Annotated in this window: 76 protein-coding genes and 6 pseudogenes (1 of these 82 only partly in view); 55 read left to right on the forward strand and 27 right to left on the reverse strand. The window is 60.9% G+C overall.

Annotated features, from left to right (window positions below; all coding sequences use genetic code 11):
* Positions 1–138, forward strand: the 3' portion of a protein-coding gene (locus FJ941_RS19435; protein ID WP_140508064.1) for a conjugal transfer protein TraG. 1,848 nt of this gene lie to the left of the window's left edge; only the last 138 of its 1,986 coding nucleotides appear in the window; the start codon falls outside the window, past its left edge; the stop codon is at positions 136–138.
* A gap of 5 nt (positions 139–143) precedes the next feature.
* Positions 144–584 (forward strand): CopG family transcriptional regulator, encoded by a 441-nt coding sequence (locus FJ941_RS19440; RefSeq protein ID WP_140508066.1) that lies wholly within the window; start codon positions 144–146, stop codon positions 582–584.
* A gap of 103 nt (positions 585–687) precedes the next feature.
* Here the strand turns inward: FJ941_RS19440 and FJ941_RS19445 are convergent, their stop codons facing one another.
* Positions 688–1,998, reverse strand: a complete 1,311-nt coding sequence (locus FJ941_RS19445) for a type II toxin-antitoxin system HipA family toxin (RefSeq protein ID WP_140508068.1) — start codon at positions 1,996–1,998, stop codon at positions 688–690.
* On the reverse strand, positions 1,998–2,252 hold the full coding sequence (locus FJ941_RS19450) for a helix-turn-helix domain-containing protein (RefSeq protein ID WP_140508070.1): 255 nt from the start codon (positions 2,250–2,252) through the stop codon (positions 1,998–2,000). The genes FJ941_RS19445 and FJ941_RS19450 overlap by 1 nt, the downstream gene beginning before the upstream one ends.
* 366 nt (positions 2,253–2,618) lie before the next feature.
* Between FJ941_RS19450 and trbB the strand changes: the two genes are divergently transcribed.
* The 11 genes from trbB to FJ941_RS19505 are packed head-to-tail and all read left to right on the forward strand — an operon-like array spanning position 2,619 to position 12,263.
* On the forward strand, positions 2,619–3,602 hold the full coding sequence (trbB, locus tag FJ941_RS19455) for a P-type conjugative transfer ATPase TrbB (protein WP_140508072.1): 984 nt from the start codon (positions 2,619–2,621) through the stop codon (positions 3,600–3,602).
* Positions 3,599–3,931 (forward strand): TrbC/VirB2 family protein, encoded by a 333-nt coding sequence (locus tag FJ941_RS19460; protein WP_140508073.1) that lies wholly within the window; start codon positions 3,599–3,601, stop codon positions 3,929–3,931. The genes trbB and FJ941_RS19460 overlap by 4 nt, the downstream gene beginning before the upstream one ends.
* Positions 3,931–4,209 carry a VirB3 family type IV secretion system protein gene (locus FJ941_RS19465; protein WP_140508075.1) on the forward strand — a complete coding sequence of 93 codons (279 nt, stop codon included), beginning with the start codon at positions 3,931–3,933 and terminating at the stop codon, positions 4,207–4,209. Before FJ941_RS19460 ends, FJ941_RS19465 begins: the two co-directional genes overlap by 1 nt.
* A 9-nt stretch (positions 4,210–4,218) precedes the next feature.
* A complete protein-coding gene (gene trbE, locus FJ941_RS19470; protein ID WP_140508077.1) occupies positions 4,219–6,675 on the forward strand; it encodes a conjugal transfer protein TrbE in 2,457 nt (818 codons plus the stop codon).
* Positions 6,672–7,430 carry a P-type conjugative transfer protein TrbJ gene (gene trbJ, locus FJ941_RS19475; RefSeq protein ID WP_140508079.1) on the forward strand — a complete coding sequence of 253 codons (759 nt, stop codon included), beginning with the start codon at positions 6,672–6,674 and terminating at the stop codon, positions 7,428–7,430. Before trbE ends, trbJ begins: the two co-directional genes overlap by 4 nt.
* Positions 7,431–7,441: 11 nt before the next feature.
* On the forward strand, positions 7,442–7,768 hold the full coding sequence (trbK-alt, locus tag FJ941_RS19480) for a putative entry exclusion protein TrbK-alt (protein WP_140508080.1): 327 nt from the start codon (positions 7,442–7,444) through the stop codon (positions 7,766–7,768).
* A gap of 2 nt (positions 7,769–7,770) precedes the next feature.
* Entirely contained in the window at positions 7,771–9,147 is a 1,377-nt protein-coding gene (trbL, locus tag FJ941_RS19485; RefSeq protein WP_140508082.1) for a P-type conjugative transfer protein TrbL, read from the forward strand.
* Between the two features lie 3 nt (positions 9,148–9,150).
* Complete coding sequence (gene trbF / locus FJ941_RS19490; RefSeq protein WP_140508084.1) at positions 9,151–9,840, forward strand: conjugal transfer protein TrbF; 690 nt, start codon at positions 9,151–9,153, stop codon at positions 9,838–9,840.
* Positions 9,837–10,898: a P-type conjugative transfer protein TrbG gene (gene trbG / locus FJ941_RS19495; RefSeq protein ID WP_140508085.1), complete on the forward strand. Its 1,062-nt coding sequence runs from the start codon at positions 9,837–9,839 to the stop codon at positions 10,896–10,898. The genes trbF and trbG overlap by 4 nt, the downstream gene beginning before the upstream one ends.
* Positions 10,895–12,037, forward strand: a complete 1,143-nt coding sequence (locus FJ941_RS19500) for a TrbI/VirB10 family protein (RefSeq protein WP_140508087.1) — start codon at positions 10,895–10,897, stop codon at positions 12,035–12,037. The genes trbG and FJ941_RS19500 overlap by 4 nt, the downstream gene beginning before the upstream one ends.
* A 1-nt stretch (position 12,038) precedes the next feature.
* Positions 12,039–12,263: a DUF2274 domain-containing protein gene (locus FJ941_RS19505; protein ID WP_140508089.1), complete on the forward strand. Its 225-nt coding sequence runs from the start codon at positions 12,039–12,041 to the stop codon at positions 12,261–12,263.
* A 10-nt stretch (positions 12,264–12,273) separates the two neighbouring features.
* Here FJ941_RS19505 and FJ941_RS19510 read toward each other — a convergent pair whose 3' ends face one another.
* Entirely contained in the window at positions 12,274–13,239 is a 966-nt protein-coding gene (locus FJ941_RS19510) for a LysR family transcriptional regulator (RefSeq protein WP_140508091.1), read from the reverse strand.
* 203 nt (positions 13,240–13,442) lie between these two features.
* On the opposite strand from FJ941_RS19510, the gene FJ941_RS19515 reads away from it, so the two are divergent.
* From FJ941_RS19515 to FJ941_RS19555, 9 genes and pseudogenes are all read left to right on the forward strand, one after another.
* Entirely contained in the window at positions 13,443–13,679 is a 237-nt protein-coding gene (locus FJ941_RS19515) for a helix-turn-helix domain-containing protein (protein WP_140508092.1), read from the forward strand.
* A gap of 309 nt (positions 13,680–13,988) precedes the next feature.
* On the forward strand, positions 13,989–14,648 hold the full coding sequence (locus tag FJ941_RS19520; protein ID WP_140508094.1) for an ABC transporter permease subunit: 660 nt from the start codon (positions 13,989–13,991) through the stop codon (positions 14,646–14,648).
* 12 nt (positions 14,649–14,660) lie between these two features.
* Complete coding sequence (locus tag FJ941_RS19525) at positions 14,661–15,410, forward strand: ABC transporter permease subunit (protein WP_140508096.1); 750 nt, start codon at positions 14,661–14,663, stop codon at positions 15,408–15,410.
* Between the two features lie 59 nt (positions 15,411–15,469).
* On the forward strand, positions 15,470–16,312 hold the full coding sequence (locus tag FJ941_RS19530; RefSeq protein ID WP_140508194.1) for a transporter substrate-binding domain-containing protein: 843 nt from the start codon (positions 15,470–15,472) through the stop codon (positions 16,310–16,312).
* A gap of 78 nt (positions 16,313–16,390) precedes the next feature.
* Positions 16,391–17,644: a CapA family protein gene (locus FJ941_RS19535; RefSeq protein WP_140508098.1), complete on the forward strand. Its 1,254-nt coding sequence runs from the start codon at positions 16,391–16,393 to the stop codon at positions 17,642–17,644.
* 74 nt (positions 17,645–17,718) lie between these two features.
* Positions 17,719–18,192, forward strand: coding sequence for a helix-turn-helix transcriptional regulator (locus FJ941_RS29490; RefSeq protein ID WP_348640751.1), 474 nt, complete (start codon positions 17,719–17,721; stop codon positions 18,190–18,192).
* 374 nt (positions 18,193–18,566) lie between these two features.
* Positions 18,567–19,302 (forward strand): annotated as a pseudogene (locus FJ941_RS19545) (DUF1403 family protein).
* A 100-nt stretch (positions 19,303–19,402) separates the two neighbouring features.
* Positions 19,403–19,975, forward strand: a complete 573-nt coding sequence (locus FJ941_RS19550) for an SMC-Scp complex subunit ScpB (protein ID WP_140508196.1) — start codon at positions 19,403–19,405, stop codon at positions 19,973–19,975.
* A 334-nt stretch (positions 19,976–20,309) separates the two neighbouring features.
* Positions 20,310–21,209, forward strand: a pseudogene (locus FJ941_RS19555) (IS256 family transposase); the annotation flags it as partial.
* A gap of 75 nt (positions 21,210–21,284) precedes the next feature.
* Here FJ941_RS19555 and FJ941_RS19560 read toward each other — a convergent pair.
* Together FJ941_RS19560 and FJ941_RS19565 are read right to left on the reverse strand one after the other, a co-directional pair.
* Positions 21,285–21,692 carry a YidB family protein gene (locus FJ941_RS19560; protein WP_140508102.1) on the reverse strand — a complete coding sequence of 136 codons (408 nt, stop codon included), beginning with the start codon at positions 21,690–21,692 and terminating at the stop codon, positions 21,285–21,287.
* Between the two features lie 259 nt (positions 21,693–21,951).
* The gene (locus FJ941_RS19565; RefSeq protein WP_140508103.1) at positions 21,952–22,842 is read right to left on the reverse strand and encodes an MBL fold metallo-hydrolase; all 891 of its coding nucleotides are present in this window, start codon (positions 22,840–22,842) and stop codon (positions 21,952–21,954) included.
* 307 nt (positions 22,843–23,149) lie between these two features.
* On the opposite strand from FJ941_RS19565, the gene FJ941_RS19570 reads away from it, so the two are divergent.
* On the forward strand, positions 23,150–24,313 hold the full coding sequence (locus tag FJ941_RS19570; RefSeq protein ID WP_140508105.1) for a beta-glucosidase: 1,164 nt from the start codon (positions 23,150–23,152) through the stop codon (positions 24,311–24,313).
* A gap of 61 nt (positions 24,314–24,374) precedes the next feature.
* Here FJ941_RS19570 and FJ941_RS19575 read toward each other — a convergent pair whose 3' ends face one another.
* From FJ941_RS19575 to FJ941_RS19585, 3 genes are read right to left on the reverse strand one after another with little or no spacing between them, the layout of a single operon-like run.
* The gene (locus FJ941_RS19575; protein ID WP_140508107.1) at positions 24,375–24,896 is read right to left on the reverse strand and encodes a ferritin-like domain-containing protein; all 522 of its coding nucleotides are present in this window, start codon (positions 24,894–24,896) and stop codon (positions 24,375–24,377) included.
* Between the two features lie 34 nt (positions 24,897–24,930).
* The gene (gene glf, locus FJ941_RS19580) at positions 24,931–26,094 is read right to left on the reverse strand and encodes a UDP-galactopyranose mutase (protein WP_140508109.1); all 1,164 of its coding nucleotides are present in this window, start codon (positions 26,092–26,094) and stop codon (positions 24,931–24,933) included.
* Between the two features lie 2 nt (positions 26,095–26,096).
* On the reverse strand, positions 26,097–27,269 hold the full coding sequence (locus FJ941_RS19585) for a glycosyltransferase family 1 protein (protein WP_140508111.1): 1,173 nt from the start codon (positions 27,267–27,269) through the stop codon (positions 26,097–26,099).
* 346 nt (positions 27,270–27,615) lie between these two features.
* Between FJ941_RS19585 and FJ941_RS19590 the strand changes: the two genes are divergently transcribed.
* Positions 27,616–28,533 (forward strand): hypothetical protein, encoded by a 918-nt coding sequence (locus tag FJ941_RS19590; protein ID WP_181169878.1) that lies wholly within the window; start codon positions 27,616–27,618, stop codon positions 28,531–28,533.
* Between the two features lie 613 nt (positions 28,534–29,146).
* Here the strand turns inward: FJ941_RS19590 and FJ941_RS19595 are convergent.
* Positions 29,147–30,009 (reverse strand): annotated as a pseudogene (locus FJ941_RS19595) (ABC transporter substrate-binding protein); the annotation flags it as partial.
* A 75-nt stretch (positions 30,010–30,084) separates the two neighbouring features.
* Between FJ941_RS19595 and FJ941_RS19600 the strand changes: the two are divergent.
* Positions 30,085–30,612: pseudogene (locus FJ941_RS19600) on the forward strand (GntR family transcriptional regulator); the annotation flags it as partial.
* 616 nt (positions 30,613–31,228) lie between these two features.
* On the opposite strand, the gene FJ941_RS19605 reads toward FJ941_RS19600, so the two are convergent.
* Positions 31,229–31,522: a DUF982 domain-containing protein gene (locus tag FJ941_RS19605; protein ID WP_140508112.1), complete on the reverse strand. Its 294-nt coding sequence runs from the start codon at positions 31,520–31,522 to the stop codon at positions 31,229–31,231.
* A gap of 860 nt (positions 31,523–32,382) precedes the next feature.
* Here FJ941_RS19605 and FJ941_RS19610 point away from each other — a divergent pair.
* The 3 genes from FJ941_RS19610 to FJ941_RS19620 all read left to right on the forward strand — a co-directional run bounded on the left by FJ941_RS19610 (position 32,383) and on the right by FJ941_RS19620 (position 36,034).
* Entirely contained in the window at positions 32,383–33,402 is a 1,020-nt protein-coding gene (locus FJ941_RS19610; RefSeq protein ID WP_140508114.1) for a sugar ABC transporter substrate-binding protein, read from the forward strand.
* 123 nt (positions 33,403–33,525) lie between these two features.
* Positions 33,526–34,995 carry a sugar ABC transporter ATP-binding protein gene (locus FJ941_RS19615; RefSeq protein ID WP_140508201.1) on the forward strand — a complete coding sequence of 490 codons (1,470 nt, stop codon included), beginning with the start codon at positions 33,526–33,528 and terminating at the stop codon, positions 34,993–34,995.
* Positions 34,996–35,008: 13 nt separating this feature from the next.
* Positions 35,009–36,034: an ABC transporter permease gene (locus tag FJ941_RS19620; RefSeq protein WP_140508115.1), complete on the forward strand. Its 1,026-nt coding sequence runs from the start codon at positions 35,009–35,011 to the stop codon at positions 36,032–36,034.
* Positions 36,035–36,536: 502 nt separating this feature from the next.
* Here FJ941_RS19620 and FJ941_RS19630 read toward each other — a convergent pair.
* From FJ941_RS19630 to FJ941_RS19640, 3 genes are all read right to left on the reverse strand, one after another.
* Positions 36,537–37,925 carry a hypothetical protein gene (locus FJ941_RS19630; RefSeq protein ID WP_140508117.1) on the reverse strand — a complete coding sequence of 463 codons (1,389 nt, stop codon included), beginning with the start codon at positions 37,923–37,925 and terminating at the stop codon, positions 36,537–36,539.
* 1 nt (position 37,926) lies between these two features.
* Entirely contained in the window at positions 37,927–39,072 is a 1,146-nt protein-coding gene (locus FJ941_RS19635) for an MFS transporter (protein ID WP_246673895.1), read from the reverse strand.
* A gap of 159 nt (positions 39,073–39,231) precedes the next feature.
* A complete protein-coding gene (locus FJ941_RS19640; protein ID WP_246673890.1) occupies positions 39,232–40,023 on the reverse strand; it encodes an AraC family transcriptional regulator in 792 nt (263 codons plus the stop codon).
* A 374-nt stretch (positions 40,024–40,397) separates the two neighbouring features.
* Between FJ941_RS19640 and FJ941_RS19645 the strand changes: the two genes are divergently transcribed.
* Both FJ941_RS19645 and FJ941_RS19650 read left to right on the forward strand, forming a co-directional pair.
* The gene (locus FJ941_RS19645; protein WP_140508123.1) at positions 40,398–41,393 is read left to right on the forward strand and encodes a class I SAM-dependent methyltransferase; all 996 of its coding nucleotides are present in this window, start codon (positions 40,398–40,400) and stop codon (positions 41,391–41,393) included.
* Between the two features lie 176 nt (positions 41,394–41,569).
* The gene (locus FJ941_RS19650; protein ID WP_181169882.1) at positions 41,570–42,496 is read left to right on the forward strand and encodes a LysR family transcriptional regulator; all 927 of its coding nucleotides are present in this window, start codon (positions 41,570–41,572) and stop codon (positions 42,494–42,496) included.
* A gap of 53 nt (positions 42,497–42,549) precedes the next feature.
* Here the strand turns inward: FJ941_RS19650 and FJ941_RS19655 are convergent, their stop codons facing one another.
* Positions 42,550–42,990 carry an Lrp/AsnC family transcriptional regulator gene (locus tag FJ941_RS19655; protein ID WP_140508126.1) on the reverse strand — a complete coding sequence of 147 codons (441 nt, stop codon included), beginning with the start codon at positions 42,988–42,990 and terminating at the stop codon, positions 42,550–42,552.
* A 134-nt stretch (positions 42,991–43,124) separates the two neighbouring features.
* On the opposite strand from FJ941_RS19655, the gene rocF reads away from it, so the two are divergent.
* Both rocF and FJ941_RS19665 read left to right on the forward strand, forming a co-directional pair.
* Positions 43,125–44,057 carry an arginase gene (rocF, locus tag FJ941_RS19660; RefSeq protein WP_140508203.1) on the forward strand — a complete coding sequence of 311 codons (933 nt, stop codon included), beginning with the start codon at positions 43,125–43,127 and terminating at the stop codon, positions 44,055–44,057.
* 2 nt (positions 44,058–44,059) lie between these two features.
* A complete protein-coding gene (locus FJ941_RS19665; RefSeq protein ID WP_140508128.1) occupies positions 44,060–45,115 on the forward strand; it encodes an ornithine cyclodeaminase in 1,056 nt (351 codons plus the stop codon).
* 148 nt (positions 45,116–45,263) lie between these two features.
* On the opposite strand, the pseudogene FJ941_RS19670 reads toward FJ941_RS19665, so the two are convergent.
* Together FJ941_RS19670 and FJ941_RS19685 are read right to left on the reverse strand one after the other, a co-directional pair.
* Positions 45,264–45,641: pseudogene (locus FJ941_RS19670) on the reverse strand (leucine zipper domain-containing protein); the annotation flags it as partial.
* Positions 45,642–46,535: 894 nt separating this feature from the next.
* A complete protein-coding gene (locus FJ941_RS19685; protein WP_140508130.1) occupies positions 46,536–46,853 on the reverse strand; it encodes a YMGG-like glycine zipper-containing protein in 318 nt (105 codons plus the stop codon).
* A gap of 237 nt (positions 46,854–47,090) precedes the next feature.
* Between FJ941_RS19685 and FJ941_RS19690 the strand changes: the two genes are divergently transcribed.
* The 6 genes from FJ941_RS19690 (at position 47,091) to FJ941_RS19730 (ending at position 54,217) form a co-directional block, all read left to right on the forward strand.
* Positions 47,091–48,656 (forward strand): recombinase family protein, encoded by a 1,566-nt coding sequence (locus tag FJ941_RS19690; protein ID WP_140508132.1) that lies wholly within the window; start codon positions 47,091–47,093, stop codon positions 48,654–48,656.
* Positions 48,653–49,516, forward strand: coding sequence for a plasmid partitioning protein RepB C-terminal domain-containing protein (locus tag FJ941_RS19695; RefSeq protein WP_140508134.1), 864 nt, complete (start codon positions 48,653–48,655; stop codon positions 49,514–49,516). Before FJ941_RS19690 ends, FJ941_RS19695 begins: the two co-directional genes overlap by 4 nt.
* Positions 49,517–50,452: 936 nt before the next feature.
* Positions 50,453–50,728 carry a hypothetical protein gene (locus FJ941_RS19710; protein WP_140508136.1) on the forward strand — a complete coding sequence of 92 codons (276 nt, stop codon included), beginning with the start codon at positions 50,453–50,455 and terminating at the stop codon, positions 50,726–50,728.
* Between the two features lie 191 nt (positions 50,729–50,919).
* Entirely contained in the window at positions 50,920–51,204 is a 285-nt protein-coding gene (locus FJ941_RS19715; RefSeq protein ID WP_140508138.1) for a hypothetical protein, read from the forward strand.
* Positions 51,205–52,734: 1,530 nt separating this feature from the next.
* Positions 52,735–53,556 (forward strand): Ku protein, encoded by an 822-nt coding sequence (locus tag FJ941_RS19725; RefSeq protein ID WP_140508204.1) that lies wholly within the window; start codon positions 52,735–52,737, stop codon positions 53,554–53,556.
* A gap of 67 nt (positions 53,557–53,623) precedes the next feature.
* The gene (locus FJ941_RS19730) at positions 53,624–54,217 is read left to right on the forward strand and encodes an SOS response-associated peptidase (RefSeq protein WP_140508139.1); all 594 of its coding nucleotides are present in this window, start codon (positions 53,624–53,626) and stop codon (positions 54,215–54,217) included.
* Positions 54,218–54,228: 11 nt separating this feature from the next.
* On the opposite strand, the gene FJ941_RS19735 is transcribed toward FJ941_RS19730, so the two are convergent.
* Positions 54,229–54,492, reverse strand: coding sequence for a hypothetical protein (locus FJ941_RS19735; protein ID WP_140508141.1), 264 nt, complete (start codon positions 54,490–54,492; stop codon positions 54,229–54,231).
* Entirely contained in the window at positions 54,492–54,791 is a 300-nt protein-coding gene (locus FJ941_RS19740) for a hypothetical protein (RefSeq protein WP_140508143.1), read from the reverse strand. The genes FJ941_RS19735 and FJ941_RS19740 overlap by 1 nt, the downstream gene beginning before the upstream one ends.
* Before the next feature lie 121 nt (positions 54,792–54,912).
* Here FJ941_RS19740 and FJ941_RS19745 point away from each other — a divergent pair, with 121 nt between their 5' ends.
* The 3 genes from FJ941_RS19745 to FJ941_RS19755 are packed head-to-tail and all read left to right on the forward strand — an operon-like array spanning position 54,913 to position 55,938.
* A complete protein-coding gene (locus tag FJ941_RS19745) occupies positions 54,913–55,122 on the forward strand; it encodes a hypothetical protein (RefSeq protein WP_140508145.1) in 210 nt (69 codons plus the stop codon).
* On the forward strand, positions 55,122–55,583 hold the full coding sequence (locus FJ941_RS19750; protein WP_140508146.1) for a hypothetical protein: 462 nt from the start codon (positions 55,122–55,124) through the stop codon (positions 55,581–55,583). Before FJ941_RS19745 ends, FJ941_RS19750 begins: the two co-directional genes overlap by 1 nt.
* Before the next feature lie 13 nt (positions 55,584–55,596).
* A complete protein-coding gene (locus FJ941_RS19755; RefSeq protein ID WP_140508148.1) occupies positions 55,597–55,938 on the forward strand; it encodes a hypothetical protein in 342 nt (113 codons plus the stop codon).
* A 409-nt stretch (positions 55,939–56,347) separates the two neighbouring features.
* Here the strand turns inward: FJ941_RS19755 and FJ941_RS29220 are convergent.
* A pseudogene (locus FJ941_RS29220) lies at positions 56,348–56,708 on the reverse strand (recombinase family protein); the annotation flags it as partial.
* Positions 56,709–57,138: 430 nt separating this feature from the next.
* Here FJ941_RS29220 and FJ941_RS19765 point away from each other — a divergent pair.
* The 3 genes from FJ941_RS19765 to FJ941_RS19775 are packed head-to-tail and all read left to right on the forward strand — an operon-like array spanning position 57,139 to position 58,987.
* Positions 57,139–57,759, forward strand: a complete 621-nt coding sequence (locus FJ941_RS19765) for a hypothetical protein (protein ID WP_140508150.1) — start codon at positions 57,139–57,141, stop codon at positions 57,757–57,759.
* Positions 57,756–58,148, forward strand: coding sequence for a phage holin family protein (locus tag FJ941_RS19770; RefSeq protein ID WP_140508152.1), 393 nt, complete (start codon positions 57,756–57,758; stop codon positions 58,146–58,148). Before FJ941_RS19765 ends, FJ941_RS19770 begins: the two co-directional genes overlap by 4 nt.
* A complete protein-coding gene (locus tag FJ941_RS19775) occupies positions 58,145–58,987 on the forward strand; it encodes a DUF3618 domain-containing protein (protein ID WP_140508154.1) in 843 nt (280 codons plus the stop codon). Before FJ941_RS19770 ends, FJ941_RS19775 begins: the two co-directional genes overlap by 4 nt.
* 402 nt (positions 58,988–59,389) lie before the next feature.
* On the opposite strand, the gene FJ941_RS19780 is transcribed toward FJ941_RS19775, so the two are convergent.
* On the reverse strand, positions 59,390–60,832 hold the full coding sequence (locus FJ941_RS19780) for a PLP-dependent aminotransferase family protein (protein ID WP_246673892.1): 1,443 nt from the start codon (positions 60,830–60,832) through the stop codon (positions 59,390–59,392).
* Between the two features lie 274 nt (positions 60,833–61,106).
* Here FJ941_RS19780 and iolE point away from each other — a divergent pair, with 274 nt between their 5' ends.
* From iolE to FJ941_RS19815, 7 genes are all read left to right on the forward strand, one after another.
* On the forward strand, positions 61,107–62,015 hold the full coding sequence (iolE, locus tag FJ941_RS19785; protein ID WP_140508158.1) for a myo-inosose-2 dehydratase: 909 nt from the start codon (positions 61,107–61,109) through the stop codon (positions 62,013–62,015).
* A 27-nt stretch (positions 62,016–62,042) separates the two neighbouring features.
* Entirely contained in the window at positions 62,043–63,134 is a 1,092-nt protein-coding gene (locus FJ941_RS19790; RefSeq protein WP_140508160.1) for an ABC transporter ATP-binding protein, read from the forward strand.
* 61 nt (positions 63,135–63,195) lie between these two features.
* Positions 63,196–64,455, forward strand: coding sequence for an extracellular solute-binding protein (locus tag FJ941_RS19795; RefSeq protein WP_181165891.1), 1,260 nt, complete (start codon positions 63,196–63,198; stop codon positions 64,453–64,455).
* A complete protein-coding gene (locus FJ941_RS19800; RefSeq protein ID WP_140508163.1) occupies positions 64,455–65,363 on the forward strand; it encodes a sugar ABC transporter permease in 909 nt (302 codons plus the stop codon). Before FJ941_RS19795 ends, FJ941_RS19800 begins: the two co-directional genes overlap by 1 nt.
* On the forward strand, positions 65,360–66,178 hold the full coding sequence (locus tag FJ941_RS19805; protein ID WP_140508165.1) for a carbohydrate ABC transporter permease: 819 nt from the start codon (positions 65,360–65,362) through the stop codon (positions 66,176–66,178). Before FJ941_RS19800 ends, FJ941_RS19805 begins: the two co-directional genes overlap by 4 nt.
* A gap of 97 nt (positions 66,179–66,275) precedes the next feature.
* A complete protein-coding gene (iolG, locus tag FJ941_RS19810) occupies positions 66,276–67,268 on the forward strand; it encodes an inositol 2-dehydrogenase (protein WP_140508167.1) in 993 nt (330 codons plus the stop codon).
* Positions 67,269–67,292: 24 nt separating this feature from the next.
* Positions 67,293–68,231: a sugar phosphate isomerase/epimerase gene (locus FJ941_RS19815; RefSeq protein WP_140508169.1), complete on the forward strand. Its 939-nt coding sequence runs from the start codon at positions 67,293–67,295 to the stop codon at positions 68,229–68,231.
* Between the two features lie 39 nt (positions 68,232–68,270).
* On the opposite strand, the gene FJ941_RS19820 is transcribed toward FJ941_RS19815, so the two are convergent.
* Positions 68,271–68,462 carry a hypothetical protein gene (locus tag FJ941_RS19820; protein WP_140508170.1) on the reverse strand — a complete coding sequence of 64 codons (192 nt, stop codon included), beginning with the start codon at positions 68,460–68,462 and terminating at the stop codon, positions 68,271–68,273.
* A gap of 594 nt (positions 68,463–69,056) precedes the next feature.
* Between FJ941_RS19820 and FJ941_RS19825 the strand changes: the two genes are divergently transcribed.
* From FJ941_RS19825 to FJ941_RS19840, 3 genes are all read left to right on the forward strand, one after another.
* Entirely contained in the window at positions 69,057–71,606 is a 2,550-nt protein-coding gene (locus tag FJ941_RS19825; RefSeq protein WP_140508172.1) for a caspase family protein, read from the forward strand.
* A 436-nt stretch (positions 71,607–72,042) separates the two neighbouring features.
* Complete coding sequence (locus FJ941_RS19835) at positions 72,043–73,140, forward strand: OmpA family protein (RefSeq protein WP_140508176.1); 1,098 nt, start codon at positions 72,043–72,045, stop codon at positions 73,138–73,140.
* Positions 73,141–73,213: 73 nt separating this feature from the next.
* The gene (locus tag FJ941_RS19840; RefSeq protein WP_246673893.1) at positions 73,214–74,386 is read left to right on the forward strand and encodes a caspase domain-containing protein; all 1,173 of its coding nucleotides are present in this window, start codon (positions 73,214–73,216) and stop codon (positions 74,384–74,386) included.
* 51 nt (positions 74,387–74,437) lie between these two features.
* On the opposite strand, the gene FJ941_RS19845 is transcribed toward FJ941_RS19840, so the two are convergent.
* Positions 74,438–74,974, reverse strand: coding sequence for a hypothetical protein (locus FJ941_RS19845; RefSeq protein WP_027143745.1), 537 nt, complete (start codon positions 74,972–74,974; stop codon positions 74,438–74,440).
* 173 nt (positions 74,975–75,147) lie between these two features.
* Between FJ941_RS19845 and FJ941_RS19850 the strand changes: the two genes are divergently transcribed.
* A complete protein-coding gene (locus FJ941_RS19850; protein WP_246672787.1) occupies positions 75,148–75,687 on the forward strand; it encodes an OmpA family protein in 540 nt (179 codons plus the stop codon).
* A 38-nt stretch (positions 75,688–75,725) separates the two neighbouring features.
* Here FJ941_RS19850 and FJ941_RS19855 read toward each other — a convergent pair whose 3' ends face one another.
* The 5 genes from FJ941_RS19855 to tssM all read right to left on the reverse strand — a co-directional run.
* Positions 75,726–78,170 (reverse strand): M23 family metallopeptidase, encoded by a 2,445-nt coding sequence (locus tag FJ941_RS19855; protein WP_140508179.1) that lies wholly within the window; start codon positions 78,168–78,170, stop codon positions 75,726–75,728.
* Positions 78,167–78,658, reverse strand: a complete 492-nt coding sequence (locus FJ941_RS19860; protein ID WP_181169884.1) for a DUF1036 domain-containing protein — start codon at positions 78,656–78,658, stop codon at positions 78,167–78,169. Before FJ941_RS19860 ends, FJ941_RS19855 begins: the two co-directional genes overlap by 4 nt.
* Positions 78,659–78,671: 13 nt before the next feature.
* On the reverse strand, positions 78,672–81,206 hold the full coding sequence (locus FJ941_RS19865) for a serine/threonine-protein kinase (RefSeq protein WP_140508181.1): 2,535 nt from the start codon (positions 81,204–81,206) through the stop codon (positions 78,672–78,674).
* A complete protein-coding gene (locus FJ941_RS19870) occupies positions 81,203–81,982 on the reverse strand; it encodes a PP2C family serine/threonine-protein phosphatase (RefSeq protein WP_140508182.1) in 780 nt (259 codons plus the stop codon). The genes FJ941_RS19865 and FJ941_RS19870 overlap by 4 nt, the downstream gene beginning before the upstream one ends.
* A 135-nt stretch (positions 81,983–82,117) precedes the next feature.
* On the reverse strand, positions 82,118–84,909 hold a 2,792-nt coding region (gene tssM, locus FJ941_RS19875), incomplete at its 5' end, for a type VI secretion system membrane subunit TssM (protein WP_140508184.1).

Here is an 84,909-nt window from a genome sequence, read left to right on the forward strand (position 1 = left end):
TCGATCGAGAACGAGTTCGAGATCGACCCGGTCGATGATGGCGACGATGATGCCGTCGGCAATCGACGCCTGGCCCGCCTCGTAGAGGGCGTGGCGCGGCAGGTTTCCCTGGACCCCGATGATGGCATGGAGTTGTAGCCCCCATGACCGGCCGCAAGAAGAAAGTGCAGATCTCCGTCTATCTCGATCCGCCCGTCATGACGATGCTTCAGGACTATGCGGCGCGACGCGATCAATCCCAGTCCATGATAGCCGAAGCCGCGATCGCCTCGTTCCTGTCGCCCGATGCCGATGAGCGTCGCGAGGCCGCGATCGCCAAGCGCCTGGATCAGGTCGATCGTCGTCTGGCCAGGCAGGAACGCGATATAGGCATCGCGGTTGAGACCTTGGCCGTGTTCGTCCGCTTTTGGTTGGCGACCACACCGGCTTTGCCCGAGCCCGCGGCACAGGCGGCGCGTGCCAAGGCGGCTGAACGCTACGAAGCCTTCGTCACCGCCCTGGGCCGGCGGCTGGCAAAGGGACCGAAACTGCGGCAGGAGATTTCGGAGGATGTCAATCCGATGGACGAGAGCGGAATACGATAAAGGCCGAAGGCGATCTTCGCCATGCTGATGGTGATGATTGGCAGCGAGACGATAGCGATGCGGGCGGATGATGATGATGCCGATGATGATCAGCAGACCATGATCAATTTGCGTCGGCGAGAAGACTTGCGCGCTTGCCTATAGCCAACATGACTGAGTCGACGACCTGCTCGGGAAAGCCAGGTTGCAATGAGGAGATCACGATATCGGCCTGCTTCTCCACGTTTGCAGCAATCTGTTCGAAAATTCCGCGTATGACAGGTGTACCCACGCCGGCAATGTCCGCGGTCTGCATGAAGTGGCGGGGCATGATCTCATGGACCGAATAATGCCGGCTCTTGCCGACTGACATCGCCAGCTTGAATTTTTTTCGAGGGATCTGTCCGGCATCAAAGCTGGGCTGTGCGGTCAGTACGTCATAGAGGGGCGTCATACGGAACCGCCCGCCAGGGCTGAGAAAGATACTGAAATTCTTGGCGTGGCCATCGGTAGCGCCAATCAGCCAGAACAAAACGCTGGCGCGCATGAATACGGTGATGTCTTCTTCGGGCGTGTCACTGCCCTTCAGAAGCCCGACAATCTCAGGGATGCCGGGGCCGCCTTCGGATTGATACTTGCGTGTGGGTGGCACCGACAGCGCCTGACAGATGTCCTCTTGCGGCAGGCGCAAAAGGCGGCCATCGCGAGCCCACAGCCGGTCGAAACGCTCGACGATCAGCGTGGGTCGTCCCCCGAAATTAGCGATCTCTGCCTGAGCGGCGGGAACGCCGAAGGCCTGGAGCAGCTTGAGGCACAGATACTCGTTCTCAACGCTATGGGAGAGGTCGATACCGTTCGGCAGCTGGCCGATCTGTGGTTTCAGAATATGGGTGGTCGCGGCCGTTCCGATCGGCTTGAACCAGCCCCCATCCTTGCGCAGCAGCGCGGTTTTTTCCTGGGCGCCCGCAATCGAGATGCGGAAATCCTCGTCCTCGCCGAGACCGAGAGGAGCAGTGGCAAGGTTTTCAATTATCCCGGTGATGTCCTCGTTGGAGACTGGCTTGCCGTCGATGCTGCCTGGAATGCCGGGATCGATGCCGTCAGGCAGGAACTGCAGCGCGCCGACGCAATCATGGCCGACGGCGGCGAGCATGCTGTAGGCGTCCGTGCCATCAGCGCCGACGCGTTCGGCAACACGCTTGCGGATGGCGTCATTGTCGGGAAGCAGGTTGTCGAAAACGTTGATCACCGGCGCGCCGATATAGCGATCCTCCCGCAAAGGAAGCGAGAGTGAGACCGGGAAGGTGCCGCGCCAGTCCAGCCATTCGCGGGCGTATTGGAAGTCTATCGCGCCCGTCGATGCTCTGCGCAAAACGCCCACCAGGCGCCCGTTCAGCAAGACATTCAGTGGCGCGTGGGCCGGTCGCCGCGCCATCAGAACAGGTCCTCGACGTCAGCGGCGCTGCCTTTGCTGCGCGTGCGAACGACGAGCTCAAGGCCGAGAGCAGAGAGTGCCGCCATCACTGTACGAAGCTGCACAGCCGGCTCTCCGGCTTCAAGGCGCGATACCGTGCCCTGGCGCAAGTGGATCTGTTCGCCAAGCGCCCCTTGCGTGAGGCCGGCCTGCTTGCGGGCGCGACGCAGGATGGCTCCGAGTTGTTTTTCGTTGCGGGCGATCTGATCGGTCATGGTACGCCTCCAGCCGTCAATATACGGGCTCGCGTATATTCGGTCAATATACGCGAGCCCGTATATTTCTAGGATATACGCGATCGCGTATTAAAAATAGATATACGCCATCGCGTATGAACGCCACGGCAACGATGTTCCCAGCCAAGCCAGGTGGCTCATTCCAATAGCCTTCCGAGTTCGCGCATCGATCGCGGAGCGTCCTCGCATCCAAGCCAGACACCAGCGGCGCCGCCGTTCTCCTGTATTTGTACGCCACACCACTACGGCTCAACATACTTGTTGAAGCGATCCAGAATCCGGCTCTTCTAATCATCCCCGACAGGGGGCGTCTGAGTTGTCCCCGCCGAAAAACCGGGGACACCGATGGGCACATCGCATCACAATACGGAAGGACGCGCGCGCACCTCGCGTATGCTGCGGACAGCGCTCGGAACCTCCATCACCCGGTTGCTGGACGATGCCGTCGTCGTCGAAGTGATGCTGAACCCGGATGGCCGCATCTGGGTGGACCGGCTCTCCGAAGGTCTTGCCGATACGGGAGAGGTGCTGTCGGCCGCCGATGGCGAGCGCATCGTCCGCCTGGTCGCCCATCATGTCGGCGCGGAGGTGCATGCGCGCTCGCCGCGCGTTTCGGCCGAGTTGCCGGATACCGGCGAACGCTTCGAAGGGCTTCTTCCGCCGGTCGTTGCCGCGCCGGCCTTCGCAATACGCAAACCCGCCGTCGCGGTCTTTACGCTCGAAGATTACGTCACTGCAGACATCATGACCGCCGAGCAGGCCGACGCGCTTCGCAGCGCCGTCAGTGCTCGCGCAAACATCCTTGTTGCCGGAGGCACATCCACCGGCAAGACGACCCTCACCAATGCCCTGCTCGCCGAGGTCGCGAAGGGAGCCGATCGTGTCGTCATCATCGAAGATACCCGCGAGTTGCAGTGCGCAGCGCAGAATCTGGTCGCCATGCGGACCAAGGACGGTGTCGCCACGCTCGCGGACCTGGTTCGCTCCTCGCTGCGTTTGCGACCGGACCGCATCCCCATCGGCGAAGTGCGCGGCGCAGAGGCCCTCGACCTCCTGAAGGCCTGGGGCACCGGACATCCCGGCGGCATTGGCACCATCCACGCCGGCTCGGGCATCGGGGCATTGCGCCGTCTCGAGCAACTCATCCAGGAAGCCGTCGTCACTGTCCCGCGCGCCCTGATCGCGGAAACCATCGACCTCATCGCCGTTCTGTCCGGGCGCGGATCCGCGCGGCGGTTGACAGAACTTATGCGCGTCGACGGGCTTGGGCCTGACGGCGACTACCGCACCTCCCAAACCAACCAGAACAGTCCAGGAGACAACTCATGATCCGCATCCTATCGCGTGGCTCCAGGCGCATGGCCGCTGGCGTCACAACCCTTGCCACCAGCCTCATGCTCGCCGGGATCGCTCATGCCGCCGGCTCGTCGATGCCGTGGGAGCAACCGCTTGAGAAGATCCTTCAGTCGATTGAGGGCCCGGTCTCCAAGATCATTGCCGTCATCATCATCATCGTAACGGGGCTGACGCTTGCCTTCGGCGATACCTCAGGTGGATTCAGGCGGCTGATCCAGATCGTCTTTGGCCTGTCGATCGCCTTTGCGGCATCCAGCTTCTTCCTGTCGTTTTTTTCGTTCGGCGGCGGGGCGCTGATCTGATGGCGGCCGCTTTCGAACAGGTCCCCGTGCCGGGGTTTACGGTCCAGGTTCACAGGGCACTGACCGAGCATATTCTGCTCGGCGGCGCACCCCGCTCCATCGCAATCCTGAACGGCACACTGGCAGGCGCGGTTGGCCTGGGCCTTCGCCTCTGGCTGGTCGGTCTCATCATCTGGGCAGTCGGACACTTCACCGCTGTATGGGCCGCAAGGCGCGATCCGCTCTTTTTCGAAGTGGGTCGAAGGCATCTGCGCCTTCCCGCTCATCTGCCGGTTTGAGGTCCTGTCATGATGAACCTTGCCGAATATCGCCGCACCGCCAACCGCCTTGCCGACTACCTGCCCTGGGCCGCGCTTGTCTCGCCCGGCGTGGTGCTCAACAAGGATGGAAGCTTTCAGCGCTCCGCAACGTTTCGCGGGCCCGATCTCGATTCCGTGGTCGCGGCCGAGTTGGTCGCGGTGGCCTCGCGCATCAACAACGCCTTTCGTCGCCTTGGCTCGGGCTGGAGCATCTTCGTCGAGGCGCAGCGGCATCAGGCGGCGACCTATCCCGAAAGCCAGTTTCCTGACCCAGCCTCAGCCCTGGTCGACGCCGAGCGCAAGGCCGAGTTCGAAGAGGAAGGCGTTCACTTCATCTCGAGCTACTTCCTCACCTTCCTCTATCTGCCGCCGGCCGAGGATGTCGCGCGCGCGGAGACCTGGCTTTACGAGGGGCGCGAACAGCGGGGCGTTGATCCCAATGAGATTCAGCGCGCCTTTGTCGACCGCACGGATCGCGTGCTTTCCCTGCTCGACGGTTTCATGCCGGAATGCCGTTGGCTCGACGATAGCGAGACGCTGACCTACCTGCATTCGGCTGTCTCGACGAAGCGCCATCGAGTGCGCGTCCCGGAGACGCCGATCTATCTCGATGCGCTCCTGGCCGACCAGCCAGTGATCGGTGGGCTGGCGCCGCGTCTTGGCGATCAGCATCTTCGCGTGCTTACCGTTGTTGGCTTTCCAACAGCAACCACGCCCGGCGTGCTCGATGAGCTCAACCGGCTCGCGTTTGGCTACCGCTGGTCGACGCGTGCGATCCTCCTCGACAAGGTCGACGCTACCAAGCTGCTGACGAAGATTCGTCGGCAATGGTTCGCCAAGCGCAAGTCGATCGCGGCCATCCTGAAGGAGGTCATGACGAACGAGGCGTCCGTGCTCGTGGACACGGACGCCGCCAACAAGGCGGCCGAGGCCGACATGGCTTTGCAGGAGCTCGGCGCGGACATGTCGGGCATGGCTTATGTCACCGCGACCATCGCGGTCTGGGATGCCGATCCGCGTCTTGCCGACGAGAAACTGCGTCTTGTCGAAAAGGTCATCCAGGGACGCGACTTCACCGCGATGGTCGAGACCGTCAATGCCGTCGATGCATGGCTCGGTTCATTGCCCGGACATGCCTACGCCAATGTCCGCCAGCCACCCATCTCGACACTCAATCTCGCCCACATGATCCCCCTCTCTGCCGTGTGGGCGGGGCCGGAACGGGACGAGCACCTCGGTAGCCCCCCCTTGCTTTACGGCAAGACCGAGGGCTCGACCCCGTTCCGGTTGTCCTTGCATGTCGGCGACGTCGGCCACACGCTTGTTATCGGGCCCACTGGCGCTGGCAAGTCCGTGCTGCTCGCGCTGATGGCCCTGCAGTTCCGCCGCTACGCGCGCAGCCAAGTCTTTGCCTTCGACTTCGGCGGCTCGATCCGCGCCGCCGCACTGGCAATGGGAGGCGACTGGCACGATCTTGGCGGAAGCCTCACCGAAGGCGCCGAGACCTCCGTCTCGCTCCAGCCACTCGCCTGCATACACGACACTTACGAGCGCGCCTGGGCCGCCGACTGGGTCGTGGCAATCCTGGCGCGCGAAGGCATCCCGATCAACCCGGATGCCAAGGAGCATATCTGGACCGCTCTGACGTCGCTCGCCTCGGCGCCGGTGGAGGAGCGCACCATCACCGGCCTGAGCGTCTTGCTGCAGGCAAACGATCTGAAGCAGGCTCTCCGGCCTTACTGCGTCGGCGGTCCGTACGGGCGGTTGCTTGATGCCGAGGCCGAGGACCTTGGCGCGGCGTCCGTGCAGGTGTTCGAAATCGAGGGTCTTGTTGGGACAGGAGCCGCACCAGCGGTTCTTTCCTATCTCTTTCATCGCATTGGTGACCGGCTCGATGGACGACCGACGCTGCTCATTATCGACGAGGGCTGGCTTGCCCTTGATGATGAAGGTTTTGCAGGACAATTGCGTGAATGGCTGAAGACGCTGCGCAAGAAAAATGCCAGCGTCGTCTTTGCCACGCAGTCGCTGTCCGACATTGACAATTCGAGCATCGCACCAGCGATCATCGAGAGCTGTCCAACCCGGCTGCTGTTGCCGAACGAACGCGCGACCGAGCCACAGATCACCGCGATCTATCGTCGCTTCGGCCTCAACGACCGCCAGATAGAGATTTTAGCGCGCGCGACACCGAAGCGCGACTACTACTGCCAGTCTCAACGCGGCAACCGCCTCTTTGAGCTCGGCCTGTCCGAGATCGCCCTGACGCTCTGCGCTACATCGTCGAAGACCGATCAGGCTCTGATCGCCAGCATCGTCGCCGAACATGGCCGCGACGGCTTCCTCCCTGCCTGGCTGCGCGCGCGAAACGCCAGTTGGGCGGCTGACCTCGTTCCCAACGTTTCGACATTCACGTCCCAACCCGAACAGGAGCATCAAACATGAATACCCATTGCTTTCGCTCGCGCGCGCTTGCCCTGGCCGCGGCCATGTTCACCGCGCCGCTCGCAGTAATGCCCGCAGCTGTGACGCCAGCATACGCGTTCATCGTGTTTGATCCGTCGAATTATGCGCAGAATGTTCTGACGGCCGCGCGATCGCTTCAGCAGGTGACCAATCAGATCACCTCACTTCAGAACGAAGCGCAGATGCTGATCAACCAGGCCCGCAATCTCGCCAGCTTGCCTTTCTCCTCGGTGCAGCAGTTGCAGCAATCTGTGCAGCGGACGCAGCAGCTGCTCGGCCAGGCGCAAAACATCGCCTTCGATGTCCAACAGGTCGACAGGATCTTCCAGCAGCAATACCGCAGCATCTCGCTATCCGCGTCCGATCAGCAACTCGTCACGGATGCGCGCTCGCGCTGGCAGAATACGGTTGGTGGCCTGCAGGACGCCATGCGCGTGCAAGCTGGCGTCGTTGGAAACATCGACACCAATCGCACGCAAATGTCGGCGCTTGTCGGCGCCAGCCAATCAGCCACCGGCGCGCTGCAGGCGACACAAGCCGGTAACCAGCTTCTCGCACTCCAGGCGCAGCAGGTCGCCGACCTCACTGCCGTTGTCGCCGCGAACGGTCGCGCCCAAGCAATGATCGAGGCCGAACGTGCCGCCGCCGCCGAACAGGGCCGCGAGCAGCGCCGCCGGTTCCTGAACCCAGGCTCCGGGTACCAGGCCGGCAATGCCACGATGTTCAACCAGTGAGGCTCACCCTCATGGATGGCAAGTCACTCGCTCGCCTCGCCGCTGTCATCTTCGTCGCGATCGCCGTCACGGCGGCCGCGGTCGAGTTGGCCAGAAAGGAGGAAAAGTCGGTTAGGGCCGCTCCCGAGGCGCCGGCCACTTTGTCGCCAAACTCGCTCCGCGAAGGTCTTCGCCGCTGCCAGATCCTCGGTGGGGCTGCTTTGCGCGACGGCGGCTGCTTGCGTTTGTGGGCGCAGCAGCGCGACCGGTTCCTCGGTCTCAAGTCACCATTTGCGCGTCCTACGCCAGAGACCGCCGCACCGCAATTGCCAGATGCGGCGTCGCAGGGGGCGCGATAAGCATGGGCGATACTGGCGTCATCGATCAATTCCTGGGCACCTTCACCCGCTACATCGACAGCGGCTTTGGCCTGCTCGGCGGCGAAGTCGCCTTCGTCGCCACCACGCTGATTGTCATTGATGTGACGCTTGCCGCTCTCTTCTGGAGCTGGGGCGCGGACGACGACATCCTAGCGCGGATGGTCAAGAAGACGCTGTTCGTTGGCGTCTTCGCCTACCTGATTTCCAATTGGAACAGCCTTGCCCGGATCGTCTTCGAAAGCTTTTCCGGGCTCGGCCTGAAGGCGAGCGGTACCGGCTTCACAGTCCAGGACCTGCTTCGCCCCGGCAAGGTGGCGCAGACCGGCCTCGATGCGGGACGACCCCTGCTTGAGGCGATCTCGGGCCTGATGGGCTATGTGTCCTTCTTCGAGAATTTCATTCAGATCGCCTGCCTGCTCTTTGCCTGGGCGCTCGTGCTCCTCGCCTTCTTCATCCTGGCGGTGCAGCTCTTCGTCACGCTCATCGAATTCAAGCTGTCGACGCTGGCTGGCTTCGTCCTCATCCCCTTCGGCCTCTTCGGCAAGACAGCCTTCATGGCCGAACGCGTGCTCGGCAACGTCATCTCATCCGGCATCAAGGTGCTTGTGCTTGCGGTGATCATCGGCATCGGCTCGACGCTCTTCAGCGAGTTTACCCAAGGCTTCGGCGGCGAGAACCCTACCATCGATCAAGCCATGGCGATCGTGCTGGCGGCCCTGTCACTGCTTGGCCTCGGCATCTTCGGTCCGGGCATTGCCAACGGTCTCGTCTCTGGCGGACCGCAGCTTGGTGCGGGCGCCGCTGTCGGCACCGGTCTCGCCGCTGGCGGCACGGCGCTCGTCGCCGGTGGCGCTACCGCCCTTGCAATGCGGGGCGGAGCGGCCGCGTTCTCCGGAGCGGCTTCCACAGCGCGAGGCGGCTCGTTCCTCGCAGGCAGTGCATCGACTGCCTATACGCTCGGCTCCGCCGGCCAGGCGGGCGCCGTGGGCGTCGCCTCAGGGCTGAGCGGCGTTGCAAGCGCTGGCGTTTCGGCCGCCGCTTCGCCGCTTAAGCGAGCGGCCGCGCGCGCCAACCAATCGATGAATTCAAGCTTCGCTTCCGGGGGCAATTCTGCCTTCGAGGCCACCGGTGGATCATCGACCCTCGGAACGGTCGGAGGCGATGCCGGGTCTGCCGGCGGTCCGTCTTCCGGCCGCGGCAGCGAAGTCGCCGCCGCGGCAAGGAACCCGCCTGACTGGGCCAAGCGCATGCAGCGATCCCAGCAACTCTCCCATGGCGTCCAGACGACTGCCCACGCCGTGCGCGCCGGCGATGCCCATGGCAGCGGAACCTCCATTTCTCTCTCGGAAGGCAAGTGACCAATGAACATCTTTCGACGGCCCGCCGTTCACTACGGCAAGACACCGCAACCGGAGACGCCCTATCGAAGGGCAGCGCAAGTCTGGGATGAACGCATCGGCTCTGCCCGCGTGCAGGCCAGGAACTGGCGCACCATGGCCTTCGGATCGCTGATCCTCTCGGCGGGCCTCGCGGGCTCCCTTGTCTGGCAGTTAGGCCGAGGCACGGTGGTGCCGTGGGTGGTCCAGGTCGATGCGCTCGGACAGGCACAGGCGGTCGCGCCCGCGAACGCCGACTACAAGCCGACCGATCCGCAAATCGCGTGGCATCTCGCCCGCTTCATCGAGCAGGTCCGCTCAATCCCGGCCGATCCGATCATCGTGCGACAAAACTGGCTACGGGCCTATGAGTGGGCAACTGACCAGGGCGCTGCGGTGCTCAACGAATATGCTCGCGGCAGTGAACCCTTCTCCAAGGTGGGCAAGCAGCAGGTCGCTGTCGAGGTCTCCTCGGTCATTCGCGCCTCACCGGATTCTTTTCGCGCCGCCTGGACCGAGCGCCGCTACGAAAACGGCAAGCTCTCCACCACCGAGCACTGGACCGCGATCCTGACGATCGTCGTCCAGCCGCAAAGCGACGCCGAACGGCTTCGGGCCAATCCACTCGGTATCTACGTCAATGCCATCAACTGGTCGCGGGAGATGAGCCAATGAGCCGCGTTGTGCCTGTCACCGCCATCCCGACTCCGCGTGGGTGCGCACTCCGCGCGGTTTTGATTTCGGGGGCCTTGCTCACGGGCTGCGCCACACCGGATAAGCCGCCGCAGATCGCCTATGACACCAACGTGCCGCCGTTGCCGTCCATTCCGGCTGTCACGATCGATCAGAGTCCGAAACCACCGCACATTCCACCAGGCTGGGCGGCTTCGCGCGGTGGCGCCGCAGCCGACACACCGGCTGCGCGTGTCGAGAACGCCAACGCTGCCGCACGCGTCCAGCCGCGGCGCGAGGGCTATTACAACGCCATACAGGTCTATCCATGGAGCGAAGGGGCGCTTTACCAGGTCTATGCGGCACCGGGGAAGATAGCGGACATCTCACTGGAGCCGGGAGAGAGCCTGACTGGCACAGGCCCAATCGCGGCGGGCGACACCGCGCGCTGGATCATCGGCGACACCGAAAGCGGGTCGGGCGTGACTCGGCGCGTCCATGTGCTGGTCAAGCCTTCGCGTCCCGACATCACCACCAATCTTGTCATCACCACCGACCGTCGCAGCTACATGATCGAACTGCGAGCGGACGAGAAGCTCTACATGCCCGCCGTGGCATGGGCATATCCGACCCAGCCCGGCAGCCGGCGACAGGCCGCTCCCGAGGCACCGATCATCCCGGACGTCGCCGCGCGCAATTACCGCTATGGTCTCGCCGGTGACACACCGCCCTGGAAGCCCGTCACGGTCTATGACGATGGCCGACGCGTCTACGTTGAGTTTCCGGGCGGTGTCGTGCAGGGCGAGATGCCGCCGATCTTCGTCATCGGCCCGGACGGCGAGGCTGAGATCACCAACGGCCGGGTCTATCAAAACATCCTGATCGTCGACCGCTTGTTCGGCGCGGCCGAATTGCGCCTTGGCAGCGGCAAACGGCAACAGACTGTCAGGATCGTCCGCATCGATGGCACGAGGACAAGCCGTCTATCGTGGATCCCGGGCTTGAGTGCCGCGCCGAAGCGCAAGATCGCACCGAGGCAAAGGGGAGGGGAGCAGTCATGAGCGAGAACGAGACCGCCACTGCGCCGATGCGGCTTCGCGCCGAGCCGCCGCGAGTGACCCGCCTGTCGCGCAAGGTGCTTGCCGGCATCGGCTTCGTCGCATCGCTTGGCATCGGCGGCGCGCTGATTTACGCGCTTCAGACTCACGATAGAGGCACGCAGCGCGAGGAGCTCTATTCGACCTCCAACCGCCAGCCGGCAGATGGCTTGGCTGGCCTGCCACGCGACTATACCGGCCCGATCCTTGGACCGCCGCTGCCCGGAGATCTCGGCCGCCCGATTCTCGAGGCCCAGAATAAGGGGCAGTCCGTTGTCACGCCGACTACCGCGACGCCCACTGTTGACGAGGCAGAACAACGCCGGCGAGCCGAAGAGGATGCAGCTCGAACATCGCAGGTCTTCTTCCAGACAGCGGCGAGAGCCGGAGCCACGGCCGAACCGCCTGGCAGTATCGCGACACCGAACCTTGCCGGTCTGGAACCTGCCGGACAGACGGCGCAGGATCGCCACCTTGCCTTCCTGAATGTGGCCGCTGACCGCCGCACCGTGGCGCCCGACCATGTCCTGCCACCGGCATCGCCCTATGTGCTTCAGGCCGGAGCGGTTATTCCGGCAGCTCTCATCACCGGGATCCGCTCCGACCTGCCCGGTCAGATTACCGCTCAGGTGACCGAGAGCATCTACGACAGTCCGACGGGAAGGGCGCTGCTTATCCCCCAAGGGACACGTGTCATCGGCGAATATGACAGCGGCGTTGGTTTCGGGCAGCGCCGTGTGCTGCTTGTCTGGAGCAGGCTGATCTTCCCCAATGGCCGTTCGATTGTTTTGGAGCGTCAGCCCGGCGCGGATGCGCAGGGCTATGCCGGTCTCGAGGATGGCGTCGACTATCACTGGGGCGAGTTGATCAAGGCTGCTGCACTCTCCACCATCCTCAGCGTGGGAGCGGAGGCTGGCTCGTCAGGCCAGGAGAGCGACATCGTGCGCGCACTGCGCAGTGGCGCTTCCGAGAGTGTCAGCCAGGTCGGCCAGCAGATCGTCCAGCGCCAGCTCCAGATAGCGCCGACACTCAACATTCGTCCGGGTTTTCCCGTGCGCGTTCTCGTCACCCGCGATCTCGTGCTCGAACCTTACGGAGGCTGAAATGACCAAGCTGAAACTCGGCCCCATTGCCGAGGATAAACCTGTCAAAGTCACAGTCGAGCTACCGGCACCGCTGCATCGCGACCTAACCAGATATGCCGAAATCCTTGGACGCGAAGCGGGGAAATCCGCCACCGATCCCCTACGCTTGATCGTGCCCATGCTTGAGCGCTTCATCGCGACGGATCGCGGTTTCGCGAAGGCCAAGCATGAGCGGAAGGATTAATCCGGAGCCGCTAAGAGGGACGATCAGCACCGCGGGCCGCGGCGTGTATCGGGAGAACGGTCGGTGCGCTTTGCGCTACCGGATGAAAGGCGGAGAGGATCGCCCCAAGAGAGACTTCCAACACGTTGGAAAAGACCCTGCCTTTCTGCCAGACCGCAACGTAGTGATAGAGCGCCGAGGGCTCCACCGGCTTTGCGTCCAGTTCGAACGCCGCATATTCGCGAGCGATGATTTCGTTGGTAATCGAAACACCGAGGCCGGCCGAGACGAAGCCGACCTCGTAACCATTGCAATCGTATTCCACCAGGATGTCCGGCTCGACCCCAGCAAAGCGCAGCGCGTTGAAGTTCATCTGATGCGACGCAAATTGAGGGTCGATGTCGACAATCTTTTCCCCCTCCAGGTCGTGCGCTTCGACACATAATTTTGTTGAGAAACGGTGCTTGGGGTGGAAGATGCACACATTGCGTGCCGAGCCGATCGGTGCCCATTCAAACAGCCGGGGATCCAACGGCAACCTCGAGATTCCAAGATCTGCCCGCCCCGACAGGATATGCTCACCTACCTGTTCGTAGTTTCCCGAAATTGACCGGACACTCGAAGCCGTCTTCGAACGGATTGTCGCAACGACCTTCGGCAATGTCACGAAACCGAAGACGGCGGGTGCGGCAATGGCGATCCGATGCTTCTCATCGTTCTTTATCGCGAAAATTGATGCTTCCAGGCGGTCCATGGAAGTTAAGGCCAATTCCACGTTGCGCAGGAGCTCCCATGCCTTCCTCGATGGAATGATGCGATTGGTTGACCTTTCAAAAAGAGCGATGCCGAGAGCGGCCTCGAGCTGCTTCACGTGCTGGCTGACCGCAGGTTGGCTTATCCCGAGCGCAGCAGCCGCCTGCCTCGTCGATCCGGTCCGCAATACCTGACGAAAGACCTGCAATTGTCGGAGCTTCAGACCGCTTTGCAGCAACTCCATTTTGCGCCCTTTATAGGTTCGCATCTAACTCGTTGGCGAGCCGACAACGCTCTATTCCACGCACTCATTCGGTCTTCGTCGGCGAAATCAACTTCGCGTACGAGTCTTTGGCTTCGAGATCGTACAAGGCAATTGATACACCTAACAAGGCATAAAATAACCCTATATGTGGCAAAGAATATCAGCCTGCCGATTGTGGACTCATGGTCAGTCCACGACAGATTCGAGCCGCGCGCGCTTTGCTTGGTTGGTCGCAGCAGGAGCTTGCAGACAAAGCAATCGTGTCGCTGAATGCGCTGACCCGGTTGGAAAATGGCAAGGTGGATTCCCGGATCAGCACTTTGCAGGCCATTGAGGCGGCTCTAACAAAAGCTGGCGTTGAATTCTTGTCCGCTGGTCAAAAGGGCGAGGGTGTGCGGCTTCTAGATCCTCAGGCCTAACCGTCCAATTAGCAGGGCCAGGATTGCCTCAGAAAAACACGACGAGGCACTTGCACAAGCTCCGTGGCGCATCCGTCGGCCGAAGTTGCTGACGTGGTAAAGGGCGCATCTATAATCCATCGTTATCGCTAAAATTCTGAAAATTATAGATTGAATGAACGGGATAGCTCGGTAATCTAGGCGAAATCCTGCAAAATTGTTGCAAGATATCCCTTAGCAGATTTCGCAATCTCTGGTCATCAACCGTAGATGTGCCGTGCGGACAGGCGCGGGACACATTGCGAAATTGCGCATTGATGGAAGAGTCTCATGAGCGGTTTTGCTGCTCAATTTGCTGCCGCCTTCATGGTTACCGTAGGCCTTGCTCTTGTTAGTGGCTTCCTCGGCACCGCGTTCGGCCTGCTGTTGGCCATCTCGAAAGGCACGCCTGCAGCCCGTTTCAGAAGTGTCGTGACGGCTTACACGACAGTGGTGCGGGGCGTTCCAGAACTCCTCATAATCTTGCTCATCTACTTCGGCGGGACCACCTTCGCAAGCAAACTCGCGGGCAGGTATGTGGAGGTGAGCGCTTTCGCGGCAGGGGTCATCGCGCTGACTGTTGTCTTCAGCGGCTATGCGACCGAAGTCTTCCGCGGTGCGATCGCGGCGGTGCCAGCGGGGCAAATCGAAGCAGCGAAGTCGCTTGGCCTGAATTCCTGGCAGCGGTGGTTGTTCATCGTTGGTCCGCAGATGTTGAGGCTGGCGCTGCCCGCCTATGGCAATCTTTGGATATCGCTTTTCAAGGATACGGCGCTGGTCTCCGTCGTGGGCCTTACCGACATCATGCGCGTTGCCTATGTCGGCGCCGGATCCTTGCGCGCGCCGTTGACCTTCTACCTTGCGGCATCCGCTTTCTATCTCTCCCTGACGACGATCACCCTGCTGTCGATCCGCTTCGCGGAGCGGCGCTATCCTGCATTCGGTCGATAGAAGGGCAACCCTATGAACTTCGGTTTGATGTTCGACGCCCTCCTGGTTCTGCCCTCAGGCATCGGTCTGACTTTGATCCTGACGGTCCTGTCACTGACGGCAGGATTTCTTCTGTCGGTGCCGCTGGCGTTCGCCCGCGCGTTTGGACGCCCGAGCCTCTCTTTCGCGGTTCTGGCCTATACCTATGTCATCCGCGGAACGCCCATGCTCGTTCAGCTCTTCTTGCTCTATTATGGTTTGAGCCAGATCGAGGCGGTCCGCGCCAGTGTCTTCTGGGTGGTTCTTAAAGACCCTCTCTGGTGTGCGCTGTTCACCTTTTCGCTGAACAGCGCGGCGCACACCACCGAAATCCTGTGCCGTGGTCTCCAATCCGTGCCGAACGGTATCATTGAGGCCGCCAGGGCGCTTGGCCTGAAACGTTTGCAGATCGCCCGTCTTGTGACCTTTCCGATCGCTTTCCGGATTTCGCTCCCGGCTTACGGAAACGAGGTCGTGGGGATGATCAAGGGCTCGTCGCTGGCAAGCACGGTAACGCTGCTCGAGATAACCGGCATGGCGCGACAGATGGTGTCAGCCACCTTCGCGCCCTACGAGATCTTCATCGTAGCGGGAGCGATCTATCTCGCGCTCACGACGCTCGCCGTGAAAGCCACCCAGTTTCTGGAACGACGGCTTTCGAACGAAGGCACTCCAAAGCAAAGACGTAAGGCGCGGCTCCGTCCGATCTCGCCTCACCACGAGATCACGACACTCGTGCCGTGACGCCGCAGCCTTAAGGCTGGCTTCCCATCCAAACCCAAACAAAGAGGTGTCCCGTGCGCATGCCCCTGGCTATTGCCATTTCTGTCGCGTCCTTGCTCGCAGCCTTCCCGACACGTGCCGAAAGCGAGCGAACGATATCTATCGCCACCGAAGGGGCGTCGCCGCCGTGGGACGGGACAGACGCGAATGGCAAGCTTTACGGCTACGACGTCGACGTCGGTCTCGAATTGTGTAATCGCATCAAAATCAAATGCAGCTTCGTGGCGCAGGATTGGGACGGGATCATTCCCGCGCTGCTGGTCGGGAAATACGACGTCATCATGTCCGGGATGGCGATTACCGAGAAGCGCAAGCGGCAGATCGCATTCTCCAGCCCGTACGCCAGCGGCTACAACCAGTTCGTTGTCCGCAAAGAGCTTGGGCTCGATGCCGGCGACACCAACGAGAAGGTCAACCTTTCCTCAGTCGGAAACAAGGAGAAGGCAACCATCGAGCGGCTCAGGTCGACCCTTAGCGGCAAAGCCATTGGTGTCCTTCGTTCATCGAACTCCGAGGCTGTTGTGAAACAACTCCTCGGTGATGTCGTGACCATTCGCAGCTATGACAGTCTCGACAATTTGAAGCTCGACCTTACCGCGGGGCGCGTCGACGGCGGCCTCGCCGACTATTTCACATGGCGCGATTTCCTGGAGGCGCCTGGAGGGTCGGTTGCGGTATTTTTCGGACCGGAGCTGAACGGTGGTCTCTGGGGTCCGGGTGTGGGCGCCGGCATGCGCAAAGAGGATACCCAATTGCTCACTAAGTTCAATGCGGCGCTCGACGCTGCCACCAAGGATGGCACCATCAAGGCGTTGAGCCTGAAGTGGTTCAAGACGGACATTTCTCCGGACTTGCCAAAATAGCCCGGCGATCTGCGGCGACTTCGATGTGTGCTGGCCGAGTGCCGGCGCCCGACCCTTCACGACCACAAGGCGAGTTCCATGAAAGACCCATTTTGCGCGGTCGTAACCGGCCAATCATTGATCACGCATGACATCCGTCATGTTCAAGACGAACGGTTCGCGGCGGTTGGACGCTTCTTGCAGCAGGGTGACGTCGTCTTCACCAATTTCGAGTCGACGATCCTCGGCAAACATGGTGGTTGGCCGACCAAGGGCAGGTATTTCGGCTATTCTAGGGCTGAGGTGCTGGATGCATTGCAGGATATCGGTTTCAACGCGCTTGCCTTGGCGAACAACCACGCGTTCGATCTCGGTGCTGGCGGCGTTCTCTCTACGCTAGAGGAAGTGCAAGCGCGTGGCTTCCTGCATGCGGGCATCGGGGTCGATGCGACCGACGCCCGCAAACCGGGCCGCCGCCAGCTAGGTAAACGCGACGTCGCCCTTCTTGCGATCGATGCCGGTCCCGGTCCGTCCAGTATGTATGCCGAGAACCACACGGCCTTTCGTCCGGCTCGCCCTGGCGTCAACCGGCTCAAGACCGTTCGGAAAATCGGGGTGCCTGACGGGCATTTCAGGCGATTGGCACGGCTTGGGGGTCATTTGCAAAGCTCTCCCTTCGAACTGACCAATTATGCGCAGCCGGAGGATCCGCCGGAGGTGGCGAGCGACAGGGAGCTCAATTTCTACGGCACCGTATTTACCCAAGCTGCCAACTTCGGCCGCATAGTCGAAGTCGATCAGGCAAGCGCGAGCATCCATTTGTCCGCCATCCGTCAGGCGGCAGCACAAGGCGATTTCGTCATCGCCTACCTGCACCATCATCATTGGGAACCGGGTTGGCAGGATGTACCGCACTGGGTGCAGGCCTTTGCTCGCACATGCATTGACGCCGGTGCAAACCTTTTTGTTAGTCACGGCGCCCCCGTCTTGCAGGCGGTCGAGATCTACAATGGCTCGCCAGTCTTCTACGGTCTCGGAAATTTCCTCTTTCATGTCCATCCGGACGAGGGCGAGTGGGATCCTCCGGAAGTCTGGCAGAGCATTGTCGCTGCTTGCCGCTATGAGGCGAATGGAGACCTTGAAGGCATCGACCTTCTGCCCGTCCTGATCGGCGAGATAAATGAGCGCACAGGATCCGAAACGGGCAAATTGGTTCCCGTCGCCGCCGCCGGACACGTGGCGCGAGATATTCTCGAGGGGTTCGCAAGCCGTTCGCGTGCCTTCGGTACCGGGATCGAAATATCCGAATTCTCAGGCAGGATAGCAGTGCCGCCTGCACGAAAATTCGGCTGACATCGACACAAAGACCCAGAACCGACCGCGAAGGATTTTCTACCCAATGACCTGTTGGAGCATCGACGGAGTTGTTGAAGCCGAAACGCACTAGCCCGTCCCGGGCGGCGCCAAAGCCAAAGATCGGGCGTGACCCTCACCCCGCTGATCTTCACGTCGGTAGACAGATCGCGACGGTTCGCGTGCTGTCGGACGTAACGCAGGCTCAGCTTGCCCGATCGATAGGCGTCAGCATCCAACAGCTCCAAAAATACGAGAACGCTAGGAACCGGGTGAGCGCGTCCATGATCTACGAGATTGGCAAGTCGCTGGGCGTCCCCGCTAGTCGTTTTTTCGAAGGCCTCCCGGACCATGGTGAGAGCGGCCTTGAGGCTTCACGTCTACGAACCGATGAGCGCATTGGTTTCATTGCCAGCGCAGAAGGTCGACGCCTGATCGAGCGTCTTGTTCGACTTCCTCCGCGGGTGCGTACCCGCGTGTCCGCTCTTGTCGCCGCAATCGGGGAAGAATGGACCGTCCCCCAATACGATGAAGAGCAGGCAGACTGACAGCGAACTGGTGCCGGCCAAACGCAAAATGGTTTGACCGCCGGTTGGGGTACAGTTCGCCTACGCCGATCGTGCGCTTTGCACCTCCATTCAGCCAAATAGTCCCTTCGGAGGCCCCATAAAACAGACACTTCGTCTGTTAGCGCCAATATAGAACTCTCACTGATACAAGTGCTAGCGTGACTAAATGTCTGATAAGGTAGCATTATCATTCGTTTTGGTTGCGCGACAGGCTGTGCGTTTTCCGGCGAAAATCATCGCCAAAAGCGCACGGGCGATTTACCCTCCAAACACATGATTCGCCTCGACCCCGCGACCGCCAGCCTCGCTGCGCCGCCCTTCCTTCCGGCCTGGGCGCTCGCGCCGCTGCCAGCGTGCCGCTCGCCGGCCGCGCCGAAGATGAAGCCGGCCTGCGCGACGCCTGGCAGCTTTGCCCGGTCGGCGCCGATCCAGGTCCCGCCGGCGCCATTTTTGGCGCCTGGCGCCAGATGGGCTGAAGCCGGCGGTCAGCGCCGATCGGCTGGCAAAAGTGGCCGAGATGCTCGGGCTCGCCTGGGATGATAAGGCTCTCGCCGATCTCAGGATGAAGATCGAGGAAGTCGCGGGGTCGCAGCGGCCGGCGCCATTTGCCGCCGCGGCGATTGCCGCTTACGTCGCCATGCGCCCCGATGCCGAGCTGTTCGCCTGGTGGCTGGCCGACCTGGTGCTGGCGCAAAGCCTGCGCTGGCCGCGGCCGTTGCCGCTGCTGATGGCGCAGGCTTTTGGCCCGGCCTTTCGCACCAGCCCGGTGGCAAGCGCATCCGACCCGGGCAACAGGGTTTTGAGCGGGCGGTTTGCCTGGCGCTGGTTCAAGCGACGGCGGAGGCTTGCCGGCTGGCCAGCGAGCTGTCGCGTCGAGCCGAAAAACTCCTCGCCATTTCGCCGAAACTGCGCGCCAAGGGCGCCGGCGACGTGGTTTTCTTGCTCCTGAATGAGGATGCCGTCGCCGGATCGCTGGTGACAAAGAACCTGTCGCGCTTCGCGGCGCGGCGGCTGTTCGAGCGGCTGCAACACCTCGACGCCGTGCGCGAGCTGTCGGGGCGGTCATCGTTCCGGCTATTTGGGCTTTAGCGATGAGCCAATCGTCCGCCCGCCGCAAGCAAACGATCAGCCCGCGTTGCTGGACACGGAGCTCGAGCACCTGCCGCCGGAACTGCGCTGGCGCGAGTGGATGGGCCGCGTCGAAGCAGTGATCTTTTCCGCCAGCGAACCGGTGACACGTAGTGTCCTCGCACGGGTGGTGGGAAAGAACTGCAATATCGAGCTGATCATCGACGACATCCGTGTTGAGCTCGCCGGTCGCCCCTACGAGCTGGTGTCGGTCGCCGGCGGCTGGCAGCATCGGACCAAAAAGGTCTTTGGGAATGTCATCCGCAGTGCATTTGGCTCGGCTGGGCAGGAGGCGAAGGAATTATCGCAGGCGGAGGCTCTCGTGCTGATGTGCATTGCCTATTTCCAGCCGATCACGCGTGGCGAGCTGTCTTCCTTCTTCGGCAAGGAGGTGTCACGCGATCTGATCGGCGTGCTGCGCGCGCAGGACCTGATCGCCTCGGGGCCGCGCAGCCCGCAGCCGGGAGCGCCCTACACCTACGTGACGACCGAGAACTTTCTGTCGCAGTTCGGGCTCGACACGCTGCGCCAGCTGCCGGATTTCGAGGCGCTTGAGGACGCCGGGCTGCTGTCGAAGGAAAAGCTGCTGGCTGGCGACATCATGCGTGAGTTTTCCGATCGGGATGAGGGATAGGTTGGGGAGGACCATGAGGACTTCTGTTGTGTGCCTGGTCTCGGGAGCTATTGCAGTGTGCTTTCGAGCGGGCCAATCCTATACGGCTTGAGTGAGATTTGCAGGTTTCCGAACTCGCTCTGGACGGACCTACAACGCTTTGACCGGTAGTGTGCTGAGAGTTCTGCAAATTCGCTGAGAGAGGGCGGTCATGGCAGGCTGGTGATGTTCAACGTCACCTGATTCCCGCGAAGGAACGCCACCTGGCCAGATTGAGAGTAAGACCGCCAGCGGTGCCGTCAAAGACATTCTGCTTTCGAACCCTGAGGGTCTGCACGAAGTGATCCGTGCGGTGATGCAGGAGGTGCTCGAGGCGGAGATGGAGGAGGCGCTGGGTGCTTCGAAGGGCGAGCGCACACCGGAGCGTCTCGGCTATCGCTCGGGTTATTACGGCCGCACCCTTGTGACGCGTGTCGGCAAGCTTGAACTGCGGGTTCCGCAAGACCGAGCTGGCCGCTTCTCCACTGAGCTGTTCGAGCGCCACCAGCGTTCCGAGCGGGGCGACACTGTCGGAAATGTATGTGCAGGCGTGTCGACCCGAAAGGTCAAGGCGATCACTGAAGAGCTGTGCGGTCATGCCTTCTCGGCCTCATCGATCTCGGCCATCAACAAGCGCCTGGACGAGAGCCTGAAGGCGTTTGCCGAACGCCCGCTCCAGGAGCCTTTTGCCTACCTTATTCTCGATGCCCGCTACGAGAAGGTGCGCGAAGTCGGCATCGTCATGAGACCAGGCGGTGCTGATGGCGGTTGGCATCGACTGGGACGGCCGGCGTCAGATCCTGGCTGTAGAGATGGCCAATCGCGAAAGCCGCTCGGCCTGGAGGGACGTCCTCGTCGGCTTGAAGGCGCGCGGCCTCAGGGGCGTCGAGCTGGTCGTGTCCGACGATCATGCCGGCCTGGTCGCGGCGATCGGCGAAGTCATCCCGGAAGCGGCATGGCAGCGCTGCTACGTCCACTTCCTCAGGAACGCGCTCGATCATCTGCCGCGGAAGCACGGCGACGACTGCCTGCAGGAACTGCGCTGCTCTACGACCGGCGCGATCTCGCCAAGGCCAAGGCCGATCTCGCCGCGTGGCTTGCTTGCGAAATGGTCGGGCCGCTACCCACGACCGACGACGTGGCGGAGGAAACCATCGAGAGCACGATGACCTTCTTTCGCCTGCCGCGCCAGCATCGCAAGCACCTGAAGTCCACCAAGCAAAGCAAGTTGGCAGGAAGCCGGGACCTAGGACACATTGTCGAGCAAGGTCGACTTATCCCAAGCCTTGTGTTATTCAGGCAGCCATTCACCATTCGGCGTCATTTCGTTGACTGTCTCGGGTAGGTCCCGCGTAATCCTTCTGATTAGCTCCTCGCGCGAAAGTCCCGTCTGCACCGACATGGACATCAGTGTACCTTCGTCCATCGCCGCTTCGACGAGCCTTGGCTCGATTGGTTGGTTTGGGCCGTTGCCAACCCACGAGTCGACTTTAGATCCTGCGCCCAGCTCCCTGAATCGGTCGAGGATCTGACCGAGGTCAGCCCTCGACACGGCATTGGTTATCTGAGCCAGAATTCTGCGTTGCGGATCGTTTGGGTTAAGATACCCCGCTCCCGGAATCAATTCACAGAGTTTGTCGCGACTTCGGTATGCCAAAACGCCAAGCATCGCGATCGCCAGTCTTCCCAGATTTGCCATTTGGTCTCCTCCGCGGTTTGGCATGAGCGAGTCTGGCGAATGCCGACGCGTTCGGGCTCGAATAACTGCCGGTCGGCTCGCCGGCGGAGAGGACGCGTCCTTCCGGCGCTTGGCTGCCGCCCTGCGTCGATCGAACCTCCTAACCGGCGCCTCCCGGGTTTGTTCCGCTTGTCGGAGTTTGTCGGTGAACGATGCAGGGGCGCCCGACCCGACGGGAACTCTACCGGTCGAGAGATAGAGTCGGCCCAATCTGACCTGTTCAGAACGATGGCGGATCGGTTGCCCTAGCTATCTGGGACGCTGGCTCGCGCACGAATTTCATTTTCGGCGGCACGGCCAACTGCCTGAACCGATCAGCCAGGCTGTCGAGAGCTTGACGCATGCCCACGCCCGCAGCCGCCGCCCCGTGTCCGCTGATGACCATCTGCGGCTTCAGTGCGGCCAAGCGCTTCACCGATCTCTCCGCCGCATCCCAGTCGGGCGTGAAATAGCGTGGCGGACCGTGCATCTCGAGATCCTGGACGGCGACCTCATAGACCGACTCCTGACCCGTGGTCATGAAAGCGTCCCCCACGATCAGCGAGCGGTCTTCCTCCCGCCAGAGCGAGATATGCCCCGGGGCGTGTCCTGGCGTGTGCAGCCATTGCCATCCGGGCATCCCGGGGATCGATCCGTCGGCAGGCAAGGACACCAAGCGGTCGCCAAGATCGATCGGCCCGCGTGGAAAGAGCGGCGAAAGCAATGCTATCAGTCCACCCCCCACCCAGGGGTCCGGTGGCGGATAGAACGTGGTTCCGTCCAGATAAGGGCGCTCGAGCGGGTGTGCGAAGACAGGCACGTCCCACGTATTCGCAAGGTCCAGAACCGTTCCCACATGGTCGAAATGGCCGTGAGTCAAGATGATCGCGGCCGGCCGCGTGTCAGTCCCAAAGCGCTTTTCCGCGACCGCAAGGATGCTGCTCCGGGACGTCGGCAACCCTGTGTCGATCAGCACCCATTTGCGATCTCCGCTGCCCGGTGCGCCGAAGAACACGACATTGACGATTGCCAATCGCAAATAGCCCAGATCTGGTGCGATACTCCAAGCGCCGTCGCCACGATCCTCGCGCCTGGCGCGGTCGATATCGGAAAGTCGAATTTGAACGGTCATATGATCCCGTGCCTCTGTTGTTTGCCGAGCATCCGGCCGAGCTGATCGAGGCCGGTGGTACATCCCCGAACTTGGCTCGGGCCGCCTTGTTCCTGATTTGCCTTCGGCACCCAGCTACCGGACGGTGGACCACCGGAACAAAGACACGACCAATCGGTTCGGCACTATTCGGTCATGTAAGAATGAGGGGTATGCCGAACTGAGCAGGGGGATGCTGCTTGCCCGATCGGATGCGGTTTCGCCAAGGCAGTTCTCGCTCCGAACAATCCGGCCGAGTGCGAAGCCGACTGACCAAAGGAGACTTCGAATGAACGAGGCGGCACGCACGAAGGGCCAGGAGGTGGATGCTTCGGTTTCCGGTGCTTGGCGCTTTGCCAGTTTTTTCATGGCGGGCTTTGAATGCTCCTCGCATCGGCGCAAGGACGGCGTTCGCCTCGACCTTATTCGTGCGACCTCGCACAATTTGCATGCCCTGGGCGACTACCGCGGCTGCGCCGAACTCGGCCTTCGCACCATCCGCGACGGGTTGCGCTGGCACCTGATCGAAACCGCTCCCGGAACCTATGACTGGTCAAGTTGGGCGCCTATGGTCGAGGCAGCCCAAACGGCAGGTGTCCAGGTCATCTGGGACATCTTCCACTACGGATCCCCAGACCACGTCGATCAGGGGTCGCAGCATTTCATCGATGCCTATGCCTCGTTTGCGGCCGAGGCCGTGAGGGTGCACCGCTCGATTACCGGAACATCGCCTCTGTTGTGTCCAATCAACGAGATCTCCTTCTTCGCCTGGGCTGTTGAGGTCGGCTATTTCCCGCGCGTGGGGCCGAACAAACGCGGATGGTTCAAGCGGCATCTCGTCAAGGCTGCCATCGCGGGTGTTCGTGCAATGCGGCAGGTCGACCCAGCATGCAGGTTTGTCTGGGCCGAGCCGCTCATCCATATCGCTCCCCGCGACCGGACCCGCGCCGAACGGCGCCGGGCCGAAAACGCCCGACTGGGACAGTTCGAGGCTTACGACATGTTGCTGGGCCGCGTCGAACCTGAGTTGGGCGGGAGCGAAGACGTTGTCGACGGCGTTGGCCTGAATTTCTACCCGCACAATCAATGGTACATAAATGGGCCGACCATTCCGATGGGGCACCACGAGTACCGGGCTCTGTCGGAAATGTTGATCGAGGTCGCTCATCGATACGGCAAGCCCATGTTCATCGCCGAGACCGGCTCGGAGGGATCCGGCGGGCCGGCTTGGCTCCATTATGTCTGCGACGAGGTGCGTGCGGCAATGAGCCTCGAAGCACCGATTGAGGGTATTTGCCTGTATCCGATAACCGCCTATCCCGGATGGGATAATTCCCGACATGCCGAAGTGGGGCTGTTTTCGGTCATCCAGGCGGATGGCCTGCGACGCCTCCGCCAGCCAATCGCGGATGAACTGATTCGTCAGCAAGACCTGTTCGTGCCGAACCGCTGAAAGCGTGGCCGACAAAACCATGGGCAGGGCGCCAGCACTGGACGCCCCCCGCGCCGTTGGATCAGCTTTTTGCGGTTTCCCCCTCCTCGCGCAACTTGGCATACCGCAAGGTGACGTCGCTTAGGTTTTCCTTCAGCCATTCGGCCATGGCTTCCTCTTCGCTCAGATTTTGCTTGAGGGCCATTTCAGCATCCTGAAATCCGCCAGCCTCGGCGAGCACCAGCAGCGAATTGTAGGCAGCAATCTCGTAGTTCTCGAAGGCGAAATTCGCCAGGCTGTTCTTGATGATCTCGTCGCCGGCCATCGAGTGGCCCATGGCAGCCATGCTACCGACCATCGACAGGGCTGTGTCCTTGAGAGTGGAGTGCTCTTCATCGAGTCCCTCCAGAACCGCCTCGAGCCGCGTGATTTGGCCTTCGGTCTCCCGAATGTGCCGGCGCAAGCGATCGGCCACCTCTGGATAATTCTCAATACGCTCTACCTGTGGTTTCATGATCGACAGCGCCTGGTGCTCCATGGCATGCGCGTTGCGCAAGCCAACAATGAAGATCGAACGGCTCTCCGAGTTGAAGTTTGTATCCATCGCAATTCTCCTTCTGATTTTGCCCCGCCCAAATTTAACTCCGGGGTGACGGAGTGCTTACCGCCAGGCCCGCCAACGACGTCTTTCCCGCGCTTGCCCATTCCGGGACGCTCCTTTGGATGCGGGCGAAAGTAGCCAGAGCCTGTCCGACCACCTGATCCATATTGTAGTAGCGGTATGTTGCCAGGCGGCCGACAAACCACACGTCCTGACAGGTTGCGGAGAGCGCTTCATAGCGCTTGTAGAGCGCTTCGTTTTCGGCCCGCGGCACCGGGTAGTACGGATCACCGATATCCGTGGGGTATTCGTAGGTCAGGCTGGTCCGCGAGTTCTGCTGGCCGGTGAGATGCTTGTATTCCGTGATACGAGTGTAATCCTGCGTCTGCGGATAATTGACGACCGCGACTGGCTGAAACTGCTCGCAGTCCAGCGTCACGTGCTCGAAACGCAGCGAGCGATAGGGAAGATGCCCGAGCTGCCACCCGAAATATTCATCGATTGGGCCGGTATAGATCATGCGCCTGAACGGGATCTTCTCACGGATTTCGCGGAAATCGGTCTGCAGCATGATCTTGATGTTCGGATGATCGAGCATGCGTTCGAACATGCTTGTGTATCCGCCAGCCGGCATTTTCTGGAAGCTGTCGCTGAAATAGCGGTCGTCATGGTTGGTCCTGGTCGGCACTCGTGCCGTCACCGATTTGCTCAGTTGACTGGGATCGACGCCCCATTGCTTCCTCGTATAGCCACGGAAGAATTTCTCGTAGAGTTCGCGTCCCACGGTGCTGACGACCACGTCCTCGGCCGTGCGGACGTCCTCCACAGTCTCGCGTCGGGACGCGAAGAAATCCTCCAGCTGTGCCGAGGTCAGGTCGAGCCCATAAAGGCGGTTGATCGTGTCAAGATTAATCGGGATGGGAACCAGTTTTCCGTCCACCGCCGCCAACACCCTGTGCTCGTATGACCGCCACTGGGTGAACTGCGAAAGGTAATCCACGATCGCCTGGCTGTTGGTGTGGAAGATATGCGGACCGTAGCGGTGGATGAGGATGCCGGCTTCGTTATAACAATCGTAGGCGTTGCCGCCGACATGGCCGCGGCGATCGACCAGCAGAACGCTCTCGTGACGCTGCGAGGCTATTCTTTCGGCAAGCACGCTGCCGGCAAAACCTGCCCCCACGACCAGCCAATCGAACATGGCTAAGCGCTCCTGCGAAGCGGGACGACCTTTTTACGCTGATAAACGCGCTCAATGTGAGCTGCCATGGCATTCCATGTTCGCTCCCAGGACATGTCTGCAAGGTAGGCATCGACTTGCTGCAGAAGCACCTGGCGCGGGCGCAAAAGAACGGAGCGCAGCTTGATTTCCAGGTCGTCGCCGTCGGCGATTTCCACCAGTCCGGCCGCGCCGTAGCTGCGCACCACGTCAACGATCGCCGTCGAGATCACCGGCAGGCCAGCCGCCAGGAATTCCGGCGTCTTGGTCGGGCTGATGAACCGGGTCGCTTCGTTGAGCGCGAACGGCATCCAGCCTGCATCCCAATGGCGCAGGTAGTCGGGCAGGTCGTGGTAGGCTTTCCCGCCCAACCAGTGCAGATTTTGCGCCTGCGGCAGGTCTGCGGGGTCGATCTTGACCACCGGGCCGAGCATGACGAAATGCACGTCCGGCATAGTCTCCGCCCCTTGAGCCACGAGATCGACATCCAGCCGCTCGTCGATTACGCCGAAATATCCTACCCTCGGGTGGGGAATGTCGGCCTGATCGGCTGGGTCTTTGCCCAGCTTCCTGGCCCTGTGAAAGTGGTTCACATCTATGCTGCTAGGGAAGGGATAGATCGCATGGTGTAGGTGGCGCTTGGTCTCGAACAAGCTCAGGCCGCCGGTGAAAACCAGATCGGCGCGGCGCAGAAGGGCCTTTTCCATCTGCTGCAGTTCGGGCGGCGCATTCTTGAACGCAGAGAGTTCGTCCATGCAATCATAGACGCATATGTCCGCCTCTAGGTACTCCGTAAAGCGAAGAGCCATCGGCGTGTAATACCAAGCGATCAGCCGGCTGTGCGGCATAGAAGCGATTGTCTGCTGCACAAATCTCCGCTGCACGGCATCTGCTTTCGCGGCCGACGTGCCGACCGGGAGCACTGGTGTCACAACCAGAATGTTTGGCGAGGCCTCGCTCGTCCGCATTAGCGGCTGCGGCAGTTCTTCGAAAAGGGGTTCTTCAAAGTACACCACTCTCTGCTGCATGGACGCTAGAGTGAGGACATGCTGCGGGCGTTGATGAACGAAATTCCACCTTAAATGAGAAAAGCAAACCAGAAGATTTTGCCTGCCAGCGTGTTTACTGCCGGTTACCCCGCCCAAGGCTGCTTCCATTGAGATATTCCTTTTTATAGGCTGTGGTTTATGTTTGCGACTAACATTTGTTAGTCGTGGATGAGGCGAAACTACACTTCCATTCCAGCTCCTAACTTTCGGACAGGTGACTTGTTCCAAGGTGAAACAGAGAGCCTCAGGTCCCCGCTTTGCATTGGATGCAAACCCCGGCTGCAGCTGCCCGCGGCTGGTCATCGAAAGCCTCCCGACCAGGGGTTGGTGGTGGAGAACCGCCTTTGCCGTATTTGTGTTGAACTCGCTGGCTATAAAATGCTCAGGACATCAAATTGATTCGCCTGCTTCACTGGGCGCGTCCAAGGGCAAGGGCAGATCCCCGGGGGCTGAGATGAAGATCGAGTTCGATACCAACGTGTTTCCGCTGTTTCATCCGCAAAGCGTGGATGACCTCAAGGACCCATGCCCCGTCTTCGATGGCAGGCTGTGGCATGTCTTCGGTTCAAGCGGGACGGTAACGACCGAGACGTGGAGAATCCTGCACGCGACGGCGCCCGACCTTTATGGGCCTTGGTCCGAGCACGAAGTGATCGAGCTGCCTATCAACGGGACGGGGGTCGCGGCTCCGGGCGTCATCCACGAAAGTGGCGTCTTCCACATGTTCATCCAGACCGAGTTTATGAAATCCGGTGGCCGTTGCGAGCATGCGGTTTCCAACGACGGCTTCCATTGGGTGGTTCTCAGCCCAGCCATTCTTGCCATCCCCGACACGCAGGAGGATGGCATCTACGATCCGCACCCCGCGGTCATTGCTGGCAAGCGCTATCTCGTTTATTCGGGCATGCCAAAATTCAACAGGGTGCCACAGCCCGACATCTATCTCGCACGCAGCCAGTCCGACTCGTGGTTCGGTCCATGGAAGCGGATCGGCAAGATCCTCGATCACGCTGATGTCCCTCATCACAATACGCGAGAGGATCCCGACTATGAATGGGGCATAGAGGGTGCACAACTGGTCGAGTTACCGGATGGCCGCGTGCTTTTGAACGCCACTTGCTTTCTCCCAAATGGCCTTCGTGGGAACCGTCAGCGCGTGTTTTTCGCCATCGCCGACGAAGTTGCTGGACCCTACGTGTCGATAGGCCCGGTGCTCGAACCAGGCCAGCCGGGCGAGAACGGTCATTCAACGGTGATGATCGAAGGCAGTCAGCTTTCACTGTTCTACCAGAGCCGGGTTGCCGCGACTGATCACCGGTGGCGCTACGGCTTGGCCAGATGTGACGTCGCTCTGTTTTCCAAGGTAGCATGACCCCGACCGTGCCAATTTAGCGCCAACAGTGCTCAGCCGGCCAGGGGTCTTCGCCCTGTTGCGTCCGCGAGCACGATAATGCCCGCTACCAGGACTTTCATCGAACGAGACCTGGCATGCAGATCAGGCGCAATCCAAATTGCTTGGCGGCTGAACCTGACACCCCAACATCGCCACCTATCCTACTGTACTTCGCGGTGATCAAACCTCGACATGCCAGCACCTGCACCACGTCAGTTTGAGCTGGTCGGCCGGTGCCGGACATAATTTCCAAAACCTTGTGGACGTTTCTATTGAAATCGAGATCAGCACGAACCTGGCAGAACGGGCTATTGGTTTGCTTCGGCTGGGTTTGGTGCGGAGGCCGGCGTCCGGACCGATCAATGCGGTCACGATATTCGTGGTGACCTTATCGGGGAAACGTAGTCTCGGCATAGCCGCGTGCATTGTTGCTCGAAGCCGCTTGACGAGAGGGTGGCTACCAGCATCTTCCGGAACTGTAAGGTGTCCTGCAAGCTTTCCTCATTTGTGTGGAAGCAACTGCAAACCCGCTAGCAAACCCAACAAAGTCTCCTGTGTTGAGTTCCGCCGGGATCAATTTTAATACGTGCTGGGGCTCCTTGAGGATCGCCATCAGGTCGTCGATGCTCGTCTTGTCGCCGGAAATGGTCTTATAATCCTCCAGCGCGCCTTTCGGATCCCTCTTGATGTAGGCGATCGCGTCAGCGGTCGCCTCGCGGATCGCCTTGATGGTCGTCGGGTTCGCCTCCGCAAATTCGGTCGTGGTGAAGAAGGTGCCCTGGCTCAGATCGCCGCCGATGATGTCGCGCGAACTGGTGACTTCGTGGATGCCAGGCATTTTCAATTCAAGGTACTGGTAGGGTGGCGCGGAGAATGGCTCTTGACCTCATGCTTCTGGTTGGCGAGCGCCGCCATGGCGTCGGGATGGCCGAGTTGGACCGTATTGGCATCGAAGTGGTGGATATCCTTGTCGCCGAACATCTTGGCGGCCGCCATCTGCAGCAGGATCGCCTGGGTGGACACACCCACGGTCGGAACGGCGATCTTGTCGCTCGGGCCGATGTCCTTCAGCGATTTGATGTGCGGATCGCGCGAAACGAAGATCACCGGCTGGGCCGAATTGGTGCAGATGCCTTTGACGCGGCCCTTGGTGCGGTCCCACAGAAGCAGCAGATTACCGGTGCCGGTGTTGACGATGTCGACATTGCCCGACAGCAGCGCATCGGTCTGCGTGCCGCCGCCGCTGAAGGTGCGCCAGTTGATCTTGAAGTCCTTCAGGCCATCCTCAGCGGCATGCTTTTCGATCAGCTTCTGCGTCTCCATGACGTGGCTGGCGAGGTAGAGGATGCCGGGCTGACGCGTGATGGAGATTTCGGTCTTTTCCTGGGCGTAGGCGGATGTGGCGAAGCCGAGAGCGAGGCCGAGCGCGGCGAGGCCGCTGATGATCGATCGCATGAATTCCTCCCGAAATGAGCGATTGGCGCAATTTCATTTGGCCGCGGTCCTCCGACGGCGACGGCGCATGCGATCGGCGTCAGCCAGACGCCGGTGCGTGATGCGCTGATGCGCTTGCAGGAGGAGGGCATGGTCGAGGTCTATCCGCAATATGCGACGGTGGTCGCGCGCATCGACGTGAAGCACGCTAGGCAGGCCCAATTCCTGCGGCTCTCCGTCGAACTCGAGGCGGTCCGCCGGCTGACGCTCGAAAGCCCGGCGCAAACGGCGGCCGAGCTTGATGATATCCTCTCTCGGCAGGCGATCGTTGCATCGCCCAAGACCTACGATGTGTTCGATTCGCTGGACCGTGAGTTTCATCGCAAGATCTATGAGCGCGCCGGCGTATTGGAGCTATGGGCGACCGTGCGGCGACAGAGCGTCCATCTGGACCGGCTGCGCCGGCTCAACCTGCCGATGCTGGGTAAGATGCAGACCGTTCTGGAGGATCACCGCGTCATCGTGGAGGCCATCCGCTCCGCCGACGTCGATGCCGCCGCATCCACCCTGCGGAGGCATCTGTCCGGCACGCTTTCGATCATCGACGTAATCAGGGAGCAGTTCCAGACTGTTTCCTCCAGGCATTTGATGCACCGGGGATCCTGCTCGCCATGCGACCCTGATTGCCATCACTGCCGACGAACAGGGACACACCCCATTCGTTGAACCCGGAAACCTGCCAAAGCACGTCGCGGATTTTCTGGCAAAGGCCGATCCGAAGGTAGATATGGACACCCTCCTCAACCGTTCCCTCGCCTTGGAAGGGAGGCGGCTCATGTCAGCTTGTCCAGCAGCGGTGTGCTCGTCGTAGGCGCCTTATAGGCGCTCACCAGCCTGACGACAGCGGCGTCGACCGTGACTGGGATGCCGAGGTTCACGGTCATACGATTTTCGAGGACGTGGGTAACGTTGCCGATAAAATGTGCTGTTCCTTCTGCACCTTCGTTTTTTGGTCCACAACCGAGTGAGGTTGCCTATAGCACACCCCACCCCCTTTAGCCTTTAGGGCTATGAAGAAAGAAACTCGAGGTGCGGCAGAAACAGGTGCGGCACCAATCATCGGAGGATCCGCCATGGATAGAAACACCACAGCCAAGGAGACCGTGACCCGGCGCCGGATATCATGGCGCGAACTCTATGCGCTGCGGCCCGACCTGCGGCCGGTGAATGAGTGCCATGCTCAAGCTGTCAGCCACTCATCAGCAGCACGTGCCGCCGCCACCTCGAGCGCGTCGGGCGCGAGGATGCCGCGGGCAAGCGCAAAAGCTTCGAAGGCAATGCGCGCTGTTTCGACGTCTTTGTCACCGACCAAAGCAGATTGGCAGACACAGAGCGCGGCTGTGAATGTCGGGCTGCGGCTGCCCGGCCACTCATTCAGCATTTCGTAGGCCTCCGCGACCGACACGATATCGCGCGGGAAGCCCATCCCGACAAATACTGGAACGGGCTTTGAAAAAAACAGTTCGGGTCTCATCGGTGACTCCGTTAATTTAGTGCCGAAACAACACGCAAATTGTAGAGTGGTTGCGATGAACTCGACAGTAGACCAAACGGGTGTATTGACCACTTCCCACCCGCGCCCAATGGAGGTCTCCCTGCGCCAGCAACGCCTTTTTGGAGACTGCGTCTGCCGCTTCGCGCACACTATTTAGATTGAAATGTTGAGGCCAAAAGCGCAGGAGGCGAGGCTAGGCTTTGAGCGAGTGCGGGCCATTGGATCATGGCGGCTGTCGGTCGCAGCTCATCGATTTATCGATCGACGCAGGCGCGCGCCTTCACACGCGCAGTCACGTCAGGAACGATGGCAGGTCGGGACTCAACAGGCTGGCCAAATCAGCGGCCCGGTTGCATCGGGGGGACTAGCTTCTTCGGGGAAGTGCAACCGGGCCACGCCGGTTTCCTCCCGGCAATCCAACCATGATGGCGAAGCGGGATGAATACAAGCCATCCATACAAGAGTTGCGGTGCCGACCAAGCATGCCACCATTCGGCGGCGGAGCTATCCGGAAGACTTACTTGCATACCCGTCGAGCCTGGGACCTCCTCTAGATTGTGCAGTCTCCTGACCCGGAGCACCGCCTCGCCTGAGCCCGTGTTCCAAGAAGGAGGAAGCCCGCTGCGTGTAGCGTACTGGAGCGGGTCTTTGCGTCCTCGGTCATTGCTTTGTCGATCTTAAGGAATGGTCGGTTCCTGAACGCGCCAGGGCTGTAGTGCCACTAACCCTGGATTCCGTGAGGACGCCGAACGACGTTGTCTCGGAACCTTGACCACAAGATCGGCGGGGCCATAATGGCCGTATGGCTCGCACTTCCATGAGCCATACTGGGAGGAATTATGAAAAACAAAATAGACGATGACCGACGCAATCTTCTGACCTTAGCGGCTGTTGGCGGTGCCGCTGCACTTCTGGGCGGCTTCGGGATCAGCCAGGCTCGCGCAGCCGCCACGGCCTCCGGGCGTTCCGAAAAACCGCTCAAGGCAGCGTTCTCCAACGCCGGACTTCAGGCGACATGGTGCGCCCAAGGTAAGGCAGCGGCGGAATACTGGGGCAAATTATTCAACGTCGAGGTGACTTGGTTCGACGGGGAACTCGATGCCGTAAAGCAGCGCGCGGCGATCGACAACATGGCTTCCCAGAAATGGGATTTCGTGGCGATCCAGGCCTTTGGTATCGGCACGCTGGTGCAGCCGGTGCAAAAGATGATCGACGCCGGGATCCCTGTCATCGACATGGACACCCTGATTGCGCCACTCGACAAGATCAATGTGCACAGCTTCCTCGCGCCTGATAATGAATTCATGGGATCATCGGTGACCCAGGCGCTCATCACCGCCATCGGCGGCAAGGGCAAGGTCATCACCACGCAGGGCGCGCTCGGCCACACGGGCGCCCAAGGGCGAAACCGGGGCTTCGAATCAATCGTCAAACAGCATCCCGACATCGAGGTTCTGGAAAACCAGCCGGCCGACTGGGACGTCACCAAGGTGGCGCGGCTATGGGAGACCTATCTTACGAAATATCCGCAGATTGACGCGGCCTATTTCCACAACGACGACATGGCGCTTGCAGCGTACAACGTCATGAAGGCCCATAACCGTACCAACATCAAGATCGGCGGTTGCGACGCCATGCCCCCTGCCATAGCCGCCGTTGCCGAAGGGCGCATGCACGCCACCGTGCGCAATCCGTCCTGCCGTATTCATGGCGGCGCCATTGTAGCCGGTGTCGCCGCGGTGACAGGTGGCGAGAAGTCAGGCGAAGGAATTCCGAAAAGCGTCGTAACCGACGGTCCCGTGGTTACCAAGGAGAACGCCTCCGGCATGCAATGGATGGAAGACCATTTCCTGATCTGATCTTCGTCCCAACTGGCTGGCGGTCATCCGCCAGCCATTCGCGCAGCACTGGAAAATCGCCACGCGGACAGAATGAACGCTCAAGCTGAAGCCTCCTTGCGAGCGGTCGCGCCGCGCCTTCGCATGGATGGGATATCGAAATCCTTCGGCGGCGTGGTGGCGCTGCAGGATGTGGATTTCGTGTTGCGCGCCGGCGAGATCCATGGGCTCGTTGGGGAAAACGGCGCCGGCAAATCAACCCTGATGAAGATCATCGCCGGTGTGCACGCCGAATACAACGGCCGCATGTTCATCGACGGAGAGCAGGTCCATTTCCGCTCGGCCCGTGATGCGCTTGCGGCGGGCATCGGCATGGTGCATCAGGAACTGAGCGTCGTTCCCGATCTCACAGTTGCCGAAAATGTCTTTCTTGGAAAACAGCCGACGAAGGCGGGACTGATCGATTGGTCCGGTATGATGGCCGCAGCCCGGGAACAACTCGCCAATCTTGGCATCGAGGTCGATCCCCGCGCGTCGATGGGATCATTGTCGATCGGCCTCCAGCAACTGGTCGAACTCGCCCGCGTGCTCTTCTCGGGAGCGCGGATCATCATACTAGACGAGCCTACCTCGGCGCTGTCGCCGCCAGAGGTGCATCGCCTGTTCGAGGTGCTTCGCGGTGTTCGTGCGAGCGGCCGCAGCATGATCTTCATTTCCCATTTCCTCGACGACATCCTATCAGTTTCCGATAAGGTGACCATCTTCCGCAACGGGCGCCGTGTTGTTACCGAAGCCGCGGCCTTGATCGACAAAGGCTGGGTTATCGAACGTATGATCGGCAGCGGTCACGAGGAGCTGGAGGAAAGTTATACCGGCGCGATCGCACTCAATAGCAAGTCCGCGGCGCCCGTAATCCTCTCGGCGCGAGGTCTTGCGGGGGGGCGCGCCTTCGCCGATGTGTCGCTTGACGCGCGGGCCGGCGAGATTCTCGGCATCTATGGTTTTATGGGCTGCGGTCAGGTCGAACTGGCGCGGACATTGTTCGGCAAGCTCAAGCCGAGCACCGGGACGTTGGCAATTGAGGGCGCGGCGAAACGTTTTCGCAACACGGCGCACGCTCGCCGCGCGGGAATCGCCTTCGTGCCGGAGAGCCGCCGTTCCATGCTGTTCTACCAGGAACCGGTCTATAAAAATGTCTCGATCAGCGTGCTTGGCCGCATCTCGCGCCTCTGGTTGAAGCCGGCAGCGGAGCGCGAGATCGCCAGCCGCCATGTTGAACTGCTGAATATCCGTCCGTCGAATGTAATGGCGCTGCTCGCCAGTCTTTCCGGCGGCAACCAGCAGAAGGTCGCGCTGGCGAAATGGCTGACATACATCCCTAAGGTGCTGATCTTGAGCGAGCCGACCCGAGGAATGGATGTTGGCGCCAAAGACGATGTTGTGAAGATCGTACGGGCGCTGCGCAACCAGGGCCTTGCTGTCATCGTTGTCTCGGCCGAGCCCGAAACCGTCCTGTCGCTCGCCGACCGTATCATCGTCATGAAGAAAGGCCGGATTGTGCACGAGTTCGCCGGCGAGACGATCAGCAAGGACCGGCTGCTCGACGCGGCTTGAGGGAGAACGCCAAATGACAATGCAGGTTCAGGAAACCGTAAAAGGGTCCCCGTCGCGGGCTGGCGCCTTCCTGCGTAACCGGATGCGCAACATTGCGCCTTTCGCGACGCTGATCATCCTGCTCGCGTTCTTCAGCATCGCCAGCCCATCTTTCCTCAGCGTCGACAACGGGGTCAACGTGCTGACGCAGATTTCCGTCACGGGCGTCATCGCGGTGGGGCTCACTTTTGTCATCCTCTGCGCCGAGATAGATCTTTCGGTAGCGGCTATCGCCAATGCTACCGGCATCGCCGTTGCCTATTTCACGATGCAGGAATCCTACGTCAACATTCCCAACCTCCCCCTGCCAGGCTATGCGGCGATCGGGTTGGCGCTGCTCATCTGCGCCTTCCTGGGCCTGGTCAACGCCTTCGGCACGACGCTGATTGGAATTCCCTCGTTCATCATGACACTTGCCATGATGCAGATCGGCGCTGGCATTTGCGCGCTTCTGGTGCGCGGTCAGATCGCCTATGCCGTTCCCGATCTGGTTACGATGATGGGTTCCGGCACGATAGCCGGCTTTCCGTGGATCATCATCGTGCTGGCCGTATTCCTGCTGGTCGGTCATATCGTTTTGACCTACACGCGCTTCGGCCGATACGTCTACATGGTCGGTGGCAACCGCGAAGCAGCGGAATATTCTGGTGTCAACGTCAAACTGGTCTTGGGCGCGGTGATGGTCATTTCGGCGGTCTGTTCCGGCGTCGCCGGGATGATTGGTGTGGCCCATTTCGGCAGCGCCCAGCAGAACGAGTTCGACGGCTATCTGCTTGACGCCATCGCAGCGGTGGTGGTCGGTGGCACTAGCCTCTTTGGCGGCCGTGGCGGGATCGGCAACACGATCATCGGTCTGTGCATACTGGGCGTCCTCAACAATGGCCTCGATCACGTTCAGATCGACAGTTTTTTGAAAATCCTCATCCGCGGCATCATTCTGCTCGTCGCACTGATCATCAATGTCTATGTGCAGAATCTGCGTGATCGTCAACGCATCTGATTACCGGCGGTTGCCAAGGCACCTAAATGTGCAACTTCCTCCAGACACTCGGCGGCGCGAGAGCTGCCGGGATTTGCGCCCAGGTATGGAGCTTCGGCCGGCCTGCACCTCTGCCAGACGTAGCAGGGCGATCATAGGAGCGATTTCAGTTCCGGAGCTGCGTGAGTGACTTAGTGGTGGTCAATCGAGTTCGATCCAAGCTGGCGCAGGGTCGCTTGGCTTGTCCCACCCGCGCAACTCGACGTCCACGCCGGCATTGCGGAGTTTGTCCGAAAGGGAAGGGCTCACGAGCAGATGGTCCATTCGGAGGCCGGAGCTTCGATCGTAGCCGCCCCGGTATGAGAAGTTCCGGTAGGTGCTGCTTGCGTATCGGGTAACGGCAGCTCGTGTTACCTGGATCGCCAAAAGCGGGCGGACTGTTTTCGGCCAAGAATACGCCATTCCGATTTTGCGATGGCAGGTGCTGCTCATTTTGACCTCAGCCACGGGCGGTTGCCCACTCTTAGGAAAAGACGCTTGGGGCGATCGCTCGCTCCCGCAGCTGTGAGCAAAGTTCGGTCCACGACGGATCAGAAACGAAACTGCTCAGACCTCCACAGGCATCAGCGAAAGGCATATCGCCGAAGCGGTCGATGACCTCCCTGGTTTCGCCTATGCTGCCCTTTCGGATTGACTCGAATGGATCCTCATCGCATTCAATGACGCGATGCCCCCAAGCTCCTGGCACATCATCGCTCGCGAGAGCGCGTCGAAGGTCCGCATCCATGTCTGCGGTCTCTAGAGCCCGACAAATGACGTAGCGCATCAGGGGATAGTAGACCGGCTGGTGACTGCCTCCGAGCGCGCGCACGCCGGGCAGGATCGACAGGACCAGAAACATAAGGAGCAGGTTGGGAATAAGGCTGCGGTTCGCCAGCCGCTCAATGATATCGGGAGCCGCGAAGCGAGCTACCTTCGTTCTGGTCGCCAGATTGATGAGTTCTCCACCCACCATGCGCAGCGGCAGGCGCTTTCCGTTTTCATAGTACCAAAAGAAATCGGTACCGCGCGCGAGCCAGCCACCCCAGGGGCCAGCCGCCAGCCTGTCGATCTCGTCAAGGATATTCAAAGCCAGCTTTGGGCTTTCCAGCAACCTCGTACGCAGCCAGGAGCCCTCGTCTGACAGGTGGTCCGCCACCAGGTCGGCAACATCCTCATCGTCGATTTGCAGGAAGGCAAAGCTCTCTCCGAACAGTTTTGGCCAGAGGATGCGATTGGCTGCCTTGATGGCATGCGCAGGGCGCTCGAACTGCGTCTTCGGCAGAAGACTGCGAAGCAGGGCGAGGGCATCTCCCTCGGCATTTGGCTCCGCTGGCGCCAGCTCGAACCGGTATGATCCAGGCCCGGTCAGAAGGCCGTATCCGATCATCCGGCTTCGGCTGAGACCGAACACGTTGACCGGCTTCCCGCCAAGCGTGATCCAGCCTGGCCCCTTGCGGGGCTTTTCAACGAGACTCACCGTTGAAACGGCATAGGAAACGTAGGTCGAGCAGCCATGCGCCGAGAGGCCAAGCAGGCTGAAGATGTGCGTGTAATAGGCCTCTGGCTCCATGAGGAGAAACAAATGCGGGCCGGTCTGCAACACGCGGCGTTGTTCTAGATCTTTGCATATTTGGGAGACGGCGTTGATCGGCAATCCGTTTCGCGTTCCCGCATTCCTGATCGTGTCGAGCAGCCTGGCAAACGCGCGGCTGCGAATTTCGGGTTCCGATTTCTGGGCAGGCGCTTCGAACAAGCGGGACGCATAATCGCGAAGCCGGCGGCAATGATAGGAGCGCGTCCAAGGATAGAGCGTCGCCAGAGAGTCCAGCACCGCCTGCTTGGCGCCTATGTCGGTCGTTAGCTCGTCCACCTCACGGTTCGTCCTTTCGCTGCGCGATGCCGATGCTCAATGCAGGAATGCTGATGAGGAGCACCACGCCGAATCCGACGAAGATCGTCGAAGGAAATACACTCTCGCCTATAACGCCAGCGATGCTGAATATGACCAGTCCCAGCCCGACAGCGAGACTGTGCATGACGCCCTTGGCCCTGCCCAATACATTGTCAGGCATACGCGACTGCAGTGTGACCTCGATGCTCACCCGGCCCAGATTGTAGGAAAACCCAAGCGTGGCGAAGACGATCAATGTCCAGGGCGTGCGCACAGTGATCAATGACATCAACGCGAGCGCCGTTGAGGCCAAAAGCATGAGGTGCAGTATAGGACCACTTATCGCTCGTGTCAGCCTGACGAGAACAGCCGCCCCAATAACCGAACCAGCCGACCACGCGGCCTCAAGGTAGCCGAAATCGGCGGCGGTTCCTTGCTGCTCTTCGAAGACGAAGCTTGATCCCATCACCGTGACCAGCACCGCGCCTCCATAGAGAAAGGCATAGGCGGCAAACAGACGAAGGAGATGCTTGTTGATGTTCGGTGCCAGGCCTTTGGCCCTTCTGACACCTTGCGGGAGGCGGCCTGGCCGCATCCAGGACAGTGAGCCGGCTGAAACGAGGAACAACAGGGCGAGCACTATGAACGTCAGGGCAGGGGAGCGCCCATCCAACAACGACCCGGCCAGCAACGCTGCGCCGAGGCTGCCAAACTGCATGGTAAAGAACGCGGTGGAATTCGTGGTCGCAAGTTCGTCGCCTTGCGTCATGAGCGGGATCATTGCTTGCGAGGCGGTCAGCGCGACACGATCGCAAATCGAAAAGAGCGCCGCTGACAGGCAGAGTGTGAAAAAGGCGTCCAGATACAGCAGCGTACAAGCCGTGGTGAGCAAGATGGCAAAGCGACCGAGGTCGGCCGCGATGTTCAATCGCTGTCGGTCAAACCGGTCCGCTGCCAGGCCGGCCAGAGGGCTTGCGACGAATTCGACAACACTGACGGTCGCAAGCAGTGTCGCCACGCCGGCGCCTCCGTGGCCTGCTGCGACAAGCGTCCAGGCGGATGCGATGTAGTATCCGTTTCGTCCGACTGCCGCCGATAGCGTGCTGGCCAGGAATCCAAGCCACACCCGGGGCTGGACGCTTGATCGCTGGTCAGCGTGAATTTGAAGTGCATTTGACAAGGGCTGCGCATCCAATCGGCGCTTGTCATACCCAGTGCCCAGATTGCCGCTTAACAATCACGCTTGATTTTTCAGTTCGTTGCTGAAATCAGCGGAAGTATTGAATCAAATCCTGGACCGGCGGCGGTATTCCGTCGGACTGGCTCCGAATGCCCGCTTAAAGGCGATCGTGAAATGGCTTGAGCTGCCGAACCCGCATTCCAGCGCGATCTCCGTCGCCGACAAATTGGTCGATCGCAGCATGTCGGCGGACTGGTCCAGTCGACGCCGCGCGATATACGCGTGTGGCGTCATCCCGGTAGATTGCTTGAAAGCCCTGCTGAAATGGAAACGGCTGACACCGACCTCCTTTGCCAGATCGGCGAGGGTGGGTGTCTCGTCCGACGAGGATTCGATCAGTGCGATCGCGCGTTTGAGATCGAAGGCTGACAACCCGCCTTTCGCCGGCTCGTGATAGTGGCCGTTGCGCCTGACCATCTGAACGAGCAAGTGCATCGCCTGGCTCTCGACCATCGTCACGCTGATCGGATCGGGCTGCCTGAGCTCGATGGCGATCCGCTGCAAAGCCATCTCCACCGTGCTGTCCCGAAATCCGACCGAAGCCGGCAGGTCGGCCGAGCGATGGCACACCACCCCAGCGAACGCTTCGTCGGTGAATCCTTTTTCAATTGAGACGAGCAGGTAGGCGGCCGTCGGTTCTCCCTCGTCCCACCCCGTCCAATCACTGCCGGCAGGCATATGGATTACCGAACCGGCCCGCCGTGGCGAAAACGAGATCCGACGCCCGTCGACGAAATCCTCTCCGCGGCTTGCCGCCCCTTTCAGGTTCATCAGGAATATGTGGCCCGGGAACGAAATTGCTGTTTCCTGGCGCTCCAGACCAGTTCTCCTGATCAAGTCTGCTCGTATGTTGCCCCAACTCTCATGTTGGTGTGTAAGCGTCTGGTGCTGTGAACGGCGGATCTTGTTCGGATCGAGGCAAGGGGTGTCCACGGATGGCAGCAGCCTTCATACTAAGAGTAGCCCGCCCTCCCGTGTTGTGCCTAACCAGAGGTTGCTGGACAAATCACATCTAACTCAGGATTGGTAGAAGATGTGACTTTAGTAAAAAAATGGCAATCGTAGGAAAGCCGCTCGTGTTCGGTAGGCCTAACAGTGCCCCGGCCAAGACTCAAAGCAGTTAGAAATATTAGACCACTCTTAATTGAGTGGAGTTTTATCATTGATCTCTTGGCATCTCACCAAAGCGACGGTGCGGGAGGCATAGTGCGATGCGAGGGCTCAACGATTTTCTGGCCGAGTGCGACCAAGGACCACGGATCAACCAACTAGCAGGGTTTTTTGCGGCAACCGCAGCGGGCAAAAGCGGGATGCCAGTTCGCAAGCCTCAGGCCGACCCCCGCCTTCTGCCCAGCGATGAACTCCTGCGCGATCTCGTTCGCCTGCACGCCGCCCGGCAAGGCTTTTTCGACCAGCACTATCACGGCAGCATTCCCTACAGATTGGAAGAGGAGTGCCGGATGGCCTACGCGGTGCTGAACTATGCTCGGCGCCGTGGATCCGCGCTGTCGCTGTACAGCCTTGGAACAGCCGAAGGCACGATGGCCAGAACCCTGTCAGAATTTTCGGATGGGCAGATTCTTTCGCTGTCCTGCAGCCCGAACCCCGAGAACTACAAATCCTTCATGGCGTATGGCGAACCGGCCCACGCCGAATTCTTCATCGGCCCGTTCCACTGGTTGACCAAGGATGCGCTCGGATCTGATCGGCGGCTGAAGAAATTCACGCGAGGCTTTGACGTCATCCTGGAGGACACAACCTTCCAGATGTACTCGCCCAACAGACCCAAGCAGATCGAGTTCGTGACCCAGCACCTCAAGGAGGGTGGCATCTTCGTCTTCCTCGAAAAATTCAGGGCGGCCGATGAAAGCGACTACCAGCGTCGAGAGTACCAGAAGGATTATGGCTTCAAGGCGAGGTACTTTCCCCCGGACGAAATCGCAAAAAAGAAGACGGACGTCCTCGGGACCATGTTCAACAATGAGGTGACGCTGGCAGAGATGGCGCGCTCCGTAGGTGCGCATTTCAAGTACTGCACGATGACGTGGAACAGCGGCAATTTCTGCAGCCTTGCGGCGAGCAACAGCAAGGAAAATCTCGACCTCTACGCTTCACAGATGTCAGCGCCCGCCATTCCGCATGAATATGTCTACGAGACCAGCGTATCTGACGCAGCGACGATCGCCATAACGGACAATCCGATGTGACGCAGCCATGGGGTGGCAGCGGCGCGAGGCTCCAGGCGGGCAGGCGAGACTGTTGATCCGCCTGAGTGCCGTCTGTCCGCAATATGGATCCGATCGCATGGCGGTGGGACAGGCGCCTCCTGCAGCGATGGTCACGAAGCTCGAGGGACATGACGCGGAACGGGAACGCCATTCAGTTGCTGACCTATGCTTTTGCGGCCATGGATCACGGCAGCTTGCGTCAGGCCGCAAGAGCCCTGAGAGTCCAGGAATCCTCGGTCAGCCGCAACGTCGTCAAACTCGAACAGCTTCTCGACATGCAGCTGTTCGAGCGCGATGTGCGCGGCGTTCGCTTGACGAAGACAGGCCGCGCCTGGATCGAAAACGTGCGGGCTCACTACGACGGCCTGCTCGATGCTTTCGCCGAGCGTGTGCGCGATAACAAGGATGCCAAGACACTCAGGATTGGGCTGTGCTGGGTGACAGGAGGAGAATTCCTCAAACGCCTCATCGAGCGTTTCGGCAAGCTGTACCCGGACGTAAGGCTGATCATTGAGGATGTCCCATCGGGCCAATACCTTTCTGCAATACGCCGCAGGCGCTTCGACCTTATGTTCACACATCACATTGGCACCTCCAAATTCTGCAGCAGCGAAGTGTTCTGGCAAGAGCGCCTCTTCGTGCTCCTGCCGTCCTGTCATTCTCTTGTCGAGAGGCCGGTGCTCAGATGGTCCGACCTCGCGGACATGCCTCTGCTCGTCCCGGTTGGGGTGGAAGGGCCGCCGTCGGACCTGTGCCTGCTCGAACGCATTGCGGCCGATGGCGGGCCGGCCATTCATACGTGTCGCGCGAACCAGGCGACAGTCATCTTCCAGGTGGGACTGGGGCAAGGCGTCACTTTAGCCGCAGCGAGCTATGCCAGGACAGTCGCCACCGATTCTGCCCTGTGGAAGCCGCTTCGCGGGAAAAACAGCGTCAGTTCGATCAGGGGCGTGTGGCTAGAATCGAATCCAAAGCGTGCCGTCCTCCGGTTCGTCGGGCTCGCCAAGAACATGGCGGAGGGAAGTCCAAGACGGCGACGCGCGAAGCCCGCAAGGTTTATTCCGGGGGCTACGCCCAGCTAGGGTCATGACTCATTGATCCAGAAGATGAAGACTGCAGCGAAAAGTCGACATACCTAGGTTAACCGCGCTCGGGTCGTGCGCGGTGTGGCCAGGAGAAGGCTGGTTTCGCTGCCTGTTATCCCGGCAATGAGCCGGATGCGGCGCAGCACCGCATCGAAATCAGTCAGCGAGGCGGTCCCAAGCTCGACAACCAGATCCCAGCGGCCATTGGTGGTATGGATAGTCGAAACTTCGGGGAAGCCCCCCAGCGTCCGGACCACGCGGTCGGCGGCATGCCCCTCGATCTCAATCATCATGATACCGCGAATGCGCTGGTCGACAGCGTCAGCGCGCAGCACCACCGTGTATCCGATGATGTCGCCCGACCGTTCCAGCCGCTCCATACGTGCCCTGACCGTAGCGCGCGAGACGCCGAGATCGACGGCGAGATCCGACACGCTGCGCCGAGCGTCATGCCGAAGCAAGGTAACGAGCCGTTCGTCCAGCGCATCCATCGAGTTACCATTTTGACCAATTTTGCTGCCATTACAATTAAACATTGTTCCCGAATTGCCAATTCTGCCCGTTCATATCGCCGGCTCGCCATGATCTCCTCGCGGGTTATCAGAACTTGGCCGCGGGAAAAACAATGCGTTGCAAAATCGTCGGGGCGCCGGTGCAAGACGGCGCTGGCAGAATGGGATGTGAGATGGGGCCGAGCGCGCTGAGAACCGCCGGACTTCTCGAGGTGCTGTCCAGCCTCGGCCATGCGGTGGAGGATATGGGCGCCGTCCAGGCAATCCCGGTAAGACGCGTCGTGCACGGCAACCTGGCGCTGAAGGCTCTGCCTGAAATCTCGGCGTGGACATCCGCCATTTCCCAGGCCGCCTATGCGGCGAGCGAAGATGCCATGCCGATCTTTCTCGGCGGCGATCATTCAGTCTCAGCAGGAACCGTATCGGGCGTTGCCCGCCGCGCCGCCGCGACCGGACGCCCGCTGTTCGTGCTGTGGCTGGACGCTCACCCGGACTTCCACACGCTCGACACCACCGCGAGCGGCAATCTGCATGGTGTTCCGCTCGCCTACGCCAGCGGCCAGCAGGGCTTCGCCGGTTATTTCCCGGATTTGCCGGCAGCGGTCGATCCATCGCGTATCTGCACGATGGGACTTCGAAGTGTCGATCCGGCGGAGCGCAGGGCCCTCAACGAGGCAGGCGTGATCGTGCACGACATGCGCGCCATTGATGAGCATGGCATCGCGCCGCTGCTGCGGGAGTTCCTGGCGCACGTGTCTGCGGAAGCCGGACTGCTGCATGTCAGCCTCGACGTCGACTTCCTCGATCCTTCGATCGCTCCGGCAGTCGGCACCACGGTTCCCGGAGGCGCGACGTTCCGCGAGGCGCATCTGGTAATGGAGATGCTGTCTGATAGCGGGCTCGTCTCCAGCCTGGACCTGGTCGAGCTGAATCCCTTTCTGGACGAGCGTGGCCGAACCGCGACGCTGATGGTCGACCTGACGGCCAGCCTGATGGGCCGCCGCATCATGGACCGCCCGACCCGCAGCCATTCCGGGAGCTTTTGATTATGACCACGGCAAAGCTGAACGTCGTACCCTTCGTCAGCGTCGATCGCATGATGAAGCTGGTGATCGCAATCGGCGTCGAGCGCTTCCTGACCGAGCTCGCCAGCTACATCGAGGAGGATTTCCGGCGCTGGAACCTGTTCGACAAGACGCCACGGATCGCCTCGCACAGCGATGACGGCGTTATCGAGCTGATGCCGACAAGCGACGGGCGCCTTTACGGCTTCAAATACGTCAACGGCCATCCGAAAAACATGCGCCAGGGTTTGCAGACGGTCACCGCCTTCGGCGTACTTGCCGACGTCGGGAACGGCTACCCGATGCTGCTCACCGAAATGACCATCCTGACCGCCCTTCGCACCGCCGCCACGTCTGCGGTCGCCGCCAAGTACCTGGCGCCGAGCGGAACGCGCACTATGGCCATCATCGGCAATGGCGCCCAGTCGGAATTCCAGGCGATCGCCTTCAAGACGCTGACCGGCGTCGATACGCTGAAGCTGTATGACCTGGATCGGTCCGCGTCACAAAAATGCGCGAAGAACCTGGCTGACATGGGCTTTGACATCACCATCTGTGGGACTGGACAGGAGGCGGTCGAAGGTGCGGGGATCATCACCACCGTCACCGCCGACAAGCAGTGCGCCACCATTCTCACCGACAACATGGTCGGTTCCGGCGTCCACATCAACGCCGTCGGCGGCGATTGCCCTGGCAAGACCGAACTGCACAGGGACATCCTGCTGCGCTCCGACATTTTCGTTGAGTTCCCGCCACAGACCCGCATCGAGGGCGAGATCCAGCAGCTGGATCTAAACCATCCGGTGACCGAGCTCTGGCAAGTGATTGCCGCCAAGGCGCAAGGCCGCCGAGACGCCAAGCAGATCACGCTGTTCGATTCAGTCGGCTTCGCGATCGAGGATTTTTCGGCGCTGCGCTATGTGCGCGACCAGCTGCAGGCGACCGGCCTCTATGAGGAACTCGATCTGTTGGCCGACCCCGACGAGCCGCGCGATTTGTTCGGAATGCTGCTGAGGGCGGCTCTGCAACCCGCTGCGTGAGGAATTTTGCCATTCGACGGGTCGGCGCTACCGATTGGAAGCCGACCTCAGCGGTCATTCCAAGTCAGCGGTCATTCACGACTGTCGCGGGATCTTTCATTCATATCGACTCATGACCGACTTCATGCGGCGGGGATGGCTCGCGCTAGTAGCGTAGCACCGGCTCGGCCGGCTCCAAGTCCGTCAGTCGCGAAAGTCCGCACGCGCAAGCACCCGGCTCACCGTTGCTGGCGAACGCCAACCTCATGCGCGATATCCTGAGCGGTGAGGCGCTGGCGCCGCAGCGCCACGATCCGCTCAACGATCGGCGGTTCGGTGGCGCTGGGGATTTGCTTGGGTCGCGACGAGTGGTCGGCCATGCCGGCCGGCCCTCAGCTTTATAGCGCTCGACCCAACGCGCCACGATCTTCGCCGTCACCGCATATTTCAACGCCGCTTGGGCTTGAGAAAGGCCGCCTTCTATCGCCGACAGCGCCATCTCCTCTCGACGCAGCGGCGTCAGACGGCCATTCTTATGGATGTTCATTCGGACCCTCCGGTGAATCTAGACTTGATAACTCCAGTCTTCACAGTCGGGCCGAATGGATGATCTATGGAAAGCTCACAACTAGATGACTGAGCAATTGCCTAGCGGCGCCTGCCTGTTAACCGCTGCACTACTTATCCTTCCTCTGCCTGCCACGGCCGCGCCGCTGTCAGGCGTCCCCTCTGTCATCGACGGCGACACCATCGAAATTCACGGGCAGCGAATTCGCTTGAACGGCATTGACGCGCCCGAAAGCGCGCAGCTGTGCCTTGACGCCGCCGGCAAGAAATATCGTTGCGGGCAAAGGCATCTCTCGCGCTGGCGGACTTTCTCGAGGCGCATCGCCCGACATCCTGCATCGAGGTCGACCGCGACCAGTTCAGGCGCATGGTGGCCGTCTGCACGGCAGGCGGTGTCGATATCGGCGAATGGGTGGTCAAGAGGGCTATGCGGTCGACTGGCCGAAATACGGTGCTGGCTTCTATGACAAGGCCGAGACTGACGCCAGCAAAGCCAAGTACGGCCCATGGGCAGGATCGTTCGACAGGCCTTGGAAATGGCGCAAGCAAATGACTGTCAACTAGGTCAGCCATTCGACGGAGATCGCGTCCTCCCGGCTCAAGCAGGGAGGGCGCGTTGGCGCGACTTGCGGTTGGCGGCTTCGAGGAAAACCGTGAAGCTTCGATCTGGCGGATGCTCAGCCAGTTGCGGTTGTCGTAGCGAAGCAGCCGCTTCACTACATGCCCGCCGCGATTTTTCAGGGCACCGGCAAGGCTTATCATGCTCGACCTCCTGCTGCCCGCCGCAAAACCGTCATATCCCGCAAAGCGTACAACGGAACGACGGTGTGTGTGAGCCGGCGTTAACGCGCCGGCTCACACAGTCGGAAGCTCATCAATAATTGCCGTTGTAGTAACGGTCGTCGCAAGGCGCGGTGTAGATGCGGCCGTAACGGTCCTGGTAGCGGCAGAGCTGGTCCTCCCGGCGCTGCGGGGTGGTGGCGGAACCGACGACGGCGCCAAGCAGCGCGCCGCTGGCCGCGCCGATGACTGTGCTCTTAGTATTGCCGCCGATGGCCTGGCCGACGAGAGCACCGCCGGCGCCGCCCAATAGCGCACCCGTGGTGGCGCGCTGCTGGCCTTCGGTCTGCGACTGGCAGCCCGCGAGTGCCGCGGTGACCAGCACCGCTAAAATAGCCTTTCTAACGATCATGATTGGAACTCCTATGAAGCCCCGGGAACTGACAAGCGGGGGGCGATGGCCCGAGTGCGGCTGCATTGCGGCGGAACGGCGGCGCGCCGGCTCACGAAGTGAGACAAGGTTTGCCGGTAGTTGAAAGCCATGGTTTCCAAAGCGGAAAGCTAGCCCGACGGACGATTCGATTAAACTGGACTGGAATTGCTATGCGCTGACCGCTAGGATTGACAATCGTCCCGATGGTGCAAGGCGATGGACAAGGTTGCTGCGGCCCGCGAACCTCCTAAGGAGAGGAGAAGGGTTCGCGCGGCTCAATATGTACGAATGTCCACCGAGCACCAGACTTATTCCCTTGAGAATCAGAAGGATGCAATCCGCAGTTATGCCGAGGTCATGGCGTACGATATCGTCGCCACCTATGAAGATCCCGGCCGTAGCGGGTTGCACATAGAAGGCCGGCCCGGCCTCAAGAAGCTGCTGTTCGACATTGAACACGGACTCGCCGACTACGAGACGGTCGTCGTTTACGACGTGAGCAGATGGGGCCGGTTCCAAAGCGTCGATGAAAGCGCTTCCTACGAATATCGATGTCAGATGGCGGGTGTACGGATCGAGTTTTGCGCCGAGCAATTCGCGAATGATGGCACCGTCGGATCCGATGTACTCAAGGCCATAAAGCGCAGCATGGCTGCAGAGTACAGCCGGATGTTGTCACAGAGGGTCTTTTTGGGCCAGGTGAGGATGGCCCGCATGGGCTTCCACGTAGGCGGCATGCAGGGGCTCGGACTAAGGCGTCTGATGGTTGACCAGTTCAGACAGCCCAAACTCATCCTCGCCCGCTACGAACACAAGAATTTCCAGACAGACCGGGTGATCATCGTACCGGGGCCACCGGAAGAGATAGCCACTGTTCGATTGATCTTTCGCCTGTTTGTCCGGTCACGCAAAAACGAACCTCAAATCGCAAAAGATCTGAATGACCGGGGGATCCTGAATGACTTCGGCCGGCCTTGGAAGAGCCAAGGCGTGCGCCGTGTCCTGACCAATGAGAAATATATCGGGAACAACGTTTGGAATAGACGATGCACCAAACTCAAAACCAAGGTTGTGTACAATCCCCCGGACCAATGGGTCAGAGCGGACAACGCCTTTGAACCTATCATCAGTCGCCAATTGTTCGACAAAGCACAGCAAATATTGAAATCGCTTTATCTTCACATGAGCGATGACGATATGCTGGCAGCCCTACGAAAACTCCACAAACGTCATGGGAAACTGTCTTATGACATCATTAACGCAGCGCCCGAATGCCCTTCGAGCTATCGCTATAGCGCGCATTTCGGAGGTCTGCTCGGTGCATACAAGCTGATCGGTTGCCTGCCGCCCAGAAAGTCTCATTTCATCGAAATTGACAGGCGCCTCAAGGCTATCCGCCATCGCGCAATGGAAGACCTGCTGGTCGCGATCGAACAGGTAGGCGGCCGAGCTTCCCAAGGCCCTGAAACGGAGCTCATCCGCATCAATGGCGAGTTGACCTTAGCGCTCGCGATCGCCCGGTGTCGCGTTTCGCATTCTGCCTATCCCCGCTGGTCTTCGAGGGCCGTGCGAGAGGCCAGGGCGGATATTTTCGTTTTGATCCGAATGCAGCCGGGCAATCTGATCATTCGCGATTACCTGATCGCTCCGACACACGAAATCTCTGAGTTTAAAGGAAATTTCCATGTCAACAATGGAATGAAGCTGGATGCGTTTCTTTTCCGATCCCTAGATCCGCTCGTTGCGCTGGCTGAGCGAGCATTCGTAGGGAACGCCGCATGAAGGTGCGCCGCGTAGTTTTAGGCTTGGAAGCCGCCGACCTCATTTTGCAAAATAACCGCACAAGACACGCAGCGCTTTTGGAAAAGATGCACGAGCCCAACAGATGGTTCACCGGTCCATGGCTGTGCAAAACCTATCAGGCTGAATGCCAAAGAACGCGGGACATGATCGCCGAAGCGAGTATCTCTCGGCATCTGCTGGAGACGATCACAGAGGTGTTTCGATATCCGATTAAGCAGGAATCGTTCCGTCGCCTGCTATCGGCCGAAAGCCTGGCCTCTGTGCCGAAGGCCCTAACCGAAGGGCCTACTTTGAACCTGCTCGCGGACAGTTCAGCGCCAAGGCCGCTGGTCAATGGAGTTTCTCCCGAGGCTCTCGATCTTTTGCAGGATTGGAATGTGCCTCCACAGGTCTTCGCGTCCTTGCGCAAGATGGTTCCGGAAAGGCAGCTCAAAGCGGCAAGGCTCATGATCGCCCTGAAGAGAATGGGCTTCCACTATGCGCAACTCCTCTCAACGCTCACTCCGGCGTCGCAGTTGGCGGATCCCTCCGTGCCGAGAAAGAAGTTTGTCGGGGTGACAGCCGACCAGCTGGCCGCCATGGAAGCTGAGTTTGATTTGCTGAACGAAGAATTTCTGTACTGCGCAAGCCTTCGTGGCACCTGGGCGCTGGAGTTGATGGTGACAAGGCTCTATCTCGACCGTCTGATGGAAAACGCACGGGTGGTCAGACACCTTGCGCGGGATTTCCCGGAGCAGCTCGGGAGGTTCCAATCGATACTGGACATTCCAGCAGGTGGGGAAGCTTTGACGAGCCAACCGGTAAAAACCGGGCTAAAGCGCACGCATTTCGTCTTTTGAGTTGACGCCTTCGGGCAAGATGCAGCCCGCTACTCATTGCGCCTCAGCCCTTCGGGCTTACCATAGCATGATGCGAGCATTTTGTGCACCAGGCCCCCAAAGTGTGCCACTCACGGAGGTCGCCAAGGGAAACATCCAAGCCGGCGTGAACGCTGCCATCGATGATCGTTTGCGGCGGACCTGGCCTGGTGTGATGATCTTTTCCATGACATGGCGACTGTTGTAGTGGATCAGCAGCATGCCGGGGCGGCGCCGGATGGCTGCCTGCCAAGCGGCTGGCTGACCATGGCATCCGGAGACCGACACATGGTTTCGAGATGCGTCTTCTCATCTCGGTCCCAGATTCGATTCGGAAATTGTCTTCGGTCGTGTCTGCCATTTAGGGTCGTGCCTTGTGCCAGCCGCGAGAGAAGCCGTTGGAAACTGCCGCGCGCGCCAGCGCGAGCTCGCGCTCGATTTCGGCGTTCCTGGCCAGAATGTTCAGCAGTGCGATCACGGCGTCGCCGCGGCCACAGCAACGGCAACGGCATGCTGCGCCGCCATTTCCAGTTCCGACATAGCTTCGCCGGTCGGCTCGTTTTGGCGCTTTCGCATCTATCCTCCAATCGACACGACGGTACGGCGACCCGGCCTACATGCTTGGGAGGCGTGTAGCGGTGCCGGCTGGCCACCGAGTGCCGTGAGAACGAATAAGGAACATTTTCCTTGCCCGTCAAGACGGATCGTGGAATCTATCCCGCATGAGCGACGAACCGACGAGCTTGCCGATGGCATGACGCCGGCGCCGCGAGAGCGCACCAGAGCGCTCGGCCACATCTGCGAGCAAACCCGTTGCGCGAAGCATGCCGGGCTCGGTTTTGCCCGGCCTCGTCAGGACCCACACTGATTCTCTTGAGCACAAAAGGGACGGCGAGCAGTACCTATAGGAGACATGCCATGCTTTACATGGACGAAAGCCATCAGCCTGAGTTGAACACAAACCTCGTCAGCGACCGGCCGGAAATCGAGAAGACCGTCAGGCGCGTGTGCAAGTTGCTGAACAAGCTGTCGCAGGACGGAGCGATTTATGCGCACGGCTGGGTCGGCGCCGAACTTATCAACAGCCTGGTCGGTGACGAGGAGAGGGCCATCGAGCTATCGCGGATCATCCAGCGACAGATCGAAAAAGAACTGCGATCGGTGCATAGCGCGAAGGGATCGTCGACCAACTAAATGGCGGCGGCCCGTTCGAGATCGCAATTAGTCGTGGTTATGGCTGTGGCGCAAGTCGGCGTTGCCGTGATCTTCGGAGCGCGAATGTTTTGGTCCGGATAGCTTGGCGGCTCTAAGCCGTGTCACCGGGGTGGCAAAATGCAAGTATTAGCGCTTGCTTGACGAAGCCGTTGACCGCCCAGAATCATCGTATGGCTCAGGGCATCAAGATCGGTGATGAGGTCGCCATAACCGCAACCGTCCGGCGGCGGGTAACTGAGGACCACGTGAGCGTTTCCATCCCTTCTTATGGACAGCCGCATTCGATTGTCGATCAAACAGCGAAGGTGCAGAAGGGGCAGCACATCGAGCTGATTGGCAGCGTCACCCACATCGACGAAAATCACGTGACGGTGAACCTAGGCATTCCCGTCACCCTCGATGCCGATACCGCCAGACTGGTGACGCCCTACGTGGAAGACGCCACGGATGGCTAAGGCCACATAGAAAGCCGCCATCAAGCGGGACGTCTCACCCGCCTGGAAATGGCCCGCAATAGGTCCGCTTCGTTCGTGGTCCCGGCGTCGAAAACCTGGAACACTTCCCTAGCCAGGGATTCCCGTTGTTCCCTGTCTTTTTTGGCTAGGCGGCGCTCGCTACACAGCCGGTCAAACACCCGCTGGAGCTTATCCAGATCAGCGGGCCAGTAGACACTACTGTTGCTCGACCAAGGCATTGCCGCCGACCTCGGCGCGGCTTTGAGAAGACACCATTGAGGCAGCAGGAACCCGCTCCAGAACGCTACACGGAGCGGGTTCCTATTTCTATTCCTGACCACAGGGCGGGCTCAGGCAAGCGCTGCTGCGGCCGATGGAATTGCTGAAAGGGTGTTGCCTGCCGCGTTGGGAACGCAAGTAGGTCTTCCGGATGGCACCACCGCCGAATGGAGGAACTCCTCGGCACGAACAGAGTTGCCGACGCCGGGACATGGCCGGATTGAACCGGAGCCGGTCAAAGGCAGAGGCAGGGTCTGACAAGGCCGTTGCGTCCCACGCTCGCCCTCTCACGAGAAACCCCCAGAGCGGGCTCTGTTAAGGCGACGCATGCAGCTTGCGTGACCCACAGGCATCGGCTCCCAACAGGCGGGGCGCTTTTTGGCCTTCAGGTTCGATGGGAATTCACCAGGTCTCTGCGTGGCTGAAGAGCCCGCACCGCTCCGGGCGGTGCGGGCCGACCAGAGATTGGGTCTTTGGTCAGCGACAGGCCGGTGCAACGCTGTCGCCGTTGGGTCAATTTTCAGCGACGGACAAGGTTCCGTGCTGCGAAAAAGCCGGCCACCTTTCGGCAGCGGGAGGGCTGGAGTGGTTGCGACGGGTTGACGATTGAGGCCGAAGCTACGTCCAAAACTGTCGTGTTCTGTAAAGCGGTGGTCTATGCCCATCGCATTCGCGATTTGGGTGGTACGCAATTGGTCCATTTAATGATGTGATCCCTCCTCAACGTAGGTCAGGGCCGGCCGCAATAAACCCGCCGCCCCATTCACGGCAGCGGCGGGCGTCCCTAGGGATGAACCAAGGGACTGCCCGGGGCGGGGTGACCCAGGCTCATAGTAAGATGCAATTTCGGTGCCGAGTGAACTGTGCCGCCATTAAACACTAATGACAAAGCCGGCCGCGTGGCCGACGGACTTGGAGGTGACTGCACCTGAGGAATTGACCACCGCATGCTCAACATGCCGTGCCAGACAAGGTTCCGAGCACCAAGCCGGCCGGGTCGGAACGGGCTCCGATCACTTAACCTGAATCGGTCAATGCCACGCCGGATCTCGTCGGAACCGGTGAACGCGTGATCGGCAATGCCGTGAAGGGATATCGGCAACAGAGATGGGGAGGAAGTTGACAGCATTTTCGCGGTCATGGTCGATGCTGTCGCCAACCTCGCCCGAGATGGAGGAGTCTCGTGACACTTCGGCGGAACGGGTGACGACTTCGAGTGTTCTTACTGGCGGCAACAAAAGGAGCAACGTCATGGCGGCACCCCGAGCGGTTTGGAAGGGCTTCCTGAAGGTCGGGTCGGTTTCGTGCGGCGTGAAGATTGTCGGTGCGACCAGCGAGGCCTCCAAGATCCACTTCAAGATTTTGAACCGCGAAGATGGCCTGCCTGTCAAAAGCGCGTATGTGGATGAAGAGACCGGGGATGTCGTCGAGAGCCAGGACCAGGTTAAGGGTTATGAGGTGGACAAGGACCATTTCATCAATATCGAGCCTGACGAGATCAAGAAACTCAAGCTGACATCGGCCCACACTCTCGAGGTGGATTCATTTGTCGCGATCGAAGACATCGACACCCGATATCTGGAAAAGCCCTATTACCTGATCCCGGCGGACGGTGCCTCCCTCGAAGCATTTTGCGTTCTTCGCGACGCGATGGCGAACAAGCGCGTGGCTGCGCGCTCTTGCGTGGTGCTCTACCAGCGCGGGCGCGAGGTGCTGATCCAACCTTTCCAGAAGGGGATGCTGCTGACCGAATTGCGCGCTCACAGCGAGATGACGTCGGAAAAGACCGTGTTTGAGGGCTTGAAAAGCCATAAATACGACGAAGACCTTCTTGAGATAGCCGAACTGTTGATCGACAAGAAAGTCACCAAGTTCGACCCGTCGAAATTCGAAGACACATATGAGGACGCGTTAATCGCCATGATCGACGCCAAGCGCAAAGGCAAAGCGCCGCCCAAGCCGGTGCCCGCACCAAAAGAGAATGTCGTCGATCTGGCCTCGGTCCTTCGCAAGAGCCTGGCCAAGGAAGGCATCAAGGGCGGCGCCAAAGCCAAGAGCCGAAAGTCGGCGTAGAAATGCTGGCGCTTGTCAAGCGTCCAGGTCTTCGTTCTGTTCCTGGAAGAACGCCGAAGGGGCTCCCATGTGCAATGACTACGAGCAGCACGTCCTCTGGGCCGAATATTGCCGGACGATGGCCTCGCTGACGTTGAAGATCCCGAACCATCAGACCGAACTCGATCTGCCGCAGGCAGACGACATTCGCATCAACGACCCAGCTCCAATTATGCGTGCCGGCGGCGGCGTCATAGAACTTGCATCGATGACGTTCGGGTTCCCGCCATCAGGACCGAAAGGGGGACCGGTGTTCAATTTCCGCTCGGAAGGCAGGCAATTCGCAAACAGCAACCGGTGTCTGGTCCCGGCGTCTGCATTCTTCGAATTCACTGGCATCAAGTATCCAAAGGCCAAACATCGGTTTACGCTCAACGGCGCTCCGTTTATGGCGATTGCCGGCTTATGGCGTGAGGGCACCGGCAACAAGCCGCCGACCTTCACGATGCTCACGACCGATCCCGGGGCGGACGTTGCGCCATATCACAACCGCCAGGTGGTTGTGCTCAAGCCTGAAAATTGGCGGGCTTGGCTCGATCTTACGAAGCCGGAGGCCGAACTCTTGCGGCCGCTTTCGGCCGGGGCGCTCTCGGTGGAGACTGTGCGGCCCGAAAGCGCGTGACACGGCGGCGCCTATTCCATGTCTGGCACATCGCCACTGACCAATAGCGTTGTGGGCGGACCGTAATCGCCTAGGGCAGGGTCGGCATCTCGGCTCCAGGCGATCACGCCAATATGCTTCGAGGCGAGCCCCTTGGCCATCCTGATCGCGCGCTCCTCGCTTTGCTGATCAGTCGGGCCATAGGCCGTGAACAGTTCGCCATCTTCACCGCGGTCGAAGGCCACGACAACGATGAGTTTCGGCTTTTTATGGGAAGGCAGGCCGTGGTCGGACATCAATCCACCAACTCAAGGAATTGATAGTTCTCCGGCACCGCATCACTTGGCCAGTCAGCGCAGCAGGCTATGATTGCCGCCTTATTGGCGTCCATCCAGATCGCCGCCGCTACATCCTCGTCCTTCGAGGGTGCTTCATCGTCGTCAAAGCTGGAATCGTCCCAGTTTTCGAGCGCGAACATCCCATCCGTTGCCTCTTCCGCGGATATTCCCGCTGCGGCAAGGACAGCTTTGGCCGCTTCGATGCCGCGTTGCTTCTCTTCCGGCGAAGCGCCTTTGATTTCCAGCTGAAGCCTCATAACTCGCCTCCCGCGGCCAATCTGGTCAACAGTGAACGAAATAAGAACAAAAAGTCAAGAGCGGCTTGACGAGACAGGAATAGATTCCTTATTCCTGAAAGACATATGAGCAGGAAAGGCTATGGGAAAGCGCCAGAACGCGCCGGGCGGCGAAGCTATGTCGGATTTGGAAACCGCGGTGCAGCAGGCGATCGCTGCGGCGGGCGCCGATTGCGTAGTCGCACTGCTGCACGTTCTATCCAGGAACACTGAACTCGAACGTGAGCTCGCGCTGTCGCGCGCGGCAGTTTCCAACGGCTTCTCTCGCGGCTGGCACAGGGGACGGACCTGATGGCGAATACGGCCGAGGACAATTTCCGCATCGAAGTCTGGGACAGGGAGGAAAAGACCCATCTCGAAACGATTTCAACGTCCCCGGATGCGACGGTCAGCCAAGCCGCCTGGCAGGCTGCAATTCGCCGTCGACCCGGCATGCTGCTGATCCACTACAACAGCCGGCATGTCATGGAAAAAATCTTGACCCCTGGGGAGGTGAAGATCCCGCCACAGGCAATTGTCGACGGAAGCATTCATGCCGGTCTGGACGTCTCACTCGGGGACTTACGCAAATGGCACAAGCTGCGGGCGTGGTGCAAGACTTGCTCTCATCACGCCGAGGTGAAGGCGGCCGCGCTGATCGGGCGATACGGGAAGGCCGCACTATTCAGTACCGTTGAGCCGGCGCTTCTCTGCACGAACTGCGATCGAGGTGGCCCGGTGAGATTGGAAATCCACAAACTTCCCCGGAACTGAGAGGATGTTCAAAATGCACGATCTGATCACTTTCTTCCAGACCAATGCGACTCTGGTGATCGCCAACCCTATAGCCTTTGTGACTTTCGCAGTTCTTTTTGGAGGCGGAGGGTTCATCGTTGGCCGCTACTTTTTGACAGAGCGCATTGCAAACTTGGAAAGCCGGATCGCAAGGCGTGATGACGAAATCGAAGCCCTGAAAATTGGACGTAAGCGCAAGCCTGAAGAGCCGTCACTGATCCCAATAAAAGGCACTTCGGCAATTGAGAACGATGCAACGCCGCTGTTGGGACAATGGCCGGATCGGCGCCGGCCAGGAACACTGTCTGCGCCACCACGTCAGCGACGCGGCTAACCATCTGGTTATTTAGGCTCGGTCGCCCTGAAATTCTGAAAGGGCCTGCGGGGAATTTCTGCGCGAGATATCGAACGACGCGCACATTGTTTATCAGGAAGCTTCGCGAACCTTTGCCGTTGCAGTAATCGAAGCCGACCGCAACTGACCGCCACCAGGTCCGAATGGACGACCTCCTGAAAGCTCACATCTACCGTCCAAATTGGATGGTTGGGTAAGACGAACAAAGTCTGCAGACGCTCCCTTGCTTTCCGGCCATTCGCGCAACCAGAGTACGAAGCTTCTAGCCATCGTGATTACCGGCGTGCCGCCGACAATTTTTGCTCAGCGATCAGCTTTAAAGAAGCATTGAACTTCCTCAGCCTAGGCCGTGTACCTATTAACCAAGCGTCATGTGACTGGTGACGACAAGCGCTGCGTAGAGGTGCAGCATGAACGGATCGGCATCTGCGCCAAGTTCAGCCACGATGAACGGAACACGTTGCACCCTAAGCCCAGGGATGAAGGCAACGTTGCGCGACAGTCGATCGAGCTTAGCAACAATACCGGGCATTTGGCCCGGCGCGCGAGGGCGAGGGCCGCTGCCAGTTGAGCGGGTGGTCGAGAGCATCCGAGCCTTTGCCCGTTTCGATCTCGGTAAACTCATCGACGATCGCAACGCCGTCGGCTTCCGTGCAGCGAGCCACGGCGGCACGCTGCGCCTCGATGCCAAGGCCTGACCGGCCCTGCCTATGAGTTGACAACCGATAGTACGCGACGGCGCTCGACATGGCTCAAACGTCCTCGGGTGCCCTCGACAGCATGCGAGGCCATTGCCGGTGGTGCTTTTCTGCTCGGTCGGTCGGATCGCCCACCGCTGCGCGCGGCTGGACAGTGTCTCGATAGGAGCGTGGGTCATTGCGGTCCTGGCATTCGGGTGGGCAGGTGGACGCTAACTTGGTCAAGCGATCTCTCTCAAGCGCACTTTGACGGTGGCTCAGGTGGATTGGCTCGGAAGCATTCTTTCTCACAAGGAACTTTCGGCCAACTCTCCCCGCGTTGCTCTTGGACCCAAAAAGCTCTTGGCCGACGGAACATCGCAGGTTCCATGAAGTTGGAGCAGCACGGAGGAACGTGCCATGAACAGTGTCATCTATCTTATCGGCCTCGTCGTTGTCGTGCTCGCGGTCCTCTCCTTCCTCGGTTTTCACTAGGTGACCCATGCAACGTAATGACGGCCAGGGCCGTAACCCCGCTGATTTCGACAAGGCGACAAGTGACGTTTCCGACAGACTTGCCCGGGAAAAAGAGCGCGCAAGCGAGTTGCTTCACGATGCCCGCGACGAACTGACCCGCAAGGCTGGCGACTACGCGACAGAAGCAACGCAGGTTGTTTCGGACAAGGCGCAGGAGACGCAGCGCGACATTGCATCGAGCTTGGCGGCGTTGGGCGGCGCGCTACGCGCGGCCAGCGATCACCTGGCCAACAATGATGAAAGGACTGCATCGAAATTTGCCTTGGACGCCGCCGGCGGCCTGGAGCGGCTTTCCTCCTCGTTGAAACAAAAACCGTTCGGCCAGGTGCTTGAGGATGTGCAGTCCTTCGGCCGGCAAAACCCCGGTGCCCTGCTCGCTGGCTCCGTATTGGCTGGATTGGCGCTTGGACGGTTCATCAAAGCTTCCCCACCGACGAGCCCCGAAGCCCCTCGGAGTGCCCCGCGAGAAGCCAACTCGCAGACCGTTCGAGCTGCTGATTGGTCGGCTGACAGGTCCCGAGCCTCCCGAGGCTATGGCAATGCCGATGACGCCCTGACTACGCAGGATGCGGAGCAAGACAGATGAACACTCAGGACAATCCCAGCCTCGCGACCCTAGTGACCGACTTGGCCCAGAACGTCACCACGCTGGTGCAAACCGAAGCCAGGCTTCTGCGGGCGGAGCTTTCAGAAAAGCTTACCAAAACGGGCGCTGGCGCCGCTGAGGTGCTGGGCGGAGCAATCTGCCTGCTCGCGGCTCTGATCGTACTGCTGCAAGCACTGGTCATCGCATTGACTCGGGCAGGGTTGGGCGCCGGGTGGTCCTCCCTGTTGGTCGGCGCGGTGGTAGCAATTCTTGGCGTCATCCTGCTGCGCACCGGGATGGCAAGCATGGCGCCTTCCGAACTGACTCCTGACCGGACGCAGGAACAACTCAGGCGCGACGCGAATGTGATCAAGGAACAAGTGAGATGACCGACAAATCCGCAGCCGAACTTGAACGCGAGGCGGAGGCCGCGCGCGCCAGGGTGGTGGAAACCGCCGAATCCATTCGAGGCAAGATGACACCGGGGCAATTGCTGGACGAATTCACCGGCATCTTCTCCGGGGGAGAAAGTTCGGCCATGCTCGACAACCTGAGAACACAGGTCAGGGACAATCCCTTGCCCGTGACTATGGTGGGCGCAGGTCTGGCTTGGCTGATGCTGGGCAGCGGTCCGTCGAACGGCAGGCGCGACCCCCCGGCCGCGTATGCGGCGCCTACTCCCCCCAGCGGGCGTGACGAGGCGGAGGGCGGCGGCCTGGGCAGCACGCTCTCCGAAACCGCTGAAGCGCTCTCGTCGGCCGCAAGCAGCGTTGGCGCCACAATATCAGGAGCAGCAAGCGGGGCCGCCGAAGGACTGGCGAGCAACGCTGCCAGTGCAGGATCGACGGCTGGCGGGATGGCTGCGAAAGCCAGCCGCTCGGCACAGGAGCTAGTGAATGATCAGCCCTTGGCTGTTGCGGCGGTCGGTCTCGCCATCGGCGCCGCGATAGGCGCCATGCTGCCCCATACCGCGATGGAGGATGAGCAACTGGGCGGATATCGCGAGAAGCTTCGCCAGACATCGGAGAGCATACTCGAGCAAGGCGTCGATCAGGCCAAGCAGGTTGCCGCAGACGCCTATGAGACGATCAAGCAGGAAGCTGGACGGCAGGACACACAACCAGGCACGGTGGCCGACCAGATTGGTGAAATCGTCAAGTCTGCGGCTGACACGACAGAGCAGTCCGTACGCGAAAGGGTCTCTCGTCCTCCAGAGCAAAAATCCTAGGTGTGTAGTCCCCAACTGTGATGGTGTAAAAACAGAGCTGGAGGCATCGGCGGTATTCTGGTCGGCGAACGTTAGGACAGCTTTTTCAACATTGGCCGATAGCTGCCCAACTAACCTTCGCCTGGGTCGAGCCGGTTGTACAGCCTGCTCCAAGGGAGCAGCAAATTCGGCGCATAGCGGAGCACGCTGTGCAGCGGATCGGCAACGGTGGACCGAAGCGAAGCGGCAAGTCTCAACCTCTTGTAAATCCTCGGGCCTGCCATTCAGTCCGCCCCCATTTCCGGATGTTTCACCCTTCAGAATAACCCGGACGTAGTTAGCACCGAGTAGTTGGCATACTTGACCGAAACACCGGCGGCAGTCTGGCGGCGCCAACCACCACTTCATCGCGGGCAGACGGGCTCACGGCAAGGTCCGTACGTGCTCGATGGCCTGGCGTAGACGTCGCATTCCCGCCTCGCTCTCGGCCTTGTTGCAGGCGGCATAGCCAAGCACCAGGCCATTGCCGGAGGATGACCAGTAATATTTCGACAGCGGCGATGCGTTGACACCGAGTTTGTCGGCACAATGCACGACCGCCCGATCGTCACAACGTTCGTGAAGCGAGGCAACGACCTGGATACCGGCTTCCGCCGCCGAAAGAGTGATGTGATCGGCCAGTTCGGTCTCGCACAATTCGTAGAAAAACTTGCGTCGCTCGGCGTAAATGCGGCGCATGCGCTTGAGGTGGCGGCTCATGTGACCTTCATCGATGAAATCGGCTAGCGCCGCCTGAAGCACCAGGGGTGCGAATTGCCCGGTGGTGCTCAGCGCATGCGGAATGCCCTTGCACAAGGCGGCCGGCAAGACCATGAACCCCAGCCTGAGCGCCGGAAACAGCAACTTGGCAAAGGTGCCGACATAGATGACCCGGTCAGCGTAATCCATGCTCTGTATGGCGGGGACCGGCCTTCCCTGAAATCTGTACTCGCCGTCGAAATCATCTTCGATGATCCAGGAATTGTTGCGCTCGGCGATTTCGAATAGCCGCAGCCGCTGGTCCATGCGCATCGTGATCCCCAAAGGATGCTGGCAGGCGGGCGTCACGTAGATCAGGCGCGGTGAAACCTCGGGCTGGTTCATCTGCCAGCCGTCGCGGTCAACGACAAGCGGCACAATATTGGCGCCGGCGACCGTGAAAGTCGCCTTGGCCGCGTAATAGCCCGGTTCCTCCAGCCAGACCGTGTCGCCCGGATCGAGCAGCAGGCGCGCCAGCAGATCGAACGCCGCCTGCGCTCCCGTCGTCACGACGATCTGTTCGGGAGAACACCGCACCCCCCTGGCCGAGATCAGATAGCCGGCAATCGCTTCCTTGAGCGCCGGCAGGCCGGTCACATGATAGGTACCGAACAACATGTCGGCGCCAAACGTTGCCCGGCGTGCGAGCAGCCTGCCCCAGACGCCAAACGGGAACTTTTGCGGGTCCGGCATGCCCGGATGAAAGGCAAAGCGTCCCGGCGATCCGTGATGGAAGGGTTGCTGCATCAGGCTCTCGCCGCGCCTGGAAAGCGGGCGCTGGATTGCCGTGGCCATGGGTTTGCTGCCTAGATCGGTCGAGTTCACGGGCAGGTCGATGACCACCGGGCGCGCGCCCTGCCGGCTTGCGAGATAGCCTTCCGTCGCCAACTGGTCATACGCACCGACGATAGTGTTGCGGGCGAGGCCCAGATCCTCAGCCAAAGCCCGCGTCGATGGCAATTCCGATCCCGGCGCCAGACGACGCCCACGGATCATGGCGGCAATCTGCCTATAGAGCTGGCGATGGATCGGTTCATCGATTGTCCGATCGATAATCAGCGCGTCCATCGGAAAGGCTTGGCGCCTTCGCCTTGATATCTGCATCGGAAAGGCCTCGCGGCAAGAGAGCTGATCGAGCTTAAGCGAGCGCCGCGCCAATTGAAACTGGCACCTTCACTTCCCGTCAAACTGGCTCTCGCGATGGAGACAGATCGGCGCTTAGATGAAAAGAAAGAGGAAGCGACGGGCCGGACAGACCACACGTGGAACGCCTTCACCGACCTGATTGGGTTCAGATGAGGCGCCGCCAGCAACGGCATGGCCTGTCCGATGAGGAGCGATGATGGCTGTCCGCATAGGCATAAATCCGATCACATGGAGCAACGACGACGTGCCCGAGCTGGGCGGGGATACACCACTCGAGGTCTGCCTTTCCGAAACGGCCGAAGCCGGCTATGCGGGAACGGAGCTCGGCGGCAAGTTCCCGCGTGCCAGCAAGGCGCTGGCTGCAGTTCTCGCGGCCTATGATCTTAAGCTGGTCTCCGGCTGGTACGATGGCCGGATCTGCGAAAAGGAGGTCGAAGAGGAGTTTGACGCCATCCTGCCGCATCTGACGCTGCTGCGCGACCTCGGCGCCAAGCACGTCGTCTACGCCGATACCTCGCGCGGCCGCCATGGCGCCATTCACGATCCGATCTCGCAGCGTCCCAAGCTTGCCGACGGCGAGTGGAAGTCCTACGGCAACAAGATCACGCGACTGGCCGAACGGTTCGCGGATTTCGGCATCGGCATGGCCTTTCACCACCACATGGGAACCATCATCGAGACCGATCACGAGATCGGCAGGCTGATGGCCAGTTCAGGGCAAGCCGTTGGCCTCCTCTATGACACCGGCCATTGCCTGTTTTCCGGCGGAGATCCCGAGACGTTGCTGCGGCGGCATGTCGGCCGCGTCGTCCACGTGCACTGCAAGGATGTGCGCCCGGATGTGCTGAAGCGCGCTCGCGCCCTGGATATGAGCTTCATGGGCGCGGTGATGGAAGGCATCTTCACCGTGCCGGGAGATGGGTCCATTGACTATTTGACGCTTTTGCGGCTGCTCGCCGACAATGGCTATGCCGGCTGGCTGGTGGTCGAGGCCGAACAGGATCCTGGCAAGGCTCATCCGCTTACCTATGCGACGATGGGCTATCGCAACCTGCGCGACCTGGCCCTCGAGGCCGGTTTCGAGGTCAATGAACGGGAGAACTGATACCCTTCGGGGCGCTAGGGAGCGGCAATGAGTTCTGTCCTGTACCAAGGGGTGGTCAAGAACTACGGCGCGCTGAACGTCTTGCGCTCGCTTGACCTTGCCGTCCCCGACCACATGTTCCTGGCCCTGCTCGGTCCTTCGGGTTGCGGCAAGACGACGGCGTTGCGCATCCTTGCCGGTCTCGACATGCCGACCGCCGGCAAGCTCTTCATCGGCGAGCGTGAGGTCACCCGGCTGCAGCCTCGCGACCGCGACATCGCCATGGTGTTCCAGAGCTATGCGCTCTATCCCCAGATGACGGTTGGCGAGAACATCGGCTATCCCTTGTGGATCCGCAGCATGCCGGACGGCGAGCGTCGCGCCAAGATCGACGAGGTCGCAGCGGTTCTCGAGATCGGCCACCTGCTCGATCGCCGGCCGCGCCAGATCTCGGGCGGCCAGAGGCAACGGGTGGCGCTTGCGCGTGCCATCGTCCGCGATCCGGCGGCCTTCCTCATGGACGAGCCGCTGTCGAACCTGGACGCAAGGTTGCGCCTGACCATGCGCGGCGAGATCAAGCGGCTTTGTCAGCGGCTCGGCGCAACCACCCTCTATGTCACCCACGACCAGGTCGAGGCTTTGACCATGGCGGACTTCGTCGCGGTGATGCACGCCGGTGAGCTGCAGCAGATGGCACCGCCGGGCGATATCTACGATCGCCCAGCCAACCGTTTCGTGGCCACCTTCGTCGGCAATCCGCCGATGAACATCCTTCCGGTCGCGCTTGCCGAACAAGGCATCGCGATCGGTGGAACGCTGGTTCCGATCCCCGCTGCCCGACTGGCGGCATGCCGTGTGGCGCAAGTGGTCGAGATCGGGCTGCGGCCGGAAGACATGAGCGTTTCGGCACCGGGCGCGCCCAACGCGCTGCCTGGTGAAATTTATGTTGTCGAACCTATGGGCAACGAGACGTTGGTCAATGTTCGCATCGGCGGCGGCAATGTCTCGGTCCGCGCTGGCCGCGACTTCAGGGGCGCGGTGGGCGCCAATATCGCGGTCACTTTTGATGTGTCGAACGCATGCTTCTTCAATTCGGCCGGCCTCACGGCCGTCCACAGGGTCAACAGTGATGGAGAGTGAAATGACGCAGTCCAGCAGAAGCAGACTTACTCGCCGCTCCGTACTCAAGGGAGGACTTGACTTGGCGCTTGCCAGCACCGCCCTTACCGTACTCGGCCTGCCTGTCCCGGCCAGGGCGGCCGGCAAGAAGGTGATCATCGGCGCTTTCGCCGATGGCGGCCTGACGCCGTTCAAACAGAAGATCATCCCGCTGGCCAAGGATGCCGGCTTCGACATCGAATTCCTCGAGGATGAATATGGCGTGACGCTGGAGAAGTGGTTCGCCGACGCCAAGAACAGCGCCGGCCAGTACGACCTCTATCTTCTCGACGATCCATGGGTGCCGCAGTTCGGCGCCGCCAATGTGCTCGAGGATCTTGGAGCGGCCGGCATCGACGGCGGCGACAAGGACTGGATTGGCTCGATGATCGACATGGGCTACTGGCCGCCGCAGAAGGGCGCACGCGTGAAAGGCTTCGAAACCGCCACGCCGACGCTTATCTGCGTGCCGTTCGTCGGCGATCTGCAGACCCTGACTTACCGCAACGACGTCTACACGAGCGGTGCGCCGAAAACCTGGGACGAGGTCATCGCCAAGGGCAAGGAAGGCGTGGCGGCGGGCAAGATCAAATATCCGGTCGTGTTCCGCGGCGTTTCCGGCAATCCGATCGTGACCAGCTGGTACCCGGTCTTCCTGTCATTTGGTGGCTCCTTCTTCGACGACAAGTGGAACCCGGTCTTCAACTCCGCCGAAGGCAAGGCCTCGGCAGAATTCTTCGTCGGCACCATGAAGCAAAACGCGCCGAGCGGCGTCGTCGAGTTCGACTCGGACCAGGAAGGTGCGGCGATCCTCGGCGGCGAAGCAGGCGCGATCATCCAGTATTCCGGCAATGCGCTGAAGGCCGACGATCCGACACAGACCAAGGTGGCTGGCAAGCTCGATTTCGGCGTCGTGCCGAAGCACACTGCGGCGATCGCCCAGATGGGCATCTTCATCGCCGGCATTCCGAAATCGGCGCCCAACAAGGCCAATTCGGTCGAATTCCTGAAGTGGTATGTCAGCGCCGACATCCAGGCCAAGCTGTCGGAAGCAGGTTCCATTCCGGTCAAGCGCAGCGCCTTCGGCATTGCTAAGCCCGGCAACCGGCTGATCCCGGTCGCTCTGCAGCAGCTCGACGCCGGCGCCCTGCCGAGGCCGCGCACGCCAGACTGGGCCAAGGTCGAGGAACTGCTCGGCATCGAACTCAACAAGGCGCTGCAGGCTGGCTCGGGTGGCGGGGCCGCATTGGACAATGCCGCCAAGCAGGTCAAGGACTACCTGTCTTCGGTCGGCTACTATTGATGGGAAACGGCGGGACGCAGAGCCGCAAATATCGTCTGCAGGGGGCGGGGCTCGACCTCGCCCTCCCTTATCTCATGCTGGCACCAGGCCTGCTGATCGTGCTTGGCGTGCTCGTCTATCCCTTGTGGGACGGTCTGCGCGCCAGCACCAAGGTCTATCGCTACGGCTCGGTCGTCGCCGATGTCGGCACGCATAACTACATCCAGCTGTGGAGCGACCCGCAGTTTTTGAACTCGCTCTGGGTGACGGTCGAATTCGTCGCCCTGTCGGTCACCTTCGAGGCGATCCTGGGCTTTGCCCTGGCGCTATTTTGCCTGCGGGAATTTCGCGGCATCCGCTTGCTCAGAACCATTCTGATCATCCCGATGGTGATCACGCCGGTCGTCGTCGCCATCGTCTTCCGGCTGATCTACGCCAGCGACGCCGGTATGCTGACGGCAATCTCCGAGTGGACGGGCGGCCGCCAGGTGCAGATCCTCGGCAGCCCCGTCAAGGCCTTCATCGGCCTCGTCGTTCTCGATGTCTGGGAATGGACGCCGCTGATGTTCCTGATCCTGCTGGCCGGCCTGCAGTCGCTACCGCACGAACCCTTCGAGGCCGCCCGCGTCGACGGTGCCGGCAACTGGCGGGTGTTTGCCGACCTGACCTTTCCGATGATGCGGCCCGTGCTGGCGATCGCCATCGTGCTTCGAACGATCGACGCCTTCGGCACGTTCGACCAGGTATTCGTGCTCACCCGGGGCGGACCGGGCGAGGCGACGCGGTTGGTCTCGATCTACGGCTATGACACCGCCTTCAAATTCCAGCAGACGGGCTATGCGGCGGCACTTTTCGTCACCATCGGTCTCGTCGTGCTTGCCCTGGCCTTCAGCGCCGTGCGGCTTTTGCGCAGGGTCGACGCATCATGAACAGTCGTCTGGCCCGCATCGGGGTAATGAGCGCGGTGCTGACTATCGTGCTCTTGCCCATCTACTGGCTCGTCTCGACCTCGCTGAAGTCCAATCGCGAGATCACCCAGGAAGGCACGCTCTATCCGCATGTTCCGACTCTGGACAATTACATTAGGCTGTTCACGGAGAAGCAGTTTGGCGCCTATCTGACCAACTCGCTGGTGGTGACATTCTTCTCCGTGGCGATCGCCCTGGTCGCCGGCGCCATGGGGGCCTATGCGATCGCCCGCTTTCGCCTGCCTTTCGCGATGGAGCGCAAGGTCGGATTGTTCCTGCTGACGCTGCGCATCGTGCCGCCGGTCGTCATCCTGATCCCGGTCTATCTGCTGATGCTCAAGCTCGGCCTGCTCGACAGCTGGTTGGGTTTGATCGCCACCTACACCGCCTTCAACATCACCTTCTGCGTCTGGATGATGGAGAGCTTCTTTCGCGAAATCCCCGTGGATCTCGAGGAAGCCGCCATGGTCGATGGCGATTCCCGTTTCGGTGCGTTCCGGCGCATTACCCTGCCGCTGGCAGCACCCGGCCTCGCGGCGACCGCCATCTTTGCCGTGCTTGTCACTTTCAACGAATTCCTGTTCGCGCTGGCGCTGACGGCCACGCCCCGGGCGATGACGATGCCGCGCGGCACCGCCACGCTGATCGGCCGCATCGACACCGACTGGGCCTCAATGTCGGCGGCCGGCGTCATCGGCGCGCTGCCGATCGTCTTCTTCGCGCTTCTGGTGCAGCGCCATCTGGTTCGCGGGCTGACCATGGGAGCCGTGAAATGACGACCCGGCTGGGCAGCCACTCACCTCAATCAAGTCGCCGTCCCGGCCACGTTCAAGGCCGCGCGACACCACGCGGCCTTTCAGGGAAATCAAACCCATGATCGATGTCTGTCTATTCGGAGCGGGCCTTATCGGCCAGGTGCATGCAGCCAACCTGGCGCGCCATCCTCGGGTGCGCCTGCGCTACATCGTCGATCCGAACACCGAGGCCGCTGCGAAGGTCTCTGCCCTGACAGGAGCTGAAATCGTCGACACCGAGAGCGTGATGAATGACCCATCGATTCGCATGGTGTTCATTGCTTCGGCAACGAGAACGCATGCGGACCTGGCCATGGCCGCGGCCGCCAGAGGCAAGGCGATCTTCTGTGAAAAGCCAATCGATCTTGATCTCAAGCGCACGGATCAATGTCTGGCGGCTGTCGAGAAGGCAGGTGTGCCCTTTCAGATCGGATTCAACCGTCGGTTCGACCCGAGTTTTCGGGCGCTGAAGGCCCGCCTTGCGCAAGGCGAGATCGGCGCCATTGAACAGGTCATCATCACCAGCCGGGATCCGGAACCGGAAACCGAGGAAGCGCTGGCCGGGGGAGGGGGCGTCTTCCGGGAAATGACTATCCACGACTTCGACATGGCACGAAACCTGTTGGGCGAGGAGCCGGTGGAGCTCTTCGCGACCGGGTCGTCACTTGTCGCGCCGCAATATGCCAAGCTGGGGGACTACGATACCGCGATGTTCGTGCTGCGCACGGCGTCCGGCCGGCAATGTCACATCAACAACAGCGTCAGGGCCGCCTACGGCTATGACCAGCGCATCGAGGTGCATGGCGCGGATGGGATGCTGCGGGCCGGCAACAGGGAGCCGACATCGGTCGAAATATCAGGCGCAAAGGCGATATCGCGCGACAAACCATATTACTTTTTCGTTGAGCGCTATGCCGAGTCCTATGCCGCCGAGATCGATCATTTCATTATCTGCGTCGAAACAGGGCGACGGCCCGACGTCACGGCAAGCGACGGCCGGAAAGCGATGATCCTGTGCGAGGCCGCGCTTGCCTCCGCTAGGTCGGGCAGGTTCGAGACCGTCAGGTTTTAGTGCAATCGAACGAGGAGCTTCCAGATGAAGATCGGGATGATTACGGACAGTCTCGGCGACCTCTCATTCGACGAGATGTTGCGCGCCTCGGCCGAGCTTGGACTGCAGACATTGGAGTTCGCCTGCGGCAACTGGTCGTCCGCGCCCCATATCGACCTGCAGGCCATGCTGGCGAGCGCTGCCACGCGCAAGGACTTCGTTGCCAAGGTCCAGGATCACGGGCTGACGATTGCGGCGCTCAATTGCTCGGGCAATCCACTGCACCCGGGGCCGCAGGGCAAGGTCCACCATAGCGTGACACAGGACACCATCCGGCTGGCCGGCCTGATGGAGATTGATCGTGTAGTCATGATGTCGGGCCTGCCGGGCGGGCCGGGTGACGCCAACCCGAACTGGATCATCACCGATTGGCCGCCGGAATGCCTCAAGATCCAGCGCTATCAGTGGGAAGAGCGGATAATTCCCTACTGGCGCGACCTCGTCGCGTTTTCAAACAACCTCGGCATCCACAAACTATGCCTGGAACTGCATGGCCATCAGTCCGTGTACAATGTCCAGACATTGTTCAAGCTGCGTGACGCTGTCGGAGAAACGGTCGGCGCCAACTATGACCCTAGTCATCCGCTGTGGATGGGGGCGGACCCGATTGCCGCCATCCGCACGCTCGGCTCGGCCATCTACTATGTCCACGCCAAGGATACCCGGATCGAGCCAATCACGGCGGCCATCGACGGCACGCTCGATCCGCGCCCACCAAACCTCTATGCCGAACGGGCCTGGAATTACATCACACTCGGATACGGTCACGGTGAGACCTGGTGGCGGCAGTTCTGTACCGCGCTCAAGCAGGTTGGCTACGACGATGTCTTGTCAATCGAGCACGAGGACATGATGCTGACCCCGATGGAAGGTATGCGAAAATCGGTTGCGCTCCTGCGCAATGTCGCAATCAACCTTTCATAAAGCGGGAACTTGCCTATGTTCGGGCACGGAAGCGGCCTCCTACTGACTAGTTCTCGGCGTGGCTGAAGACGACAGTACCGCTGTCCTTGCGAACTTCAACGCATATGACGCCGTCGTCAACCCTTCGGTCTGGAACATGGCGATTGCGTGATCTTTGGCCGTCTTTTCAGCGTCAAAGGTCACCTTGTCAAAAACGCCCTGCCGTCCGTACCAGATCACTGTGAACGCCATTTCCGGCTCCTCCGCTGGAATGAAGCGCCTGCCACAGAGGTCAACACGGTGTGTAGCAATGGCCTAGTCGCCGTCGCAGCTTGGAATGGACCCCAGCCAGCACCGTGTTCGGATGAACATGCGCATGACGCAGCGCGGCCGCTTCCGGGTCGTCGAAGCTGGGCCCCATCGATCCGAACGAGCATGCGCTGACCGGCCTCCAACCACGTGAAGTGATTAGTGGTGTGCCGGCGGGCGCAAGTGGCAGGGCGGGTAGATATGCAACCCGGCCCTTGTCTTCCTGAACCGACTGCCCTTGGTAGCTTTGATCGTCGCTTGCGCGATCGAACCGAGCCTGTTCGTCGCCGCCCTTTGTCGTGCTAGCCATCTGCAACCAGCCCTGCAGGGCCCCGATACCACCGCAGGCTCGGTCGCGTTCGCCCAGCTTATTGCGGTCCCCACGCCACTGGGTTATTTTAGCACTTGTGGGAACAGCATCTGCCATCGATCGCGGGTGCGACCTTGCCGTCTCGGCAGATTGTGAAGTCTTTAACAGACCAGGTGTCGCAAGCTGTGTCTTGTGCACCCCAGGTCATGAGCAGTTAAGGATGCGCCATGCTGCGATGTTTTGCGTTCATTGCGGCCCTGATGCTCGCGAGCTTCACGGCGTTCCAAGCTTGTGCCGATCGAAGGGTGGCCCTTGTCATCGGCAATTCCGAATACCGCGAAATTCCCGCCCTCAAGAATCCGGACAAGGATGCCGAGGACGTGTCGAGCACCTTTCGGCTGGCTGGATTCGACGTGTTCGTCGCCAAGGATCTCACCAAGATCGAATTCGAAAAACAGTTCCGCAACTACCTCGCGGCGGCGGACGGTGCCGATCTGGCGATCGTGTATTATTCCGGCCACGGCTTTCAGATCGGCGGTGAAAATTTCCTGATCCCCGTCGATGCATCGCTCAAGAACGCGGCCGACATTGAGGTTCAGGCCGTCAAGCTCGATGATGTGCTGCAGCAGTTGAGGACGAAATCGAAGATCCAAGTGATCATCCTCGACGCCTGCCGCAACAATCCGTTTCCGCGCAAAGACTATTGGTTGCGAGACCAGCTCATCGTCGCTGGCAACACCGGCCTTGCGCAGGTTAAAAGTTCGCTGAACACGCTTATAGCCTTCGCCACCGAGCCCGGTGCTGTCGCTTATGACGGAAGTGGCGACCTCAGTCCTTTTTCCTCCGCCTTCTCCCGCCGCGCGCTGGCGCCGAACCAGGAGATACGCTCGGTCATGGCGGCCGTCCGCCGGGATGTGGTGGAGGCTACGGCCGGAAAGCAGGTGCCTTGGGAAAACTCGTCGCTGATCGACGAGGTCGTCCTCATGCGTCGCGCCAACCGGCCTGCACTGCCGCCCGTGTTGGAAAAGGTCGTACCGTCCGGCGTCGGCCCTGTCGCGCTCGACCTGCCGGAGCCGGTCGATGTCGATGGCGGTGCGGTCACCGTCAGCATCGACAGGCAGCCGGCGCTAGGGCGTCTGATCTTGGATGGCAAGGCGGTTGCGGCGGGGGAGCCGATTGCCGGCAAGGATCTCCCTCGATTGCGAATGGACGTCCCCAAAGGTGCCGGGGCCCAGGAACAAGTCGACATGCTGGCCTATTCAACGCACGACAATTGGGGAGGTGAATCCCGGGGCATCCTGGTGTTCCGGGTCAAGAATGGTGAGGGTGCCGAGGGCAAGCAACTTATAGCCTCGCTCGAGTCCGAGCAGAAGCAGCAAGCAGTGGAACGCGGTATTCATATTGCGGGCGCCGCCGAAGCAATCGAAAACCATGAGGTCCAGATTCCGGTCGGCGTCGGCCCGGTTCCGTTGCATCTCGATTTCCCAACTACGGATCCGGCGGTCAGCCTGAAACTTGCAGACTATCCGGCAACGGGAACGCTGTCGCTGCCGGATCGGACCTTGTCACCGGATTCAAGCCTGATGGCCAATGAAGTCGACCACTTGCGCTACGAACCCCAGATCGGCGCCGTCCAGCCACTGATCGTCGGCTTCGAAATCAGGGCCGACAACACGTCGTCAAAGCCGGCGACGATGAAGCTGTCGCCAAGCGTCGACCCATGCGACAGGGAGGCCGGTGAGCCTCTTGACCTGCAGGGCGTCGTCCCCGGCCTGCTGCCGAACGAAATCAGCAACAACGCCGCGGAGGTCTGCCGGGCGGCGGTGAAAGGGTATCCGGACGTCGCCCGCTTCCACTACCAACTCGGCCGGGCACTGCTTGCCGCCGGGAAGGTCAATGAGGCCTTGAAGGCGATCCAGGAGGCTGCCGATAAGGGGCATGTGCGCGCAGTGTTCGAGCTTGGCTACCTCAACGCGACGGGAACGGGAATGCCCGTCAATCGCAAGCAGGCCAATACCTTTTATGCTGCAGCGTCCGGCAAGGGCGACCCCTATGGCATGACCTCGTGGGGTCGCGCTTTGTTCAACGGCTATGGCGTCGAGCGTGATACCGCCAAAGGGCTGGACCTGCTGCTCAAGGCGGCGGCGATGGGGCACACTTATGCCATGAACGATCTCGCTGCCATCTTCACCGAAGGCCGTAATGGCGTGCCTGCCGATGCAGCTCGCGCCGTGGCTTTCCTCAAGGCTGGCGTCGAGCGGCAGGACATGTATTCGATGAACCTGCTCGGCCGCAATTACCTCGCCGGCACGGGTGTCGAGAAGGATCCCAAGACAGCGCTCTCGCTTTTTCAGAAATCGATGGATCTTGGCCAGCCCTACGCTCCCGGCAGCCTGGCGCGTATGTACAGGGACGGTGTCGGCGTGCAGCAGGATCTTGCAGAAGCGCAAAGGTTGTTCGAGCTGGCGACGGCGCGCGGCGACCAGTCGGCTGCGTATGATCGCGCAGCTCTGGAGATGCAAAGGGGTGAACAGGCGGACCAGGCCTTGGCGGTGCGCTACCTTGCTTTCGCGGCCGCGCTCGATCTTCGCAACGAAATTCCCGATGCCAGGAATACGCTGTCGAAATTTGGCTCCAGGGTGAAGACGGCGGCCCTGAAGCAAATGCGTGGGGACCTGAAATCGAAGATTTCGGCGAACGGTTCGTTGGACGATCAACTGGTCAGGACGGCCAGGGCGGTCTGGGAGCAAGCCAACCCGCGCCGGGACGTGTTCTGATAACATGGAGCAACAGATGGGCTGGGCATTAAAACAGGTAATCGTCGCAACGGTCCTATCCCTCACGGTGGCAGGGTGCACGACCATTGCACCCCCGCTCGAACCGACGACGACAAAACATCGTACGAACTCTGTTCGCACGACGACCGCGCCAAAGGTGGTCAAGCAGAAAAATGTGACCGCCAAGAAACTGCTTACGCCGATCAAGACCGAGACCACCCCAGTCATTGCGCCCTTGGGCGGCGGTGGCGCTGGCGGTAGTGGCGGTAGTGGTGGTGGTGGCGGTGGCTGGGGGGGATAGCGCCTCTACAGCGCACGACGCGGTGCAGGGCTATCGTAGGCCACAACGCGCTGGAACTGCTCGCCAAGCAGGAACAAGTGCTCTATGGTTGCGGCGTGCCGTTAGCGGGATCGGGTTGCCTGGCGGGGGCCTTCCATGTTCGAAGTCATTGCATTCTGGCAAGCGCGAGCAAAAGCGCGGCGTGCTGGCCTGATCATCGTAGCCATATTGGAATTGCTGGTCCTTGGACCGCGGACAGCGAGTGCCGCGCCGAACTGGACGCTCGATCCCGACGCTTCGGTGCTTACCTATCAGTCGGTCAAGAAAAACACGATCGTCGAGACCAACAAGATCAGGAATATCACCGGCACGCTGAATTCCGCCGGTGATGCCAAGATCAGCTTCGATCTCAATTCCGTCGACACGGGCGTCGACCTCCGCAACGTGCGCATGCGATTCCTGTTCTTCGAAACATTCAAGTACCCGACGGCCGAACTGAGGGCAAAGGTGGACCCGGCTGCATTTGCCGACTTGCCGGCCAAACGCCGGATCAAGGCAACTTTGCCGTTCCGGCTCAGTCTACACGGAGTCGATAAGGACCTGGAGGCGAGCGTCGTCGTCACCATGATCAGTGACACCCAGGTCTCGGTTGCTTCCGAGGCTCCCGTTGCGGTGCATGTGGAGGACTTTGGCCTGCTGCCGAACGTCGACAAGCTGCAGCAGGCCGCCAATGTGACGAACATAGTGCCCACTGCCTCGGTGTCCTTCGACTTCGTCTTTGTTGCTGAGGGCAGCAAGCCGGCCGCTGGGCAGACAGTCGCGGCCAGCGGCACCGAAGTCGGTCCCGTGGCCACCGACGCCGCGAAAGCCAACTTCAGCGACGAGGAGTGCCTCAACCGGTTTGCAGTGTTATCGCGCACCGGAGCCATCTATTTCCGTCCAGCCAGCGCCAGACTCGATGCTAAGAGCCGTCCGTTGCTCGCCGAGGTTGAGGGTGTCGTCGGCAAATGCCCGACCCTGAATGTGGAAGTCGCTGGCTACACTGACGCGGATGGTTCGCCAGAGGCAAACAAAGCGCTCTCCGAACGGCGCGCCCAGGCGGTTGCCGATGCTTTGGTCGCCGATGGCGTGCAGCGCCGCCAGATCAGTGCCACCGGCTATGGCGAGGAGCGGCCGGTTGCGGCCAACGATACGCCAAAGAACAAGGCACTCAATCGGCGCATCGAATTCTCCGCCACGAAGCTCGCGAACTGAGGTCGGGGTGGGCTCCCGTCCATTCGCGTTTTGCGCTGGCTTGTTTCGCGGCGCTGGCCTTGTGGCGATTGTCTTGCTTTTGACTGTGACCGCCGCGACTGCCGAGCGCCGTGTCGCGCTGGTGCTCGGCAACTCGCAATATCAGCACGCCGCGCCGCTCGCCAATCCGGTGCGCGATGCCCAGGCCATGGCCGAGCGCCTGCAGAACCTTGGTTTCGATGTGGTCTCCGGCTTCGACCTGACCAAGCAGCAGACGCAGGCCACGGTCGCCCAGTTCGCAAAGCAGGTGCGCGGCGCCGATGTCGCGCTTTTCTTCTATGCCGGACATGGCTTGCAGGTTTCAGGCAAGAACTACCTGCTTCCGGTCGATGCCGCGCTCGAGGATGAAACGTCGCTCGACTTTGAGGCCGTGTCCGTCGATTTCATTTTGCGTCAGATGTCTCGCGAGACCAGCGTAAGGTTGGTGTTTCTGGACGCATGCCGGGACAATCCCTTGGCCGATGTGCTGGCTAAGACCGCGGGCATCAAAGGTGCAAGCAGCGGCCTTGCGGAAATCGCGATCGAAAATGGGGGCGCGGGAACGCTCGTTGCGTTCGCTGCCAGTCCCAACCAGCTCGCCTATGATGGGTCGGGCGACCACTCGCCCTTCACGACGGCATTGCTTCAGCACATTGGGGAATCCAATGTCTCCATCACCGAAGCGATGAACAGGGTGACCAGCGACGTCTTCAAGGCGACGGCCGGCAAGCAACGCCCCTGGGCCAATGTTTCCTTGACCACCGAGGTTGTCCTGCACAAGGTCGATCTCAACGCGCCGCTGATCGTCGGGCAGTCGAGCACCCCGCCGGCTGAAGCCAGCTCCGGGACGCGCAAAACCGGCGGGTCGTCGGTCCAGGATGACGATCAGCTTGCGCTCGATGTTCTCCGTGCGAAGATCCCGAAACTGGCCACCGACGGCCCCATCTTTTTCGATCGTCCCGTCAAGTTCGGGGAGCCGGCGATCGACGGCAAGAGCATCGCCCAACTGATCAAGGGCGAACCGCTGTTCAGTCCGGTGGAAGGTCTCGACAAGTCGGTCTGGGAAGGCAAGCACTGCGATAGCTGCCATGAGTGGAATGAGGCCCGGATCTGCGAGCAGGCGAAGAATTTCGCTGCCAACGACGTCTCGGTCCTGCGGCTGCAGCATCCGCTCGGTACCCGATTCAAGGTCGCGCTGGCCAGATGGGCGCAAGGCGGCTGCCAGTGATGCTGGGCTGCTGCCAGCGCCGGTGAAGGCGAGCAGGGGAGGCGAATGCCGTTAGGCCTCCATCTCCACCATCTGGATGCCCATCTCGACAAAGGCGGAAAGCAAGGTAAACCGGTCCGCCAGCGCGGCGCGGGCCAGTCCAGCGAGGATCGCGGCATTGACGGCATGGGCGGCAGGAAATCCGCTCGATTCCATTTTGAGGGTCGGGTCACGCCATACTGCTGCCAGAGCGATCCAGGCGGCCGGCGTTGCCGGCGGCAGGTCCAAGGACTTGCTCAAGACGGATTGATGGTGGGGGTTGTCGGGTTCGCCGACGCGGGCATGAACAAGCGCCAGCAAATCGAGATCCCGGTTCCCGAGGAGCTCGGCGACATTCCTCAGGCATTCATGTCCCCACCAGACGGCGGCTCGCTCGGGGAGGAGGTAGGCACAGAACGTGACTGCTTCTTCCGGGACTCGCCCGGCAAGCAGGTTACGGCAAAAATCAAGCGGCGGCTGACCGGTGGCCAGCGATTTCATGTCCCTGGCGATGGCGGGACAAGCAAGAAACAGATCCCGTGCCGTTCTGTATCCGAGTTCGTTAGCCATGGCTGCCCCCCTGAAAGCCAGCAGACAAACACTCAAGCCTGTGGCCGAGCGCCGGTCAAGCGTCAGCCTTTAACGGTGGCGGACACGAGCGAATTGCGTTTGTCCACAGACAATCGCTTCCCGATTTGATATGGTAGCCGCCAGCGAAATCCACTCGGACAGGAGTGACGGTCATGCGATTGGGCAGTTCAGCCTTGGCATTGGTGGCCATGCTTCTTACGACGCACGTATCCGCCGATCCGCTTCAGAAGTCGGAAGACATCGTGAAGTTCTTCGCCGGCCAGCCCGGCAATCTGGGTGCTTCGCGCGGCATCTGCGTCGGCACGGAGGAAGAGTGCAAGAGCAAGGCCGAGAAGACTGGCTCAACCTCCCAAAAGGCCGGCCTCGATATGATGATCAATTTCGCCCTTAATTCCGCGCAACTCGACCAGGTTGCGCGCACCGAACTCGATGAGTTCGCCAAGGCGCTGAAGGACAATCGGCTGAGCACGTTCAGCTTTGTCGTCGAAGGTCATACCGATGCGACTGGCTCGGACCGCTATAACCAGGAACTTTCGCAGCAAAGGGCGCGGTCGGTGGCGGCCTTCCTGACGGCCAACGGCGTAGAATCTGCCAGACTGGAAGCAATCGGCCTCGGCAAATCGCATCCGCGCGTCGCCGATCCTTATGATCCAGTCAACCGCCGCGTGGAGATGCGCGTCAGGACCGAGTAGGCTGTCGCCAACAGGCGATCATTTAACAGCGATATGCATTAGCCCGGCTGAAACGCCCCTTGGATCGAATTGAGCAGCGCCGTTATGGCCTGCTTGTATTTTTCGAACCCCGGTGATGTCTGTCGGATTTCGGTCGTGGTCGTCGCCGGCTGGCCCGCGTCTGTCGCCACGCGCAGCACTTTTTGACCCATCTTCCGCTCGGCCCAGTCAATAACATAGCCAGCGGTCTTGCCGATGAGGAAAGGATTGGCCTCGATCACCGCTGACCCCAGAACGGCGTTCAGTTGCGACGAGCCGGACGCAGCCAGCACCTGGTGCGCGCCTTCCATGCCAAGGAAGTGGCAGAGGTAAAGGCGCCCTGCGGTTATCTGGTGGCCGCGCGCGCGCAGATAAGCCTCGCCTTCGCGCGCGAGGTTGCGCACCATCTCACGCGACAGCGTCACGTCGTAGCGAAGCGCAAGCAGGTCAGCGGTCGAGAGCGAACGGGCAAGATCGGGGCGATAAGTGTTCATCATCCGGATCCAGGTCTTGGTGATGAACTGGCCAGCGCCGGTTGCTGATGAGTTGGGGTTCTTGGCGCGGGCGCTGCCGCCGCTTTCGACATGCACGATACGATCGGTTAGCGTCTCAACGGCGGAATCGCCGGAGCTGCCGGATCCGCCGGAGCGGGCGTCAGCGCCGGCAGCAACCGTGGTGGGCGTTCCGAGCGGATCGATTGCCTCGCCGTTTTGATAGAGTTCGAAATGCAGATGCGGTCCGGTCGAGAGCCCGGTCGTGCCAATATAGCCGATGACGTCGCCGGCCTTCACCTTGGTGCCGACGCCGCTGGCGATGGCGAACTTCTGCATGTGCGCATAGCGTGTCTCGCGTCCGTTTGCATGGGCCATCTTGACCAGATTGCCATAGCTGCCGCCATCGCCTTGGAAGCTGATCTCGCCGTCGAAGGCCGCCATGATCGGCGTGCCGATCGGAGCCGCCCAGTCGACGCCTTTGTGGATTCGAACCGTGCCTAGGATGGGATGCTTACGCGGGCCGAAGGTCGAGGTCATGACCCCGCTCACCGGCGTGACCATGCCGCTGGCGATGGACAGCGAACGGACCTGATCATCGCCCGTCACGCAGGCATACTGGCCCTCGCTTTGCTGATAGACGAAGCAGTCGAGGTTCTTGTCCCTACCGAGGACGCCGACGTAAAGCACCCGTCCGGATATCTCGCCTTGGCCGCGCGGGGTCTGGGAGTAGATCAGCACCAGGCGCTGGTCCTCGGCGGCGAAGGCGTCCAGATCCTGTCCTCGCGACAGATACATGATCGCTTCGCCGATCACGCTGGTCGGCACCTTGTTGCGTGCCGCGGTCGAATAGATTGCGTCGAGCAGGCGGTATTGCCGCTTCGGCCCGCCCTGATCCGAGCCACCGGAATAGTTGAAGAGGTCCTCGCGAACCCAGGGATCGGCGCCGGAAACAAAGGGACCCCCGGCGCTGCGCGTCAGCGTACCGACATAAACATTCCTTGCGTAGACGGAGACCTGCATCAGCGACATGGCGGTGGTCTCCCGGTTGGGCCGGAAACCGCGCAAGGCGACCACAAAGCCGGGCTCCAACCCGTCGCGGTCGAACAGCGCTTTCAGCGCCTCGCCCGCAAGCCTGGCGTCATCCGCGGAGAAATGCGCGTCGAGCGCCACGCTTTCCAGGCTGCGGTCGTTGAGGACTTTCACGAAGGTGTCCTCTGTCGCCTCGAAACGCTGATATTCGCTGATGACGGTCGCGACGGTGGTGTTGTTCTCGATCGCGGTCTTGGCGAAGGCAGGGAGCGCTGCCTCGCCCTGGTCGATGGTCTCGCCCCAGCCGGCCTCGGGGTCGTCTGCATCGGCTTTAAGCGGCGAAGCTGGGGGCACCCCGCCTTCATCCGGCGTCGCCTGCAGGTCGTTCGCCAGATCATCTTCTTGCTCATTGGGTGCCACGGCAGGTGCCGCCGAGGTCGGCTGCTGATTGTCCGGTGCTGCAGCGGAGGGGTTCGGAGGTGCCTGCCGCTGCGCCTGGAAGAAGGCAAAATCCTCCTGCGTCGAGGGGATTGTCGTCATGAACTTCTCGCTGGCGCTCAGCATCACGTCGGACAGGATTTCGATCTGCGGCGAAGCCCCGGAACTGTCGAGTTCGGCCGGGCGCGCAATAGTGTGGCCCTTCGTGGCGGTCTCGTCATCGGGTGCCAGTGTGATCCACATCGGGTCACCGGCAAGGTCGATGATCGCCGGCACATAGACCGCCGCGTCGGCGGGCACGTCTTCCATGCCTTCGACGGGATGCAGGTCCTCATTCTGCTCGCCGAACGACCACTCATCCTTGGTAAGATAGAAGCTGGTGGCGATGGTGATGACGGTGAGCGTAGCAACGCCGGCAAGGACGCGGCGCCAAAGTTTACGTCGGCGTTCGCTCTGGCGCGCCAGCTTCTTTTGTTTGAAGCTCGTGTCGATGCTGTGCGTCACGGGCTGCTTCCGGTCAGGAAATAGGTCCAGCGCACCTGCTCGAGCGTATCGACCTCGACGAATCGCGCCGCGATATGACCGCGCGGCCAGCACTCCTCGATGCCACGGATGGAGAAGCGGCGCCGATCGACGCACATTTCGGCCGATCCGTTGAGGATCGCATGGCCGAACACGTCGGTGGCGTAGAGGTAGATGTAGCGGTTGGTTAGTTCCTCGCGGATCACGTTCACGCACTGGTTGGCGCCGATGGTCCACCAGCCGTCGGTCTGGTCGGCACTGTCGACCTTCTGCCCGACTGCGAGGTTGACGACGTCGAGCGTCTGGTTGCAGACGGTGAATTCAGCACGCGCCGTGCCGGTCGAGAGGATAGTGAGCAGCACCGCACCGAACAGCGCGCAACCGGCCAGGCGGTCGGCCAGCAAGAATCGAAACCAGCTACGCTTTACGCGTGAGGGATGCTGGCAAATAGACAGCGAGCGACGGTCCATCGGCGTTTCATCTCTATCCGCCGAGCCGAAAATACTTGGCGGCGGCGGAGAATTGCGAGCCGTCGGCCTCGATCTCCTCCAGGATCTTTGGCAGAAGGTCGGAGGCCGGTGTCGGTCTCGAGAACATCGCGGCCTGGATATCGTGCGGTCCGGTGATCACCAGCATGATCTGCGGCAGGGGCTTGCCGGCCGCTTTGTCGGCGGCGCCCAGACCGATGGGGATGCTGAATGTCGCCTTGTCGGTTTGCGCCACCATGCGGTCATCGAGGTTGAAGGCAATGCCGCGGTGGTCGATCAGCATGACGTTGGAAACGAGCCCGCCATGCGTTGCCAGCGTGCCGCTGATCGGCGCGCCATCCGGCACCGATGTCCGGTCGAGAACGAGCCGCGGGCTATCCACCCGGTTGCGGTCGAGAAAGCGCAGGAGCCTGGTCACTTCACACTGGGGCTGGTCGATCAGACGGACGCTGATGTCCGGCTCGAGATGGAACCTTGCCCGAAATTCATTGAGCAACTGCTCGAAGGGCTGCACGGCCGTCGCGAAGCCTTCGATAGCTACGGCGCTGGCGTCTTCGGATGTCAGCGACGCGTAGAAACAGTCGCCGCCGCTGAAGTCGCGCACCCATGAAGCGCGTTGCGCGGTCTCGTCGCCGGTCGTCGCCGGGGGGACCGCCGGCTTGGGCACATTCATCGCGACTTCGGTGTTTTCGGGCTGTATGGTCACCGGTGGCGGTTGCTGGGACGACTGCGCCGTCTGTGTCGGCTCTGATGGCACGGTTGCTGGCGGCTGGATGGCGGGCGGGAGAGGCGCCGCCGGTTCAGCCGGCGGCGTGGTCGGCTGCGTCGGCACGGGGCGCTGCGCAATCGGCGGCGGGGAAGCCTGAGGCTTGGCCAACTTGGAGAGCCTGTTGACGAGGTCGGTTGCGCTCGGTTTTGTCGCTGGGAGGTCTGCCTCCTGCGCCGGCTTGCCCTCTGCCTCCGCCTGGCTTGGCGCCGATGTCTCCGGCGGCTGACTGACTGGTTTTGGCACTTTCGCACTCTCCTCGGCCTTTGGCACCGAAGCTGCCGTTGGCGGATTGGCGGTCGGCGTCTGGGCTGGCTTGATCCCGACCCCTGGCACTTGCGGGGGATTGTTGTTAGCCTGTGATTTTGTTGCCGGCTGCTCGCCTGCAGCGTCCGCCTGGTTCTCAGCCGGTATTGCGGTCTTCGCCTTTACATCCGGCAGGGCAGGTGGCTTCACCGTTTCGAACGTGCCGGCGTTGTCGGTTTTTGACGGCTCTGGCCGAGGTTGCACCGGTGGGTGTGGCTGAGGTTTCGATGCTTCCGGTTGCGGCGCCTGGGCCACCGGCTTTGCGATCAGCGGCTTGAGTTTCTCTTCGGCCGGCGGTGGCGCCAGTATGCCCCTGAAGTACAGCCCGCCGCCCAACAGGAGCACCAGCGCCGCGAGGCTGCCAGCGATGGCCGGCATCCGAGACGACTTTCGCGGCGGCATGGTCGTGCTGGCCGGCGCGGGCGTTGGCGCGGACCTTGGTTGCGACAGATGCGCCGGCCGCACATGTTCAACGAAGCGCTGTTCGCCAGGAGGCGCCGAAGGCTGGACCCTGGACTTGGGCAGTGCCGTCCAGCCGGCGCGCGGCAATCCCGAGCGTTCACGCGAACCGTACGCTGCCGGCGGCAATGTGACCTCGACGTCCTCGTCACGCGTTGCCCTGGCGATGTCGGCCATGCTGGCCGGCCGATCGCGCGGGTCCGGCTGCAGCATCGCGCCGACGAGCTCGTGGAAATTGGGATCGATGTCGGACAGGTCCGGCACGGTTCGGCGTTTCTCGACGACGTCGTACTGGGTGCCGCTCATATCGAGCGGCTTTCCGCGCAAAACGGCGGCCAGCACCAGGCCGAGGCTATAAATATCGGACTGCTCGCTCACCTCGCCGCCATAGAGGCCGAGCTGTTCGGGCGAGACGTAATTGTATTTGCCAGCGAACTTGCCGCCAATCAGCGTTTCACCGCCTGCGGCCGCCGACCGAGCGATGCCGAAATCAATGATCTTGGCGCGCTCCACCCGCCCGCCGGGCAGGATGATGTTGTCCGGCGACAGGTCTCGGTGAACCGCGCCCGCCTGGTGCACCGCGGCCAGTCCCGACGCCAGGCGATGGCAAAGGCGTCGCACTTCTTCTCCCGGCATCGGTCCGCGACGCATCACGTCGAAGAGTGATTGGCCGTCCACGAACTCCATCGCCAGATAGGGGCGGCCGATCTTCGGATCGATGGTGAAGACGTGATAGCGCACCACTGCGTCATGCGACAAATGGTTGAGTATCGAGGCTTCCTTGCGGAACAGCGACAAGATCGTCTGGTCGCGGGCGAATTCGGGAAGTACGATCTTGATCGCTACGTGGTCGCCGGTTTGGATGTTGTGGCCGCGATAGACTTCTCCCATGCCGCCGGATGCGATCCTCTCGTCGAGTTCGTAAATGCCGCTGAGCTGTGTGCCGGCGCCAGCATAGGTGACCTTCGCTGATAACCGCGTCTTGTCGTCGTCACTCATCTGGCCAGGCTCTCCGCGCCGGATCGATCCTGATGGAGCGCACCGTCGCGCCCGCCGCCGATCTTCACCAGTACGATGGTCACATTGTCGGTCCCGCCGCGCGCCAGCACCATCTCCAGCAGGCTTTGGCACGCCGCCTGCGGCGTTGCCGATCTCACCGTGGCTTCGATCTCGGCGTCGCTGACATGTGCCGTCAGGCCGTCGGTGCTCAGAACGAAAACATCCCCCGGTATCAGCTCGCCCTGCTGGAAATCTATCTCGAGCTCGTCGCTGACGCCGACAGCATGAGTAATGACATGACGGCGCGGCCAGGTAAGCGCCTCTTCCGCACTGATCATGCCGCGATCCAGCAGTTCCTGGACCTCGGTGTGATCCTTCGAGACCTGAAAGATCATGCCGTTGCGGACCAGGTAGATGCGGCTGTCGCCGGCCCACAGGCCTGCGAACCGCCCGTCCATGGCAAGCAAGGCCGCGAAGGTGGAGCCGATGGTGACGCCGCGGGATCGCGAGATGTTGCGGATCTCGGAATTGGCGCGGCTCAGCCGGTCTTCGAAGCGCGCGCGAAGGTCCGGTGCCGAGCTCGCGATGCCAATCGTTGCCAGATGATCGACGATGCTGGCCGACGCGACCTCGCCGGCCTCGTGCCCGCCCATGCCATCGGCCACTACCCAGAGGCCGGTCTGCGGGTCGATCAGGTAGTTGTCCTCGTTCTGGTCGCGCACGCAGCCCCTATGGCTCACGCCGAAGCTTTCGATGGGAAGGGCGACAGTGCTCAATTTGCCACCAAGCGCTTCGCGAGCGTCCCCTGTGACCAACCACGGGCAGCATGCCCAGGCCACTTTGCCACATGCGCATACATTAGAGTACCGAAATAAGGGCTGCAGCCGTAGGCGCGCTTGAACACGGCCATGTCAGAAAGCCTTCGGACAGCTGAAGCCGGCCAGGGCTGGCAACAGGAAGGGATCGGCCCCCGATCCGGACTGGATCATGTAAGCGACGTCTCGTCCGCCGATCACGAAGCGGGCTTCGGTGTTGGCGCCGTTGGCGGTGATGGTCGCCTTGTCCAGCAGACGTTTCAGGGCCCAAGCTCCTTCGAATTTAAGCGCTGAGTCGCGGCCTGGCATTTCCGGCATAAGGGTAAGGCTGGCGGAAGCCGAGGCAGTGCTGTTTGGCCACGTCACCGTGCTTGGCGCATTGCCGGTCTGACTGCTCTGGACAGTCTGGCCGTCAATGTTGAGAAGCGCGTTGTCCGCGTCTCCATTCAGCGAAAAAGGCGTGATGGTGAGCGAAACCGACGGCACCGAGCCGCCGGAGGGGAAGAAGGCGCCGCGGATCTCGGCGGCCGACTGAAAGGATTTCAAGGTCGACTTCGCGAGCTCGTGGCCGGAGCGGGCATCCTGTCTCCAGGTCCATTCCTGGCCGGTCATGTCGATCAGCGACGCAAGGTTCTGCGCGAAGAAGCGGTCCATCAGCCCGCCTGGTGCGAAAAGCCTGGCGAAATCCGCTATCGAGATCTCTTCCGTGCCGTCGCTGGCGAAGGGATAGCGACCGTTGACCGCCTCCTCGCAGGCTCGTGTGACCGTCTGGTCGAGATTCTGGTTGAGGTTGGCCACCGAAGCTTCGGCGATGTTACTTGCAAACTCGTCCGTTGCCGCGTTGACCATGCGCGCAAGCGGCCTTGGAAGGCGCGAGACATTGGCGCGCAGCGTGGAGATCTGCAGCTGCAGGTTGGCGTTGATGCGTTCGGTCTGTGAAGGGATTTCGGCCGAAAGCGTCAGGCTTTGAAAAATGTCGTGAAAGTTCCGCGCCAGAGCATCGAGCGGCCGCCGTCCATTGGCGCCGCTGACCAGGGACTGGAACGATCGAAACTGTGCCTCGACGCTCGCACCGGCACTGTGTGCGAGAGCCGAGCCCGAACCGGCACGGGTCTGTGACTTGCCGCCGGCGATCTGCAGGCCGATGCGAGCCAGGCCTTTGGCCATGATGACGGGATCCTCTTGTGCCGCACCGCTTCCGCTCTCGGCCATGGTGTTCTCTTTCGTCAATGCGGTCTCCTCGGCGATCGCCGTGTAGAGCCGATCGAGAGGCGAGCCCGCCGCGGCGAGGGCGGAAAGCGCGAGATATCGCGGCTTGTCCTCGAGCAACGCCTTGAACTTCAGTTGGTCGAGTACGCCGTTCCATGCGGAGGAGAATTCCTTGCCGTAGCGGTCGATCAATTCAGGGCCGAGCTTGGGCAGGTCCTGGTCGATGCCGCCCTGTTCCTCGCCGCCGCCAAGCACCCACCGATCGTTCATAAGCGTTTGGGCGATGCGCGAAAGCTGCGGCAGGAAAAAACGGTTGAAGCCGGCGCGCGTGTAAAGTCCGGGAACGTTGAGATCCGCCAGATCACTGCCATCGGTTCGTTCAAACACGAGCTGTGCCTCAGGACCGGCTTTCGCCGCGAGGGAGAAGTTGTCCAGCCTTGCGGCGTAAACCGCTGACTTGATCAGCGCCGAAGCGCGGTCGGCAAGGCTCATGCGGCCAAGGGAGCGTTGCGCGGCTTCGATCAACGGTTGGTTGAGCTCGAAGAGAGGATCGTAGGCGTCGTCGAGGGCGAGCATCGCGCGCAGATGCTTTTCGAGCTGCGCGCGGCCTTCGCGGTTGTTCTCGCCCGGATAGCGGTTCACTTCCCAATCCTGCTTCATCCAGGAAACGATCAACTCGTTATCGACCTTCGGAGCCTTGCCGCCCAGCATCAGGTAGATCTTCAGCGGCTCGTAGAGCGCGATTGGATCGGCTATCTTGGCCTGGATGGTCCGCTCGGCCTGCACCAAGAGCCGGGAGCGGAATGTCCGCTCGAGCGCTTGCCGGTAGGCATCCCTGGACGCCGACAGCAGCCTCTCGCGCTGGCCAAGGCCGAACGTCCCCTCGATCGGCTTTCGCTGGTCGCCGTTCCCGAACCCGGCTGGCAGGTTGCGCAACTGGTCGAGCGGGCCGATGACGTTTTCGAGATCGACATCGGTCACCATGGTACTCTTGAGCAGCGAATCCGCGCTGTTGCGATACTGCGCCATGGCCTGCCTGGTGGAGGCGATCAGCGACTTGTTGGCGAAGAAGCTCAGCCCAAGCACGCCGAGCGCCGTCAAGGCCGCCAGTCCAATCGCGGCGAGGCCGCCAAATCTCGCGAACCTGGCGCGCCGTTCGGCCGCCCGGTCGAACGATACCCAGCCCGATTCCGGAAAGATCACCTTGGTCAGGAGATCGTGCAGGAAGAAGCTCTTGCCGGTGCCGGAAAAATGCGCCTGCGAGGCGCTGCCGAAGCTGCGCCCGATGGTGCCCAGCACCTGGTCGAACGGTGTTCCTTCCTGAGTACCCGAGGAGAAATAGAGGCCCCGCAAGCTCACATTCACCCGCGATCGAGAGGCATCGAACAAACTAGTGATGAAATGCGCTGTCCGGTTCCTGAGGGCGCCGAACTGCGCCGGGAAATCGAAGATGGCGATGCGGGCCACCGGATCAGCCTCTTCCTGCAAGCGATCGACGACTTCTGCTGCCAAGCGCTGCGCCAGACCGTCGAATTCGGCCGGCGCCTCGCTGGCCATGTTCCTTGTGCGATCGACGGTCTGGAACGTTGCGCCCCATACCTTGCGCCTGCGCGCTTCGTCGAATTCACCGAAATAATCCATGAAGCCGGATACGAGATCGGCCTTGGTGCATAGCAGAT

This window comes from Mesorhizobium sp. B2-3-13 (assembly GCF_006442195.1).
In the GTDB taxonomy this organism is placed as follows: domain Bacteria; phylum Pseudomonadota; class Alphaproteobacteria; order Rhizobiales; family Rhizobiaceae; genus Mesorhizobium; species Mesorhizobium salmacidum.

Bases quoted from the DNA above. Each gene is read 5' to 3' on its own strand.
- FJ941_RS19615 (WP_140508201.1), top strand. From the start codon at position 33,526: ATGGATGGGATATCGAAATCCTTCGGCGGCGTGGTGGCGCTGCAGGAT.
- FJ941_RS19520 (WP_140508094.1), top strand. From the start codon at position 13,989: ATGAGCGGTTTTGCTGCTCAATTTGCTGCCGCCTTCATGGTTACCGTA.
- FJ941_RS19570 (WP_140508105.1), top strand. From the start codon at position 23,150: ATGAACGAGGCGGCACGCACGAAGGGCCAGGAGGTGGATGCTTCGGTT.
- FJ941_RS19770 (WP_140508152.1), top strand. From the start codon at position 57,756: ATGAACACTCAGGACAATCCCAGCCTCGCGACCCTAGTGACCGACTTG.
- FJ941_RS19445 (WP_140508068.1), bottom strand. From the start codon at position 1,998: ATGGCGCGGCGACCGGCCCACGCGCCACTGAATGTCTTGCTGAACGGG.
- FJ941_RS19450 (WP_140508070.1), bottom strand. From the start codon at position 2,252: ATGACCGATCAGATCGCCCGCAACGAAAAACAACTCGGAGCCATCCTG.
- FJ941_RS19505 (WP_140508089.1), top strand. From the start codon at position 12,039: ATGACCAAGCTGAAACTCGGCCCCATTGCCGAGGATAAACCTGTCAAA.
- FJ941_RS19820 (WP_140508170.1), bottom strand. From the start codon at position 68,462: ATGGCGTTCACAGTGATCTGGTACGGACGGCAGGGCGTTTTTGACAAG.
- FJ941_RS19780 (WP_246673892.1), bottom strand. From the start codon at position 60,832: ATGGACGCGCTGATTATCGATCGGACAATCGATGAACCGATCCATCGC.
- FJ941_RS19865 (WP_140508181.1), bottom strand. From the start codon at position 81,206: ATGAGTGACGACGACAAGACGCGGTTATCAGCGAAGGTCACCTATGCT.
- trbL (WP_140508082.1), top strand. From the start codon at position 7,771: ATGGGCGATACTGGCGTCATCGATCAATTCCTGGGCACCTTCACCCGC.
- FJ941_RS19590 (WP_181169878.1), top strand. From the start codon at position 27,616: ATGAAGATCGAGTTCGATACCAACGTGTTTCCGCTGTTTCATCCGCAA.
- FJ941_RS19850 (WP_246672787.1), top strand. From the start codon at position 75,148: ATGCGATTGGGCAGTTCAGCCTTGGCATTGGTGGCCATGCTTCTTACG.
- trbE (WP_140508077.1), top strand. From the start codon at position 4,219: ATGATGAACCTTGCCGAATATCGCCGCACCGCCAACCGCCTTGCCGAC.
- FJ941_RS19655 (WP_140508126.1), bottom strand. From the start codon at position 42,990: ATGGATGCGCTGGACGAACGGCTCGTTACCTTGCTTCGGCATGACGCT.
- FJ941_RS19465 (WP_140508075.1), top strand. From the start codon at position 3,931: ATGGCGGCCGCTTTCGAACAGGTCCCCGTGCCGGGGTTTACGGTCCAG.
- iolE (WP_140508158.1), top strand. From the start codon at position 61,107: ATGGCTGTCCGCATAGGCATAAATCCGATCACATGGAGCAACGACGAC.
- FJ941_RS19695 (WP_140508134.1), top strand. From the start codon at position 48,653: ATGAAGGTGCGCCGCGTAGTTTTAGGCTTGGAAGCCGCCGACCTCATT.
- FJ941_RS19765 (WP_140508150.1), top strand. From the start codon at position 57,139: ATGCAACGTAATGACGGCCAGGGCCGTAACCCCGCTGATTTCGACAAG.
- rocF (WP_140508203.1), top strand. From the start codon at position 43,125: ATGCGTTGCAAAATCGTCGGGGCGCCGGTGCAAGACGGCGCTGGCAGA.
- FJ941_RS19835 (WP_140508176.1), top strand. From the start codon at position 72,043: ATGTTCGAAGTCATTGCATTCTGGCAAGCGCGAGCAAAAGCGCGGCGT.
- FJ941_RS19530 (WP_140508194.1), top strand. From the start codon at position 15,470: ATGCCCCTGGCTATTGCCATTTCTGTCGCGTCCTTGCTCGCAGCCTTC.
- FJ941_RS19815 (WP_140508169.1), top strand. From the start codon at position 67,293: ATGAAGATCGGGATGATTACGGACAGTCTCGGCGACCTCTCATTCGAC.
- iolG (WP_140508167.1), top strand. From the start codon at position 66,276: ATGATCGATGTCTGTCTATTCGGAGCGGGCCTTATCGGCCAGGTGCAT.
- FJ941_RS19715 (WP_140508138.1), top strand. From the start codon at position 50,920: ATGGCTCAGGGCATCAAGATCGGTGATGAGGTCGCCATAACCGCAACC.
- FJ941_RS19790 (WP_140508160.1), top strand. From the start codon at position 62,043: ATGAGTTCTGTCCTGTACCAAGGGGTGGTCAAGAACTACGGCGCGCTG.
- FJ941_RS19775 (WP_140508154.1), top strand. From the start codon at position 58,145: ATGACCGACAAATCCGCAGCCGAACTTGAACGCGAGGCGGAGGCCGCG.
- trbK-alt (WP_140508080.1), top strand. From the start codon at position 7,442: ATGGATGGCAAGTCACTCGCTCGCCTCGCCGCTGTCATCTTCGTCGCG.
- trbJ (WP_140508079.1), top strand. From the start codon at position 6,672: ATGAATACCCATTGCTTTCGCTCGCGCGCGCTTGCCCTGGCCGCGGCC.
- FJ941_RS19845 (WP_027143745.1), bottom strand. From the start codon at position 74,974: ATGGCTAACGAACTCGGATACAGAACGGCACGGGATCTGTTTCTTGCT.
- FJ941_RS19620 (WP_140508115.1), top strand. From the start codon at position 35,009: ATGACAATGCAGGTTCAGGAAACCGTAAAAGGGTCCCCGTCGCGGGCT.
- trbB (WP_140508072.1), top strand. From the start codon at position 2,619: ATGGGCACATCGCATCACAATACGGAAGGACGCGCGCGCACCTCGCGT.
- FJ941_RS19535 (WP_140508098.1), top strand. From the start codon at position 16,391: ATGAAAGACCCATTTTGCGCGGTCGTAACCGGCCAATCATTGATCACG.
- FJ941_RS19440 (WP_140508066.1), top strand. From the start codon at position 144: ATGACCGGCCGCAAGAAGAAAGTGCAGATCTCCGTCTATCTCGATCCG.
- FJ941_RS19750 (WP_140508146.1), top strand. From the start codon at position 55,122: ATGGCGAATACGGCCGAGGACAATTTCCGCATCGAAGTCTGGGACAGG.
- FJ941_RS19860 (WP_181169884.1), bottom strand. From the start codon at position 78,658: ATGGACCGTCGCTCGCTGTCTATTTGCCAGCATCCCTCACGCGTAAAG.
- FJ941_RS19605 (WP_140508112.1), bottom strand. From the start codon at position 31,522: ATGAGACCCGAACTGTTTTTTTCAAAGCCCGTTCCAGTATTTGTCGGG.
- trbF (WP_140508084.1), top strand. From the start codon at position 9,151: ATGAACATCTTTCGACGGCCCGCCGTTCACTACGGCAAGACACCGCAA.
- FJ941_RS19510 (WP_140508091.1), bottom strand. From the start codon at position 13,239: ATGGAGTTGCTGCAAAGCGGTCTGAAGCTCCGACAATTGCAGGTCTTT.
- trbG (WP_140508085.1), top strand. From the start codon at position 9,837: ATGAGCCGCGTTGTGCCTGTCACCGCCATCCCGACTCCGCGTGGGTGC.
- FJ941_RS19585 (WP_140508111.1), bottom strand. From the start codon at position 27,269: ATGGAAGCAGCCTTGGGCGGGGTAACCGGCAGTAAACACGCTGGCAGG.
- FJ941_RS19460 (WP_140508073.1), top strand. From the start codon at position 3,599: ATGATCCGCATCCTATCGCGTGGCTCCAGGCGCATGGCCGCTGGCGTC.
- FJ941_RS19690 (WP_140508132.1), top strand. From the start codon at position 47,091: ATGGACAAGGTTGCTGCGGCCCGCGAACCTCCTAAGGAGAGGAGAAGG.
- FJ941_RS19685 (WP_140508130.1), bottom strand. From the start codon at position 46,853: ATGATCGTTAGAAAGGCTATTTTAGCGGTGCTGGTCACCGCGGCACTC.
- FJ941_RS19740 (WP_140508143.1), bottom strand. From the start codon at position 54,791: ATGAGGCTTCAGCTGGAAATCAAAGGCGCTTCGCCGGAAGAGAAGCAA.
- FJ941_RS19665 (WP_140508128.1), top strand. From the start codon at position 44,060: ATGACCACGGCAAAGCTGAACGTCGTACCCTTCGTCAGCGTCGATCGC.
- FJ941_RS19805 (WP_140508165.1), top strand. From the start codon at position 65,360: ATGAACAGTCGTCTGGCCCGCATCGGGGTAATGAGCGCGGTGCTGACT.
- FJ941_RS19500 (WP_140508087.1), top strand. From the start codon at position 10,895: ATGAGCGAGAACGAGACCGCCACTGCGCCGATGCGGCTTCGCGCCGAG.
- FJ941_RS19755 (WP_140508148.1), top strand. From the start codon at position 55,597: ATGCACGATCTGATCACTTTCTTCCAGACCAATGCGACTCTGGTGATC.
- FJ941_RS19745 (WP_140508145.1), top strand. From the start codon at position 54,913: ATGGGAAAGCGCCAGAACGCGCCGGGCGGCGAAGCTATGTCGGATTTG.
- FJ941_RS19515 (WP_140508092.1), top strand. From the start codon at position 13,443: ATGGTCAGTCCACGACAGATTCGAGCCGCGCGCGCTTTGCTTGGTTGG.
- FJ941_RS19560 (WP_140508102.1), bottom strand. From the start codon at position 21,692: ATGGCAAATCTGGGAAGACTGGCGATCGCGATGCTTGGCGTTTTGGCA.
- FJ941_RS19550 (WP_140508196.1), top strand. From the start codon at position 19,403: ATGGGCCGCGTCGAAGCAGTGATCTTTTCCGCCAGCGAACCGGTGACA.
- FJ941_RS19525 (WP_140508096.1), top strand. From the start codon at position 14,661: ATGAACTTCGGTTTGATGTTCGACGCCCTCCTGGTTCTGCCCTCAGGC.
- FJ941_RS19575 (WP_140508107.1), bottom strand. From the start codon at position 24,896: ATGGATACAAACTTCAACTCGGAGAGCCGTTCGATCTTCATTGTTGGC.
- FJ941_RS19800 (WP_140508163.1), top strand. From the start codon at position 64,455: ATGGGAAACGGCGGGACGCAGAGCCGCAAATATCGTCTGCAGGGGGCG.
- FJ941_RS19610 (WP_140508114.1), top strand. From the start codon at position 32,383: ATGAAAAACAAAATAGACGATGACCGACGCAATCTTCTGACCTTAGCG.
- FJ941_RS19825 (WP_140508172.1), top strand. From the start codon at position 69,057: ATGCTGCGATGTTTTGCGTTCATTGCGGCCCTGATGCTCGCGAGCTTC.
- glf (WP_140508109.1), bottom strand. From the start codon at position 26,094: ATGTTCGATTGGCTGGTCGTGGGGGCAGGTTTTGCCGGCAGCGTGCTT.
- FJ941_RS19730 (WP_140508139.1), top strand. From the start codon at position 53,624: ATGTGCAATGACTACGAGCAGCACGTCCTCTGGGCCGAATATTGCCGG.
- FJ941_RS19710 (WP_140508136.1), top strand. From the start codon at position 50,453: ATGCTTTACATGGACGAAAGCCATCAGCCTGAGTTGAACACAAACCTC.
- FJ941_RS19735 (WP_140508141.1), bottom strand. From the start codon at position 54,492: ATGTCCGACCACGGCCTGCCTTCCCATAAAAAGCCGAAACTCATCGTT.
- FJ941_RS19565 (WP_140508103.1), bottom strand. From the start codon at position 22,842: ATGACCGTTCAAATTCGACTTTCCGATATCGACCGCGCCAGGCGCGAG.
- FJ941_RS19645 (WP_140508123.1), top strand. From the start codon at position 40,398: ATGCGAGGGCTCAACGATTTTCTGGCCGAGTGCGACCAAGGACCACGG.
- FJ941_RS19725 (WP_140508204.1), top strand. From the start codon at position 52,735: ATGGCGGCACCCCGAGCGGTTTGGAAGGGCTTCCTGAAGGTCGGGTCG.